Below are 115,343 nucleotides of genomic sequence, written 5' to 3' on the forward strand. Positions count from 1 at the left end.
GTCCCGGCGCCGCCCGGTCCGACGCGCCGCGCGCGGACTGGCCGCGGCCGGCGCCGCGCGGGCCACGCGCTTCCTCGTCCTTGCGCCGCTGATAGGCGGCGGGATCTTTCTGGCGTTCGATGCTTTCCTTGGTGCGCTCCTGTTGCGCGACCAGACGGGCGCGGGCGCCGCTGCGGGTGCGCTTGGGGGCGTCTTCGGCATAGGCGTCGCGCGCCGTTTTCTTGATCGTCAGCGTCTTGCGCGGGCGGTCCTGTTCATCAGAGGACATACGAATCCTGGCGAATGTGCAGAGGTAGGGGTATCAGAAGGGTTTGACGACGACCAGCGCCACCACCACCAAGAGCAGCAAGACGGGAACTTCGTTGAACCAGCGATAGAACTTGTGCGAACGGGTGTTTTTGCCCTGTTCGAATTTGCGCAGCATCAGGCCACAGGCGTGATGGTAGCCGATGACGAGCAGGACGAAAAAGAGCTTGGCGTGCATCCAGCCGTTGCCGGGGCCCACGCCGATGCGATAACCCAGATAGAGCCACATGCCGAATACCACCGCGACCACGGCCAGGATGGTGGTGAAACGGTACAGGCGGCGCGCCATGCCCAGCAGGGTGGTCTGGACCGCGGGGTCCGATTGCTGCGCCAGATTCACGAATATGCGCGGCAGGTAGAACAGGCCGGCGAACCAGGAAGCGATAAAGACAATATGAAAGGTCTTGACCCAAAGCATGGCCATGGCGCGATCCAGTCGAGGAAAGCCGCATTGTAAGCTGCGCCACTACGCGTTCAGGCCAAGAGGCAAAGCCCCGCGGACAGGGCTTTGCGAGGAGGCGGCTCAGATCACGTACAGGTCGACGTACTCGTGGACCGGCATGGCTTCCAGCCGCTTCTGGTCCAGCGAGGCCTGCAGGATGCGGTCTTGCTGGCGGGCTGGAAACATGCGCGCCAGATTGGTGCGGAACTTGGTTTCCAGCAGCGGTATGCCTTCGGGGCGGCGGCGCTTGTGGCCGATGGGGTACTCGCAGACGATCTCGTCCAGCCGCGTGCCGTCCTTGAATTCCACCGTCAGCGCATTGGCGATCGAACGCTTGTCGGGGTCGTGATAGTCGCGGGTGTAAGCCGGGTCTTCGACACACACAATCTTGTCGCGCAGCGCGTCGATGCGTGGATCCCGCGCCACCGCGTCCTCGTAGTCGGCCGCGGTCAGGCGGCCGAACAGCGTCGGTACCGCCACCATGTACTGGATGCAGTGGTCCCGGTCGGCCGGGTTGGCCAGCGGTCCCTTCTTGTCGATGATGCGGATGCAGGCTTCGTGCGTGCGGATTGTGATTTTCGCGATGTCGTCGGCGTTCTTGTCGGCGGCCTGCAGCCGGGCGTGGAGTTCCATTGCGCACTCGACGGCGGTCTGCGCATGGAATTCGGCTGGAAACGAAATCTTGAACAGCACGTTTTCCATCACGTAGCTGCCGTAGGGGCGCTGGAACCGGAACGGCTGGCCTTTGAACAGCACGTCGTAAAAGCCCCAGGTCTTGGCCGTCAGCACGGACGGATAGCCCATTTCGCCGGTCCGGGCGATCAGCGCCAGGCGCACGGCGCGGCTGGTGGCGTCGCCCGCGGCCCAGCTCTTGCGGCTGCCGGTATTGGGCGCGTGGCGATAGGTGCGCAGGCTCTGGCCATCGACCCAGGCCAGCGACACCGCATTGATCACTTCATCGCGGCTCAGGCCCAGCATCTGCGCCACCACGGCGGTGGAGGCAACTTTCACCAGCACGACGTGGTCCAGGCCGACCTTGTTGAAGGAGTTTTCCAGTGCGATGCAGCCCTGGATCTCGTGCGCCTTGATCATGCCGGTCAGCACGTCGCGCATCAGCAGGGGCGGTTTGCCGGCCGCGACCGCCGTGCGGGACAGCCAGTCGGCGGTGGCCAGGATGCCGCCCAGGTTGTCGGACGGGTGGCCCCATTCGGCGGCCAGCCAGGTGTCGTTGAAGTCCAGCCAGCGGATCATCGTGCCGATGTTGAAGGCGGCCTGCACGGGATCGAGCTGGAATTGCGTGCCCGGCACCTTGGCGCCGTGGGGCACGGTCGTGCCGGGGACGATGGGCCCCAGCAGTTTCCTGCACGCTGGATACTCCAGCGCTTCCAGGCCGCAGCCCAGCGTGTCGATCAGGCAGTTGCGCGCCGTTTCGTACGCCAGGCCGCTCTGGATTTCATACTTCAGGACGTAGTCGGCGATATCGACCAGAACCAGGTCGGGATCGGGACGGACGTTGGAGATCGGGGCAGACATAGCGGTACCTCTCCATGGAATGAATACAGGTGGCCATGCCGTGCCCTCGTCCGCGCCCTGGTGTCGTGGCTTACTTGCGCTTTTCCAGCGGCACGAACTTCTGGTCTTCCGGGCCCACGTAATTGGCGGTGGGGCGGATGATCTTGTTGTCGATGCGCTGCTCGATGATGTGGGCCGACCAGCCCGCCGTGCGCGCGATGACGAACAGCGGCGTGAACATGGCGGTGGGGACTCCCATCATGTGATAGCTGACGGCCGAGAACCAGTCCAGGTTGGGGAACATCTTCTTGATGTCCCACATGACCGTTTCCAAGCGTTCGGCGATGTCGAACATCTTGGTGCTGCCGGCCTTCTTGGACAGCTTCTTGGCCACTTCCTTGATGACCTTGTTGCGCGGGTCGGACACGGTATAGACGGGGTGGCCAAAGCCGATGATAACTTCCTTGGCTTCGACGCGGCGGCGGATGTCAGCCTCGGCCTCGTCCGGGGTTTCATAGCGCTTCTGCACGTCGAAGGCCACTTCGTTGGCGCCGCCGTGCTTGGGGCCGCGCAGCGCGCCGATGGCGCCCGAGATGGCGGAGAACATGTCCGAGCCGGTGCCGGCGATGACGCGGGCCGTGAACGTGGACGCGTTGAACTCGTGTTCGGCGTACAGGTTCAGCGAGATGTGCATGGCCTTGACCCACTCGTCACTGGGCTTTTCGCCATGCAGCAGGTGCAGGAAGTGGCCGCCGATGCTGTCGTCGTCCGTCTGCACGTCGATGATGCGGCCGTTGTGGCTGTAGTGGTACCAGTACAGCAGCGCCGAGCCCAGGTTGGCCATCAGGCGGTCGGCGATGTCGCGCGCGCCCGGGGTGTTGTGGTCGTCTTTTTCAGGCAGCACGCAGCCCAGCACGGACACGGCGGTGCGCATCACGTCCATCGGGTGGCTGGCGGCGGGCAAGGCTTCCAGCGCGGCTTGCAGCTGGGCGGGCAGGCCGCGCAGGCTGCGCAGCTTTTCCTTGTAGGCCTTCAGTTCGGCCTTGTTCGGCAGCTTGCCGTGGACGAGCAAGTGGGCGATTTCCTCGAACTCGCTGGCGTCGGCGATGTCCAGGATGTCGTAGCCGCGGTAGTGCAGGTCGTTGCCGCTGCGGCCGACCGTGCACAGTGCGGTGTTGCCGGCGACGACGCCGGACAGCGCAACCGACTTCTTGGGCTTGAAGCCGGCTTTTTCTTCCGGCTGGGCGTCCGTCTTGGCCACTTGCTTCTTGGGAGCCGTGCTCATGTCTCTACTCCTTCCTTTCGCGATGGTCGTTGCTATTGGGGGTGGGCATGCAAGGCGCCGGGCGGCTGCCGCGACGCCGGAAACCGTGGGCTGGCTTAGGCCTTGCCCTTCTGGAACAGCGCGTCCAGCTTCGATTCGAATTCGTGGTAACCGATGCGGTCGTACAGTTCCTCGCGCGTCTGCATCAGGTCCACCACGTTCTTCTGGTGGCCATCGCGGCGGATGGCGGTGTAGACCGCTTCGGCTGCCTTGTTCATGGCGCGGAAGGCCGACAGCGGGTAGAGCACCATGCCCACGCCCACGCTCTTCAGTTCTTCCACCGAGAACAGCGGCGTCTTGCCGAATTCGGTGATGTTGGCCAGCACCGGCACCTTGACCGCCTTGACGAAGCGGTCGTAGGTAGGCAGGTCGTAGGCGGCTTCGGCGAAGATCGCGTCGGCGCCCGCTTCCACGCAGGCCAGCGCGCGCTCGATGGCGGCGTCCACGCCATGGGAGGCAATCGCGTCGGTGCGGGCGATCAGGTAGAAGTCCGTATCGGTGCGGGCGTCGGCCGCGGCCTTGACGCGGTCGGCCATTTCTTCGGTCGAGACGATTTCCTTGCCGGGGCGATGGCCGCAGCGCTTGGCGCCGACCTGGTCTTCGATGTGGCAGGCGGCGGCGCCGAACTTGATCAGGCTCTTGACGCTGCGGGCGATGTTGAACGCCGACGGGCCGAAGCCGGTATCGATGTCGACCACCAGGGGCACGTCGCAGACGTCGGTGATGCGGCGCACGTCCGTCAGGACGTCGTCCATGGTGTTGATGCCCAGGTCGGGCAGGCCCAGCGAACCAGCCGCGACGCCGCCGCCGGACAGGTAGATGGCGCGGTAGCCGGCGCGCTTGGCCAACAGCGCGTGGTTGGCGTTGATGGCGCCGATGATCTGCAGGGGGCTTTCTTCGGCAAGCGCGCGGCGAAAGAGGGCGCCGGCGGATTCGGGTCTGGACATGGGTGGTCTCCGTAATTTGGACCGGGTGTTTTCGTGGGCCCCGGATGAAACGACTGGACTGCGGACTGGCGCGTTGCAGGCCAGGCCGGGATGCGTCCCGTCCTGGTTCCTGACCTTACCGCGGGCCCGGAAAATAAATCTGTCCCCTTCGCGACATTCCTTTGCGCAGGGGCAAAGGGACAGGTTTATGTTTCGGTCTTGCCTAGGAATTGGGCCCGCGCAAACGGGCCCAATTCTTTACTCATGCGCTGCTTACTTCAGCAGGTCCTTGACGCCGTCGCGCTCTTCGAGGAGCTCTTTCAGCGTGAAGTCCAGGCGCTCGCGCGAGAAGGCGTCGATTTCCAGGCCTTCGATGCGCTTGTATTCGCCGTTTTCGGTCGTGACCGGCACGCCGTAGATGATGCCTTCGGGGATGCCGTAGGAGCCGTCCGACGGGATGCCCATCGTGACCCACTTGCCGTTGCTGCCCAGGACCCAGTCACGGACGTGGTCGATGGCGGCGTTGGCAGCCGAAGCGGCCGAGGACAGGCCGCGGGCTTCGATGATGGCGGCGCCGCGCTTGCCCACGGTGGGGATGAACGTGTCGCGGTTCCAGGCGTCGTCGTTGATCAGCTTGGACAGCGATTCGCCGCCGACGGTGGCGAAGCGGTAGTCGGGGTACATCGTGGGCGAGTGGTTGCCCCACACGACCAGCTTTTCGATGTCGGCGACGGCCTTGCCGGACTTGGCAGCCAGTTGCGACAGGGCGCGGTTGTGGTCCAGGCGCAGCATGGCGGTGAAGTTCTTGGCGGGCAGGTCCGGCGCCGACTTCATGGCGATGTAGGCGTTGGTGTTGGCCGGGTTGCCGACGACCAGGACCTTGACGTTGCGGCTGGCGACGTCGTTCAGGGCCTTGCCCTGAGCCGTGAAGATCTGGGCATTGACCGACAGCAGGTCCTTGCGTTCCATGCCGGGGCCGCGCGGGCGGGCGCCAACCAGCAGGGCCACGTCGGCGTCCTTGAAGGCGGTGCGCGGGTCGCTGTGGGCGGTGACTTCTTGCAGCAGCGGGAAGGCGCAGTCATCCAGTTCCATGATGACGCCCTTCAGGGCCTTTTGCGCTTTCTCGTCGGGGATTTCCAGCAGTTGCAGGATGACGGGTTGATCTTTACCCAGCATTTCGCCGGAGGCGATGCGGAATAGCAGTGCGTAACCGATTTGGCCGGCGGCGCCGGTGACGGCGACACGCAAGGCAGGCTTGGACATGGACGTTCTCCGTAATGGTTTGGCGAGAAAAAATCTCACCAAGCAGTGTAATCGTTGGGCGTGAAAATCAACGCGTGTGCAACGGCGTGCGCAGTGGCAGGCGCGGGGCCCGGGCAGCGTTGAATCCTAGATCGAATTTACGTGTCCGTCAATTGCTCTTCTATCTTATATAAGACATAAGACGTTGGACAGCCGCCCGGCCAATATGCCACAATAGAGCGTTTATTCGAATGCGCCGCAACCCGGTTTCGGTTGCGCGCCTGTATCAAGCCAGAACACTGGCGGCGGCAGCGCATTGCGGATGGGTTCGCTGCCTTGCGCCGCCCTCCCATTTCCCCGGATAAACATGACCCAATCAAAAAGATCCATGGCAGAGCCCCGGCCCGAAACCTCCTTACGCATTCGCGCCGCCCGCACGGCGGGCGAGGGGGCCGCTTTCAGTCCGCTCTACCGGCAAATCAAGGATCTGCTTGTCCAGAGCCTGGAACGCGGCGAATGGAAGCCCGGCGAACTCATCCCCAGCGAAATCGATCTGGCTGCCCGTTTCCAGGTAAGCCAGGGCACGGTGCGCAAGGCGGTCGATGAGCTGGCTGCCGAGCACATGCTGCTGCGCCGCCAGGGCAAGGGCACTTTCGTCGCCACCCACCACGAAGCGCGCGTGCGCTACCGCTTCCTGCGCCTGGCCGCCGATGACGAAGGCGAGGCCGGCCGGGCCGAAAGCCGCATCCTGGAATGCCGGCGCCTGCGGGCGCCCGCCGAGATCGCGCGCGCCCTGGACCTGCGTGCCGGCGAAACCGTCGTCATGATCCGCCGCCTGCTGTCCATGGGGCAGACGCCCACCGTCGTGGACGACATCTGGCTGCCCGGTTCCATTTTCCGTGGACTGACCCTGGAGCTGTTGACCGCCAACAAGGCGCCGCTCTACGGTCTGTTCGAATCCGAATTCGGCGTGAGCATGGTGCGCGCGGACGAAAAGCTGCGCGCGGTGATCGCGCCGGCCGAGGTCTGTCCGCTGCTTAACGTTCCCGCCGGGACGCCGTTGTTGCAGGTTGATAGGGTGTCTTATACGTATGGTGACCGCCCCATGGAAATCCGCCGGGGGTTGTACTTGACCGATCGATACCACTACCGCAATAGTCTGAATTGATGAGTTTTTTACCTACGATTTGATACCGACCCTATCTCTGGGCGAAAATACCGTGTTTGCCCGCAAGGGCTACGGCATTTCCGCCGTAACGATTCCCTAGTTCCGAAACACCGAGGCCGTCATGTCCGACACCGCTGCCAAGCCACGTCCGCAGTTTCGCAATATTGGTATTGCGCAACTCGCCAGCTACCGCCTGCCCCTGGCCGGCAAGCTGTCCATCCTGCACCGCGTCAGCGGTGCGCTGCTGTTCCTCTGTCTTCCCTTGGTCATTCTGCCGCTGTTCGCGGCCAGCGTGGCCGCACCGCAGACGTTCGCAGCCGTGGCCGCGTACGCCGGCAACCCGATCGTCAAGCTTGTCTTCCTGGTCCTGATCTGGGGCTATCTGCACCACTTCTGTGCCGGCATCCGCTACCTGCTGCTGGACCTGCACATCGGTATCGACAAGCTGTCGGCCAAGAAGAGCGCCGGCGTGGTTTTCGGGGTGAGCCTGGCGCTGACCCTGGTGTTCGCTCTCAAACTGTTCGGAGTGCTGTAATGGCCGACGTCAAAAACTACGGACCCAAGCGTCTGGTCGTGGGCGCCCATTACGGCGTCATGGATTTCATCATCCAGCGCATCACCGCCGTCATCATGGCCGTGTATACGCTGGTGCTGCTCATCGGCATCCTGATGATGCCGGCCTTCACGTACGAGCACTGGACCGCGCTGTTCAACTTCTACGTGGGCGTTCTTCCGGTTGGCCAGATCCTGGCCACCCTTGCATTCATTGCGCTGGCCTGGCATGCCTGGATTGGTGTGCGCGACATCTGGATGGACTACGTCAAGTCGGTGGGCGTGCGCCTGCTGCTGCAAGTGCTGACGATCCTCTGGCTGGTCGGTTCGGTCGTTTACTTCGCGCAAATCCTCTGGAGCATTTAAGCCGTGGTCTCTGTCATGAAATCCCTGCCGCGCCGCCAGTTTGATGTGGTGGTCGTTGGCGCCGGTGGAGCCGGCATGCGTTGTTCGCTGCAACTGTCCCAAGCGGGCCTGTCCGTTGCAGTGCTGTCCAAGGTGTTCCCCACGCGTTCGCACACGGTTGCCGCACAGGGCGGCGTGAGCGCCTCGCTGGGCAACATGAGCGAAGACAACTGGTACTGGCACATGTACGACACCGTCAAGGGTTCGGACTGGCTGGGCGACCAGGACGCCATCGAATTCATGTGCCGTGAAGCGCCGAACGCCGTGTACGAGCTCGAGCACTTCGGCATGCCGTTCGACCGCAACCCCGACGGCACCATCTACCAGCGTCCGTTCGGCGGCCACACCGCCAACTTCGGTGAAAAGCCGGTCCAGCGCGCCTGTGCCGCTGCCGACCGCACCGGCCACGCGCTGCTGCACACCCTCTACCAGCGCAACGTCGCCGCGCGCACCCAGTTCTTCGTCGAATGGATGGCGCTGGACCTGCTGCGCAACGAAGCGGGCGACGTCGTGGGCGTGACCGCCCTGGAAATGGAAACGGGCGAAATCTACATCCTGGAAGCCAAGACCACGGTGCTGGCCACCGGCGGCGCCGGCCGCATCTGGGCCGCTTCCACCAACGCCTTCATCAACACCGGTGACGGCCTGGGCATGGCCGCCCGCGCGGGCATTCCGCTGCAGGACATGGAATTCTGGCAATTCCACCCGACCGGCGTGGCCGGCGCCGGCGTGCTGATCACCGAAGGCGTGCGCGGCGAAGGCGGCATCCTGCTGAACAAGGATGGCGAACGCTTCATGGAGCGCTATGCGCCCACGCTGAAGGATCTGGCCCCGCGCGACTTCGTGTCCCGCTCGATGGACCAGGAAATCAAGGAAGGCCGCGGCTGCGGTCCGGACGGCAGCTACGTGGTCCTCAAGCTGGATCACCTGGGCGCCGACGTGATCAACAAGCGTCTGCCCTCGATCCGCGAAATCGCGATCAAGTTCGGCAACGTGGACCCGATCAAGGAACCGATCCCCGTCGTTCCGACCATCCACTACCAGATGGGCGGCATTCCGGCCAACTACCACGGCCAGGTGCTGACGCGCGAAAACGGCGAGAACAAGATCGTCAACGGCCTGTACGCCATCGGCGAATGCGCCGCGGTGTCGGTGCACGGCGCCAACCGCCTGGGCACCAACTCGCTGCTGGACCTGATCGTGTTCGGTCGCGCCACCGGCAACCACATCGTCAATTCGCATCCGGAACGCCAGCACGCGCACCAGCCCGTGCCGCAGCAAGCCGTCGAATTCTCGCTGGACCGCATCAACAAGCTGGAATCGCGCACCTCGGGCGAGAAGACCCAGGACATCGGCAACGCCATCCGCTTCTCGATGCAGCGCCACTGCGGCGTGTTCCGCACGCTGGAACTGCTGAACGAAGGCGTGACGCAGATCGAAGATCTGGCCAAGCAAGCCGACAACATCTACTTCAAGGACAAGTCCAAGGTGTTCAACACCGCGCGCGTCGAGGCGCTGGAATTGGCGAACATGACCGAAGTGGCCCGCGCCACGATCAAGTCGGCCGCCAACCGCACCGAAAGCCGCGGCGCGCACGCGCTGGACGACCACCCGACGCGCGACGACGAGAACTGGCTGAAGCACACGCTGTGGTACTCCGAAGGCAGCCGCCTGGATTACAAGCCCGTGCAGATGAAGCCGCTGACGGTCGAGTCCTTCCCGCCCAAGGCGCGTACCTTCTAAGTCCGGATTGAGCCCACTATGAGCACCAAGAGAATCGTCAAGTTCGAAATCTACCGCTACGATCCGGACAAGGACGAGCGCCCGTACATGCAGAAGCTGGAAGTCGAACTCCAGCCGACCGACAAGATGCTGCTCGATGCGCTGGTGCGCATCAAGAACGACGTCGATGACAGCCTGGCCCTGCGCCGCTCGTGCCGTGAAGGCGTGTGCGGTTCGGACGCCATGAACATCAACGGCAAGAACGGTCTGGCGTGCACGACCAACCTGCGCGAACTGAAGGAACCCATCGTTCTGCGTCCGCTGCCGGGCCTGCCCGTCATCCGCGACCTGATCGTGGACATGACGCACTTCTTCAACCAGTACCACTCGATCCGCCCGTACCTCATCAACGACACGCCGCCGCCCGAAAAGGAACGTCTGCAGTCGCCCGAGGCCCGCGAAGAACTGGATGGCCTGTACGAGTGCATTCTGTGCGCGTGCTGTTCCACTTCCTGCCCGTCGTTCTGGTGGAACCCGGACAAGTTCGTCGGCCCGGCCGGCCTGCTGCAAGCCTACCGCTTCATCGCCGACAGCCGCGACGAAGCCACGGGCAGCCGCCTCGACAACCTGGACGATCCGTACCGCCTGTTCCGTTGCCACACCATCATGAATTGCGTCGACGTCTGTCCCAAGGGACTGAACCCGACCAAGGCGATCGGCAAGATCAAGGAACTGATGGTTCGCCGTACGGTCTAGTTTTTATTAAGCGCATTTTGCCTCCGGCGGCATTTTTTGCCGCCGGGCCGTCCCAAGGCAAAAACGCCCCCAAGGGGGGCAGCAAGCCCGCGTAGCGGGTGCGGCGTGGGGGCTTTTAAAGGTGTAAAGAAGGATGAGCAAGCTAACTGAATTGGAGCGGGCGCGCTTGCGTTGGCGGGCGCGCCGCGGCTTGCTCGAAAACGACTTGATCATCACCCGGTATCTGGATGCCCACGAGGCTGAGCTTACCGATGATGACGTAGCCGCATTGACGCAGCTTTTCGAGATGGGAGACAACGACCTTCTCGATTTGCTGCTGGCCCGCAAAGAGCTTGAGGGCGCGCTGGACACGCCCAGGCTTCGGAGCATCATTGGCCAGATGCGCGCGCTCTGATTAATTGAGAGGAATGAACATGAACCTGTCTGACAAAAAAGCCACTCTATCCTTCTCGGATGGCAGCGCCCCCATTGAGTTCCCTGTTTACAAGGGTACGGTTGGTCCGGATGTGATCGACATCCGCAAGCTGTACGGCCAGACGGGCATGTTCACGTTTGACCCCGGCTTCATGTCCACCGCTGCCTGCGAATCGGGCATCACGTACATCGACGGCGACAAGGGCGAACTGCTGTACCGCGGCTACCCCATCGAGCAATTGGCCGTCAATTGCGACTTCATGGACATCTGCTACCTGATCCTGAACGGCGAACTGCCCAACAAGGACCAGAAGGCCGATTTCGATTCGCAAGTGACCCATCACACGATGGTCAACGAGCAGCTGCACTTCTTCCTGCGCGGCTTCCGTCGCGACGCGCACCCGATGGCCGTGCTGACCGGCCTGGTCGGCGCGCTGTCCGCGTTCTACCACGACTCCACCGACATCACGAACCCGCAGCATCGTCACATCTCGGCCATCCGCCTGATCGCCAAGATGCCAACGCTGGTCGCGATGGCCTATAAGTATTCGCAAGGCCAGCCCTTCATCTACCCGCAGAACGACCTGTCCTACACGGGCAACTTCCTGCGCATGATGTTCGCCACGCCGTGCGAAGACTACAAGGTGAACGAAGTCGTCGAGCGCGCGCTGGACCGCATCTTCATCCTGCACGCCGACCACGAGCAGAACGCTTCGACCTCGACCGTCCGCCTGTGCGGTTCGTCGGGCACCAACCCGTTCGCCGCCATCTCGGCCGGCGTGGCTTGCCTGTGGGGCCCGGCTCACGGCGGCGCCAACGAAGCTTGCCTGCAGATGCTGGAAGAGCTGCAAGCCAACGGCGGCATCGCCAAGGTCGGCGAGTTCATGGAGAAGGTCAAGGACAAGAACTCGGGCGTGCGCCTGATGGGCTTTGGCCACCGCGTCTACAAGAACTACGACCCGCGCGCCAAGCTGATGCAGGAAACCTGCAAGGAAGTGCTCTCGGCCCTGGGCCTGGAAAACGACCCGCTGTTCAAGCTGGCCATGGAACTGGAACGCATCGCCCTGTCGGATCCGTACTTCGTCCAGCGCAAGCTGTACCCGAACGTGGACTTCTACTCGGGTATCGTCCAGCGCGCCATCGGCATCCCGACTTCGCTGTTCACGGCCATCTTCGCGCTGGCCCGCACGGTGGGCTGGATCGCCCAGTGGAACGAAATGCTGTCGGATCCCGATTACAAGATCGGCCGTCCGCGCCAGCTGTTCACCGGTTCGGTCACGCGCGACGTGCCCCCGATGGACAAGCGTTGATACGCAGTCTGGCTTGAACAAGAAACCGCCTTCGGGCGGTTTTTTGTTGCCTGTACGCCGTGTGGCCGCGGCGCGATGGTTTGGCGTGTACCATCCTTGCCATGATTCCGATAGCGCTGCCTTCTGCTGGCTTCTACATTTTTGTTTCCCTGGGTTTTCTTGCCGGTCTGGCGCTGCTGGCCTGGGCCGTGGTCCTGGTCGCCAGCGGCGGCGCACGCCGCACGGTGCGCAAGTACTGGAAGACTTCTTCCCTGGTGTTCGTCGTGCTGGCCGTGCCGTTCGCCTTCTATGCCTGGGTGCAGACGGTGATCTGGCAAATCGAGCGAGAGGGCGCCCGTGCCGAGGCAGCCCGCAATGTCACGCTGCAGGAAGTCACGACCGTCGGTGGCATCGCCATGCCCGCGGGCACTCGACTGAAGCTGCAGGACGAAGGGCAGCTGGAGACCTATCTCGAAGCGGAATTTCCGCAGCCCGTGGCCATGTATGGCGTGCAGGCGTCGAGCGCGCGGCGCTATCTCAATTCGGACTATGACGACGAAACCTACGCCTTGCGGGGCCGCTATCCGCGCAACGTCATCCTGCGTGGCGCGGGCAGCCAGACCGTGCTGGGCTGGCAGTGCGACGCCACGCAGGATATCGAATTCGAGGTGGCGCGCGATGGCGCGATGAGGGCGCTGGACAAGTGCGTGCTGGGGCCGGGCAACCGCGCCGAAACCCTGGACCTTGCGCCGGGTTCCATCGTCTACAACTCCAGCGGCACGGTCTACACCGATGGCTCGAGCGATCCGGACCGCTGGCGCATCGAGGTCAAGGATCCGATGGCGGTCCGGATATTCGGGCTGCCCTTGAGCGAGCCCCGGCTGTACCTGGACGAGGCGCGGCGCCTGCTGCGGGTCAGCGATGCGGAACTGGCCTGCCCGACGCGATTCGGCGGCGTGAGCTATGCCGCCGGCACCCAGGTCAAGTCGATGCGCCGCGGCCGCGGCGATGCGCGCGAGCCGTTCCCGGGCGTGCTGGTGCTGAGCCCCTGGAATGGCCAGGCCGCCACACGCGACGGCCAGGCGGACGTGCCGGAAGGCATGTCGGTGATGCAGACCTTGGCTGGCGAGGTTGTGGACGTGGTCCGGAACGACACGGTGGGCGTCTTCCACTTCGCCACCTTCGTGGTGGGCGACGAGGAACCCGAGGCCCCCCGTCGCGCATCCTGCCCTTGAGCGCACGGCCCTCGCGGGCGGGTGTTACGCGCCGATGCCGCGCGCCATCAGCACGGCGAACAGCGGCAGGAAGATGAACAGGTGCGATTCGATCATGACCCAGCGCCGCGCCCGCTTGATGTCGGCGGCCGCAGGCAAGAAGCCCGGCTGCTGCCGCGACTGCTTGGCCCAGCGCAGGAAGGTCATCGTCGGCGCGATCGAACAGAGCCCGATGATGACGAAGAGCGTGATCTTGGCATGGAACCAGGGATTGCTCATGTAGAACGCGGCGCCCTTGATGCCCAGCGTCAGGCGCAGCACACCAGTGATGAGCACCACCACGGCGCTCAGCGCATAGAGGCGGTCATAGATGACCAGGCGCTTGAGGCCGGCGGCAGTGAGATCGGGCCGCAGCAGCACGGCTTCGGCGGTCAGGACCACCACCAGCAGGAAGATGGCCAGGTAGTGAAACCAGGCATACAAGGCGTCGGCCAGCATGTTGACTCCAGAAAACAAGGTTGAACTTGGTTTTTACCATCAGCCCGCGCCGGCGGGCTATCGCGGCGGCAGGAGCCCGCGCAATGAAAATGGGCGCCCCGAGGGGCGCCCATTGCTCAGCGGCTGACTATCATCAACGGCGCTTCTTGGCGGCCTCGGCGGCTTCCTGCTGCGCGTCCACCACGGCCAGCGCCGTCATGTTGACGATGCGGCGCACGGTGGCGCTGGTGGTCAGGATGTGCACGGGGCGCGCCGCGCCCAGCAGGATCGGGCCCATCGCGACGCCATTGCTGCCAGTCATCTTCAGCATGTTGTACGTGATGTTGCCGGTGTCCAGCGTGGGCATGACGAGCAGGTTGGCGCGGCCCTTGAGCGTGCTGTCCGGGTAGGCCAGGACGCGGATCTTTTCCGACAGGGCGGCGTCGGCGTGCATTTCGCCGTCGACTTCCAGGTCGGGAGCGCGGTCCTGCACCATCTGGCGCGCGGCGGCCATCTTGCGCGAGGATTCCGTCACGCGGCTGCCGAAGTTGGAGTGCGACAGCAGGGCGATCTTCGGCACCACGCCAAAGCGCAGCATTTCGTCCGCGGCCTGGATGGTGATGCTGGCGACTTCCTCGGCCGTCGGGTTCTCATTGACGTGGGTGTCGGTGACGAACAGCGTCTGGTCGGGCAGCATCAGCACGTTCAGGGCGGCGTAGGTCTGGCCTTCCTTCTTGCCGATGATTTCGTCGATGTATTTGAGCTGGTTGTCGTACTTGCTGGCCACGCCGCACAGCAGGGCATCCGCGTCGCCGCGACGCAGCAGCATCGCGCCGATCAACGTGTTGTGCTTGCGGATCATCGCCTTGGCGATGGCCGGCGTCACGCCTTCGCGGCCCTTCAGCTGGTAGTACGCGTTCCAGGTTTCGTTGAAGCGGCTGTCGTCTTCCGGATCCACGATCTCGAAGTCCTGGCCGGCCGCCAGGCGCAGGCCGAACTTCTTGATGCGCATTTCGATGACGGCCGGGCGGCCGATCAGGATCGGGAACGCCAGCTTCTCATCGGCCACGGTCTGCACCGCGCGCAGCACGCGCTCGTCTTCGCCGTCGGCGTAGATGACGCGCTTGGGCGCCTTCTTGGCCTGGGCGAACAGCGGACGCATCAGCTGGCCCGAGTGGTACACGAAGCCCATCAGCTTCTGGCGGTAGGCTTCGATGTCCTCGATGGGGCGGGCGGCCACGCCGGAGTCGGCGGCGGCCTGGGCCACGGCGGGGGCGATCTGGACGATCAGGCGCGGGTCGAAGGGCTTGGGGATGATGTAGTCCGGGCCGAACGACAGTTCCTGGCCGGCGTAGGCGCGGGCCACTTCGTCGTTCTGCTCGGCTTGCGCCAGTTCGGCGATGGCCTTCACGCAAGCCAGCTTCATCTCTTCCGTGATGCGCGACGCGCCGGCGTCCATGGCGCCGCGGAAGATGAAGGGGAAGCACAGCACGTTGTTGACCTGGTTCGGGTAGTCCGAACGGCCGGTGGCGATGATGCAGTCCGGGCGGGCGGCCTTGGCCACTTCAGGACGGATTTCCGGTTCCGGATTGGCCAGCGCCAGGATCAGCGGGCTGGCGGCCATGGTCTTGACCATGTCGGCGGTCAGCACGCCGGCGGTCGAGCAGCCCAGGAACACGTCGGCGCCGTTGACCACGTCGGCCAGCGTGCGCGCGTCGGTCTTCTGCGCGTAGCGCTTCTTGTTGGCTTCCATGTTTTCATCGCGGCCGTCCCAGATCACGCCGCGCGAATCCACCACGTAGATGTTCTCGCGCTTGACGCCCAGGTGGACCAGCAGGTCCAGGCAGGCGATGGCGGCGGCGCCGGCGCCGGAGCAGGCCAGCTTGACCTTGCCGATGTCCTTGTTCACGACCTTCAGGCCGTTCAGGATGGCGGCCGACGAAATGATGGCGGTGCCGTGCTGGTCGTCGTGGAAGACGGGGATCTTCATGCGCTCGCGCAGCTTCTTCTCGATGTAGAAGCACTCGGGCGCCTTGATGTCCTCGAGGTTGACGCCGCCCAGCGTGGGTTCCAGCGCGGCGATGATGTCGACCAGCTTGTCGGGGTCGTTCTCGGCCAGTTCGATGTCGAACACGTCGATGCCGGCGAACTTCTTGAACAGGCAGCCCTTGCCTTCCATCACGGGCTTGGCGGCCAGCGGGCCGATGTTGCCCAGGCCCAGCACGGCGGTGCCGTTGGTGATCACGCCCACCAGGTTGCCGCGCGAGGTGTACTTCGAGGCGGCGTCATCGCCCTGGTCGAAGATGGCCATGCAGGCGGCTGCCACGCCGGGGGAGTAGGCCAGGGACAGGTCGTCCTGGTTGGCCAGCGTCTTGGTCGGAGTGACCGAGATTTTGCCGGGGGTGGGGTAGGCGTGGTAGTCCAACGCCATTTTGGTGAGGGTTTCGTCCATGGGATACAGGCCTTGCGGGCGCTAAATGGAAAGGAAATGGGATTGCAAAAAGCGGGCTCGCGGCCCGCCGTATTTTCTGGGAAATGCTTGGGAACACCCGTATTTCAACAGAAAGCGCGGGTGCTTGGTTGTTGCGCTGCAGCGAATGGACGATTTTGCGCAAAACCTCGCTGCATTGCGGATTGCAATCCTATCTATCCCAAGGCGGCGTTTGCCGCGCGCCGGCATTCAGGCGCGCGCGCAACGCCTGGGCATCTTCCTGGCGGTCCAGGCTGTCCAGCGCGTACAGCACGATCCAATCCGCGCTGACCTCGAAGAAGTCGCGCAGCTGGGCGCGGGTATCGCTGCGGCCGAAGCCGTCGGTGCCCAGCGTGCGGTAGGGCGCGGGCACCCAGGCGCGGATCTGTTCCGGCACGGCGCGCACGTAGTCGCTGGCGGCGACTACCGGGGCGTTGCTGGCGCCCAGGCAGCTGCGGACCCAGTCGGCGCCGGATGCAAGGCCGAGCACGCGGGCGCGTTCGGCTTCGCGGCCGTCGCGGGCCAGTTCGGAAAAGCTGGTGACGCTCCAGACTTCGGCGTCCACGCCGTAATCGGCCTGCAGGCGCTCCGCCGCGAGTTCGGCCTCGCGCAGCATCGGGCCCGCGCCCAGCAGGCGCACCTGGGCCTGCCCGCGCGCGGGCCGCAGGCGGTACATGCCGCGCAGGATGCCCTCGCGCACGTCTTCGCCTGCCGGCATGTCCGGCTGCGCCAGGTTCTCGTTGGTGACGGTCAGGTAGTAGAACTCGTCGCGCTGTTCGTCCAGCATGCGGCGCATGCCGTGCTCGACGATGATGGCGACCTCGTAGGCATAGGCCGGGTCATAGGCGCGGCAGTTCGGCACGGCGGCGGCCATGATGTGGCTGGAGCCGTCCTGGTGCTGCAGCCCCTCGCCGCCGAGTGTGGTGCGGCCGGAGGTGGCGCCGACAAGGAAGCCGCGCGTGCGCTGATCGGCGGCAGCCCAGATCAGGTCGCCGATGCGCTGGAAGCCGAACATCGAGTAATAGATATAGAAGGGCAGCATCGGCAGGCCGTTGACCGAATAGCTGGTGCCCGCGGCCGTCCACGAGGAAATCGCGCCGGCCTCGGTAATGCCTTCTTCCAGGATCTGGCCGTCGCGCGCCTCGCGGTAATACAGCACCGAGCCGATGTCCTCGGGTTCGTAGAGCTGGCCTTGCGCGGAATAGATGCCGATCTGTCGGAACAGGTTGGCCATGCCGAAGGTGCGCGCCTCGTCCGCCACGATGGGCACGATGCGCGGCCCCACGTTGGCGTCCTTGAGCAGGGCGGTGAGCATGCGCACGATGGCCATGGTGGACGACATTTCCTTGCCGTCGGCGGCCAGCGCGAAGCGCGCCCAGTGCTCCGCGTCCGGCGGCGCCAGGCGCGGCGCCTCGGTATTGCGGCGGGGAATGTGGCCGCCCAGCGCGGCGCGGCGCGCCTGCAGGTGGCGCAGTTCGGCGCTGTCCTCGGCCGGGCGGTAGAACTTCAGCGCCAGGCAATCGGCGTCCGAGATCGGCAGCGCGAAGCGGTCGCGGAAGGCCAGCAGCGCCTCGTCATCCAGCTTCTTCTGCTGGTGCGTGGTCATCTTGCCCTGGCCGGCCGAGCCCATGCCGAAACCCTTCTTGGTCTGCGCCAGGATCACCGTGGGCTGGCCGCGATGGCGCACGGCGCGGTGGTAGGCCGCGTGGATCTTCACCATGTCATGGCCGCCGCGGTGGAGGCGGTCGATGGCTTCGTCGCTCCAGTCGGCCACCAGGGCGGCCAGTTCGGGATTCTGGTTGAAGAAGTGGGCGCGGTTGAAGGCGCCGTCGTTGGCCGCGAAGGTCTGGAACTGTCCGTCCACGGTATTGGCGAAGGCGCGCGCCAGGGCGCCGTTGGTGTCGCGCCGCAGGAGCGCGTCCCAGTCGCTGCCCCAGACCAGCTTGATGACGTTCCAGCCGGCGCCCGCGTACAGCGTTTCCAGTTCGTCGATGATGCGGCCGTTGCCGCGCACCGGGCCGTCCAGGCGCTGCAGGTTGCAATTGACCACGAACACCAGGTTGTCGAGCTTTTCGCGCGCGGCCAGCGTCAGCGCGGCGATGGATTCAGGTTCGTCCATTTCGCCATCGCCGAAGATGCCCCAGACCTTGCGGTCGCCGCCGGGCATCAGCGAACGGTGCTCCAGGTAGCGCATGAAGCGCGCCTGGTAGATGGCGTTGATGGGGCCGATGCCCATCGAGCCCGTGGGGAATTGCCAGAAATCCGGCATCAGCCACGGGTGCGGATACGACGACAGCCCGCGCAGGCCGCGCGCGCCAGCCGTGATCTCCTGGCGGAAATGCGCCAGGTCCTCTTCGCCCAGAAAGCCTTCCAGATAGGCGCGGGCATACACGCCGGGCGCCGAGTGCGGCTGCATGTAGACCAGGTCGCCGGGGCCGTCCGGGCTCTGCGCGCGAAAGAAATGGTTGAAGCCGACCTCGAACAGGTCGGCGGCCGAGGCGTAGCTGGCGATGTGGCCGCCCAGCTCTCCATGCGCCTGGTTGGCGCGCACCACCATGGCCAGCGCATTCCAGCGGTTGATGCGGGCGATCCGTTCCTCCACGGCGAGGTTGCCGGGGAAGGGCGGCTCCTGATCGGCGGGGATGGTGTTGAGGTAGGCGGTGCGGGTCTGGCTGTTGGCGCGCAGGCCCAGCGAGGCCGCATGACCCAGCAGATTGTCCAGCACGTAGCCCGCGCGCTCAGAACCTTCCGCCTGTACCAGCGATTCCAGCGCCTCACGCCATTCGGCGGTTTCGGCAGGGTCGGCGTCGTGCTGGATGTCTTGCCCGGGGCGGGCGGAACTGGCGTCGCGCATGGTCTTGTCGTCTCCTGGTTTGACGTCCATGCTAGACCCTAGCCCCTGGCATGGGTGATCAAAATTCTGGGGAAACTTCGGAAAATTCAGCATAATCTTTTGCAAGTTTTACCGCTTGCGGCAGCTTCTGCCGAGGATATGCTTGGTGGTCGTATCAGAGGGGTGACCGCCAGGTGGACGCGAAGGCGCTAGAATTCGCGCCTGGCAAGATAGGAATAACTGCAATGACCCAACCCATCAGCGTCCCGGCAGAGGTCACGTTGCCCGAACTTACGTTCCGCGGCATCCTCCTGGGCGCAATCATCACCGTCATCTTCACGGCTTCCAACGTCTTTCTCGGACTGAAGGTGGGCCTGACGTTCTCATCCGCCATTCCGGCGGCGGTGATCTCGATGTCCGTCCTGCGCCTGTTCAAGGACGCGAACATCCTCGAAAACAACATGGTGCAGACCCAGGCCTCCGCGGCCGGGACGCTGTCGTCCATCATCTTCATCCTGCCGGCCCTGGTCATGATGGGGCACTGGCAGGGCTTCCCGTTCTGGCAGACGCTGGGCATCTGCGCCGCCGGCGGCATGCTGGGCGTGATGTTCACCATTCCGCTGCGCCACGTGATGGTGGTGCAGAGCGACCTGCCGTATCCGGAAGGCGTGGCTGCCGCTGAAATCCTGCGGGTGGGCAGCGCCGAGCGCGCCCAGGACGAGGCCGCGGACACCGGACGCGCGCCAGCCAAGGTCGAGACCGGCATGGGCGACATCGTGGCCGGCGGCGTGGTCGCCGCCGCGGTCAGCTTCGCGGCCAGCGGACTGCGCGTGCTGGGAGACAGCGTCAGCGGCTGGTTCGCGCTGGGCGGCGCGGTGTTCCGGCTGCCCATGGGCTTTTCGCTGGCGCTGCTGGGCGCGGGCTATCTGATCGGCATCGTCGCGGGCCTGGCCATGCTGACCGGGTTGATCATTTCCTGGGGCATCGCCGTGCCCATCCTCACCGCCATGGGCGACATCCCGGCGGGCACGTCGCTGGCGAAGTACGCCACCGGCCTGTGGGCTTCGCAGGTGCGCTTCATCGGCGCCGGCGTGATCGGCGTGGGCGCCATCTGGACGCTGGCCACGCTGTTCATGCCGATGGCGCGCGGCGTCAAGGCTTCGTTCGCGGCGCTGACCAAGGCGGGCGCGGCCCGCGCCGGACGCGCGCCGCGCACCGAGCGCGACCTGTCGGCCGGCTGGATCTCGGCCGTGACGCTGGTGCTGGTGGCGGTCCTGGTGGTGACCTTCCAGGTGTTCCTGTCCGGCGCGCCGCTGTCGCCTGCCGGCATCTGGAAGCTGGTGGCCTACGCCGTGCTGTTTGCCTTCGTCTTCGGCTTCCTGGTGGCCGCCGCCTGCGGCTACATGGCCGGCCTGGTGGGGTCGTCGACCAGCCCGATCTCGGGCGTGGGCATCGTGGCCATCGTGCTGGTGTCGCTGCTGATGCTGGCGCTGGGCGGCGAATTGCTGGGCGCGCAGAACGGCGTGCAGATGGCGATTGCGCTGTCGATCTTCAGCACCTCGGCGGTGGTGGCGGTGGCCTCCATTTCCAACGACAACCTGCAGGACCTGAAGACCGGCTGGCTGGTGGGCGCGACGCCCTGGCGTCAGCAGGTGGCCCTGCTGATCGGCTGCGTCGCCGGCGCGGCAGTGATTTCGCCGGTGCTGGAACTGCTCTACAACGCCTACGGTTTTGCCGACGCCATGCCGCGCGAGGGCATGGACCCGGCGCAGGCCCTGTCCGCGCCGCAGGCGACGCTGATGCTGGCGATCGCGCGCGGCATCTTCACGCACCAGCTCAACTGGACCATGATCCTGATCGGCATGGCGGTCGGCGTGGGCCTGATCGTGGTGGACGAGATCATGAAGCGCACCTGCCGCGTGGCCCGGATTCCGGTGCTGGCCGTGGGTATCGGCATCTATCTGCCGCCCACCGTCGCCGCGCCCATCGTGGTCGGCGCGGTCCTGGCATGGCTGCTGGAACGCGCCCTGCGCCGCCGCGCGGCCGCCGCCGGCAAGCCCTACGAGCAGTTCGCCGACGCAGCCAATCGCCGCGGCGTGCTGATCGCCTCGGGCCTGATCGTGGGCGAAAGCCTGGTCGGCGTGCTGATGGCCGGCATCATCGGCGCGGCCGGCACCGAAGCGCCGCTGGCGATCGCCGGCGCGGGCTTCGAGCACACGGCCTCGTTCCTGGGGTTGGCCGTCTTCGTGGCGGTGGCGATCCTGTTCTGGCGCCGGGTGATGAAACTGGCGTGAAGCGCCCGGCCGGTCCTGCCGGGCGGCCGCCTCAGGCGGCGTCCAGCAGGTCGGCCAGCGTGCGGGCGATGACCTTGGTGGCGCGCCGCAGGTCTTCCAGCACTACCCGCTCATCGTTGCGCTTGGCGTGCGATTCCAGCACGGTGCGCGGTCCGGCGCCGTAGATCACGCCCGGAATGCCCGCTTCGGCGTACAGGCGCACGTCGGTGTAGAGCGGCGTGCCCATGGCGGCGATGGGCTCGCCGAACAATTCCTCTCCATGCTTCTGAATGGCCTGCACCAGCGGCTGGCTGCCGGGCAGCGGGCGCATGGAATTGGCCAGCAACAGGCGCTTGATGTCCACGCTGATGCCGGGCACGGCAGCAGCGGTTTCCCGGATGATGCAGCGGATGTCGGCCTCGACCTCGGCCGCGCTTTCTTCGGGGATCATGCGCCGGTCCAGCTTGAACGCCACCTTGCCTGGCACCACATTGGTGTTGGTGCCGCCTTCGATGCGGCCCACGTTCAGGTAGGGGTGGCTGATGCCCGGCACCTTGGAGCGGATTTCCCGGTACCGTGCGTTCTGCGCGTACAGCGCGTTCAGGATGGCAACCGCGCCTTGCAGCGCGTCCACGCCGCTGCTGGGGATGGCGGCATGCGCCATCTTGCCGTGGACCGTCACTTCCATTTGCAGGCAGCCGTTGTGGGCGGTTACGACCTCGTAGCTGAAACCCGCGGCGATCAGCAGATCGGGCTTGGTCAGTCCTTGGGACAGCAGCCAGCCGGGGCCGAGCAGGCCGCCGAATTCCTCGTCGTAGGTGAAGTGCAGTTCGACGGCGCCGCGGCTGGGGCGGGCGACGGCTTCCAGCGCGCGCAGGGCGAACGTGTAGCTGGCGAAGTCGCTCTTGCTGACCGCGGCGGCGCGGCCGTACAGGCTGCCGTCGTCGATCTCGCCGCCGTAGGGGTCATGTTCCCAGCCTTCGCCCGGCGGCACCACGTCGCCGTGGGCATTGAGCGCCACGCGCGGGCCGCCCGCGCCGTATTCGCGGCGCACGATCAGGTTGGTGATCGATTGCAGGCCATAGTCCCGCACGGCCTCGGCGGGCACGGGATGGGCTTCCGCCTGCAGGCCGAAGCCTTGCAGCAGCTCGGCCGTGCGCTCGGCATGCGGTGCGTTGTTACCGGGCGGCGTGTCGGTCGGCACGCGCACCAGCTCCTGCAGGAAGCGGACTTCCTCGTCAAAGTGGGCGTCAATCCAGGCGTCGAGTCGGGCGTAGTCGGTCATGGTCGGCTATTGGGTGTCGTGGGCAAGGTCGTCGAGCAGGTTCAGGAACGCCAGCACGGCAAGCTGGATGTCGTCGCTGGAGGTGGATTCGCGCGGGTTGTGGCTGATGCCGGAATTCTGGCCGCGCACGAACAGCATGGCCTGGGGCATGACCTCGTGCAGCTTCATGGCGTCGTGGCCGGCGCCGCTGGGCATGCGGTGGACGGGCAGTCCCAGCGCGTCGACGGCGCGTTCCCAGCGCTGCTGCCAGGCGCGATCGCTGGGCGCGGCGGCGGCGCGCATGGTTTCTTCCAGCGTGTAGCGCAGGCCGCGGCGCTGGCAGATGGCTTCGAGTTCGGCCAGCACGTCATGCGCCAGCGCATCGCGCTGCGCGTCGCTGGGCGCGCGCAGGTCCAGGCTGAAGCGGCATTCTCCCGGCACCACGTTGATCGAGCCGCCCGGGACTTCCAGCATGCCCATGGTGCCGACCGAGTCGCCGTCGCGGGCGGCGCGCTGCTCCACGTACAAGGCCAGTTCGGCCGTGGCGGTGGCGGCGTCGCGGCGGCGGTTCATGGGCGTGGTGCCGGCGTGGCAGGCCAGGCCGTGGATCCGCACCTGGTAGCGCACGCAGCCGTTGATGGACGTGACCACGGCCAGCGGCAGCCCCATTTCGTAGAGCACCGGCCCTTGTTCGATGTGGACTTCGACGAAGCCCAGATAGCGGGCAGGGTCGCGCTTGAGCGTGGGAATGTCTTCACTGCGCAGGCCGGCTTGCGCCATGGCGTCGCGCATGCTGACGCCGTCGTCGTCCTGCTGGTCCAGCCATTGCGGCTTGAAGTCGCCGATCAGTGCGCCCGAGCCCAGGAAGGTGGCGCGGTAGCGCTGGCCTTCCTCTTCCGCGAAGCCGATGACTTCCAGGTGGTAGGGCAGGCGCTTGCCCTGGCGGCGCAGTTCGCGCACGCAGGCCATCGGCACGAAGATGCCCAGCCGGCCGTCGTATTTGCCGGCGTTGCGCACGGTGTCGTAATGGCTGCCCGTCATGAGCGTGGGGGCGTCGGGGCTGGCGGCCAGGTAGCGGCCAACCACGTTGCCGACCGCGTCGATGCCGACCTCGTCGAAGCCGCAGTCGCGCATCCATTGCGACAACAGTCCGGCGCAGGCGCGGTGGGCTTCGGTCAGGTAGGTGACGGTGAGCTGCCCTTTTTCGGCGTAGCCGGGATCGCTGTGGACGGCCAGTTGCTCGCCCCAGTCCCAGATGTCGTTGCCGATGGCGGGTTCGGCGCCGAAGCCATCGCGCAGGCGGATCTCGGCGATGCGGTGCAACTGCTGCTGGGCCTCATCGAACTCCAGGTCCGGCGGGTTGTCCAGGCGTCGGGTGAACTCGTCGATCACCTGCTGGCGCGTCATGCCGGCGCCGCGCGGGCCGCGCACGGCCAGCACGAAGGGAAAGCCGAACCTGGCGCGGTAGTCGGCGTTCAACGCTTGCAGGCGGGCAGATTCGGCGGGCGTACACGCGGCCAATCCGGCCAGGTCCTGTTCGCGCGCCGAATCCGCGTCCTGGGGCGTCCCTGCTGCCAGCTCGGGATGGGCGCGCAGTAGCGCCGTCCGGGCATCGGCATCCGCGTCGTTCACGGCGCGGCGCAGGCGCTGCGCCAGGTCGGCCAGCGAGCGGAACGGCCGGTGGCCAAGCGCGCGTTCGGCGATCCAGGGCGCGCGGCCGTACAGGCCGTCGAGCATGGCGGCGGCGTCCGCGGGCGCTGCCGCATTGAGTTGGGCTAGGGTGTGGGCCATGGCCGTCCTGTTCAGGCGTTGGGGGTGTAGGGATGCGCCGTCTTCCAGTGGCGCGCGATGTCCAGGCGCCGGCAGACCCAGACGCGGTCATGGCTGGCAATGTGGTCCAGGAAGCGCTGCAGCGCAGTGATGCGGCCGGGCCGGCCCAGCAGGCGGCAATGCATGCCGATGCTCATCATCTTGGGGGCCTCGTCGCCTTCGGCGTAGAGCGCGTCGAAGCTGTCCTTCAGGTACTGGAAGAAGGGATCTGCGTGCGAATAGCCCTGCGGCAGCGCGAAGCGCATGTCGTTGCAGTCCAGCGTGTAGGGCACGATCAGTTGCGGCACGACGCTGCCGTCCGTTTTCTGTACGCGCATCCAGAAGGGCAGGTCGTCGCCGTAGTAGTCGCTGTCGTACTCGAAGCCGCCGTAGTCGGCCACCAGACGCCGCGTGCGCGGGCTGTCGCGTCCGGTGTACCAGCCCAGCGGACGGCTGCCGGTCAATTGCGTGATCGCGTCCATGGCCAGGCGCATGTGTTCGCGCTCGGTGGCCTCGTCGATGTGCTGATAGTGGATCCAGCGCCAGCCGTGGCAGGCGATCTCGTGTCCCAGCTCGACGAAGGCGGCGGTCAGCTCGGGGTGGCGCTGCAAGGCCATGCCGACGCCGAACACCGTCAGCGGCAGGCCGCGCTTCTCGAATTCGCGCAGGATGCGCCAGACGCCGGCGCGCGAGCCGTACTCGTAGATGCCTTCCATGCTGAGGTGGCGCTCGGGATAGCTGGCGGGGTTGAACATTTCCGACAGGAACTGTTCGGACCCGGCGTCGCCATGCAGCACGCTGTTTTCGCCGCCTTCCTCGTAATTCAGCACGAACTGCACCGCGATGCGCGCCTGCCCCGGCCATCGGGCATGCGGCGGATTGCGGCCGTAGCCGGCCAGGTCGCGGGGGTAGGGGAGCGTGGAATCGTAGACGGTCATGGACAGGCGGGCGGAGTGCAACGGCGCGCGGCGGCCGGGCGTGGGTGGGCGGACGACTTCCTGATGATCAGCACCATAGCTGGAAATCCTGGCTTTGTATACAAACTATGTACATAATTTTGCGGAGGCGATGTGTCGGGAAGGTCCGGCCACGGAAAAAAGCCCAGCCGGCGGACACGCCGGCTGGGCTGCGCTTCCTGCGCTCATCATGGGCGCTGGCGGCCAGGGCTGGCAAGCCCTGGGGCAAGGCTGGACTTTCAGCGCAAGTCGCCGCAAGGCCAGCCGAAGGCGCCGTAGGCGCCCTTATCCGTTGCGGTAGAGAAAGCTGTAGGCGTTGATCGCCGGCACCCCTCCCAGGTGCGCATACAGAACCCGCGAACCGGCCGGAATCTCGCCGCGGCGGATGATGTCCATCATGCCCTGCATGGATTTTCCTTCGTAGACCGGGTCGGTCATCATGCCCTCGAGCCGGGCGCAGAGGCGGATGGCCTCGTTGGTCTCGGCCGAGGGCAGGCCGTAGGCCGGATAGGCATAGCGGGTGTCCAGCACCACGTCGCGCTCTTCGATGGCAGTCCTGAGTCCGACCATATCGGCCGTGCGCCGCGCGATGCGCAGGATCTGCGCGCGGGTTTGCTCGGGCGTGCCCGAAGCGTCGATACCGATGACGCGGTCCGCGCGGCCATCCGCCGCAAAGCCCACCACCATGCCGGCCTGCGTGCTGCCCGTGACGGCGCAGACGACGATGTAGTCGAACTTGAAGCCCAGCTCGGCTTCCTGGCGCCGCACTTCCTCGGCGAAGCCGACGTAGCCCAGGCCGCCGAGTTCATGGTCGGATGCGCCGGCCGGAATCGCGTAGGGCTTGCCGCCGCGCTTGCGGACGTCTTCCAGCGCCTCTTCCCAGCTGCGGCGAAAGCCGATGTCAAACCCCTGGTCCACCAGGCGCACGTCGGCGCCCATCAAGCGGCTCATCATGATGTTGCCGACCCGGTCGTAGACCGCGTCTGAATAGTCCACCCAGTTTTCCTGCACCAGCACGCAGGCCAGGCCCAGCTTGGCGGCCACCGCAGCCACCATGCGGGTGTGGTTGGACTGGATGCCGCCGATGGTGACCAGCGTGTCGCAGCCCTGTTCCAGCGCCTGCGGGATCAGGTACTCCAGCTTGCGCAGCTTGTTGCCGCCGAACGCGAGGCCGCTGTTGCAGTCTTCGCGCTTGGCATAGATCTCGACCTTGCCGCCCAGATGTGCGGACAGGCGCTCGAGCTTTTCGATGGGGGTGTCGCCGAAGGTCAGGCGATGGCGCGGAAATCGTTGCAGATCCATGGGACTCTCCTGGGCCGGGCCGGGTGGCGCGGATGGAAAAATCATAGGAATTTCAAGGATTTGCCGTCAATTGCGTATTTTTATTATTTAAAAGGAAAATAATTAAATAAACGTCCAGGTTTCTATTTAATATTTCCTGATTGGCTTTTTGATCGAAATTTAATTTTCAGGGACGTATCAAATGCCGGCAAATTCTGAGCTGGACCGCATTGATCGCCACATCCTGCGCGTGCTGCAGCAGGACGCGCAGATCACCAACCTGGAGCTGAGCGCGCGCGTCCACCTGAGCCCGGCCGCCTGCCTGCGCCGCGTGGAAAAGCTCAAGAACGAGGGCGTCATCCGCAAGACTGTCGCCCTGCTGGAGCCGGCGGAAGTGGACATGGCCACCCTGGTCATCGTGGGCGTGGTGCTGGACCGCTCCACGCCGGAATCCTTCACCGATTTCGAAGCCGCGGCGCGCGGCATCAGCGGCTGCCTGGAATGCCACCTGGTGGCCGGCGAGTTCGACTACTTCCTGATGCTGCGCATCCGTGATCTGGAACGCTTCAACAAGCTGCATGCGGGCGAGATCATCAAGCTGCCCGGCGTACGCCAGATCCGCACCTTTTTCGTCCTGAAAGAGATCCTGTCGACCACCGAATTGCCCGTATGAACGAGGCTAATGCGCAACACTGCAATTTCTGCCAGTGAAAATGATGCGGCGCGGCATTTTGGGTTGCCGGAAATTGAATGCGAGTAGACGGCGCAATGGAAGGGGTTGCCTGGACATTCCAATGCTGCATGACGGCATTCCGAATGCGCTTTTGCGTCACGCAAACGCAAGAAGACGTCCTTAAACTCAAAGGGCTATACTCTTATCCCATACGGCTTTTAAGGCTTGTACGCGCCTTCTGCCCCTGCTATCCGCCTAACGGGAAGCCCGTGTCGCGGAAGGTTTTCCTGCATCGTGTCGAGTGAAGCACTCGTAAAGGTGAAGCGATATGTCTTCGGAAATAGAATCTCTATCCACGTCTTATCTCTTTGGGGGTAACGCCCCTTATGTTGAGGAGCTTTACGAAGCCTACCTCGACAATCCCGGTTCGGTACCTGACAACTGGCGCGAATACTTCGACCAGCTGCAACACGCTCCCGCTACCGACGGCCAGGAATCCACCCGCGACCAGGCCCACGCTCCCATCGTCGAATCGTTCGCCCAGCGCGCCAAGGCCAATGCCTTCGTGCAACGCGCGGCCGAACCCGACCTGACCGTGGCCAGCAAGCAGGTTTCGGTGCAGTCGCTGATCGCGGCCTACCGCTCCCTGGGTTCGCGCTGGGCCGACCTGGATCCGCTCAAGCGCCAGGAACGTCCCCCGATCCCCGAACTCGATCCGGCCTTCTACGGCCTGACCGAAGCCGATCTGGACCAGACCTACTCGGCCACCAACACCTACTTCACGACCGCCAGCACGATGACGCTGCGCGACATCCTGAAGGCGCTGCGCGACACGTATTGCCGCAGCATCGGTGCCGAATTCACGCACATCTCCGACCCCGCCGCCAAGCGCTGGATCCAGGAACGCCTGGAAGCCACCCTGGGCGCGCCCGCCTACTCGGCCGAAGAAAAGCGCCACATCCTGCAGCAGCTGACCGAGTCCGAAGGCCTCGAGCGCTTCCTGCACACCAAGTACGTCGGCCAGAAGCGCTTCTCGCTGGAAGGCGGCGAAAGCTTCATCGCCTCGATGGACGAAGTGGTGAACCACGCCGGTGAAAATGGCGTCCAGGAAATCGTGGTCGGCATGGCCCACCGCGGCCGCCTGAACCTGCTCGTGAACATCATGGGCAAGATGCCCGGCGACCTGTTCGCCGAGTTCGAAGGCAAGCACGCCGAAGGCCTGACCGACGGCGACGTGAAGTACCACAACGGCTTCTCCAGCGACCTGTCCACCCGTGGCGGCCCGGTCCACCTGTCGCTCGCGTTCAACCCGTCCCACCTGGAAATCGTCAACCCCGTGGTCGAAGGCAGCGCGCGCGCCCGCCAGGAACGCCGCGGCGACGCCGAAGGCAAGCAAGTGCTGCCGGTGCTGGTGCACGGCGACGCGGCCTTCGCCGGCCAGGGCGTGGTCATGGAAACCCTGAACCTGGCCCAGACCCGCGGCTACGGCACGGGCGGCACGCTGCACATCGTCATCAACAACCAGATCGGCTTCACCACGTCCGACCCCCGCGACTCGCGCTCGACGCTGTATTGCACCGACGTGGTCAAGATGATCGAAGCGCCGGTGTTCCACGTCAACGGTGACGATCCCGAAGCCGTCGTGTTCGTGACCAAGCTGGCGCTGGACTACCGTCTGCAGTTCCGCCACGACGTGGTCGTGGACATCGTCTGCTTCCGCAAGCTGGGCCACAACGAGCAAGACACCCCGTCGCTGACGCAGCCCCTGATGTACAAGCGCATCGGCCATCACCCCGGCACGCGCAAGCTGTACGCCGACAAGCTGACCACGCAAGGCGTGCTGGCCGACGGCGAAGCCGATCAGCTCGTCAAGGATTACCGCCAGCTGATGGAAGACGGCCAGCGCACCATCGAACCGGTGCTGACCGACTACAAGAGCAAGTACGCCATCGACTGGTCGCCGTTCCTGGGCGCCAAGTGGACCGACCAGGCCGACACCGCCGTGCCGCTGGCCGAACTCAAGCGCATCGGCGAACGCATCACCAGCGTGCCGGAAGGCTTCACGGTGCACCCGCTGGTCGCCAAGCTGCTGAACGACCGCCGCACCATGGCCAAGGGCGAAATGAACCTGGACTGGGGCATGGGCGAACACCTCGCCTTCGCGACCCTGGTGTCCTCGGGCTACGCCATCCGCATCACCGGCCAGGACTCGGGCCGCGGCACGTTCACGCACCGCCATGCCGTGCTGCACGACCAGAACCGCGAACGCTGGAACGACGGCACCTACATTCCGCTGCAGAACGTCTCGGAAGGCCAGGCTCCGTTCACCGTCATCGACTCCGTGCTGTCCGAAGAGGCTGTGCTGGGCTTTGAATACGGTTACTCCAGCGCCGAACCCAACACGCTGACCATCTGGGAAGGCCAGTTCGGCGACTTCGTCAACGGCGCCCAGGTCGTGATCGACCAGTTCATCAGCTCCGGCGAAGCCAAGTGGGGCCGCCAGTCGGGCCTGACCCTGATGTTGCCGCACGGCTACGAAGGCCAGGGTCCCGAGCACTCGTCGGGCCGCATCGAGCGCTTCCTGCAGCTGTGCGCCGACAACAACATGCAAGTGGTCCAGCCGACCTCCGCGTCGCAGATCTTCCACGTGCTGCGCCGTCAGATGATCCGTCCGTTCCGCAAGCCGCTGGTGCTGTTCACGCCCAAGTCGCTGCTGCGCAACAAGGACGCCGGTTCGCCCCTGACCGACCTGGCCGGCGGCAGCTTCCGCCCGGTCATCGGCGAGGTCGACGAGGCCATCGACGCCAGCAAGGTCAAGCGCGTGCTGGCTTGCTCGGGCAAGGTCTACTACGATCTGGTCAATGCCCGCCGCGAGCGTGGCGCCGACAACGTTGCGATCGTCCGCGTCGAACAGCTGTATCCGTTCGCGCACAAGTCGTTCGAAACGGAACTGCGCAAGTACCCGAAGGCAACCGAAGTGATCTGGGTTCAGGACGAACCGCAGAACCAGGGCGCCTGGTTCTACGTTCAGCATCACGTGTACGAGAACATGGTCGAAGGCCAGAAGCTGGGTTACGCCGGCCGCGCCGCGTCGGCATCGCCGGCCGTGGGCTACCTGGCCAAGCACCAGGAGCAGCAGAAGGCCCTGATCGAAACGGCTTTCGCGCCCAAGTTCAAGGTCATGTTGACGAAGTAACACTCGCTTGATGCACGCGCCGCGCGCGCAGGTTTCTGGAATTCCGATTCGAAGCTTGCCGCGCAGCGCGACCAGAACACAAACTTTACGGAACAAACAAAATGGCTATTACCGACGTCGTCGTCCCCCAACTCTCCGAATCCGTCTCCGAAGCGACGCTGCTGACCTGGAAGAAGCAGCCGGGCGCTGCCGTTGAAGCGGACGAAATCCTGATCGAAGTCGAAACCGACAAGGTCGTGCTGGAAGTGCCGGCTCCCGCTTCGGGCGTGCTGGCTGAAATCGTCAAGGGCGACGGCAGCACCGTCACCTCCGGCGAAGTGCTGGCTCGCATCGACACCGCCGGCAAGGCCGCCGTTGCCGCCGCCGCGCCCGCCGCCGAAGCGCCCAAGGCCGCCGAGCAAGCCGCTGCCGCTCCGGCCGCCGCTCCCGCTTCGTCGGCTGCCGCCGGCGTGGCTTCGCCCGCCGCTGCCAAGATCCTGGCCGAGAAGGGCGTTGACGCCGCTTCCGTGGCTGGCTCCGGCCGCGACGGCCGCGTGACCAAGGGCGATGCCCTGGCCGCCAGCGCGCCCGCCAAGGCCGCTCCGGCCAAGGCCGCCGCTCCGGTCGCGCCCCCGACGCTGTCGCTGGACGGCCGTCCGGAACAGCGCGTGCCGATGAGCCGCCTGCGCGCCCGCATCGCCGAGCGCCTGCTGCAATCGCAACAGGAAAACGCGATCCTGACCACGTTCAACGAAGTGAACATGCAGGCCGTCATCGACCTGCGCAACAAGTACAAGGACAAGTTCGAGAAAGAGCACGGCATCAAGCTGGGCTTCATGTCGTTCTTCGTCAAGGCCGCCGTTGCCGCGCTGAAGAAGTTCCCGCTGATCAACGCCTCGATCGACGGCAAGGACATCATCTACCACGGCTACTTCGACATCGGTATTGCTGTCGGCAGCCCGCGCGGCCTGGTTGTGCCGATCCTGCGCAACGCCGACCAGCTGTCGATCGCCGACATCGAAAAGACCATCGCCGACTTCGGCCGCCGCGCCGCTGACGGCAAGCTGGGCATTGAAGAAATGACCGGCGGCACGTTCTCGATCTCCAACGGCGGCGTGTTCGGCTCGATGCTGTCGACCCCGATCATCAACCCGCCGCAATCGGCCATCCTGGGCGTGCACGCCACCAAGGATCGCGCCGTGGTTGAAAACGGCCAGATCGTCATCCGCCCGATGAACTACCTGGCGCTGTCCTACGACCACCGCATCATCGACGGCCGCGAAGCCGTGCTGGGCCTGGTCGCCATGAAGGACGCCCTGGAAGATCCGCAGCGCCTGTTGCTGGACCTGTAATCTCGACGCCCCGGCCCGGCGCCCACCCGACCCCTGGGTCTTGCGGCGCCCTGGCCGGCTTATTGCCGGCCCGCAGGGCGGGGCGTGCTCCACTCAATACCTCATCGCGAGAACACTATGTCCAAACAATTTGACGTCGTCGTCATCGGCGCGGGCCCCGGCGGCTACATCGCCGCCATCCGCGCCGCGCAGCTCGGCATGTCGGTGGCTTGCATCGACGCCTGGCAGAACGGCCAAGGCGGCCCGGCTCCCGGCGGCACCTGCACCAACGTCGGCTGCATCCCGTCCAAGGCGCTGCTGCAATCGTCCGAGCACTACGAACAAGCCAATCACCACTTCGCCGAGCACGGCATCGAAGTCAAGGGCGTCAGCCTGAAGCTCGACACGCTGATCGGCCGCAAGAACACGGTGGTCAAGCAGAACAACGATGGCATCCTGTACCTGTTCAAGAAGAACAAGGTCACGTTCTTCCATGGCAAGGGCGCGTTCGCCGGCCAGGTGGAAGGCGGCTGGGCCATCAAGGTCACCGGCACCGCCGAGGAAGACCTGGTTGCCAAGCACGTGGTGGTCGCCACCGGTTCGTCGGCGCGCGAGCTGCCCGGCCTGCCGTTCGACGAAAAGGTCGTGCTGTCCAACGACGGCGCGCTGAACATCGGCGCCGTGCCGAAGACGCTGGGCGTGATCGGCGCCGGCGTGATCGGCCTGGAAATGGGCAGCGTGTGGCGCCGCCTGGGTTCCGAAGTCACCATCCTGGAAGCCATGCCGGAATTCCTGGCAGCCGCTGACGGCCAGGTGGCCAAGGAAGCCCTGAAGGCCTTCACCAAGCAAGGCCTGAACATCCAGATGGGCGTCAAGATCGGCGAGATCAAGGCGACCGCCAAGTCCGTCACCGTGCCCTACGTCGACGCCAAGGGCGCCGAGCAGAAGCTGGTGGTCGACAAGCTGATCGTCTCGATCGGCCGCGTGCCTTACACCGGCGGCCTGAACGCCGACGCCGTGGGCCTGAAGCTGGACGAGCGCGGCTTCATCGCCGTGGACGGCGACTGCAAGACCAACCTGCCGAACGTCTGGGCAGTCGGCGACGTGGTGCGCGGCCCCATGCTGGCGCACAAGGCCGAGGAAGAAGGCGTGGCGGTTGCCGAGCGCATCGCCGGCCAGCACGGCCACGTCAACTTCGACACCGTGCCGTGGGTTATCTACACCTCGCCGGAAATCGCCTGGGTCGGCAAGACCGAGCAGCAGCTCAAGGCCGAGGGCCGCGAGTACAAGGCTGGCAGCTTCCCCTTCCTGGCCAACGGCCGCGCCCGCGCGCTGGGCGACACCACCGGCTTTGCCAAGGTGATCGCCGATGCCAAGACCGACGAGGTCCTGGGCGTGCACATCGTGGGCCCGATGGCCTCGGAACTGATCTCGGAAGCCGTGACCATCATGGAATTCCGTGGCGCAGCCGAAGACATCGCCCGCATCTGCCACGCGCACCCGACGCTGTCGGAAGCCGTGAAGGAAGCCGCATTGGCCGTGGACAAGCGCGCATTGAACTTCTGATACGCGCATAGCCGAGGCAAGACGGGGGCGGGTTCACGGATCCGCCCTTTTTTCATTCTGCTTTTCCTGCTCCCACATGAACGTCCGCGAATACTACGAACACGCCCTGGCCGAACGCGGCTACAAGCCCGACGAAGCCCAGAAAAAGGCGATCGACCGGCTGCAGCGCTATTTCGACGAATGGGTCAAGTTCAAGTCGATGCGCTCGAACGCGCTGAAGAAGCTGCTGAACCGCCCCGACGTGCCGCGCGGCGTGTACCTGTGGGGCGGAGTGGGGCGGGGCAAGAGCTTCCTGATGGACGCCTTCTACGCCACCGTGCCCGTGGTGCGCAAGACGCGCCTGCACTTCCACGAATTCATGCGCGGCGTGCACCGCGAACTCGAAGAAGTGAAGGGCATGCAGGATCCGCTGGACGAAGTGGCCAGGCGCGTGGCCAAACGCTACCGCCTGATCTGCTTCGACGAGTTCCACGTATCCGACGTGGCCGACGCGATGATCCTGCACCGGCTGCTATTCAAGCTCTTCGAGTACGGCACGTCCTTCGTGATGACGTCCAACTACGAGCCCTCGACCCTGTATCCGGACGGCCTGCACCGCGACCGCATCCTGCCCGCGATCCAGCTGATCCAGGCGCGCATGGACATCATGAACGTGGACGCCGGCGTGGACTACCGCCGCCGCTCGCTGGAACAGGTGCAGTGCTATCACACGCCGCTGGACGAGCGCGCCCAGAAAGCATTGCAGGAAGCATTCGACAGCCTGGCCGACACGCCGCCCCAGGATCCGGTGCTGCATATCGAGCACCGCGAGATCCGCGCGCTGGCGCTGGGCGGATCGGTGGTGTGGTTCGATTTCGCCACGCTTTGCGGCGGGCCGCGTTCGCAGAACGATTATCTGGAGTTGGCCAACCGCTTCCATGCGGTGATCCTGTCGGGCGTGCCGCGCATGGGACCGCGCCAGGCTTCGGAGGCGCGCCGCTTCACCTGGCTGATCGACGTGTTCTATGACCACCGCGTCAAGCTCATCATGTCCGCCGAGTGCGAACCCGAGGAGATTTACACGGAAGGTGCGCTTGCCAATGAATTCCACCGCACGGTCTCGCGCATCCTGGAAATGCAGTCGCGCGAGTACCTGGAATCGGAACGCCGCCACACCGTGTCGTTGTAGTCGCGCCGCATCTGTCCGAATTTTCCGGGCAGATCGCGGTTGAAATTGGTAATACAAGTCATTATCAATTAAGATTTGGAGACTTCTGGTCCAGCACCGCAGTTTCCAACGTGTCTTCCACCCTCTTGTCCGCATCGGCCGCGCGCACCGACCCTTCCGCCGCGCCCGTCGATGGCCTGTACCGCGATCACCGCCCCTGGCTGTTCGGCTGGCTGCGCCGCAGGCTTGGCTGCGAGCACCGGGCCGAAGACCTGGCGCAAGACGTGTTTCTGCGCGTGATCCAGGGCCGCAAGGCGGTGCGCGCCGGCGAAGCCCGCGGACTGCTGACCACCATTGCCAAGGGCCTGGTGGTGGACCACCAGCGGCATGCGGCATTGGAACGGGCCTATCTCGCCTACCTGGCCGCCATACCCGAGGCTTATGCGCCGTCCCCCGAAGAGCAGACCGAGCAACTGCAATCGCTGGCGCGGCTGGATCGCCTGCTGGACGGCTTGCCGCCCAAGGCGCGTTCCGCGTTCCTGCTGTCGCAGCTCGACGGGCTGACCTATCCCGAGATCGCCCAGCGGCTTGAAGTCTCCTTGAGTTCGGTGCAGCAATACATGGTGCGCGCCATGACCGCGTGCTACGCGGCCTTTGATGACTAGCGCCGCGGACCCCGTCGCCGACCAGGCGATCGCCTGGTGGGTGCGGCTGCAATCCGGCCTGGCCGGTGCGGCAGAGCGGCAGTCCTGCGAGGCATGGCTGGCGCAGGATCCCGCGCATCGCTGCGCGTGGGATCGCTTGCAGCGCATCAGTCAGGATGCGCGGCGCGTGCCGGCGGCGTTGGCGCATGACGCGCTGACGCGTTCTGCATCGTCCTCGCCCCGATCGGCCGGCCGTCGCACGGTATTGCGCGGATTGCTGGCTGTTGGCGGCACGGCTTTTACCGGTTGGGCGGGCTACCGGCATACGCCGTGGCAGCGACTGGCGGCGGACCTCAGCACCGGCACAGGCGAACGGCTGGCCGTTGCGGTGGCTGATGGATTGCACATCACCTTGAACAGCGACAGCGCGGTGCGCCTGCACTTGCAGGACGATGCCCGCGGCCTGGACCTGTTGCGCGGCGAAGTGCTGGTGCGGACCGAAATGCGGCCCGCTATAGCGGCTCTGCGCGTGGATACCGGGCATGGCGAACTGCGCGCCGAACGGGCGCGCTTTGACCTGCGGCGCACCGCCGCAGGCGCGCGCTTGGGCGTGTACGAAGGCAGCGTGACGCTACTGCGCGGCGGCGTGGCTACGCATGCGGAAGCCGGGGAGCGCCTGGAATTCTCCGAGCATGGCGAAGTCGGCCGTCTTGCCTCCGATCCCGACCGGCTGGCCTGGACCGACGGGCTGGTGGTGGCCAAGGACTGGCGCCTGGACTACTTCGCGCAATACCTGGCTCGCCAGCGCCTGGGCATGATCCGGGTGGATCCGGCGGTGGCCGGTCTGCGGCTGTCGGGCGTATTTCCGCTGGACGACGCCGAGCGTGCGCTCAAGGCACTGGAGCCCGCCTTGCCCATCCGCGTGACGCGGCATACGCAGTATTGGCTGCAGGTCGGTCCGCGCGAGGCCTGAGCGTTACAAATTTTTTTGCCTGCGGCTTGCAGGTTTTCCGATCCCGTACGGAAGGCAGGGATAGATACCACCGTACAGGGAGAGTTTTGTGTCCGCTTCATCTCACTCGCGCTTGCGCGCCCCCTTGTCTGCCGGCCGCATGGCCCTGCTGGCCGCCATGTGCGCGGGCGGGCTTGCCGCCGGCATGCCGCAGGCCTGGGCGCAGCCGGCGCCCGCTTCCGCGAACGCGCCGCGCAGCTACCAGATCGCTGCCGGCTCCTTGGCCGATGCCCTGACGCAGTTCGCGCGCAGCGCTGGCGTGGTCCTGTCGTTCGATCCGGCGCTGGTGCGGGGACGCCGCTCGGACGGGTTGGACGGCGCCTACTCGGTGGGCGCGGGATTCGCCCGCATCCTGTCGGGCAGCGGTTTGCAGGCGCGTGCGCAGTCGGGCAATACCTGGACGCTGCTGCAGGTTGCCGCGCCCGCGGGCGACACGCCCACGCTGGCGCCGGTGACCGTGTCGGGCATGTCCGACAGCGCAATCACGACGGTGGGCTACGTGGCCACGGTGAGCGCCAGCGCCACCAAGACCGACACGCCGCTGATCGAAACGCCGCAGTCGGTATCGGTCGTCACGCGCGAGCAGATCACGGAGCAGGGCGCGCAGACACTGAACCAGGTGCTGCGCTACACCGCGGGCGTGGCCACCGAATCGCGCGGCGCCACCGCCACGCGCCTGGACCAGTTCAGCGTGCGCGGCTTTCAGGCTTCGTCCTACCTGGACGGCTTGCGAGTATTCGGCGGGCGCGACGCCTTGCCGCAGGTGGACACCTATCGCCTGGAGCGCGTGGACGTGCTGAAGGGACCGGCCTCCGTCATGTACGGGCAGGGCGGCCCGGGCGGCGTGGTCAACCAGGTCAGCAAGCGCCCGCTGGAAGAGACGCTGCGCGAGGTCGAGGTGCAGGTCGGCAACTATGACTACCGTCGCGCCAACTTCGATTTCGGCGGTCCGGTCGATGAAGACGGCAAGTTCCTGTACCGCCTGGTCGGTTCGGGCTACATGTCCGACGGCCAGGTCAAGGACACCAAGGAACGCCGCTACTTCGTGTCGCCGGCCTTTACCTGGAAGCCCAGCAGCGACACGACGCTGACGGTGCTGACCAACTTCCAGCGCGATCCCGACATGGGTTCCTATGGCAGCGTGCCGGCCATGCGCACGCTGCTTTCCGCGCCCGACGGCATCCGCCTGCCGGCCGATTACTACGACGGCGACGCCAATTTCGAAAAGAGCGACCGTAAGAGCTATTCGCTGGGCTATGTGCTGGAGCACCGCTTCAACGACAACATCAAGGCATCGCAAAGCCTGCGCTGGACGCGCGCGGAAGCGCAGTACCGCAGCATCTACGGCGCGATGACCAATAACTACGGCTATACCGACAAGACCTACCGCTACCAGCAGCGCGCGTCGATCGCGACGGATGTGGACGTGGGCGCGCTGGTGCTGGACAACAATGTGCAGGCGCGCTTCAACACCGGCCCCTTCGCCCACACCACGCTGCTGGGCTTTGACTATCAGCACGTCAAGACCGACACGCTGTCCGGCTTTGGCACCGCGCCCGCGCTGGATGTGCTGAACCCGAACAATCATCAGAACATCCCGGCGCCGGCGTTCTCGACGGATGCGACCAACAAGCAGTACCAGACCGGCCTGTACTTCCAGGACCAGATCAAGATCGATCGCCTCTCGGTGTTGCTGGGTGGCCGCTACGACTGGTCGCGCACGGTGGGCGAGACCACCACGATCGCCACCGGACGGGTCGCGCCGTCCTCGCTGAATGCGGAGAAGTTCACGGGCCGCCTGGGTGCGATCTACAACTTCGACAACGGCGTAGCGCCGTACTTCAGCTATTCGGAATCGTTCGAGCCGCAGTCTGGCACGGGCTGGCAGAACAAGCCGTTCAAGCCGATCGAAGGCAACCAGTACGAGGTCGGCATCAAGTACCAGCCGCCGGGCAGCGCCACGCTGCTGTCGTTTGCGGCGTTCGACATCCGCCGCGAGAACATGACCACCACCGATCCGGATCCGACCCACATCTGCGGCACGGCGGGCGGACGCTGCTCGATCCAGGCGGGCGAGCTGCGCACGCAGGGCATCGAGCTCGAAGCCAAGACCGAGCCCCTGCGCGGCCTGACGCTGGTGGCTGCTTACTCCTTGATGGACAACGAGTACTCCAAGGGCTATCCCAACGCCGCGGGCATGAACCTGAAGGGCAAGACGCCGGTGGGCGTGCCTTCGCAACAGGCGTCCGCCTGGGCCCGCTACCAGTTGCAGGACGGTCCGCTGGCGGGCGTGGGAGTGGGTGGCGGCGTGCGCTACATCGGTTCCTCGTATGCCAACGAGACCAACACCCTGAAGGTGCCGTCGGTCACGCTGTTCGACCTGATGCTGGACTACGACCTGGGCCGCGCGTCGCCGTCGCTCAAGGGCATGCAGGTGGCGCTGAACGTGCAGAACCTGTTCGACAAGGAATACATCGCGTCGTGCTCGGGCGATTCCTGGTGCTGGTACGGCTACCAGCGCTCCATCAAGGCCAGCCTGCGCTATCGCTGGTAAGTCTTGCTGCTAGTTCGAAGTGAGAATGGTTATAATTTAAAACCCTCCGAATCGGGCTTGGGCCGCGGGGCTGGTCCGATCCGGTCCTCTAAAGGAAATCAATAATGACATTCGCAAGAACCTTGGCCGCCATTGCCCTGTTGGGCACGGCGGGCGCCGCGCAGGCGCATTTCGTTTGGTTGGAACGCAGCGCCGAGGGACCGGCCAAGGCGTATTTCGGGGAATGGGCGGATGACGTGCGCGAAAAGCGTGACGGCCTGCTCGGCAAGATCATGGTCGCGCCCGTCGTTACGGGCGCCGATGGCAAGCCGCTGAAGGCCTCGGGCGAAGGCGCCGACTTCCTCGAATTCGCGGCGGCGGGCAAGGGCGACGTGCGCTTGCGCCAGGCCTACCAGTTCAAGGACACCCTGGTGCAGTACGGCGCCAAGGCCGGCCGCGCGGACACCGAGGGCAAGCTGGACCTGGAACTCGTGCCGGTCGCGGCCGGGACCAACGCTTTCGTGCTGCAGTTCAAGGGCAAGCCGCTGGCGAAGACGGAAGTCACCGTATTCGGCCCGCCCAAGTGGGAGAAGCGCTTCCACAGCGATGAGAACGGCCGCATCGAAATCACCACCCCGTGGCCCGGCCAGTACGTGCTCGAAGCCGCCCACGTCGAAGACAAGGCGGGCGAGGCCGACGGCAAGGCATACGCCAAGATCCGCTACGTTTCCACTACTACCTTCAACGTGTCCCAGTGAAAGCTCCCGCTGCCGGCGCAGGCATGATGCGCTACCGTCTGGCCGTCTTTTCCAGGGCGGCGGCCGCCATCCTGGGCGGCTATGTTCTGGCGTCGGCGGCAGCCGCCTGCCTGGCGATCTGGCTGCCCATGCGGCGGCCGGACGCCGTGGTCACGGCGCAGATGCTGTCCTTTGTGTTCTACGCCTGCGGCGTGATCTGGGTTTTTGCCACGCGCAATGCCTGGCGCGCCTGGGCTGGCGTGCTGGCGCCCGCCGCGCTCCTGGGCGGGCTGTTCGCGATCGGCCGCGCGATGGGGGCGGCATGAAGGCGAAAGTGGAAAAGGCGCCGGGCGAGGAAGGCCTGCGCCAATCCATGTCCTGGCTGCACACCTGGTCGGGACTGATCTTCGGCTGGGTGCTGTTCGCGATGTTCCTGACCGGCACGCTGGCGTTCTTCCGCCCCGAGATCACGGCCTGGATGCAGCCCGAGATCCAGACGCGGCCCGCGCCTGCGGCGCAGTCCGTGACTGCTGCACAGAACTACCTGGCGGAACATGCGCCCGACGCCACGCGCTGGTTCATCACGCCGCCGTCCGACCGCGAACCGCTCATCCAACTGCTCTACCAAGTGCCCAAGCCCAAGCCGGGCGAACGCGGTTTCGTGCGCGTGAAGCTGGACCCCGCCACCGGCCAGGCCCTGGCCGCGCGCGAGACGCGTGGCGGCGACTTCTTCTACCGCTTCCATTTCGAACTGGAAACCGCGTTTCCCTGGGGGCGTTGGCTGGCCAGCATCGCCGGCATGTTCATGCTGGTGGCCATCATCAGCGGCATCATCACCCACAAGAAGATATTCACCGACTTCTTCACGTTCCGGCCCGGGAAAGGCGGGCAGCGCGCCTGGATGGACGGCCATAACGCCTTGTCCGTGCTGGGGCTGCCGTTCCACCTGATGATCACGTTCAGCGGGCTGGTGCTGTTCATGGCCATGCTGATGCCGGCCGGCATACTGGCCGTCTACGAGAGCCCCAGGCAGTATTCCGACGAGGTCTTCAAGTCCTTCAGGATCACTCCCGCGCGCAACGAGCCCGCGCCGCTGATCGCGCTTGCGCCGTTGGTGGAGCAGGCGCAGCAACACTGGCAAGGCGGCCGGGTGGGGCGCATTACCGTCAACCACCCCGGTGATGCTGGCGCGACCGTGACCCTGGTGCGCGACGCTGCCGACGGCGTGTCGTTCGGCAAGCTGGCGCCCTACATGCGTTTTGACGGCGTCACGGGCGCATTCCAGGAAGGCGAGGACGAGCTCGGCGCCACGGCGCGTACGGCGGGCGTCATCGTCGGCCTGCACCTGGGATTGTTTGCCGAACCGTTTTTGCGCTGGCTCTATTTCCTGGTCAGCATGGCGGGCACGGCGATGGTGGGCACGGGCCTGGTCCTGTGGATCGCCAAGCGGCGGCAGAAGGCGCGTCCGGGGGCGCGCGAAGCGTTTTCGTTGCGCCTGGTCGATGCGCTCAACGCCGGCACGGTCGCTGGCCTGTTCATCTCGATCGCCGCCTTTTTTTGGGCCAACCGCCTCCTGCCGATCGACCTGGCGGGTAGGCAGTTCTGGGAATCGCGCGCCTTCTTCGCAGTCTGGGGCTTGTCGCTGGTCTACGCCTTCCTGTTCCAGCGCAGCAAGTGGCGCGACCTGTTGGCCGCGGCCGCGGCCTCCCTGGCGCTGGTGCCGGTGGTCAACGCCCTGACGACCTCGCGCCATCTCGGGGTGTCGCTGCCTGCGGGCGATTGGGTCATGGCTGGTTTTGACCTGACCTGCCTGGCCGGGGCGCTGCTGCTGGCCTGGATGGCGCGCAAGGCGGCCCGCGCCAGCAAAGCGGGCGCCAAAGCGCCCGCCAAGGGCCGCGCCGCATCCAAGCCGTCCCAGCCCGCCTACGAACCTAGAGGTGATACGCCATGACGCTAGCTGCCTTCTGCCTGGCCTACGCGGGCTTTTCCGCCCTGTGCCTGGGCATGGACCGCCACTACGAAGACCTGTTCGACCGCGCGCTGCCGCGGCGTCACAGGTTGCCTTTGCGCCTGTTCGGCTGGGGGGCGCTGGCTTTGTCCTTGTGCGCCTCGGCGGCGGTCTGGGGCTGGAGCTACGGCACGGTGGAATGGATCGGCATTCTGAGCATCGCCGGGCTGCTGCTGATCTGGTTCCTGACGTTCCGGCCGCGCGCCGCGCTGACCGCGGGCGGGCTGTGCGCGCTGGCGGCGCCAGTGTTGGCCGTCCTGTAGCCGCGCGCCCGGCAAGTTACACTGGGCGTTTCCCCCAGCAAACGCCTCTTCGCCTCATGAATACCCGCGTCCTCACCGGCATCACCACCTCTGGAACTCCCCACCTCGGCAACTACGCGGGCGCGATCCGTCCCGCCGTTCAGGCCAGCGCGCAGCCCGGCGTGGACGCATTCTTCTTCATGGCGGATTACCACGCCCTCATCAAGTGCGACGACCCTGCCCGCGTGGCGCGCTCGCGCCTTGAAATCGCCGCGACCTGGCTGGCGGTGGGCCTGGACCACGAGCGCGTGACCTTCTACCGCCAGTCGGACATCCCCGAGATCCCCGAGCTGACCTGGCTGTTGAACTGCGTCACGGCCAAGGGCCTGATGAACCGGGCGCACGCCTATAAGGCGTCGGTGGACCAGAACACGGAAAAGGGTCTGGAACCGGACGATGGCGTGACCATGGGCCTGTTCTCGTACCCGGTGCTGATGGCCGCTGACATCGTCATGTTCAACGCCAACAAGGTGCCGGTGGGCCGTGACCAGATCCAGCATCTGGAAATGGCGCGCGACATCGCCCAGCGCTTCAACCACCTGTACGGCCGCGACTATTTCACGCTGCCGGAAGTGGTGATCGAAGAAGACGTGGCGACCTTGCCGGGCCTGGACGGCCGCAAGATGTCCAAGAGCTACAACAACACCATTCCGCTGTTCGAGGGCGGCGCCAGCGCGCTGCGCGCGGCGGTGATGCGCATCGTGACCGATTCGCGCGCGCCGGGCGAACCCAAGGACGCCGAGAACTCGCACCTGTACACCATCTACCGCGCCTTCGCCACGCACGAACAGGCTGCCGCGCTGCGCAAGCAGCTCGAAGAAGGCATGGGCTGGGGCGAAGCCAAGCAGGCGCTGTACGACCACCTGGAAAACCTGCTGGCGCCCATGCGCGAGAAGTATTTCGACCTGATGGCCAACCCTGGCCGCATCGAAGACATCCTGCAGGCCGGCGCCGCCAAGGCGCGCAAGCTGGCCACGCCTTTCATGCAGGAACTGCGCCAGGCCGTGGGCCTGCGCAACCTGGAAGCCGGCTCGGGCGCCAAGGCCGCGCAGCCCAAGAAGGAAAAGGGCAAGGGCGCGCGCTTCGTCAGCTTCCGCGACGAGGACGGCAGCTTCCGTTTCCGCCTGCTGGCAGCGGATGGCGAGGAACTGCTGTTGTCGCAGCGTTTCGCCGATCCGAAGGAAGCCGGCGCGTTGATGCGCCGTCTGCAAGCGGAACCGGCCGATGCGGTGCTGAAGGCCGATGGGCAAGGCTATGCCGCGATGATCGACGGCGTGGCCGTGGCCACCGCGCCGGCTGGCGCGCAAGACGAATCCGGCGCCTTGCTGGAACGCGCGCGCGCCGCGCTGTCGTCTTTGTCGCAGGAATAAACCCAAGGGGCCGGCGCGCAGCCGGCCCGGCGGTTCAGGCCGCGCGGGCGCTGGCTACGATGCGCCCGTCGCGCACCTGGAAGCGCTGGGCGCTGCCCTGTCCGGCGATTTCCAGCATGTCGCCTTCCGTGTAGCCCGTGACATTCGGGCAGTCCAGCCATTCGGGGTTGATGAACGGGAAGTACTTGAGCGTGCCGCTGCCCTGGCTGGCAAAATCGAAGGTGGTGTTGGCGACCACTTCCGGATCCCATTGGCTGGCATCGAAAGTCAGCGCGCAACCCGCGCCGATACGGTAGGTGATGCTGGCGCCCATGCTGGCGAATCCCAGTGCGCCGACGTGCAACTGCGCCCCATTGCTCAATTCGATGATGCGGCTGCCCAGCCGCTCCAGCGTGATGTGCTTGAAACTGACTTCGGCGCCATCGACAAGCAGGTGCGAATACTGGCCCAGGGTGATTTCGCTGTAGACGCCGCTGGCGTTGGCTTCCTTGGCGGTGAGGGTTGCCGTTTCATTGGCGGCAAGCGTGATGGTATGGGACATGGCTGGGCGGATCTCCGGTCGTTCGGGGCAGGGCGCTGTTGTTCTTGTGCTGCTCCCCGGCAGGCGCTACGCGCCTTGGCTCGCCTGCTCGCGGGGGGCTTGTGCCGCCTTGCGGCCTGGCGCCGCCGGGTTTTATTATTTGGACACAATTAGATATTTTCTATCATTTTTGATAGGTTTGGCTTGAGAGAAGACAAGTAACCCGCCTCTTTACGGGTAAGCCCTAGGCAAAAAAAACCGGCGCATCAGGCGCCGGTTTTCCGTGGGGCGGGTCTCGCTCAACGCTTGAGCTTGGCGAACGCGTCCGCCATGGCGCTGTTCATGCCGGCGCCGGCCCCGGCGCCGCCGCGGCTGCCGTCGCCCTGCGGACGGCGGTTGCGGTCGCCGCCCTTGGGGGCGTCGCCGCTGCGGCGGGCGGGAGCTGCGGTGTCGTTCAGGCGCATGGTCAACGCGACGCGCTTGCGCGCCACGTCCACTTCCAGCACCTTCACGCTGACCGTCTGGCCCACCCGCACGACGTCGCGCGGATCCTTCACGAACTTTTCGGCAAGGGCCGAGATGTGGACCAGGCCGTCCTGGTGCACGCCGATGTCCACGAACGCGCCGAAGTTCGCCACGTTGGTCACAACGCCTTCCAGCACCATGCCCGGGTACAGGTCGTTCAGGGTTTCGACGCCTTCCTTGAACTGCGCCGTCTTGAACTCCGGACGCGGATCGCGGCCGGGCTTTTCCAGTTCGGCGAAGATGTCGCGCACCGTCGGCAGGCCGAAGCGCTCGTCGGTGAAGTCGGACGGCGACACGCCCTTGAGCGCTTCGCGCTGGCCGATGATCTGCTTCACCTCGGCCTTGATCTTGGCGACGATGCGTTCGACCACCGGATAGGCTTCGGGGTGGACCGACGAGGCGTCCAGCGGGTTGTCGCCGTTGGGAATGCGCAGGAAGCCCGCGGCTTGTTCGAATGCCTTGTCGCCAAAGCGCGGCACCTTGCGCAGGATCTCGCGGGTCGGGAAGGCGCCGTTCTCGTCGCGCCAGGCGACGATGTTCTTGGCCAGCAGCGAATTCAGGCCGGACACGCGGGCCAGCAGGGCGGCCGACGCGGTGTTCACGTCCACGCCCACGGCGTTCACGCAATCCTCGACCACGGCGTCCAGCGAACGCGCCAGCTCGCGCTGGTTGACGTCGTGCTGGTACTGGCCCACGCCGATGGCCTTGGGATCGATCTTGACCAGTTCGGCCAGCGGATCCTGCAGGCGGCGGGCGATGGACACCGCGCCGCGCAGCGTCACGTCCAGGTCGGGGAATTCCTGGGCCGCGGTTTCAGACGCCGAATAGACGGAAGCGCCGGCCTCGGAGACCACCACGCGGGTGACCTTCAGGTCCGGGAAGCGTTCCATCATGTCGCCCACCAGCTTCTCGCTTTCGCGCGAGGCGGTGCCGTTGCCGATGGCGATCAGGTCGACCTTGTGGCGCGCCACCAGGGCGGCCAGCGTGTTGATGGTGCCGTCGCGGTCGCGGCGCGGTTCGAACGGGTAGACGGTGGTGGTGTCCACGACCTTGCCGGTCTGGTCGATCACGGCGACCTTGCAACCGGTGCGGATGCCGGGGTCCAGGCCCAGCACGGCCTTGGGGCCGGCGGGCGCGGCCAGCAGCAGGTCCTTCAGGTTGGCGGCGAACACCCGGATGGCTTCGGCTTCGCCGCTTTCGCGCAGGCGGCCGATCAGCTCGCTTTCGAACGCCGTCAGCAGCTTCACGCGCCAGGTCCAGCGGCAGACTTCGCCCAGCCAGCGCGCGCGCGGCGTGGCGTCCAGCGCGAACAGGCCGTTGCCCAGCTTGAGGAAGCCGGCGATGCGGGCCACGCAGGGATGCGGCGTCTGCGCTTCCAGTTCGGCTTCCAGGCCCAGGCGCAGTTCCAGCACGCCTTGCTGGCGGCCGCGCAGCAGCGCCAGGATACGGTGCGAGGGCAGGGTGCGCAGCGGTTCGTTGAAGTCGAACCAGTCGCGGAAATTGGCGCCCTCGGTTTCCTTGCCGTCGACCACCTTGGAATGGATCAGGCCGGTGGACCACAGGTGCTCGCGCATGTCGGCCAGCAGATCCGCGTTTTCCGCGTAGCGCTCGGCCAGGATGTCGCGCGCGCCGTCGAGCGCGGCCTTGGCGTCGTTGATGGACGCTTCGGGATTCAGGTATTGCGCGGCGAGCGCGGCGGGGTCGCAGGCGGGATCGGCGAGGATGCCGTCGGCCAGCGGCTCCAGGCCCGCTTCGCGGGCGATCTGGGCGCGGGTGCGGCGCTTGGGCTTGTACGGCGCGTACAAGTCTTCCAGGCGCTGCTTGGTGTCGGCCGTGGCGATTTCCTGCTGCAGCGCTTGCGTGAGCTTGCCCTGTTGCGAGATGGATTCAAGAATGGAGCCGCGGCGCTCTTCGAGTTCGCGCAGATAGCCCAGGCGCACTTCGAGATTGCGCAGCACGGTATCGTCCAGGCCGCCCGTGGCTTCCTTGCGATAGCGGGCGATGAAGGGCACGGTGGCGCCATCGTCCAGGAGTTCCACCGCCGAAGCGATCTGGGAGGCGCGCGTGCCCAGCTCGGTGGCGAGCTGCGCGACGATGCGGGCGTTGTCGACGCCGGCGGCGACGTACGTGATAGCGGAAGTTTCAGACATCTCGATACGACGACAAAAAGGAAAAACAAGGGGCGGATTGTGCCATAAGCCGCTGTTACAAAACGTGCCAGGGTGGACGGATATGTCCCCCTCGCGACGGCCTGGCGGCCAATCCGCGGCCCGGCAGCGGGTATCATTTGGTCCTTTCCCACCCAAGTGTCTGGCGCCCGAACCGCAACCGGCACCGGTTCACCGTTGACTCGCTATGCTGGACCTGGATATCTCCGAATTCTTCGACGCCGACGGGCCTTTGGCCACGGCTTTGCCCGGCTACAAGCCCCGGCCTTCACAGGTCGAACTCTCGCAGGCCATAGGGCAGGCCATCCAGGACCGCGCCACCTTGGTGGCGGAGGCAGGCACCGGCATCGGCAAAACCTGGGCCTATCTTGTACCCGCCTTCATCCAGGGCGGCAAGGTGCTGATTTCCACGGGTACGCGCACCCTGCAGGACCAGCTTTTCGCCCGTGACCTGCCGCGCGTGCGCGCGGCGTTGGCCGCGCCGGTGACGGCCGCGCTGCTCAAGGGCCGCGGCAACTACGTCTGTCATTACCACCTGGATCGCCTGCAGGGCGACGAGCGCGCGCTGAAGTCGCGCACCGAAATCCAGCAGTTGCGCCAGATCCAGGTGTTCGCGGGCATTTCCAAGACGGGCGACCGCGGCGACCTGGCGCAGGTACCGGAAGACGCCGACATCTGGCAGCGCGTGACCTCCACGCGCGAGAACTGCCTGGGCCAGGAATGCCCGCGCATCCGCGACTGCTTCGTGGTGAAGGCGCGCCGCCAGGCGCAGGAAGCCGACGTGGTGGTCGTGAACCATGCCCTGTTCATGGCCGACCTGGTGCTGCGCGAAGAGGGCGTGACCGACCTGCTGCCCGAAGCGGACACCGTGATCTTCGACGAAGCGCACCAGTTGCCGGACACGGCCACCCGCTTTCTGGGCAGCAGCGTGTCCACGCACCAGTTGCTGGATTTCGGCCGCGCGCTGGAAGCGGCCGGCCTGGCCTACGCGCGCGAAGCCGCCAAATGGAGCGACGTCAGCCGCCATGTGGAAACGGCGGCGCGCGAGCTGCGCCTGGTCTGTGCGCCGCTGGACCGTATGCCCGGCCGCAAGGCGACTTTCGAGGCCATCCCCAATCCCGAGGAATTCGACGAAGCGCTGTTGGCGCTGCGCGAGGCCGTGGACGGCGCGGCCAAGGCGCTGGGCGCGGTGGCCGAAAAGCACCCGGACCTGATGGCGGCCGCGCGCAGCGGCGCCGAGATTTCGGTGCGGCTGAAGCGCTGGGCCACGCCGGGCCGGGCGGGCGCAGACCATTCCGACGAAGGCTGGGGCCGCGACGACCAGGCGTCCGAACCCGTCGTGCAATCGGCGCTGGGCGACGGACTGCCCACGCCTGCCGCCATCCTGGAGGGCGCGGCCGCGGCGGAACAATGGACCGGCCCGGCGGTGCGCTGGGTCGAACACGGGCAGCACCACGTGCGCCTGCATTCGGCGCCGCTGTCGGTGGCCCAGGCTTTTTCCAAGTACCGCAAGCCGGGCCAGGCCTGGATCATGACCTCGGCCACGCTGTCCGTGAACGGCGAGTTCACGCACTTCACCAGCCAGCTGGGGCTGGAGAAGGCGCGCACGGGCAAATGGGAATCGCCCTTCGACTATCCCGAACAGGCCTTGCTGTTCGTGCCGCGCGGCATGCCCGAACCGCAATCGCCGCAGTTCCTCGACCGCTTCGTGCAGACCCTGCTGCCGCTGCTGGAGGCCAGCCCCGGCGGCACGCTGGTGCTGTGCACGACGCTGCGCGCGGTGGACAAGGTCGCCAACCTGCTGGCCGACGCCTTCGACGATGCCGGCCATGAATGGCCATTGCTCAAGCAGGGCGAGGGCACGCGCCGCGATCTGCTGGACCGCTTCTGCAAACTGGAGCATCCGGTGCTGGTGGGCAGCGCCAGTTTCTGGGAAGGCATAGACCTGCCCGGCGACGTGCTGACCCTGGTGGCGATCGACAAGCTGCCGTTCGCGCCGCCCGACGATCCGGTCATCGAGGCGCGCCTGCGCGCCTGCCGTGCGCATGGCGGCAATCCCTTTGCGGAATACCAACTGCCCGAAGCCGCGATCTCGCTCAAGCAGGGCGCGGGCCGTCTGATCCGTACGGAATCGGACTGGGGCGTGCTCATGGTGGGCGACGCGCGCCTGGTCGAAAAGCCTTATGGCAAGCGCCTGTGGCGCGGTCTGCCGCCGTTCGCGCGGACGCGCGAACTGGAAGAAGTACTGGCGTTCTACCGGCGCAAGCAGGAACCGCAGGACTAGCGGCCGTTCACGCCACAATCAGCCAGCCCTGGGGGCTGCCCGCGCCAGCGGGCGCCCCTGCCAGCCGCCTCAGGCCGCGACCCGTTCCGTCCGCCGCGACATCGCCCACCACCCGGTCATGACCGCGGCCAGGCCCACGATGGGCAGCATGGCGGCGTTCAACGTTTCCCAGCCCATGCGCGCGAGCGCCGGACCCGCGGCCAGCGTGGCCAGGGCGGTGGTGGCGTAGCGCAGCATTTCGGCGGCTCCTTGTACGCGCGCCCGTTCGGCGGGACGGTAGGACTGCGCCAGCAGCGTGGTGCCGCCGACGAACATGAAGTTCCAGCCCACGCCCAGGCAGAACAATGCCGCGTGGAAGGCCGTGAGCGAAGTCGATTGCATCGCGATCAGCGAGCAGGCCGCGTTCAACGCCATGCCCATGCCAAGCACGCGGGGCAGCCCCAGCCGGTTGATCAGCGCGCCGGCGAAGAAGGCCGGGGCGTACATGCCGATCAGGTGCCACTGCATGATGCTGGCGCCATCGGCGATGCTGTGCTGGCAGGCGACCGCGGCCAGCGGCGCGGCCGTCATGACAAACATCATCGACACCGAACCCACGACATTGTTGGCCAGGGCCGCCACGAAAATCGGCTGCCGCATGACCTCGCCCAAAGGACGGGCCGGCAGGCCTGCGGCCTGCGTGTCGGCGGGCTGGCCGCCTTCGCCTTCCTGATCGCGGTAGGCGATGAGCAGCAGCGCGCTGGCGGCTCCCAGCAGCGCCACCATCAGATAGGCGCCGGAAAAGATCGCGGCGGGGAAGATGTCCTTGGCCCAGGCCGCCAGCGCCGGCCCCGCGATGGCGGCGATGACGCCGCCCGTCAGGACCACGGATATGGCGCGGCTCTTGGCCTCGGCGGGTACCGCGTCGGCGGCGGCCAGGCGGTAGTACTGCGCAAACGCCTGGAACACGCCGACCAGCGCCGTGCCCAGGCAGAAGAGCCAGAAGTCGCTGGCGAACACCGCGGCCACGGAAATCAGCCCGCCGGCCGCGCCCGCCAGCGATCCCAGCATGAAGCCCGCACGGCGGCCGATGCGCTGCATGAGCAGCGATGCATACCAGGTGACCGCGGCGCCCGCCACGGTGATCAGCGCGAACGGCAGCGTGGCCAGGGCCGGATGCGGCGCCAGCATCTGGCCGGTCAGCGCCGTCAGGGTCAGGTCGATGGAGATCGCCGCGATGTACAGGCCCTGGCAGACGGCGAGGATGCGGGCATTGCGCAGGCCGCGCGTGGAGGAGGTCATGGCTGTGGGAGTCCGGAGGATTGACAGGCCCCACTCTAGCGCCGGAAACTATGGCAAGAATGACTATTTTCCCTCATTTCATGCCATGACCCATCGCGTCTGCATCCTGCCCGTACCCAACTTCCAGCTGCTCGACATGGCAGGCCCGCTGTCGGTCTTCCAGATCGCTGCCGAACTGGTGCCGGGCGCCTACGAAGTGGCCGTGGCGTCGGCCGAAGGCGGCCTGGTCCGCTGTTCGGCCGGCGTGCCCGTGCTGACGCGGCCCTGGCGCGGTCTGCGCGCCGACACCGTGCTGGTGCCGGGCGGCCAGGGCGCGCGCGAACCCCAGGCGGCCCCGGCCATGCTGGCCTATCTGCGCGCCGCGCATGCGCGCGGCCGGCGCGTGGCCAGCGTCTGCACCGGCGCGTTCGTGCTGGCGCAGGCCGGCATCCTGCAAGGGCGCCGCGTGACCACCCACTGGCGTCATGCCGCCGAACTGCAGCAGCGCCATCCCGCGCTTGCGGTGGAAGCGGACCGCATCTACGTCGAGGACCGCGCGGTCTGGACCTCGGCGGGCATCACGGCCGGCATCGACCTGGCGCTGGCCATGGTGCAGGCGGACCACGGCGAGGCGGTCGCCCGCGCCACCGCCCGCGAGATGGTGGTCTATCACCGGCGCACGGGAGGGCAGTCGCAGTTCTCTGCATTGCAGGACCTGGCGCCAGCCAGCGGACGCATGCGCGAGGTGCTGGCCCATGTGGGCCAGCACCTGGACGAAGTCCTGGACATCGAGCGCCTGGCCGGCGTGGCCTGCCTGAGTCCGCGCCAGTTCTGCCGCCAGTTCAAGCTGGAAACCGGGCAGACCCCGGCCAAGGCCGTGGAGCGCGTGCGCGCCGAGGCTGCGCGTGAACTGGTCGAGGAAGGCGAGGCCGGCATGGATGCCATCGCGCGCCGGGTGGGCTTCGGCGATACGGAGCGCATGCGCCGCGCCTTCATCCGCATCTACGGGCAGCCGCCGCAAGCGCTGCGGCGCGGCGCGCCGGCATGAAAAAGCCCCTACGTGGCAGGGGCTTTGCTTGGTGCGGCGGGCGTTACGTCAGTTGAACGGGTTCCACCAGCTCTTGTCGGCCTTCAGGCCCTTGGTCTTGAATTCGCTGTTGGGGAAGTTCTTGTCGTATACGCGCTGCGAGTCGTTCTTCAGTTCGGTCAGGCCGAGCTTGTCGTAGGACTCGACCATCAGATAGAGCGCTTCCTCGGTGGCGGGGGCGCCTTCGAAGTCGGTGATGACGGTCTGCGCACGGTTGGCCGCGGCCACGTAGGCGCCGCGCTCGTAGTAGTAGCGGGCGACGTGCACTTCGTTCATGGCGATGGTGTTGACCAGCCAGGCGACGCGCTTCTCGGCATCCACCGTGTACTTGCTGTCCGGGTAGCGCTTGATCAGCTCGTTGAACGCGTCGTAGGACGCGCGCAGGCCCTTGGGATCGCGCTCGGCGGGATCCTGGCCGGTGATGCTGCTCATGAAGGCGCTGGCCGGGGTGAAGTTGATCAGGCCCTTCAGGTAAAGGGCGTAGTCGGTGCCGGGGTGATTGGGGTAGAGCTGCTGGAAGCGGTCGATGGCGGCCAGGGCCTGCTCGTTTTCGCCGTCCTTCCAGTTGACGTAGGCAAGCTCAAGCAGGGCTTGCTGGGCGTAGACGCCGAAGGGGTAGCGGCTTTCGATCGCGGTCAGGCGTTCGCGCGCTTCTTTCCAGCCGCCCGAGGCCATTTCCGCCTTGGCGTCTGCGTAGAGCTGTTCGGCGCTCCAGTTGGTGGTCTTGTCGTACTTGCTGTTGCTCGAGCCGCAACCGGCGATGACCATCACGGCGAGCAGCGCGATAACCACGCGCAAGACCGGCCCGCTTCGGGAGGCGGGATTCGAGGGAGCTGCGGAGTGGTGAATCACGAGAATCGTATCCTTGGTGTTAGCATGCAAGGCTGATTATATGATTTGTCTCCATGTCTGATACAGCCTCCGGCGCGGATCTCGTTTCCGACGACGAACTCCTGGGTATTTCCGAAGAAAACCCGCAGGGGGAACCGCAATTTGTAACAGTGCCTTCCGGCACGCGCGCCGACCGGTTGGACAAGGTGCTCGCGGGGCTGATGCCCGAGCATTCCCGCAGCCGGCTGCAGGGCTGGATCGAGGCCGGCAACGTCCACGTGAACGGCAAGCCCGGCAAGATCCGCCAGACGGTCGGACCCGACGACGAACTCACCGTCTGGCCCCAGCCCGCGCCCGAAACCCTGGCCTTCGCGCCCGAACCCGTGGAGTTCGCGGTCGTGGCCGAAAGCCCCGACTGGATCGTGGTGAACAAGCCCGCCGGCCTGGTGACGCATCCTGGCGCCGGCAACTGGAGCGGCACGCTGCTCAATGGCCTGCTGTACCGCTATCCCGAACTGGCGCAGGTGGCGCGCGCCGGCATCGTGCACCGCCTGGACAAGGACACCTCCGGCCTGATGGTCGTGGCGCGCAACGAAACCGCCCAGACCCACCTGGTGCGCCAATTGCAGGCGCGCAGCATGGGCCGCGAGTACGTGGCGCTGGTCCACGGCTGGCTGGCCGCGGCCGGCAAGGTCGATCGTCCCATCGGCCGCGATGCGCGCGTGCCGGTCCGCATGAGCGTGGAGCGCCCGGTGGCGCCCAAGCCCGCCATCACCCATTACATGCCCGCCCGCCGCGGCGAGGCGGATCCCGGCGGCCGCGTCACCGAAGTGGTGTGCCGCCTGGAAACCGGCCGCACCCATCAGATCCGCGTGCACATGGCCAGCCTGGGGCATCCGCTGCTGGCCGATACCATCTACGGCGGCAAGAACATTGCGGGCGCGCAGCGGCAGATGCTGCATGCGCGCGCGCTGCATTTCGAAGATCCGGGCGGTCGCGGCGAAGTCGACTTCACCGCGGCCGTGCCTCCCGACATGAGCTTGGTCCAGGAAGAGATTGCATGGAACGCGTAGTGGCAGGCTTGCCGGTGGTGACGGGCCCGCAATGGCCGGGCGTGAACTACTTCTGCACGACCCGGGCAGGGGGCGTGGGCGTCGCGCCGCACGACACCTTGAATCTGGGCCGCCGCGCCGGGGACGATCCGGACACGGTGACTGAGAACCGGCGCCGCGTGCGCGCTGCGCTGCCGGCCGAACCCCTGTGGCTGCGTCAGGTCCATGGCAGCGTAGTGGTGGATGCCGATCAGGCCGACCTGCCGGACGAGCCGGCGGTCGACGCCAGCGTCACGGCGCAGCCCGGCCGCGTGCTGGCCGTGATGGTTGCCGATTGCCTGCCCGTGGTCATCGCCGATGCGCAAGGCACGGTGCTGGGCGCGGCGCATGCCGGCTGGCGCGGCCTGTCGGGCGGCGTGCTGGAGAACACGCTCGCGGCCATGCGCGCCAAGGCGCCGCAGGCCTCGGGCTGGCGCGCCTGGGTCGGCCCCGGCATCGGCCCGCAGGCGTTCGAGGTCGGGCAGGACGTACTGGACGCGTTCACCAAGGACGATCCGGCAACCCTGCGCTACTTCACGCCGCGGCCGGGCATTTCCGGAAAATGGCTGGCCGACCTCGCCGGATTGGCTGATTTCCGCCTGCGCCGCGCCGGAGTACAAGAAGTGTCCTTGAGCGGGATGTGCACGGTGGCCGGGGCGGACCGGTTCTTTTCGTACCGCCGCGACGGCGAAACCGGACGCATGGCTTTGCTGGCCTGGCTAGGCCCGGTTTGATCTGGCGCAAGGCCCGCAGCCGGCCTTGCGTCATACCCTGTCAGGCCTCCTTGTATACCCGCATTGACAGTCCCGGACCCGGAATGCAACATCAATCGCGTAGTTTCGATAACAAGGTGTCGAAGTGAATGCCAATCTCTCCGCAGGGCCCATTCCGGTGAGCGTGGCACCGGAAGTCCTGGCCGACATTCAGGCCGAATTCTCCCGCGAGTGGCAGCGCCTTTGCGATGACGCCCGCCGTGGCGCGCTTGCGCCGCCGCCAGACCGCCGTTTTTCGGGTGATGCCTGGGCCTCCAATCATTCGCACCTGCTGCTGGCGCATACCTATCTGCTGTCGGCCCGCGCCATGTCGCGCATGGTCGACGCGGCCCAGGTCAGCGAGCCCATGCGCGATCGCCTGCGCTTTTCCATCATGCAATGGGTCGACGCGCTGTCGCCGTCGAACTTCCTGGCGTTGAACCCGGATGCCCAGCAATCCATCGTCGAAAGCGCCGGACGCGCGCTCAACGAAGGGCTGGCCAATCTGCTGGGGGACGTCAAGAAAGGCCGCATCACGCAGACCGACGAATCGCAGTTCGAGATCGGCCGCAACGTCGCCGTGACGCCGGGCGAAGTGGTGTTTGAAAACCGGTTGTTCCAGCTCATCCAGTACGCGCCGTCGACCGCCACCGTGCACGAACGGCCGCTGGTCATCGTTCCGCCGAACATCAACAAGTTCTACATCCTGGACCTGCAGCCCGAAAATTCCTTCGTGCGGCACGCGGTGGACCAGGGCTATACGGTATTCCTGATTTCCTGGCGCAATCCGGTGTCCAGCGACACCGATGGCGTGGACCGCGCGACTTGGTCCGATTATCTGGACGACGCGGTGCTGCAGGCGCTGCGCGTGGCCAGCGACATCACCAAACAGCCGCAGGTCAATGCGCTGGGCTTCTGCGTGGGCGGCACGATGCTGGCTTCCGCGCTGGCCCTGGCCGAGGCGCGCGGCGAGCATCCGGTCGCGTCGCTGACCCTGTTGACCTCGCTGCTGGATTTCCACGATACCGGCATCCTCAACGTCTTCGTCGACGAAGCGCACGCGCTGCTGCGCGACCACCAGTTGGGGCAGGGCGGACTGATGCCCGGGCGCGATCTCGCCACCACGTTCTCGTTCCTGCGGCCCAACGAGCTGGTCTGGAACTATGTGGTCGGCAACTACCTGAAAGGCCAGAAGCCGCCCGCGTTCGACCTGCTGTTCTGGAATGGCGACAGCACCAATCTGCCCGGCCCGTTCTTCTCCTGGTATTTCCGCAATACCTATCTGGAGAACAACCTCAAGGTGCCGGGCCGCGCGCAGGCCGCGGGCCTGCCGCTGGACCTGACGCGCCTGGAAATGCCTGCGTACATCTTCGGGTCACGCGAGGACCATATCGTGCCCTGGGTTTCGGCGTATGCGTCGACCCAGGTGCTGCGCGGACCGCAGCGCTTCGTGCTGGGGGCGTCCGGCCACATCGCCGGCGTGGTGAACCCTCCGGCGAAGAAGCGCCGCAGCTACTGGGCGGCTGACAAGCTTGAACAGTCAGGCCATCATCTGCCTGGCGACCCGAACACCTGGTTCGCGCAAGCGGTCGAGACGCCGGGCAGCTGGTGGCCCGATTGGGCCGGCTGGCTGTCGGGCCATTCCGGCAAGCAGGTCAAGGCGCGTGAAAAATTGGGCAATGCCAAGTACCGGCCGATAGAGCCGGCGCCTGGCAGATATGTGAAAGTCCGGGCAGCCTGAAGCCGCGACCAGCGGTTAGGCCCAGACGAGAAGAAGGTTAATCAACGAGGCGTCCGTCGCACACAGGAGGAAGTCCAATGAGCGGAAAACTGGCTTACGTTACAGGCGGGATGGGCGGTATCGGCACCTCTATTTGCCAGCGCTTGGCCAAGGATGGCTTTCGCGTGGTGGCAGGTTGCGGCCCTAGCCGCAACTACCAGCAGTGGCTGGATGAGCAGGCAGCGCAGGGCTACACGTTCTACGCGTCCGTGGGCAACGTGTCCGATTGGGACTCCACGGTAGAAGCCTTCGAACGGGTCACGAAGGAGCTGGGCCCGGTCGACGTGCTGGTCAACAACGCGGGCATCACCCGCGATGGCCTGTTCCGCAAGATGAGCGCGGACGATTGGCGCGCGGTCATCGACACCAACCTGAACAGCTTGTTCAATGTGACCAAACAGGTGATCGACGGCATGGTCGAACGCCAGTGGGGGCGCATCATCAACATCAGCTCGGTGAACGGGCAGAAAGGCCAGTTCGGCCAGACGAACTATTCGACCGCCAAGGCCGGCATCCATGGCTTCACCATGGCGTTGGCCCAGGAAGTCGCCAGCAAGGGCGTCACCGTCAACACGATTTCGCCCGGCTACATCGGCACCGACATGGTCCGCGCCATCCGTCCCGACGTGCTGGAAAAGATCGTCGCCACCATCCCGGTGCGCCGCCTTGGCACGCCGGAAGAAATCGCGTCCATGACGTCGTGGTTGGCCTCGGACGAGTCCGGCTTTTCGACGGGCGCGGACTTCTCGCTCAATGGCGGCCTGCACATGGGCTGACCCATCGCGGGCCGCCAGCGGGCGGCCCGTCGGCGCCGGAGGGCCTCGGGGAGAGGGCCCTCCGGATTACACTAACCCTATCCGAAGCCTTAGAGATCGCCCGATCCGGGGACAACCATGACGCAAGCACAAACCGGCGCCAGCCTGCGCCTGATTAAAAAGTACCCCAACCGTCGCCTGTACGACACCCGGACCAGCACCTACATCACCCTGGCAGATGTCAAGCAACTGGTCCTGGCAAACGAAGAATTCCAGGTCGTCGATGCCAAGAGCAGCGAAGACCTGACGCGCAGCATCCTGCTGCAGATCATCCTTGAAGAGGAAAGCGGCGGCATGCCCATGTTCTCCTCGAACATGCTGTCGCAGATCATCCGTTTCTATGGCCATGCCATGCAGGGCATCATGGGTTCCTACCTGGAAAAGAACATCCAGGCCTTCATGGAAATCCAGCAGCGCATGGCGGAGCAATCCAAGGGCCTGTACGGCAGCCAGTTCGGCCCCGAGGCCTGGGCCCAGTTCATGAACGTGCAGACGCCCATGCTGCAGAACATGATGAACAACTACATCGACCAGAGCAAGAATCTGTTCGTGCAGATGCAGGACCAGATGCAGGATCAGACCCGCGCCATGTTCTCGACCTTCCCGTTCACGCCTGGCGGCACGCAAGGTCCCGGCCGCAAGTAATGGCGGGGCCGTGCCTGGCGCGGCCTCATCGATCAGCACCCCAAAAGCCGGACAGAGATCTGGTTCTTGGGGTGTTTTTTCATCACCGCGTGCAGGTTCTGCTCGCGCGGCAAGCAAGCACAGATACCTCGGAGAGCAAGCATGAGACTGAACAAGGCGTTTTCCCGCCTGGCCTGCGCGGCACTGGCAGGCTTGACGGCCATGTCCGCGTCGCCCGCCGCTTGGGCTTGCACACGCGTGGTCTTCCATGGCGCCAACCAGCAGGTGGTTACCGCACGCTCCATGGACTGGAAGAACGACATCACCAGCAACCTGTGGGTATTGCCGCGCGGCATGGCGCGCAGCGGCGAGGCCGGCCCGAACTCCCTGCGCTGGACTTCGCGCTACGGCAGCGTGGTCACGTCCGGCTATGACGTCTCCACCACCGATGGCGTGAACGAGGCGGGCCTGAGCGCCAATCTGCTGTGGCTGGCCGAATCGCAGTACCCGCAATTCGATGCGAAGAGCAAGCCCGGCCTGACCATCGCGGCGTGGGCGCAATACGTGCTGGACAACTACGCCACCGTCAAGGAGGCCGTGGCGGCGCTGGAGCAGGAACCCTACACCATCGTCTCGGACAACGTGCCGGGCGAGGACCGCCTGACGACGCTGCACCTGTCGATCTCGGACGCCAGCGGCGACAGCGCCATCATCGAATACATCGGCGGACGCCAGGTGATCCACCATAGCCGCGACTACCAGGTGATGACCAACTCGCCTCAGTTCGAGCAGCAGCTTGCGCTCGATGCCTACTGGCAGCAGATCGGCGGCACCACCATGCTGCCGGGCACCAACCGCGCAGCCGACCGTTTCGTGCGCGCATCGTTCTACATCAACGCCATCCCCAAGGATCCCGATCCCAACAAGGCGCTGGCCAGCGTCTTCAGCGTGATACGCAACGTCTCCGTACCCTATGGCATCAGCACGCCCGGACAACCCAATCTCTCGTCCACCCGCTGGCGCACAGTCTTCGACCACCAGCGCAAGCTGTACTTCTTCGAATCGGCCCTGACGCCCAACACGTTCTGGGTGGACCTGAAGGCCCTGGACTTCAGTCCGGAAACCGGCAAGGTGCTGAAGCTGGACCTGGGGCCGGATCAGCGCCACACGTTTGCGGGCGACGCCACGCGCGACTTCCAGCCCGCGGCGCCGTTCAAGTTTCTCGGGCTCTGAAAAAAGGTCAGGGCCTTTTTCGCCGCTTGATCAAACGCAATGATCCGCAGATTTTCCTGATCCGAGGTTCAGGGTTCTGTCAGTTGATTTGGTTACATTAATGAAAACGGTTCTTGTTTGTATTTTAGGAGCCGTCGTCTCATTTGTGTCTCAAGGATTATGCACATGATCAAGAAAGCCTTGGCCCTGGCCATTGTCGCCCTGAGCGTTTCCGCCGCGAACGCGGCCGAATACCCCATCGGCAAACCGGTGGAAAAGGGCGGCATGGAAATCGGCGCGGTGTATCTGCAGCCGATCGAAATGGACCCCCCGGGCATGATGCGCCCGGCCAAGGATTCGGATGTGCACCTTGAGGCCGACATTCACGCCACCGCCGGCAACAAGACGGGCTTCCCCGAAGGCGAGTGGGTGCCTTACCTGGTCGTGAAGTACGAAATCCAGAAGGTCGGCAGCCAGAACGTGCAGAAGGGCACCTTCATGCCGATGGTCGCCAACGACGGTCCGCACTACGGCGAGAACGTCAAGCTGGAAGGTCCGGGCAAGTACAAGCTGAAGTACTCCATCCTGCCGCCGACCGCGGACAAGATGAGTCACTTCGGCCGTCACGTCGACAAGGAAACCGGCGTGGGGCCGTGGTTCGAGCCCTTCGACCTCGAATATGAATTCGTCTACGCCGGCACCGGCAAGAAGGGCGGTTACTGATCGTGCGCAGCCTGCTTCGCGTTGCCGCCGCATTGCTGATCGGCCTGGCCGGCCTGGCCGGCGGGGCGCCCGCGCAGGCTGACGAACTACCCACGTTCACGCTGACCTTCAAGCCGAACGGTACGTTCGAGCCCGCCACGCTGGAAGTGCCGGCGGGCCGCTTCAAGATCGAGCTCATCAACGAGAGCAACGAGCCGGTGGAATTCGAAAGCATTCCGCTGCGCAAGGAAAAAGTCCTGGGGCCGGGTGTGAAGTCTTTCGTGGTGATCACCATTTCCCGCCCCGGCGAGTATCCATTTTTTGATGACTTTCACCAGAGCGTGAAAGGCACCTTGGTCGTCAAACCCAAGGAATAAGCGGTAGCAATATATGGAACAGGTCCTCTTTATCGTCTGGCGTGAAAGCGTCGAAGCCATGCTGGTGGTGGGCATACTCTACACCTGGCTGCGCTCCACGCCGGAGGGCAAACGCGGCCTGAACTACCTGTGGGGTGGCGTAGCGGCAGGCCTGGCGCTGGCCGTGGCACTGGCGCTGGTGCTGCTGGGCGTCTCCTCCTGGCTCAGCGACGAAGGCCAGGAATGGTTCCAGGCCATCATGTCGCTGGCCGCGTGCGCGCTGGTGGTGCAGATGGTCGTGTGGATGAAGAAGCACGGCCGCACGCTCAAGGGCGAACTCGAAGGCGGAGCCCGCGCTTCCGTCGCCAGCGACAACTGGTGGGGCCTGTTCGTGCTGGTGGCCATTGCCGTGGCGCGCGAAGGCAGCGAAACCGTGGTGTTCCTGTACGGCACCGTGTCGGCGGGCGAGGGCGGCAGCGACATGCTGATGCTGGCGCTGGCTGGCGTGGCCGGTTTTGTGGTGGCGTTGCTGACGTTCTGGCTGTTGCAATTGGGCGGCAAGCTCATCACCTGGCGCCGCTTCTTCCGCGTGACCGAAATCCTGTTGCTGCTGTTGGCCGGCTCGCTGCTGGTGGGCGGCCTGGATCACCTGATTTCGCTGGACGTGCTGCCGACCATCGTGGATCCGGTCTGGGACAGCTCGTGGCTCTTGAGCGACAGCACCGGCGTGGGCAAGGTCCTGGCCGACTTCGCCGGCTACCGCGCGCTGCCTGCGTTGATCTCGGTGCTGTTGTGGGTGGCTTACTGGATCATTGTGTGGGCGCTGCTGCGCTGGGTGGGGAGCAAGCCGGCAGGCGCTGCCACCGCCGCCCGCAGCGCCACCTGAACCGACTGTTGCCGGACTGAATATTTGAAGGTTTGACCATGGCAGCTGCACTCGGGAGGGCGACCTCCCGTATCGCCGACTTTCTCCGTGACCATGCCCCGCTGTTGCGCAAGCTGCAGTGGGGCATTGTTGCGATATACGCGTTCCTTTTGATCGTGCCCGCGATCCTGCCCTTGCCGGACAACGCGGCCTCGGTCTTCAACAATCTGACCATCGTCGCTCAGTTCGCGTTCTGGGGCGTGTGGTGGCCGTTCGTGCTGATTTCCATGCCCATCCTGGGCCGGGCCTGGTGCGGCTGGCTCTGTCCCGAGGGCATGCTGACCGAATGGGCCAGCGAGCGCGGCCAGGGCCATGCGATTCCGAAATGGATGCGTTGGGGCGGCTGGCCTTTCGTCGCGTTCGCGTTGACGACCGTCTACGGTCAACTGGTCAGCGTCTACCAATATCCGCTGGCGGTGCTGGCGGTGTTGGGCGGGTCCACGGTGGCGGCCATGATCGTCGGCTGGCGCTACGGCCGCAGTAAGCGCGTGTGGTGCAAGTACCTGTGCCCGGTCAACGGCGTCTTCAACCTGTTGGCCAAGCTGGCTCCCTGGCACTTCAAGGTCGACGAAGAGAAGTGGCGTCATCCTGTCATCCGCATCGAGCCCATCAACTGTGCGCCGCTGGTACCGCTGCGCCACATGAAGGGCGCGGGCGACTGCCATGTCTGCGGACGCTGCAGCGGCTATCGCGGTGCGATCGAGCTGACGCCGCGTTCGCCCGAAGAAGAAATCGTGCATGTCACCCATGGCGATCCATGGCAGACGGCGCTGCTGTGCTTCGGCCTGATGGGCATCGCGATCGGCGCCTTCCTCTGGAGCGCCAGCCCCTGGTACGTGACCGCCAAGCAATGGGCCGCGACCTGGCTGGTCGAACACGACATCATGTGGCCGCTGCTGGACAACGCGCCCTGGTTCATCCTGACGCATTACCCGGAAGTGAACGACAGCTTCTCGTGGCTGGACGGCGCCGGCATCCTGATGTTCGTCGTCGGCGCCACGATCTGTGTCGGCGGCGCTTCCTTCCTGTCGTTGTGGATCGCCGACCGCCTGGCGCCCGCCGCGCCGGTGGAAGGCGAACCCGCGACGCGCTGGGGCCGTCCTGGCCTGCACAAACTGGCGCAGGCCCTGATTCCTTCCGCCGGCATCGGCGTGTTCCTGGGCCTGTCGGCCACCACCGTAAATCTGCTCAAGCACGAAGGGATGCAGGCCGCCTGGGCCGCGCCGGTGCGGTTCACGCTGCTAAGCCTGGCGGTGCTGTGGACGCTGCGCCTGTATGCGCGCCTGCTCAAGCCGCGCGCGGCAAGCGGTTGGCGCAAGGGGCTGGCCTGGCTGGTGCTGGCAGCCGGCCTGGCGCCGTTCTGCCTGGCATGGGTGTTGTTCTTCGCGGTCTGGTAGTCCGGGCCCGAGGCTTGCGATAAAGTAGGGAACGCGCCGGCTCAAGCCGGCGCAATGTTTTCAACTATCGCTACCGCCATGGCCACCTACGCTTTCCGCCTGCTCAACGTTTTCGCTTCCTCCACCTTCAGCGGCAACCAGCTCTGCGTGTTCGAAGACGCGCGCGGCATGGACGACGTCACCATGCTGAATCTGGCGGCGCAATTCAATCTGTCCGAAACGACCTTCATCCTGCCCTCCGACAAGGCGGCAGCGCGCGTGCGCATCTTCACGCCGGGCTTCGAGATGAAGTTCGCGGGCCATCCCACCATAGGCACCTCGCAGGTCGTGCGTGACTTGCGGCAGACGGGCGATGCATTGACCCTGGAGTTCGCTGCCGGCGTGGTGCCGGTGACGGCGCGCGGCGATGCCTGGACCTTTACCGCGCCGTGCCCGGATGGCGTGCGCACCGCCGCGCCCGAGCTGGAGCGAGGCGAAATCGCCAGCCTGCTGGGTCTGGATGCGAGCGATCTGCTGGACGATCCGATCTGGCTGGACACCGGCGCCGATCAACTGCTGGTGCCGCTGGCCAGCGTGGACGCGGTACGCCGCGTTGCGCCCGATGCCTCGCGGCTGGACCGTTGGCAGGCCAACAGCCTGGGCCGCAAGGTCATGTATGCCTACGCTTTCGACGACAGCCGCCAGCAGGATGGGCGCCAGGTGGTGGTCGCGCGCTATTTCTACGCCAAGGCGGGCGGCGGCGTGAACGAAGACGCCGGCACGGGTTCGGCCTGCGCCAATCTGGGCGGCTGGCTTTTGCATCAAAAGCGACCCTTGCCCGCCAGCATCCTGGTGGAGCAGGGCGACCAGATGGGCAGGCCCTGCCGGTTGTTGCTGGACGTCCAGGCCGATGGCCGGATCCAGGTGGGCGGACGCGCCCTGGAGATAGGCCGGGGCGTAGTGGACGTCTGATCAGGACCGCCGCGCGGGACGCGGCGCAAAAGCAAGGCGGCGCCTGTGTCGGACACAGGCGCCGCCTTGTTTTCAAGACCGGGCCGAAGCGGCCCGGTCGGGCTTACTTCTTGTTCTTGGCCGGGTCGACCTTGATGTTGTTCATCACCTGCTTGACGCCTTCGACGCCGCGCGCCACGGTGGCGGCATGATCGGCTTCGGCTGCGGTGCCGACGGTACCCGTCAGCTTGGTGACGCCCGCATTGGTCTCCACGGCGATGTCCAGCGCGCTCAGCTGCTTGTCGGCCACGATGGCAGCCTTGACCTTGGTGGTCACGGTGGCGTCGGACGCGTACTCACCCACGGACTGTTTCGGCTTGCCGTCATCGGCGGCAAAAGCCATGGAAGTGAAGACGGCGCCCGTGCCCAGTGCAGCGGCGGCGATCAGCTTGCGGAATTCCATAGTCATGCTCCTTGTTAGTGGTTCAGCGCGTCGGGACGCGAGGATTGTGTGGTGTCTTGGGTCCGAGTTCTATTTTTTGCGGAAAGCGCCGCCGAGGATGGACAGCAGCGCCAGTACCAGGAAGACGAAGAACAGGATCTTGGCGATGCCGGCAGCGCCGGCGGCGATGCCGCCGAAGCCCAGGACAGCCGCGATGATGGCGATGACGAAGAAAACTACGGCGTAGTGCAACATGTCAGCTTCTCCTGGTGGTTTATCGGATCAAGGATTGCGGTCGAAGAAGTCGCGGACTTCTTTTTCAGCTTGTTCCTTGGTCTTGCCATAACGCTCCTGGATCAGGCCCGCCAGACGTTCGGCGTTGCCTTCGGTGCGGGTCAGCTCGTCGTCGGTGAGCTCACCCCAGGCGGCCTTGGCCTTGCCCGTCAGTTGCTTCCATTTGCCAGCGATGATGTCGTTGTTCATGGTGACCTCTCCTGTTGCTAGCGGCATCCGGTTTGCGGCCTGTAAACCGGGTTGTCGCGGTTGAGTGGGACACTGATCAGCTAGGGCCTGCCGGTTCAAGAAGTTGCCGTGCAGGCCATGTACTTACCGTACGAGCCTGCGGCATGGCCGTCAAACCTGGCTGTGGGCAAATGTAACGGCCTGGCGGCGGCAAAATGGCCTGGTTTCCGGCGGGAGGAGATTGCAGGCGCACTAGGTGCCGCAGTTACATTCCGGCAATGTCTTGTCCCCTTTTGAGGGAGGCTGGTAACTGGATCTGCAAGTCTGGATGCGGGCATGCGCGCTTGGCTTGCCGACGCGCGCGCCGGTATAGTGTCCGCGGAACCCGCAAGCAGGTTCGGCCACAGAATATGGAAAGAGGAACTCGCATGACGCAACGACTTTGCCGCGCTATCTTGCTGACGCTGACCGCGATGGCCGCGCTCGGATGCACGCACGTGACGGACCGTTATCAGGCCGCTGCGCCTGTGGTGTCGTCCAGCAGCTGATCGGCGCGCGCCGAAGCAAACGGGGCGCCCTTGGGCGCCCCGTTTGCACTTCAGGAACCGCGTACGGCTCAGGCTTGCGCGATGCGGCGCGCGATGTGATCCAGCGCCTCTTCGACCTGGTCGACCAGGATCAGGCACAGGTCGCCTGCGCCCAGGCGCGCTAGCGCAGTGTCGATGGCGAGAAACTCGCCGTGGATCTCTTCGACGTGCTTGCTGCGCGTGGCGTTGGCCAGGCCTTGTTGCAGCAGGGCCAACACTTCGCCGTCGGCGCGGCCGCGCTGGCATTGGTCCTGGTAAAGCAGCACGTCGTCGAAGGCTTCGCCGAGGATCTCGGTCTGCATCCGGATGTCTTCGTCGCGCCGGTCGCCCGCGCCGCTGATGACCACGGAACGGCGCTTGGCCGGCATGGCGTCCACCGCGCGCACCAGGGCCAGGATGGCATCGGGATTGTGGCCGTAGTCGGCGATCACCGTGGCGCCGCGGTAGTCAAACACGTTGAAGCGTCCGGGCGCTGTCTGGGCGTCGTTGACGAAGCTGGCCAGGCCGCGGCGGATGATGTCCGTGTCCAGACCCAGCGCCCAGGCCGCGGCGATTGACGCCATGGCGTTTTCCACCTGGAAGGTGATCGTGCCGTTGCGCGTGAGCGGAATGGCGGCCAGCGGGTAGCGGGTTTCTTCGCCGCCCTGCGCGGTGACGATGGAGTCGCCGTCGCGGTACACGCAGCGCAGGCCTTGCGCGCGATGCGTGGCCAGCACGGGATGATTGCGGTCTTCGGCGAAGTAGGTGATGGAACCCGGGCAGCTCGCCGCCATTTCAGCCACGATGGGATCGGCCGCGTTCAGCACCGCGGTGCCGCTGGGGTGCACGTGCTGCACGATCACGCGCTTGACCACGGCCAGGTCCTCGACCGTGCTGATGTAGCCCAGGCCCAGGTGGTCGCCCATGCCGATGTTGGTGACGATGGCCACGTTGCAGCGGTCGAAGGCCAGGCCTTCGCGCAGGATGCCGCCGCGCGCGGTTTCGAACACGGCCGCGTCGACGTCCGGGTGCATGAGCACGCTGCGGGCGCTGCGCGGGCCGCTGCAATCGCCGGTGTCGATGCGCAGGTTGTCGACGTAGACGCCGTCGGAATTCGTCATGCCGACGCGGTTGCCGGCGACGCCCAGGATGTGGGCGGTCAGGCGCACGGTGGTGGTCTTGCCGTTGGTGCCGGCCACGGCCACGACCGGGATGCGGCCGTCGTCGCCGTCCGCGTACATGTTGGCGATGATGGCCTCGCCCACGGCGCGGCCCTTGCCGAAGGACGGATTCAAGTGCATGCGCAGGCCGGGGGCGGCGTTCACTTCCACCACGCCGCCGTTCTGGTCTTCAAGCGGGTAGAGCACGCTTTCGGCGACCACGTCCACACCGCAGATGTCCAGCCCGATCATGCGGGCCGCCGACACCGCGCGCGCGGCCATTTCCGGATGCACTTCGTCGGTCACGTCGGTGGCCGAGCCGCCGGTGCTCAGGTTGGCGTTGTTGCGCAGGAAGATCAGGGTGCCGGACGGCGGCACGGAGTCGGCCTCGAAACCCTGCTTCTTGAGAGTCGCCAGGGCAATGTCGTCGAAGCGGATCTTGGTCAGCGAGGTCGCGTGGCCGTCGCCGCGCAGCGGGTCGGCGTTGACCTGGTCCACCAGTTGGCGGATGGTCTGCACCCCGTCGCCCGTGACCTGCGGCGGGTCGCGGCGCGAGGCCGCGACCAGTGCGCCGCCGACCACCAGCAGGCGGAAGTCGTGGCCGGGGATGTAGCGCTCGACGATGACCTCGGAGCTGATTTCCTCGGCCACTTCAAAGGCCTGGATCACGCGCTCGCGGGATTCGATGTTGACGGCGACGCCGCGGCCCTGGCTGCCGTCGCGCGGCTTGACCACGACCGGGCCGCCCAGTTCCTCGGCGGCGGCCCAGGCTTCCTCGGCGGTGGTCACTGAACGGCCCATGGGCACCGGCACGCCGGCGGCGTCCAGCAGCATCTTGGTCAGGTCCTTGTCCTGCGCGATTGACTCGGAGATGGCGCTGGTCAGGTCGGTTTCGGCGGCCTGGATGCGGCGCTGCTTGCTGCCCCAGCCGAACTGCACCATGCTGCCCTGGGTCAGGCGGCGGTAGGGGATGTTGCGGGCGGTGGCGGCATTGACGATGGAGCCGGTGCTGGGCCCCAGGCGCACGTCTTCGTCCAGTTCGCGCAGGCGCTTCAAGGCGTCGGCGAGATCGAAGGGGGTGTCGTCCAGCGCGGCGCGCACCAGCACTTGCGCCAGTTCCATCGCCAGCTTGCCGACTTCTTCTTCGCTGTACTCGACCACCACCTGGAACACGCCAGGCTCGATGGTGGAGGCGGTGCGGCCGAACGTGACGGGGCAGCCGGCATGCGCCTGCATCGTCAGGGCCACGATCTGCAGCACGTGCGCGATGGAGACCGCGCCCTGATGGCCTTCCGGACGCAGCAGCCCGGTCTGCGGCAGGCGCGCGCGCAGGCGCGCTTCGAAATCAGGCAGGTTGTCGATGGAGCATTCGGCGTCGGCGCAGGAAACGATGGCCTCGATCGCGGTGTTCTTGCTCCACAGATTGGGGCCGCGCAGTGCTCGGATACGGGAAACTTCCATGGCAGGTATTCCTGTCTAGCTCACGCGCGCCCCGCTAGTGCGAGGGCGCGCGCAGATATTGTCAGTATTGCTGAATCCAGCGGCGGACCAGGTCGATGGTGGGGCCGGAGAAGGCTTCGTCGGACTGCAGCAGGACGAAGTCGCCTGCGGCGATGGCGTCGAGCTGGCTCTGGATGGCCTTGCCGTGGTCGGGTTCGTCCTGGATGTCCTTGACGCGGGAGCCTTGCGCCAGGCCCTGGCGCAACAGCGCGCGCGCCTCGCCTTCGGGACGCTTGCTGCGCACGGTCAGGTCGTCGTAGAGCACCACGCGGTCGAAGGCGTCGCCCAGCAGCTTGCCCTGTTCGATCAGGTCCGCGTCGCGGCGGTCGGCGCCGGCCGAGTAGACGGCGGCGCGCGTGGTCGACGGGAACTGGTCGATGGCGGCGATCAGGGGGCGCAACGCCGAGGCGTTGTGCACGTCGTCGACCACCACGGTGCTGCCGTTGCGTTCGAACAGCGTGAACTGCCAGGGAGCGTCGGCCTGGTCGATGTCGAAGGTCTCGATGCCGGCGCGGATCAGCTCCACGGGTATGTCCAGCGCCCAGGCCGCGCCCACCGCGGCCAGCACGTTCTCGACCTGGAAGGCCACGCGGCCGCCATGGGTCAGCGGGATCGAGGCCACCGTGGCCAGGCGCTCCTCGCGGGTGCCATGCGCCAGCACGATGCCGCCGTCGCGCACGAACACGGCGCGGCCGTCTTGTTGCAGGTGAGCGACGATGGCGGGCAGGGCGGGATCGATGCCGAAGAAGATCACGGCGCCGTCGGAGAGCTCGGCCATTTCCACCACGCGCGGATCGCGCGCGTTCAGCACGGTGGAGCCGCCGGGCAGCACCACGTCCACCTGCGTGCGGAACACGTTGAACATGCGCTCCGTTTCATTGATGTCGAAGTCGCCCAGGTGGTCGGCGTCGTCGATGTTGGTGACCACGCCAACCTGGCAGCGGTCGTAGGCCAGGCCTTGGCCCAGGATCACGCCGCTGTCGTTCTCGATGACGGCAGCATCCACGTTTCGGTTCATCAGCAGGCGCGTACCGGAAGCGAAATCGGCGCGGTCGCCCTTTTGCACCAGGCGGCGGTCCAGGTACAGGCCTTCACTGCAGGCCAGGCCGGTGCGCTTGCCGGACAGGCTCAGCAGGCGGGCCACCAGGCGCGCCACCACGGTTTTGCCGTTGGTGCCGGTAACGCCGACGATGGGGATGCGGCCCGCATCGCCTTCAGGGAACAGGTGGTCGACGATGGCGCGGCCGACCGGACGCGGCGTGCCGTCGGCAGGCTTCAGGTGCATCAGCAGGCCGGGGCCGGCGTTGACTTCGACGATGGCGCCGCGCTGTTCTTCCAGCGGGCGCGAGATGTCCTCGGCCACCAGGTCCACACCGGCGATGTCCAGGCCGACGATGCGCGCGGCCAGGGTCACGGTGGCGGCGATGCTGGGATGCACACGGTCGGTGACGTCGAAGGCGACGTTGCCGCTGCGTTGCACCAGCACGCGCTGGCCTTCGGGCGGAACGCTGTCTTCCGACAGGCCCTGGCGGGCGATTTCCAGCCGCGCGGCGGAATCGAGGCGCACCGGGTTCAGCGGGTGGTTCTCGGTGCGGCCGCGGCGCGGGTCGGTATTGATCTGGCTGTCGATGAGTTCGGTGATGGTGGACTTGCCGTCGCCCGTCACCCAGGCCGGTTCGCCGGCGGCGGCGGCCACCATGCGGTCCCCCACGACCAGCAGGCGGTGTTCGTTGCCCAGCACGAAGCGTTCGACGATGACGCCGCTGCCTTCGTCCACGGCCACGCGGTAGGCCGACACCACTTCCTCGCGCGTCGTCAGATTGGTGAACACGCCGCGGCCGTGGTTGCCGTCATAGGGCTTCACGACCACCGGCAGGCCGATGTCCTCGGCAGCTTCCCAGGCGTCGTCCTCGCTGCGTACGAGGCGGCCTTCGGGCACGGGCACGCCGCAGGTCGACAGCAGTTCCTTGGTCAGGTCCTTGTCGCGCGAAATGCCTTCGGCGATGGCGCTGGTGCGGTCGGTCTCGGCAGTCCAGATGCGGCGCTGGGCCGAGCCGTAGCCGAACTGCACGAGGTTGCCCTCGAACAGGCGGATGTAGGGAATGTCGCGGTCGTCGGCGGCATCCACGATGCAGGCGGTGCTGGGGCCGAGACAGTGCTTGTCGATCAGGCTGCGCAGCTTGGCGATGGCGGCGGGCACGTCGAAGGGGCGGTCTTCGATGCCGGCCATGACCAGGTCGCGGGCTTCGTTCAGGGCGGTGCGGGTGACCTGTTCCTGCCAGGCGCGCACGACGACCTTGTAGACGCCGCGGGTGGAGGTTTCCCGGGCCTTGCCGAAACCGCCGCGCAAGCCGGCCAGGTTCTGCAGTTCCAGGGTGACATGTTCAAGTATGTGGCCGGGCCAGGTGCCTTCTTTCAGGCGCGACAGGAAACCGCCCCGGACTCCCGGACTGCAGCGGTGCTCGATCAGCGTCGGCAGCCATTCGGTCAGGCGTTCGTAAAAGCCGGGAATGGTGTTGGAGGGATAATCCTCCAGTTCACCGATATCCACCCACGCTTCGAGTACCGGACGGTACGTCCAAATGTTCGGGCCGCGCAAAGCCACGACATCGAGAAATTCAATGTCTTTCTTTTTCATGTTTTAATTTACGAGAGAAGCAGGTTGGCACGCGCGGACGCCCCTATGCAAGACCGCGAATTTATTGGGGTTGCGCCTTTAGAATAATGCCAACGAGTGGGGGATCCCAGATATTCCTAATTAGAAAAATCGGCTGCTACTATACGACGCCTTCAAGGCGTGAAATCGTTATGTTGTAAGGAAGGGACACGTTTGCCGCCAGTCCTGGTTGCGAACCGGTTGCCGCCTAGTAGGGCAGAGTCCTGGCCCGGCATGCGTACCAATGAAAAAACCAAACCTGCTTTCCGGCCTTGCCGAAGCCTTTCCTGCCCGCTGGCGCGATGAAATCAGCGCCGAACTGGCGGACGGCGAAACCTTGTTGGCCTGGGTTGAAATAGACCTGGATCAGCGCCTGAAGTTCCGTCCGGGGCTTATCGCCGCCACCGACCGCCGGCTGTTGGCGCGCCATCCCGACGAACCGCGCTGGGAATCCTGGGCATATGGCCCCCAATTAAAGCTAAGCCTCACCGACCACGCTGGCGCCGCGCTGCTGGAATTGCACGACGACGGCTCCCGCCTGGGCGCGTGGCGTTTCACGCTGGCGCGCAATCCGGCCGCGTTGCGGCTGCTGGCGCAGTTCGAAACGCAGCAGGCCATCCGTTTGTCCGGCCATCAGGACGAGGATCTGGCGGAGCGCACCTGCACCGTCTGTAATAACGTCATCCCGGCGGGCGAGGAAGAATGCCCGACCTGCAACCAGGAACAGGCAGCGCCATCCACCACTTGGGCGCTGCTGCGCCTGTGGCGTTTCGCCCGCCCTTACCGCGGGCCGCTGCTGGCGGGTTTCGTGCTGACCCTGCTGGGCACCGCCGCCACCCTGGTGCCGCCGTACCTGACCATGCCGCTGATGGACGACGTGCTGATTCCGTTCCAGAACGGCGCGCCCATCGATTACGACAAGGTCCGCCTCTATCTGGGCGGGCTGCTGGCCTCGGCTTTCCTGGCCTGGGGGCTGGGCTGGGCCCGGACCTATATCCTGGCCTGGGTCAGCGAGCGCATCGGCGCGGACCTGCGCACCACCACCTATGAGCACCTGCAGCAGCTGTCGCTGGAGTATTTCGGCGGCAAGCGCACCGGGGATCTGATTTCCCGCATCGGCAGCGAAACCGACCGCATCTGCGTGTTCCTGTCGCTGCACTTGCTGGACTTCGCCAACGACATCCTGATGATCTGCATGACCGCGGTCATCCTGGTGTCCATCAACCCGTGGCTGGCGCTGGTCACGCTGGTGCCGCTGCCGTTCATCATCTGGATGATCCACGCGGTGCGCGACCGCCTGCGCCATGGCTTCGAAAAGGTCGATCGCATCTGGTCGGAGATCACGAACGTCCTGGCCGACACCATTCCGGGCATCCGCGTGGTCAAGGCTTTCGCGCAGGAAAAGCGTGAAGTCGCGCGCTTTCGCGAAGCCAACAACCGCAACCTGGAAGTCAACGACCGCGTGAACACCACCTGGTCGCTGTTCTCGCCCACCGTCACGCTGCTGACCGAAGTGGGCCTGCTGGTGGTGTGGATCTTCGGCATCTGGCAGGTGTCGCAGAAGCAGATCACCGTTGGCGTGCTGGCCGCCTTCCTGGCCTATATCGGGCGCTTCTACATGCGTCTGGATTCGATGAGCCGCATCGTCTCGGTCACGCAGAAAGCGGCGGCTGGCGCCAAGCGCATCTTCGACATCCTGGACCATGTCTCCAGCGTGCCGGAACCGCAGAATCCCGCCAAGCTGCCGCACATCAACGGCCGCATCGAGTTGCGCGACGTGGGCTTCCGCTACGGCAACCGCCAGGTCATCCGCGGCTTGAACCTGAACATCGCGCCGGGCGAGATGATCGGCCTGGTGGGCCACAGCGGCTCGGGCAAGAGCACGCTGATCAACCTGATCTGCCGCTTCTACGACGTATCCGAAGGGGCGGTGCTGGTGGACGGCGCCGATATCCGTTCGGTGCGCGTGGCGGACTACCGCCGCAACATCGGGTTGGTGCTGCAGGAGCCGTTCCTGTTCTTCGGCACCATCGCCGAGAACATTGCCTACGGCAAGCCGGACGCCACCCGTGACGAAATCGTGGCTGCGGCGCGCGCCGCGCATGCGCATGAATTCATCCTGCGGCTGCCGCACGGCTACGACTCGCTGGTCGGCGAACGTGGCCAGGCCTTGTCCGGCGGCGAACGCCAGCGCATCTCGATCGCGCGCGCGCTGCTGATCGATCCGCGCATCCTGATTCTGGACGAAGCCACCTCGTCGGTGGACACCACCACCGAAAAGGAAATCCAGAAGGCGCTGGACAACCTGGTGCGTGGCCGCACCACAATCGCCATCGCCCACCGTCTGAGCACGCTGCGCAAGGCGGACCGCCTGGTGGTGCTGGACCGCGGCCAGATCGTGGAGCAGGGCCCGCACGAAGAACTGATGGCCCGCGAGGGCGCCTACTACCGCCTGTACCAGGCGCAGGCGCGCCAGGCCGAGGCCGACGCGCAGGCGTCGGGCAGCGAAGACATGGCCGCCGTGGCCTGACGCGGAACCGGAATTATCGTCATGACCTTGCCGTCTTTTCAGCTGCGCCGCAATGCCTTCGGGCGCCTGGAGTTCCAGTCCGCCGATGGCCAGAACCACGAGGGCGTGCTGCCCGTGCGCGCCTTTCCCATCAGCGAACCGGGCCGCGGCCTGTCGCTCGTGACAGTGGACGGGCGCGAACTGCTCTGGATCGAGCACCTGTCCGATGTGCCGGCTCCGCAGCGCGAGTTGATCGAGGAAGAACTGGCAAGCCGGGAATTCATGCCCGAGATCCGCAAGCTGGCCAGCGTCTCCACTTTCGCCACCCCCAGCACCTGGCAGGTCGATACCGACCGCGGCCCCACCTCGTTCACGCTGCGCGGCGAAGAAGACATCCGCCGCCTGAGTCCGCAGACCCTGTTGATCGCCGACAGCCACGGCATCTTCTATCTGGTGCGCGACATCCAGTTGCTGGACAAGCACAGCCGCAAGCTGCTGGACCGCTTCCTCTAGCCCTCAGCCTTCCCGCGGCCGCTTGAACGGGGAGTGCGTTTCCAGTTCTCCCAGATAGTCCGTCACCGCCGCGGTTTCCTCGTCCAGGAAGTTTTGGATCGCGTCCGCGAAGCCGGGGTGCGCGACCCAGTGCGCCGACCAGGTGGGCGTGGGCAGCAGCCCGCGCGCCATCTTGTGTTCGCCTTGCGCGCCGCCCTCGAAGCGCGCGATGCCGTGGGCAATGCAATAGGCGATGGACTGCATGTAGCAGGTCTCGAAGTGCAGCCCCGGCACGTATTCGGTCGCGCCCCAGTAGCGCCCATACAGCGCGTCGCCGCCCGCCAGGTTGAGCGCGGCCGCCACCGGCCGGCCGTCGCGCTCTGCCAGGATCAGCACGAAGGCACCGGCCTGTTCGCGATACGCGCGGCGGAAGAATTCGTGGCTCAGGTAGGGTGGATTGCCATGGCTGAAGTAGGTGCGGCAATAGCATTCGTAGAAGAAGTCCAGCTCGACCGCGCCGATCTCGGCCCCGCGCAGCCAGCGGTACGACAGCCCGGCGGCCGCGACCTTCTTGCGGTCCTGGCGGATCTTCTTGCGCTTGTCGTGGCTCATCGTGGCCAGAAAGGCGTCGAAGTCCGCGTAGCCCGGATTGGTCCAGTGGAACTGCACGCTTTCGCGGATCATGAAGCCGGCCTCGCGCAGCGCGCGCATGTCGGCCTCGGCGGGGAACAGCAGGTGCAGCGAAGACACCTTGATCTCTTCGGCGAAGGCGACCAGCCCGCGCACCAGCGTGGCGCGATCCTCATCGTTGCCGGCCAGCAACCTGGGGCCGGTGACCGGCGTGAAGGGAATGGCCGACAGCAGCTTGGGGTAGTAGCGCAGCCCGTGGCGCTGGAAGGCGTCGGCCCAGGCGTAGTCGAATACATATTCGCCGCGCGAATGGGATTTCAGGTAGAGCGGCGCAGCAGCCGCCAGCGCATCGTCGCGCCACAGCGCCAGGTAATGCGGCGCCCATCCGGTCTGGGGCGCGGCGCAGCCGGTCTCGTGCAGCGCGCGCAGGAATGCATGGCGCAGAAAGGGCTGGTCGCCCGCCAGCGCGTCCCATTGCTGGGCGTCGATGCGGGACAGGTCGGTCTCTATGGTCAGGCGCAGGGAATCCATGGGTGAATGATAAAGTCTCCGTGTATGCGCGAGGCCTGCGGCCACGGCGCTTTCAAGGGATTTCGGGCGGGCGCGAGGCCGCCCGGCACAGAGAAGCATATGGATAGCAACACGACGCCCGACGCGGCCGGGCATCGCCAGGATTGCCTGCGTGGGCAGGCGCTGGCGGCCCTGGCCGCCACGGCCTGGCAGGACAAGCTGGCGGCAGTGCGCGCCATGTCGGATGAGACGGTGCTGGACTGCGAGCAGGCCTACACGCCCACGGCGGAACTGCCGGGCCGCCCGGCGCGGCCTGAGCTGGTGGTCCCCGCCCAGGTCAAGCAGCGTTCCATGGCCACCGAGGAAGGGCGCGCGGCGCTGCTGCACGCGCTGGCGCACATCGAATTCAATGCCATCAACCTGGCTCTGGATATCATGTGGCGCTTTGCCGGCATGCCGGCAGCCTTCTACCGCGACTGGCTGCGCGTGGCGCGCGAAGAGGCCTATCACTTCGATCTGCTCAGGCAGCGTCTGGCCGCCATGGGCTACGCCTATGGCGACTTCCCCGCCCACAACGGGCTGTGGGACATGGCGCAGCGCACGCAAGACGATCTGCTGGCCCGCCTGGCGCTGGTGCCGCGCACGCTGGAGGCGCGCGGCCTGGATGCTTCCCCCGCGATCCGTGCCAAGCTGGCGGGAGCGGGCGATGCGGAAAGCGCTGCCATCGTCGACATCATCCTGGCCGACGAGATCGGCCACGTGGCCATCGGTAATCATTGGTACAAGCAGCTGTGCGCGCAGGCGGGCAAGGATCCCGTGTCCTGTTATGCCGAACTGGCGCAACGCTATGACGCGCCCCGGCTGCGCGGTCCCTTCAACCTGGAGGCGCGCCGCGCCGCCGGCTTCGACGACGCCGAGCTTGCCGCGCTGCAGGCCGGCTGACTGGACGACATGAACAACCATAACTTCTTCAAGACGCTGCGGGCCCGCCCGCTGCGCGCGCTGGCCTGCGCCCTGGCCGGCGGCGCCCTCATTTCGCTGGTGCCCGCGGCGTCGGCCGCCGACGCGTTCGCGGCCTGCCTCGCGCAATTGCGCGGCGCGGCGCTCAAGGCCGGCGTGTCCGGCGCCACGTTCGACACCCAGACCGCCGGGCTTGCACCGGACATGACAGTGCTGGATCTGCTGGACGCCCAGCCGGAATTCAAGACGCCTATCTGGGACTACATGGCGGCCCTGGTCGACGACGAGCGCGTGGCCGACGGCCGGGCCGGCATGGCGCGCTGGCAGTCTGACCTGGACCGCGCCGCGTCGCGCTACGGTGTGGACGCAGCCACCATCGCCGCGGTGTGGGGCGTGGAAAGCAACTACGGCCGCACACTGGGCGGCCGGCCCCTGCTGACGTCGCTGTCCACGCTGTCCTGCTTCGGCCGGCGTCAGGCATATTTCCGCGGCGAATTCTTTGCCACGCTGAAGATCATCCAGGACGAGCACATCGCGCCCGAACGCCTGACGGGCTCCTGGGCGGGCGCTTTCGGCCAGACCCAGTTCATGCCCTCGACGTACTTGCGGCTGGCGGTGGACTTCGACGGCGACGGCCGCCGCGACCTGGTCGACAGCGTGCCGGACGCGCTGGCATCGACAGCCAATTTCCTCAAGCGCGCGGGCTGGAACAGCGCGCTGCAATGGGGCTATGAAGTCCGCCTGCCGGCGGGTCTGGACACTTCAGGCGCGGGCCGCAAGAACAAGCGCGCGATGTCGTACTGGGCGGGGCGCGGCGTGACGCGCGCCGACGGCCAGCCGCTGCCCGCGGGCGACACGCCGGCGGGGCTGCTGCTGCCGGCGGGCAGCAAAGGTCCTGCCTTCCTGGTCACGCGCAATTTCGACGCCCTGTATTCCTACAACGCAGCCGAAAGCTACGCGCTGGCCATCGCCCACCTGTCCGACAGGCTGCGCGGCGGCGGCCCGCTGGTGCAAGCCTGGCCAACCGACGATCCAGGCCTGTCGCGGGCGCAGCGGCGGGAATTGCAACGGCTGTTGATTGCCCGCGGCTATGAGATCGGCGAACCCGATGGCATGATCGGCGCCCGCACCCGGCAGGCCTTGCAGACGGTGCAGCGCGAACTGGGCCTGCGGCCGGACGGCCGCGCCGGCCTGAAGTCGCTGCAGGCCTTGCAGGCGGGAAAGGCCGTCGACTGACGGGATGCAATCGACAAGCTTTGTAAAGATGCCGGGTGTCATCCATCGGATGACAGGCGGGGCGGCAGGCATGGGCCTATACTGGATCTCCGTTTTTTCAGGAGCACGATGATGAGCCTATTGGATACCTTGGCCTCGATGGCCGGCGGCGGTCAGCAAGGGGGCTCGGCTTCGCTGCTGCCCGCGTTGATCGAGCAACTGAACAAGTACCCGGGCGGCCTGACCGGCCTGATCGCCAGCTTCCAGAAGGGCGGCTTGAGCGAGATCGTGGCGTCATGGGTGGGCACCGGCCAGAACATGCCGGTCAGCGCCGATCAGCTCGGTTCCGTGCTGGATCCCGGCGTCGTCAACGAACTGGCCGCCAAGACCGGTCAGGACACGGACTCCGTGCTGGGTTCGCTGTCCTCGCTGCTGCCGCAACTGGTGGACAAGGCCACGCCCAACGGCGAGGTCCAGGGCGAACAGCAATTCAACCCTGCCGACCTGCTGGCGTCCCTGTCGGGCATCTTCGGCAACCGCGCCGGGTAAATCCTATCGCCAGGCAGCCCATGCAGGCGTCTGCGCCTCCTTCCACCGGCCGGCGACGCCTGTTGCAGGGCTTGGGCGTGGCGGCGCTGGCCGCCAGCCTGCCCGCCTGCGCGCCGGCCTGGTCGGTGCAAAGCACCTTCTGGCAGCTTTGGCCCAGCCACCTGGAATTGAGCCCGCAGGCGTGGCGCGAACGCATCGCCGCCATGCACGCGTTGGGATTCCGCGAGATCATCATTCAGTGGGTGGGCGCCAGCGGCGGGGCGCAGCCCTGGCAACTGCCCGCGTCCACGCTGGCGCTGATCTTCGACGAGGCCGAGCGCCTGGGCATGGGGCTGCAGTTGGGCCTGCCCTACGACGAGCGCTGGTGGCGACAGTTGGGCAATCCGGATGACGCCGCGCTGGCCGCATTCCTGCAGGCCACGCAGGCGCAGGCGCTGGCTTATGCGCAAGCGTCGAACGCAACCCGGCTTGCCGCTTTCCGCGGCTGGTACATCCCTTACGAGATCGAGCAGCACAGCTGGGCCGCGCCCGGCCGCCAGGCGCTGCTGGCGCAATGGCTGCGCGAGCTGTCCGATCCGCTCGTGCAACAGACGGGACGCGTGCCCGCCATCTCCACGTATCACAGCAAATTGCCGGGAGCGCTGAGCCTGGCCGACCTGTGGAACGGATTGTTGGATGTGGTCAGGCTGAGGCCCATGCTCCAGGACGGAGTGGGCGTGTCCGGCATGGCGGCGTATGAGGCGTTGGAGCCCTTGCATCGCATGCTGCTGGCGCGTCGTGCGCCGTTCGACCTGATCGTCGAACTATTCGAGGAACTGCCGTCCGAACGCCAGGACGGCACCACCTTCAATGCCCGCTCCGCCGACGCGGCGCGCGTGCGCCGGCAGTTGCGCATCGCGCGGCGCTACCGCGCGCAACGCGTGGTCGCCTTTGCGGCTGATCCCTGGCTGATCGGGCCTACGCCCGAGGCCGAGCGCCTGAAGCGGGAATGGCCGCTCTAGGCGGCCGATCAGCGGTCTGACGCGGAATGGTTAGCGCGGTTGCGCCGCGGCCATGGCCTTGAGCTGCGCGCAGGTCTTTTCCTTGTCGGCCGCGCTCAACGTGCCCAGTTGCACCTTGGCTTGGCTGTAGGACTTCGAAAAAGCGGCGTCGAAGTCCGCCGCCGACATGCCCTGGGCGCTGGTCGCAGTCTTCTGTTGTTGCTTCATCTGCTCGAGCTGCGCTGCCGTGTAGGCGCCGCAGTACTCGGCGGCGGCATGCATCTGGCCACTCACGGCCGCCAGGTTGGGCATCTGGCCCTGCATGGTCTGCTGGGCAAGGGCGGCGCCGCTGGCCAGGGTCAGGGCGGCGGCGGCCAGGGCGATACGGGCTTGTTTGAACATCGGCAATTCAATCTCCAACGCGGTGAGGGATGAGGTTTGCACGCCTGGCGATCGCGCAGCCTGCGTGGCGCGGAGCACTATGCCCGATTCATTGTTATAGGCTTATGAACCGATGTAATCGTGTGTATCAGCGGCTCAGTACGACAGCGTCATGTTCATGAACCAACCCTTGGCGCGGTCGCTCTCGCCCCCGCCCAGGCTGGTACGGTACTGGACGCCGAAGTCCAGGTAAGAGCGCGGCGCGTTGTAGTGGTCTTCGCGGAACCAGTAGCGCACGTTGAAGCCCGGCCCCACGCCCAGCGACCAAGAAGTGCCGTGGTCGGACAGGACCACCGACTGGCTGCCGTAGCCGGGCAGGTCGTCCAGCTTGGCCACGCTCTTCTGCCACAGCCAGTCCGCGCCGACCACCGCGTACGGAAACAGCACCAGCTTGTCGCTGATGCTGGTGGCGCGGAAGCTGCGGCCCACGCGCAGTTCGCCGGACAGGAAGGCCTGGTCGCGCTTGAGGCGGCCCGAGGAACTGCCCAGATCCTGCTGACGCTGGCCCTTGGAATCCACCGAATAGGCGGTATAGCGGGCGCTGTTGTCGTCCCAGGCGTAGCCGGCCTGCGCATAGCCTTCGATCGTGAGCCAGCTGGGTACGTCCACGCGCAATTCGCGGCCTTGGTAATAGCCGTAGGTGACGTAGGACATCCAGCCCCCGGCATTGCCGTTGAGTTTGTAGCGCGCCACGGCGCTCTGGTCCTGCAGATTGGGATAGGCGTTGTGGAAGGCCTGCTGCGCCGCGCACTGCACCGCGCTGGATTCGGGGTAGGCATAGCCCTGGCGGGTGGCGGATCCCAGAAAGAAGCGGCGTTCGATGCCGAAAGTTATGCCGGTATCGGCCAGCAGATAACGCAGGCCCAGCGCGCCGATGGTGCTGGGGATGCCGGATGAGGTGCTGTTGTTGCGAAAGCGTTCTTCGTTAGAGCGTTCGTCCGGGGTGCTTTCCCCGGTGCAAGGGTCGACATTCCTGCGCGACTCGTAGGTGCTGCCGCTGTCGTACAGCGTGTTGGAGCTGCGCGCGTACGCCTCGAGCATGCCCCAGCGGTTGTTCAGTTGCGGCGGACGCCAGAAGATTTCCGCGGTGCTGAAGATCACGTCGCCAGGGGTGTTGATGGCGGCCCCGCCCAGGCTGGAGCTGGCCGGCCGTGCGCCGCGATAGGATGCGGAGAACGAGCCGCCCCATTCGCGCGACAGGGCGGCGACGCCGCTGCGCGTGTTGTAGCGCTCCAGCGGCGTGAGGCCCAACTGGCCGGCATCGTCCATGTCGATGGCTTGCTTGAGCGAGTCGGTGGCGGCGCGGTTGTCGCCCATTGCCGACTGCGCATAGGCCTGGTCCAGGATCAGGCGCGGCGGCGCCTGGCCGGTGGCGCGCGCGGCCGCGAAGTCGGACGCCGCGCCCGCGGGCTGGCCCAGGCGCTGGCGCGCATAGCCGCGCTGCGCAAGCAGCTGGGCCGAGTCCGGCTGGCGGGCGATGGCGTCGCTCAGCCGGGCTTCCGCCTCGGCGGCTTGCGCCTTGTTGCCCGCGGCCAGCGCGGTCGTCAGCAGCTGGGCATAGCTCTCATTGTCCGGCGCTTGCGCCACGGCCTGGCGGGCCAGCGTGATGGCTTCCTGGTAGGCGCCCTTGTCGTAGGCGGCATAGGCGCCCGTGGCGGCCTCGCTACCCGGAGCCGGCGCCGCGGGCGCCTGGCTTGCGGCGATCTGCTTCTGATAGGCCTGCTGCCTCGCCTGCAGCGCCGCCTTGTTGGGCGCGCCCAGCGCCAGCGCCGTGTCGACGGCCTGGCTGGCGGCTTCGTAGCGCTGTTGCGCGCCCAGCGATTCCACCCACAGCAAGGCCCATTCGCCTTGCCTGGGCACGGCGCGGAAGGCGCGTTCGGCGCCTGCGGCGGACGCGGCGTAATCCTGGCGTCCATAGTCCGCATAGGCGCGCGCCGCCACGGGATAGGCGCGCTGGTACGGGGTTTGCGGCGCGGGCTTGCGGACAGGGGCGGGCGTCTGCACGGGCGTCTGCCCGGAAGCTTGCGCAGGCGTTTGCGCCGCGGGCTGTGTGGGCGTGGCGGCCACGGCAGGCGGGCGCTGCAGGTTGGCCTTGGCCTGCCGCAGTTCCGGGGTGCCCAGGCCGTCGGCGATCGCCGCGTCGGCCGCACGGGCGGCCTCCTGCCGTTTACCTTGCTTTTCCAAGGCATAGACCAGCAACAGGCGCAGGCGAGCCACGTCGGGCCGCAGGCGGATGGCGTTCTCCGCCATGATCTGGGCGGTTTCGTAATGGCCGGCGTCGTACTGCTTGTAGGCCTGGTCGGCCAGTTGGTAGGCGTCGCCTTCCAGCGGACGTTCGGCTGCGGCGGCAGGTTGCGCGGCCGCTACAGGGACTGCGGCCACGCACAGCAGGGCGCTGAAAGCCAGCGTACGGGAAAGGACGGTCATGGAGGAGTGGGCCTGTGCGATAGCGGGTCCGCGGGGTGTTCGGTTTGCGTCGGGGCGCCTTGCTGGAATGACAGCGCTTCGTGCAGCGTCTTTTCGTCGAGCCAGCCCCGCTCCATCAGGATTTCGCCCAGCGGCCGCTTCTCGCGCGCCTGGATCTCCAGCGCCTGCTCCAGCATCTGATGATCGATGGCCTGCCAGGACAGCAGCAGGTCGCCCAGGCGCTGGCGCTGCTGCGCCAACTGGTCGGTGGAGGGGAAGTCATGCATGGTCTTGTCCCAGGCCAGCCGCTTGCCCGTGATCAGGTGGCCGATGAACAGGCGCCAGGCCCGCGCCGCCGCCATGGCGTTGATGAAGTTGCCGACGATCATGCGCGGCATGGACAGCAGGGCGTGCTCCCAGCCGTACATGCGGCCGACGAAGTACGCGCGCTGCACCACGCGCAGCAGCAGGGCCCCCGCGTTCAGCCACATCAGCGTCACCAGCCAGCCGCCGGGGCGGAAGTAGGAAGGGTAATAAACCTTCCACCAGCCAAAGCGGTCGGCCAGATAGAAGAGAAAGAAGTTGGCCAGCAGCAGATAGGCCAGTATTGCGATGAACGACGTGAACAGTCCCTTGCGGTCGCGGAACAGCAGATACTTGGTGGCCAGCGAGCCGGTCCATCCCACCTGCTGCCAGCCTTGCAGGCCGATGCCCAGCGTCCAGCGCGCCTTTTGCCGGTAGGCGGTGCGGAAGGTGTTGGGGAAGTATTCGCGCACGCCCAGCGGCATCCTGATGGCGGAGATCTTCTCCCGCCCCAGGCCGAACCATGAGCGGCGGCGCGTCACGTACTCGACCTCGAATTTGCCGAAGATCTGGCGCATGCCGCGCTGGGCCAGGCGCGCGCCGATGTCGTAGTCCTCGGTCAGCGTGTCGGTATTGAAGGGCTGGTTGTTGGTCTCTGCCGCCAGCACCTCCAGCGCGTGGCGCGAGAAGCAGGTGCCGACGCCGGCGGACGGCACCATCTTGGACAGGCTTTCCCGCACCACCAGGTCCTTGGTGTGCCATTCGGCAAACTCGTCCATGTAGGTGCCGGCGACCAGCTCGTGCCACTCCCGTTCCAGCGACGTGACTGGCAACTGGATGAAATCGATGCGCGGCAGCAGATAGTTGTAGTACTTGAGTTCCAGCGGGTGCAGCACGTCTTCGCTGTCGTGCAGGATCACGCCGGCGAAGGGCTCGGGCTGCATGGCATTCTGGGCGAAGATGGCCTGCACGATCCAGTTCAGGCAGTCGGCCTTGCAGGTCGGCCCGTCGTGCGGCACTTCCACCCGTATCAGTTGGCGGTAGCGCCGCCGCATGCGTTCCACTTCCTTGATGGTGCGCTCGTCGTTCTGGTACGTGCCCGCGAAGATCATGTAGTTCTTGTATTCCAGCGTCGACACCATGTTCTCCAGCATGGGCGCGATCACGTCGTACTCCAGCCAGGCCGGCACCATGATCGCCAGCGGCTGTTCCCGCTTGGCGCGCAACTGCTCGGCGGTCAGCGGCGCATACTGGCGCTTGACCGTCAGCCCGCGGCGCAGTTCGCGCAGCCAGAACCAGCCGTCGATGAACAGGTCGTCCAGGCTGGACAGCAGGATGATGACGCCGACTACAGCCGTCACGATCTCCAGGCCGCGGTAGTAGTCGGCGATGAGGTAGGGCCAGTAAAGCGAGGACATGGCGCCTCCGGGTTACTTGCTGTCCTTGTTCTTCCTGCGGGTGACGCGCAATGCGGCGATCAGGATCAGGAGCAGGACCAGCAGGCCCACGCTCAGCGCCGGGACGCTCCACGACAGGTAGTTGCGCCATTCGAAGAAGGCGCTTGCGCCCGCCCCAGGCGGCTGGCCCGCCGCGGGATTGGCGCTGTCGATCCAGGCCAGCGGCCCTGCCGCGCCGATGATGGCGATGTTGCCGCGGTTCAGCACGAAGGGCGCCTGCGGCATGACCGGGCGCTGGCCCAGCGTGTGCCACAGCAGGCCGTCCTGGCCGCCGGCGCGCACCACTTCGGCCGTGCTCAGGTTGTCCAGGCCGGAAACGTCGAGCCAGGGCGCGCTCTTGCCGTCCACCGTCAGCTGCTTGCGGTCCGTGACCTTGACCATGGGCTTGGCGCCGTCCACCGCGACCTCCATCGCCACGAAGGGGCCGCCGGGCTTGGCCGCCTGGCCCGCCGGCGTGAGCGACAGCGCCGCGCGCGTGGCGGACAGGCCGCTGGCCGTGGCGATGCCGATGACGCGTTGCAGGCTGGCCGGCGCGTCGGCCAGATAGCCGTCGGGGATCAGCAACTGGGGGCTGCCGGCCAACAGCGGCAGCAGCCCCACGAAGGTGCCGTCCGGCTGCGCGCGGCCCGGCTTCACATAGCTGGTGGGCAGCACGTTGACGGGGTAGCCTTGCGGGATTTCATTGCAATCCACCGATACCGGCTGGCGCTGGAACGTGACGCGCACCGCGTTGGTAAGGCCCAGGGCGTAGCCGGGCACGCGCGCCGTCAGGCGTTCGGGATGGCCGTCGGCGTCCATCTGCTTGGCGGCCAGCAGGATGCCATTCCAGAATACCGAGGCGACCGGCCGGGTGGCGGACGCGCCCGGCGCGGCGGCCAGGTCCATGACCAGTTCGTCCGGCATGCTGCCGTCCGCCGACACCGCGGCCAGCGCGAACGTGGCGTTCCAGTCGCCGCGCGCGACCACGTCGAAGCTGGCGGACGATCCGCCCAACGCGGTCAGGCGCATGCCATCTTCGCCCGAAGCCTGCGGCGGCTCCGCCGTCTTGACCTGCGCCTGGCGCGTGACCAGGATGCGGCGCCAAGCCGTGTCGAAGGCGCCCGCGCCTTGCGCGCCGGCGTCGGCGGCCACGGCGATGACCGCCTGCCGGCCCAGCGGCGCCAGGCGGATCTCCTTGGAGGGCAGGTCCTGGCCGGCCAGGGGCATGCGCCGCTGGCGCCAGGCCTGGAAGGCCTCGGCGGCGTCGCCGTCCTGCGCCAATTGCGCCTGCAAGGCGTCCAGCGCCTCGTTGTAGCGGGCGCGCAGCGCGGCGTCGGCGATCACCACGTCGCCGCTGACGGCGGGGGCGCCCATGACCAGCAGCGCGCCGATCTCCGCGGCGTTGGCCAGCTTGTGCTTGTCCTTGCCCGCCAGGGCTGCGAACGCCTGCACTTGCCCCAGTCCGTTCGGGGCCTGCAGGCCGCGGGTGTCGATCTCGTCGCCCACCGCCGGGAAGGCGCGGACTGCGACCCGCTTGCCGCTGCGCTCCATCGCCACGCCCATGCGCCAGGCGCTGTCGAAAGCTTGCTGGTCGAGCTTGGCGCCCGCCACCATCAGCACGGGCTTGCCGGGCAGGGTGCTCCAGGCTTCGTCCAGGCTGCCGATGGCCGAGGCGTCGTAGCGGTAGCTCAGGCGCGTGCGCGGCGACACCATCAAGGCGTTGGCGGTGGCGCGGTTGCTTTCGCACTGGCGCTGCGCGATGTCCGATTGCCAGTCCACCGCCAGGCGCACGAAGCCGGTGTCGCGCACGCGTTGCTCCACGTTCAGCTTGCGCGTGGCCGACCCCTCGCCGTCGGCGATGCGCTGCGCCGTCTGCGGCACGCCGTCCACCCATAACACCATGCTGGCGCGGCCCGGTTCGCCCTTGATGTAGCGCGCGTCGAAATCGAGCGTGGCGTCGGCTATCGGCACGCCGCGGGGTACCGGCAGGTAGAACTCCTGGCGCGCATCGCTGTTGCTCAGCACCACCGGTTCGCGGATGCCCAGGTCTTCCAGGCTGGTGTCGCGCGTGACCCAGTCGTCGCCCAGCAAGCGCCGCAAGGCGTCGCCCGCGGGACTGGCCATCGCTCCCAAGGGGAGCAGCAACCCGGCGGCGATCAGCGCGCGGCAGAGGGTGCGGGCGGCGGGGGAATGCGGGGCATGGGGCATGAGGGCTCCGGTGGTGAGGGGCATGGGGCGGCTAACGGGCCGCGGCCGGTGCTTGAGGCGCAAACTCGGATACGGCGCGGCCGCAAAGCGCATCGACGATGCGCTGGCTGGCGAGGCCGTCGCCATAGGGATTGATGCGGCGCGAGAACGAAGCGTGCAGTTCCGGGTTGTCGAGCAAGCGGTTCACTTCGGCCAGGATGCGCTGCGTATCGGTGCCGACCAGCGTCACGGTGCCGGCCTGCACGGCTTCCGGGCGTTCGGTGACGTCGCGCATCACCAATACCGGCTTGCCGAGGTAGGGCGCTTCTTCCTGCACCCCGCCCGAGTCGGTCAGGATCAGGTAGGCGCGCTGCATGAACCAGACGAAGTCCAGGTAATCCAGCGGGGCGATCAGATGCACGCGCGACAGGCCGTCCAGTTGAGCCATCACCACGTTGCGCACCTGCGGATTCAGGTGCACGGGGTAGACGATCTGCAGGTCTTCGCGCCGCGCCAGTTCGGCCAGGGCGGCGCAGATGTTCCGGAAGCCCTCGCCGAAGCTCTCGCGCCGGTGTCCGGTCACCAGCAGCAGGCGGCGCTGCGGATCCAGCCAGCCGTAGCGTGCCGCCAATTGCTGCGCCAGCGCACCTTCGGGCGCGAGCTTGGCGCAGGTCATGGCCAGCGCGTCGATCACGGTATTGCCTGTGACCGTGATGCGGCCCGAGAGGTTTTCGCGCAACAGGTTGGCGCGCGATTGCGCAGTCGGCGCGAACAGCCAGTCGCCCACCGCGTCGACCACGCGGCGGTTCATTTCCTCGGGGAAGGGCTTGGCCAGATCGCCGGTGCGCAGGCCGGCTTCGACGTGGCCGATGCGCGCGCGGCGGTGGAAAGACGCCAGCGCGCAGGCCGATGCGGTGCTGGTGTCGCCGTGGACCAGCACGCAATCGGGCTGCTCCGCCTCCAGCACGCTGTCCACCCGGCTGATCAGCCGCGCGTACAGGCCGTTGAGCGTCTGGTTGGGCACCATGATGTCCAGGTCGTGCTGCGCCCGCAGGTCGAACAGGGCCATCACCTGATCCAGCATCTCGCGATGCTGGCCCGTCACGCAGACGACGCTCTGGATCCGGGGTTCGCCTTGCAGCGCGGACACCAGGGGCGCCATCTTGATCGCTTCGGGACGGGTCCCGAATATGGAAAGGACTTTCATCGCAAGAGCGGGCCCCCTACGCCGGTGGCATTTTCTTGCGTAGATTATGGATTGAAAGTAATCGTAATATGTGACGGTTTATTTCAATAAAAGGGGATTGCCGGAAAATTTGGGGACAAACTGTTGCTTTCGCGCGATACCCCGAACTATTTACCCAGCGTCATGCCGCCGTCGATGGTGACGACCGAACCCGTCATGAACAGGAACGGCGGCCTGGTCAACGCGATGATCGACGCCGCGATTTCCTGGGTAGTCGCCAGGCGGTTCATCGGATGCATGGCCGCAAGCCGCGCTTCGTCCAGTTCGCCCGCGTCGATGGAATGCTGGATCAAGGGCGTCTTGACGTAGCCCGGCGCCACCGCGATGACCCGGATGCCGTCCTCGGCCCATTCATTGGCCAGCGACCGCGTCAGCGTCGCCACGCCGGCCTTCGATACGGCGTAGTGGGCGCGGCCCTTCATCATGACCATGCCGGCCACCGACGCGATGTTGACGATGACGCCGCCGCGGGCGCGCAGCGCCGGATACAGGGCATGCGCGCAATGGAAGGTGCCGTTGAGGTTCACGGCCAGGACCTGGGCCCATTCCGCGGGGTCCTTTTCCGCGACCGGGGCACGGCTGCCGGCGATGCCGGCGGCGTTGATCAGCAGGTCTACGCCGTCCAGCTGTGCCGCCGCGCGGGCTACGCTGGCGTAGTCCGAAACGTCGACGGCCACGGCGTCATCCGCGGCGCTCCGGTCCCATACCACGACCTGCCAGCCTTCGGCGCGCAGCTGCCGCGCGCATTCCTGGCCGATCCCGCTTGCGCCGCCGGTGACGACGGCGGTCCTTGCTTGAGTGTTCGTGCTCATGTCTGACTCGCTATGTAGGTTGTGTCGATTTCAGGTGCCGGAGGCCGCTGCTTGCGCGGCCGGCGCCGCGCGCCGGTTGCGCAAGCACAGGATCGCCAGGCCCGCGCTCGCCAGCGTCGCCAGGGCGAACACCTGGGCCGCGAGTTCCCATTCGCCGCCGCTGGCCTGCATGACCGCGCCGGTCAGGGTCGGGCCGAAGAAGCCACCCAGCGAGCCGATGGTCGTAACCAGCGCCAGGGGGCCGGCGCTCGCGCCGATGTAGTTCTGCACCGCGGCATTGAGCGGACCGTAGTACGCGATGGTGTAGCCGGTGATGATGGACACCACGGCCAGGAATGCCGCCAGGGACACCGTCGCCGCGCCGTGCAGCATCAGGAAGCCGCCCGCGCCCGCCAGGCAGACGACCGCCAGGTGCCAGCGGATGTCGCCGGTGCGTTCGCTGCTGCGTCCGACCACGTAGCTGAACACCAGCGCCACGACGTTGGGAATCATCAGCAGCGCGCCGATTTCCAGCGGCGTGATGCCGTACAGCTGCTTGAGTATGGTCGGAAGAAAGTACGCCAGGGCAAAGGTCGCGGCATACGCGGCCAGCAAGATCAACAGCAGGCCCCACAGCATGGGCTGGCGGAAGACGGCGAATCCGTGCGTCCAGGAAGCGGAGGGGAAGGCCGTGCGGGCCGGAGCCTCGTGTTCCATGACGGCGCGCAAGCCCTGGCGCTGGCCGTCGCTGAGCCAGCGGGCCTCCTGCGGCGTGCCGGGCAGGTAGCGCAGGATCAGCAAGCCCAGCAGCATGGTGGGCAGGCCTTCGATGAGGAACAGCCAGCGCCAGCCCGGCATGCCGGCGTCGATCTTCAGCAGCGCGCCCGCCAGTGGCCCGCCGAAGATCATGGCCAGCGGCAGCGCCATGATGAAGATCGAATTGATGCGGCTGCGGTAGCGCGGCGGAATCCAGGATGCGATGTAGAAGTTGACGGCGGGAATGAAACCGCCTTCCGTCACGCCCAGCAGGAAGCGCAGCGCGTAGAACGATTTTTCACCGTGCAGCGCGGCCATCAGGCAGGAGACCAGGCCCCAGGCCAGGAACATGCAGGCCAGCCAGCGCCTGACGCCGAAGCGTTGCAGCGCCAGGTTGGCGGGCACGCATACGCTGGCATAGCCGATGAAGAAGAGGCCCGCGCCGAACCCGTAGGCCGCCAGGGAGATGCCCAGGTCCGCGCCCATCTGCAGCTGCGCATAGCTGATGTTGGTGCGGTCCAGGAAGTTGAGCAGATATCCTGCGAACAGCAAGGGCAGGACGCGGTTGCGAAAGCCGGCGACAGCCTGTTCGGCATGCGCCAGATCTTCATTGCGGATCATGGTAGGTCTCCTGTCGTCCGCCTTGGTGGCGGATCTCTCTAGGCTGGGATGGCGGCGGCGCGGGGCAGCGCAGCGCCGGCTGTGGTTTCAGTTGCGCCCTGTCACCCGGGCGTACAGGTCGGTATCCGGCCACGCGGCGCCGCGCCAGGCGACGTGCTGGTCGGGCCGGATCAGGGTGAGCGGGGCGGGGTAGAGGTTGGCCACGCCGCCTTCGTCCGGACGGATCAGCGTCAAGGGCACGCCCGCAGCCTGCGCTGCGGATACGGCGGCATCGACGTCGCGGGCGGCTGCCGTGGGCAAGGCCAGCAGGGTAAAACCCGGGCCGAAATGGTCGTACAGTGAGCTGCCGTCATGCAGCCAGGCATGCGGCGCCAGGGCGCCGGGACGGGACGAGGGCGTGTAGTTGATGAAGTCCCGGGCCGGCTCGGGGCTGCCGTCGGGCACGATGACGGGAGAGTCCGCGTACTGGTAGCCCAGCACCACGCCCAGGGTGGAGAACTCGCGCATCTTCGCCGCGCGGATGCGCGCGCCGGCTGCCTGGCGCGCCTGCTCGCCTGCGGCGCCAGCGTCTTCAAGATGGTCCGCCAGCAAATGATTGCCGAGGATCGAATGGTTGTGTTCGGCTTCGTCGAGCACCCATTGGTGCACGGGCCGGCGTTCCCGTTCATAGCTGTCGATGAGGGCGGGGCCGCCCCAGCCTTGCAGCGCCGCGGCCAGCTTCCAGCCCAGGTCCACGCTGTCGGCCACCCCCATGTTCATGCCATAGCCGCCGAAGGGCGGATGCAGATGGCAGGCATCGCCCACCAGGAAGACGCGCCCTTGGCGGTAGCGGTCGCCCAGCAGCTTGCTGGCGGTCCACTCGTCGCTGCTGAGCACCTCGTATGGCAGGTCGATGCCGGTGGCGCGGGCGATCATGGCGCGCGCGTCGATGTCGCTGGCGCGTTGCTGCGGGTCCACGTGAGTGGGCATGAAGAACCAGGTGTCGCCGCTGTCCATCGGACCGATCAGGCTGGGCGCGTCGCCGTTGATCTGCCAGTACATGATGGCGGGGCCGTGCCGATGGGCCTGGGCCAGTCCGGGGGCGCGGAACACGATGTTGTAGTTGCGGGACAGCCCGTAGCTGCCTTCCATGCGCGTGCCGATCAGGTCCCGCACCAGGCTGCGGGCGCCGTCGGCGCCCACCAGGTAATCCACTTCCAGTTCGATGTCCCGGCCTTGCGCCAGATCGCGCAAGCGCGCGTGCACTCCGCCGGCATCCTGCGTCAGGTCCAGCAGCTCGGAGCGGAACCGTATCTCCACGTCGGGTAGCGAGGAGGCATGCGAACGCAAGACCTCTTCCACGGTGTACTGGGGTATCCACTGCGCGTGTTCCGAGTACAGCGGATTGCGGCCGGGGGCGCAGTACATGGCGTTCTCGTGCCGCCCGAGTTCGACGCCGGCCAGGCGGGTGCAGAACACGACGTTGGAGGGGTAGTACGCGCCCAGCGGCGACGCCGCGCGCAATCGGTCGGCGATGCCCCAGCGGCGCAGGTGTTCGCGCGTGCGCACATTGGTCGTCTTGGCGCGCGGTGCGTATCCCACGCGGTCGTTGCGCTCGATGAGCAGGCACGGAATCCTTCTGTGCCCCAGTTCGATCGCCAGACTCAGTCCGGCCGGTCCGGCGCCCACGATCAGCACGCGGGGCGAGGCTCGCTTCTCCACCTTCGGTCTCCTCGGTTGCCTGCTCATCTGCAGGCTTTGGAAGCATCCTAGGCCTATGTCCATGATGCCGAAAGATGGCAGAATTGGCTTGCCGATATCAAATTTGATTCACTTCCATGAAGCTCAACACCCTGCGGGATTTCCTGGCCGTGGCCGAACGCGGCGGCGTCAGGGCCGCGGCCCGCCATCTGGACGCGCCTCAGCCGGCCATCTCGCGCAGCATCCGCGAACTCGAGAAAGAGCTGGGGTGCGTGCTGTTCGAACGGCATGCCAAGGGCGTGCGCCTGACCCCCATGGGCGCCGTGTTCCTCAGGCGGGCCAACGCCATCCGCCATGAGCTGCAGCGTGCGCGCGACGAGATCGGCCAGTTGAACGGCGCGTCCCGCGGACGCGTCACGCTGTGCATGTCGACCGCGCCGCATCTGGGACTGTTCGCCGAAGTGTTGCGCGAGTTCCGGGCGCGCTACCCGGATACTCATCTGGAGATCATCGACGGGGTCTACCCGCTGGTGGAGGCGTCCCTGCTGGATGGCACCGTGGACTTCTACATCGGGCCGGTGCCCGCGCGCACGCCTGGCGAGCTACAGGTGGAAAAGCTCTTCGACAACACGCGCGTGATCATCGGCCGCAAGGGCCATCCGCTGGCGCGCGCCCGTTCCCTGCGCGACCTGGCCGGGGCGCAATGGATCACCACCTCCATCACGCACAAGGCCGAAGAAGAGCTGGGTCCGCTGTTCGAGAAGCATGGCCTGCCGCCGCCGCACCTGGCCTTGAAGGCCCAGTCCGCGCTGACCTTCATCACGGCCCTGACCAATTCCGACCTGCTGATGATGCTGCCGGTGCAATGGCTGCAGTATCCGCTGCTGCAAGGCGTGTTCCAGGAAATCCGCGTCAAGGAACCGCTGCCCGCGCCGCCGGTATGCATCGTGCAGCGCGCCGGCCTGCCGCTGACGCCGGCTGCCGAGTACTACTGCACGCTGGCGCGGCGGGCAAGCGCGCGGACCTCGGGCTAGAGGCCGGCCGCCGGCCACTGGAAGCGTTGCGCCACCTTGTCGAGAAAGCGGCCGGCCGCCTCGCGGTGGTAGTCGGTGGAGCGGGCCACGCCCTGGCCCGCGGCTTCCAGGTCCAGCATCGCGTTCAGGTCGCTGTTGAGCGAAGCGTTGAAGCCGCGCTTGGTGATCGCCAGCGCCGCCATGGGCAGTTCTGCCATGGACAGCGCGATCTGCCGCGCGCGTTCGTGGATCGCCTCCTGCGGCTGGATCTCGAACACGATGCCCATGTCGCGGGCTTCCTGCGCCTCGAATTCGCGGGTGGAGAAGGCCAGTTCCTTGGCGCGTTGCAGGCCCACCATGCGCGGCAGCGTGTACATGGTGGCGCAATCGGGGATGGCCCCCAGCCGCAGGAAGGACAGGCAGAAGCGCGCCCGCGGCGAGGCCAGGATCAGGTCGGCGGTCAGGGCCAGGCCCAGCCCGGCGCCATAGGCCGGGCCGTCGACCGCTGCGATCACCGGCCGGTCCAGCGTGATCAGGCCTTCTATCGTCAGGAGCAGGCTGGCCATGCGTTCGCGCGCCTCTTCGGCGGAGCCGCCGGAGCCCATGGTGGAGATGTCGCCGCCCGAGCAGAAGGCGCCGCCCGCGCCGGCCAGGATCACGACGCGCACGCCGCGGTCGCGCCGGATCTCGCCCACCAGATGGGCCAGCTCTTCGCGCATGACCATGTCCAGCGCGTTGCGCTGGGCGGGGCGGTTCAGCGTGATGGTGGCGACGCCGCCTTCCACGGCATAGAGCAGGGTCTTGAACTCGCTAGAGATGACTTGCATCGGATCGGTCTCCATGTCTGCCTTCCATGATGGCCGGGCCGCGCCATGCGGATCCGGCCGCAAGCTGCCGCGGGCGCTCAGGCGATGGCGCCGCGTTCGCGCAGGGCCTGGATCTCGGCTGGCGCCAGGCCCAGTTCCGCCAGCAATTCTTCCGTGTGCGCGCCGGCCGCGGGCACTGCGCGAGCCTGCCCGGGCGTGCGCGAAAGCCGCGGCGCGGGGGCGGGGTGCACGATGCCGCCGGTTTCGATGAAACTGTTGCGCGCCACATGGTGGGGGTGCCGCGGCGCTTCCTCGAAGTCCAGCACCGGCGCGAAGCAGGCATCCGTGCCTTCGAGCAGCGCGCACCATTGCTCGCGGGTGCGGCCGGCGATGATGCCGGCCAGCTTGGCGCGCAGCTGCGGCCATTGCGCACGTTCCCATTGCTGCTGGAAGTCCGGGTCGTCGATGCCGCAACGCTCCAGCAGCAGGCGGTAGAACTGCGGTTCGATCGCGCCGATGGAAACGTACTTGCCGTCCGCGCAGGCATAGCAGCCGTAGAAATGGGCGCCGCCGTCCAGCATGTTGGACTGGCGCTGGTTGATCCAGCCTCCGTCTTGCAGTTTGCCGTGGTAGGCGCTCGCCAGCAGGGACGCGCCGTCGCAGATGGCTGCGTCCACCACCTGGCCCCGGCCCGTGCGGCCGGCCTCGAGCAGGCCGCAAAGCACGCCGAAGGCAAGCATCATGGCGCCGCCGCCCATGTCGCCGACCAGATGCAGCGGCGGCGTCGGCGGCCGGTCGGCATGTCCCATGGCGTGCAGCGCGCCGGTGATGGCGATGTAGTTCAGGTCATGGCCGGCCGCCTGCGCCAGCGGTCCGTCCTGGCCCCAGCCCGTCATGCGTCCGTACACCAGCCGCGGATTGCGCGCCAGGCATTCGTCCGGCCCCAGGCCCAGCCTTTCCATCACGCCCGGCCGGAAGCCTTCCAGCAAGGCGTCCGCCCGGTCCAGCAGCCGCAGCACGATGTCGGTCGCGCCGGGCTTCTTGAGATCCAGCGCGATCGTGCGCCGGCCCCGGTCGATGATGGTGCCGCCGCCGCCCAGGAAGCCGGGCGCAAGCCGGTCGATGCGGATCACGTCCGCGCCCATGTCCGCCAACATCATGGCGCAGAACGGGCCGGGCCCGATGCCGGCCATTTCCACCACCGTCAATCCGTTCAGGGGACCAGCCATGTCTATCGTCACTCCATGATGTGTCGGGTTCTCAGGATTCGAAGAATTCGGCGCGCGCGTCCAGGATGACCTGGGTGTACTTCTCCATGTTGGCGTCCATGCGATGGGTCGGGCCGACGATGGACAGGGCAGTCAACTGTCCGCCGACACGCCCGGCGATGCCGATGGCCGAGACGCCTTCATTGCCTTCGTCGCGGGTGTGGAAGTACTTCTTTTCCAGCTGGGATTCGATCTGCGTGCGCAAGGTGCCGGGGTCGGTGATGCTGCTGGCCGTGACGTGTTCGAACGGCAGCGCATCGATCACGGCGTTGCGTTCTGCGGCGTCCATTTCACCCAGCAGCGCCTTGCCCAGCGCCGCGACCTGCAGGTCGAAGGTGGTGCCGGGCTGCACCACGTAGCGCAAGGCGCGCGGGCTTTCCTGGCTGGCGTAGATCTTCACCTTGTTGCCGTCGAGCAGGCCGCACATCGAGGATTCGCCGGACTGGCGCGTCAGGATCTCCAGCGCTTCGGACGCGAAGGCTTGCAGCGGGTCGGCCGCCGAAATGCCCTGGGCCACGTCGAGCAGCCTGCCCGTCGGGTGGAAGTAGCGCGACTTGGGCGTGCGCAACAGGTAGCCTGCCTGGCGCAGCGTGTAGAGCAGGTCCGAGCAACTGCTGTCGGCCAGGTCGAGAAAGCGCGCCATTTCCGAATTCGTCAGGGGACGGCGCTCCCGCGCATAGACTTCGAAGACTTGCAGCACGCGCTGTGCGGTAGGGAGGATTTGCGGCATAGGATGTCGGAGTGGATAGTGGAACCGGCCCGGGCGTTTGCGTAGCCGGTCATTTCAACGCGGAAATGCCTAATACGCTTTGCGCCATGAGCAGGGCCTGGATCTGGTTGGTGCCTTCGGCAATGCTCAGGTGGCGGGCGTCGCGGTAATGACGCTCGACGGGGAACAGCGTGGTGTAGCCTGCGCCGCCATGCACCTGCATGGACAGTTCCGCCACGCGCAGCACGGTGTCGGTGGCATGGCGCTTGGCCATCGAACATAGCATCTGGCTGTCGGCGGCGTTGCGGTCCAGCGCGTCGGCGGCGCGCCAGCACAGCAGGCGCGAGGTTTCGACCAGCGTCATCATGTCGGCGATCATATGCTGCACCAGCTGGAAGCCGCCTATGGGCCGGCCGAACTGGACCCGGTCGCCGGCGTATTTTACCGCCGCCTCATAGGCGGCCTCGGCGATGCCCAACGCGGAAAACGCCACCACGCAGCGGCCGATGTTGAGGTACTTCTTGGCCAGCGCGAAGCCCTTGCCCTCGGCGCCGATCAGGTTGGCCGCGGGGATCTCCACGTCTTCGAACAGCAGCTCGCCCAACGGGCAGCTCAGCATGCCCATCTTGTCGATGGGGCTGGACGAGAAGCCTTGCATGGCGCGCTCGAACAGCAGGCAGGACACGCCGCGTTCGCCGCCATCCCGCTGGGTCTGCACGAACACCACGCCCAGCTCGCAGACCGTGCCCAGGCTGATGTAGAGCTTGCGGCCGTTGACCCGCCAGCCGGTTTCGGTCTGCACCGCGCGCGTTTCGACATGGGCCGCGTCCGAACCAATGTTGGGTTCGCTCAGCGCGAAGCTGGCGATCGCGTCGCCCGACAGGACGCGCGGCAGGTACTTTTCCTTGAGGTAGGGCGAGCCGCCGTCGCTCAGCACCGAGGCGGCGAGATTGCTGGTGCTGACGATGCTGCGCAGCGACGGCCAGACGCGCGCGAGTTCGGCTATCAGCATGCCGTAGGTCGTCATCGGCAGGCCGTAGCCGCCGTCCTTTTCCTGCAGCATGCCGCCCAACAGGCCGAAGTCGCGCATGGCGCGGACCATGTCCTGCGGCACCACGCGGGCTTCGGCCTCGTAGCGGTTGACGATGGGCGCGACTTCGGCCGTCAGGTAGCGGCGCAGCGAGTCGCGCAATTCGATCTGGGTGGAGTCCAGTGAGAAGTCCATGCGAGTCCTAGGCGGAGATGGTCGAGGAGGGCGTTGCGGCGGCGGTCATGAGGGGCGTTGCTCCAGGCTGGCATCCGCGCCGGGGCGCAGGCCGATCAGCGCGTCCAGCGGCATCGCGCCCTGTCCTTCGGCGCCGACCCAGACCGGGTTGAGCTCCAGTTCCTGCAAGGTGTCGCGGCGGCTCCAGGCAAAGTCCGAGACCCGCAGGATCAGGTCCTCCAGCGCGGCAAGGTCGGCGGGCGCCTGGCCGCGCACGCCGTCCAGCACGTCGGCGTAACGGATCTCGCGCAGCAGGGCGCGCGCATCGTCGCGCGACAACGGCACCATGCGGTGGGCCACGTCGCGGATGGTTTCGACGAAGATGCCGCCCAGGCCGAAGGTCAGCACCAGGCCGAAGGCCGCATCGCTATGCACGCCGACCAGCACCTCGCGGCCGCCCGGCGGCAGCATGCGCTCCACCAGGATGCCGTCGATGATGGCGTCCGCCTGGTGGCGTGCGACCGATTCATGAATGGTGGCATAGGCTTCGCGCGCCGCGCCGGCGCTGGCGATGCCCAGCTTGACGCCGCCCGCTTCGGTCTTGTGCGCGATCTGGGCGCTGACCACCTTCATCACCACGGGAAAGCCCAGGCGCTCGGCCTCGCGGGCTGCCTGCTCGGCGCTGGCGGCAACCACTCCTTCGGGTATTGGCAGGCCGGCCGCGCGCAGCATGGCCTTGGCCGCGGCTTCGCTAAGCATGCGGGCCTGGTCGGATGCGGCATCGGCGTGCGCGGGCGCTGCCGCCGTCGCGCGTTCGGGCCGCTTCCACGGTATGGCCTTGGACAGGGCCGCGATCGCGTCCGACAGCGACAGGAACGGCAGCAGGCCGGCGGTTTCCAGCAGTTGGAAACCGCCGCCCAACCGCCGGCTCATCCAGACCGGCACGATCAGAGTTTCGGTTTCGGCCGCCACCGTGGCGATGGCCTGCGCCATGCCGTCGGTGATGGAACCGTAATCCATGGGGATGGGGAACAGCACCGTGCCCACCGCCGGGTCGGCGCATATCGCGCGCAGGCAGGCCGCCGAGGCTTCGGGGTTGCGCAGGATGTCGGCAGTGGTGTCTACCGGGTTGTCGATACTGGCGAAATCCGGCAGCAGCTTGCGCAAGGCGGCCTTGGTCTCGGGCGCGAACACCGCCATCGGCAGGCCGGCTGCGCCGGCGATGTCGGCGGCCAGCGCGGCGGTGCCGCCCGAGAAGGTATGGATGCACAGGCCGTTGCCGCTCTTGGGCGTGATGCGCGTCAGCAGGCGCGAGACCGCCAGCAGCTGGTCCAGGTCGTCCACTTCGATTGCGCCGAACTGCCGGAACACAGCGCTGTTGACCGCAGCCGTGCCGGCCACCGACGCCGTGTGCGACTGCGCGGCGCGTACGCCGGCTTCCGACCGGCCCACCTTCAGCACCACCACCGGCTTGTTGCGGGCGCGCGCCAGTTCCAGCGCCGCCGTCAGCCGCCTGCCGTGCTTCACGCCTTCCATCAGCAAGGCGATCACGCTGGTTTTCGGATCGTTCGCCATGTGGGCGATGAAGTCAGGAATCTCCAGGTCGACCTCGTTGCCGGCGGAGAACCACAGGCCCACTCCCTGGCCGTAGGACAGGCCCTGCAGCAGGTTGCGGCCGAGTCCGCCGCCCTGGGTCGCCAAGCCGATGGAGCCGGTGTTCAGATCGTCCTTGAAGGCGGGCGAGAAGGTCATGCCCAGGCGGTCACGCACGTTCACGAAGCCCGGACAGTTCGGCCCGTAGACGTGCAGGCCGGTAGCCTCGCACAGCTCGGCGATCTCGCGTTCCAGGCGCCGGCCTTCCTCGCCTGCCTCGGAAAAGCCGGAGGTCATGACCACCGCGAAAGGGATCCCGCGCGCCGCGCATTGCCGCAAGGCATCCAGCACCAGCGAGGCGTTGATCATGATCAGGGCCACGTCGATCTCGGCTGGCGGCAGGGCGCTGATGGATGGCCAGCAGGGCCGGCCGCCGATTTCCTGGTAGGCCGGGTTGACCGCGTACACCTCGCCCGGCACCGACGAATGCAGCACCAGGTTGTCGTACAGGCGGCGCCCCTGGCTGGATTCGCGGGCAGAAGCGCCGACCACGGCCACATTGCGCGGATTGACGAAGCGCGTCAGGTCTGCGAACGGTTTCATGCCGCGCCCTCCATGGACCGCAGCACCATCGCGAAGTCGGCCTGGACCACCACCTCGCCGCGCTGGTTGACGGCTTCGCGCCGGAACACCACCTTGTCCTTGCCCGGCCGGTACTGCCCGGTTTTTTCGGTCACCGTCACTCGCACGACGATGGTGTCGCCGATGAAGGTGGGTTTGGGAAAGCGGCAGTTGATGTCGATCAGCGCCAGCACGTAGGGTTCCAGCTGGCGGTAGCCGCTGGACTGGGTGGTCAGCCCGGACAGCACGGACAGCACCAGCAGGCCGTGGGCGATGCGCTGGCCGAAGGGCGTGGCGCTGGCGTACTCGTGGTCGACGTGCAGGCGGTTGAAGTCGCCGGACAGGCAGGCGAAGTTGACGATGTCGCTTTCGGTAATGGTGCGGCCGGCGGATTCGAAGCAATGGCCGACCTCCAGCGGCTGCTGGACGGGAAGCGGGGATGGGCTGGCAGGGCTTGCGCTTTGCATGGCTGATCGGATTCCGGAAGGGAGGAGCGTTTTACGAAGCGTAGCGGCCGCCGGTCACATGCAGCAGTTCGCCCGTGATGAAGGAGGACCGTTCAGAAGCCAGGAAGGCCACCGCGTTGGCGATGTCCTCGACCGCGCCCAGGCGTGGCACCGGCTGGCGCGCCAGCGCATTGGCGCGCAGGGTTTCGTAGGTGGACAGGCCGCGCACCAGCGGCGTTTCGATCAGTCCCGGGGCGATGGCGTTGGCGGTGATGTTGAACTTGCCCTGTTCCAGCGCCAGCGCGCGGGTGAAGCCGATCAGGCCCGCCTTCGCAGCCGAGTAGTTGGTCTGGCCGGGATTGCCCCAGTGCGCGCGCGAGGCGATGTTGATGACGCGGCCCCACTTCCTTTCCATCATCGAGGGCAGGGCGGCCTTGGTGCAGTAGTAGGCGCCTTTCAGGATGGTGTCGACCACCGAATCCCAGTCCTCCACCGGCATCTTGAGCAGGTACTTGTCGCGCGTGAAGCCGGCGTTGTTGACCAGGATGTCGATGCCGCCGAACTTGTGCGCGGCCAGCTCGGCCATGGTCTGCACCTGTTCCGCGTCGCAGACGTCGAGCACGGCGCCGATGGCCTCGTGGCCGGCCTGCTTCAGGTTGGCTACCGCCTGTTCCACCGATTCGGGATTGATGTCGGTAATGACGATGCGGGCGCCTTCCTGCGCCAGGGCCAGTGCCGACGCGTAGCCAATGCCGCGGCCGGAACCCGTGATGACGGCGACTTTACCGGTGAGTTGCAGGTCCATCTCCATTCCCCTTCTGTAGCTGATGGCGCCCGGCACGCTGGGCCCGAAATCCGATATCCCGGGATAGGCGCCAGGCAAGTTTGAATTTATTCCGAGGTTCCGAACAAATATACACACCACCGGAATTATTGACAATTAATATCGGCACGTCGTTATACTGTTCGGCATGTCGGAATAAGTTGGCCCGACATTCCCATATCTCTAAAAAAACGGAAGGAGATCGACTCATGGCAATGTTGAAGGGATTGTTGGCCGCGGTACTGAGCCTGGCTGCCGCAGGCGCAGCCAGCGGGGCCGACGCTTATCCGGACAAGCCGGTGCGGGTGTACGTGGGCTTCGCGCCCGGCGGCGCCACGGACTTGCTTGCCCGCCTGTACGCCAAAAAGCTCGGCGAACGTTTCAACCAGACATTCATCGTGGAAAACCGCCCCGGCGCGGGCGGCAACATCGCGATCCAGGCGCTGACGCAGGCCCCGGCCGACGGCTACACCATCGCGATGGCGGCCAACTATGTGGCGGCCAACGCCGCCATGAAGCGCAACCCCTACGACTGGGAGCGCGACCTGATGCCCATAGGCATGGTGGCCTCCACGCCCAACATCCTGGTGGTGCCGCCCGGCTCCAGCATCCAGGGTGTCGACGACCTGATCAGCAAGGCCAAGGCCGGCGGCAACAAGCTGACTTTCGCCTCGGCCGGCATGGGCTCGTCCATTCACCTGGCGGGCGAGTTGTTCAAGGTCATGGCCGGCGTCGACATGACCCACGTGCCCTACAAGGGCGTGTCGCCGGCCGAGGTGGACCTGATGTCGGGCACCGTGGACATGATGTTCGGCAGCGTTTCCACGGCCATTCCGCTGGTGCAGTCCAAGAAGCTGAAGGCGCTGGCTGTCACCGGGCGCGAGCGCATGAAGGCGATGCCCGACCTGCCCACCATCGAGGAAGCCGGCCTCAAGGGCTACGACGTGGAAGCGGTGTACTTCATGGCGGCCCCCGCCAAGGTGCCGGCGCCGGTCCTGAAGACGCTGGCCGATGCCGTGGCCGACATCAACAAGCAGCCGGATGTCCAGGAATTCATGGACCGGATCTACGCCCGGCCCCTGACCGGCGGCCCCGAAGAGGCGCGGGCCTTCCTGAAGAGCGAAGTGAAGAAGTGGCAGGGCGTGGTCGATGCCACCGGCATGAAGGTGGACTGACGCGCGGCAACGGGTCCGTTTGCCGGATTCGAGACAGCGGGCGCCACAAGCCCGCGGACACAAGACCAATCAGGAGACATACATGAACACACGCAGGCGATACACGCTGGCAGTGCTGGCCGGCCTGATGACCGCAATGACCTTGCCGCAGATGTCGCACGCGGCCGATGACTATCCGAACAAGCCCCTGCGCCTGATCGCGCCCAGTTCGCCCGGCGGGATCCTGGACATCACCAGTCGGGTGATAGGCAAGAAGCTGTCGGAGCGGCTCGGCCAGCCGGTGGTGGTGGAAAACATGGCAGGCGCGGCCGGCATCCTGGGCATGCAAGGCCTGCTGCGCGCCGAGCCCGACGGCTACACGATGGTCATGGGCAGCAGCGGCCCGAACGCGGTCAATTACACGCTGTACAGCAAACTGCCGTATGCCATGTCCGACTTCGCCCCGGTGATCCGCATCATCACCATGCCGAACGCGCTGGTGGTCAACGCCAACGCGCCGGTCAAGACGCTGGCCGAGTTCCGCGACTATGCCCGCAAGAAGCAGGGCAATCTGTCCATGGCGGTTTCCATGATCGGCACGTCCGGACACCTGGGCGGCGAGCTGCTGAAGAACCGCCTGGACTTCACCGCTGTCACCGTGCCCTACAAGGGCGCCGCGCCCGCGACCAACGACCTGGTCGCAGGCCAGGTCGACTTCACGGTCGAGAACGTGATCACCGTGGCGCCGCTGGTCAAGGCGGGCAGGCTGCGGGCGCTGGCGGTCACCACCCGCGAACGCAGCCAGATCCTGCCCGACGTGCCGACGCTGGCCGAGCAAGGCTATCCCGATGTCGACGTCGGCGCCTGGCTGGGCGTGCTGGTCGCGGCGCGCACGCCGCCAGCGGTGGTCGCGCGGTTGAACAAGGAGCTCAACGCGGTCCTGGCCGATGAAGAGGTGAAAAAGCAGCTGGCGCAGCAGGGCGGCATTCCGCTGGGCGGCACGCCGGCCGAGTTCGACAGCTTCATCCGGTCGGAAAAAGACCGCTGGGAAAAAATCATCAAGGCCGCCGGCATCAAGGCGGAATGACCAGCATGCCGGCGGCCTGGCGCCGCCGGCATGCGTAGGGAGGCATGATCCATGGCAATCGATTATCAAAACCTGCGCAACTGGAAGTTCGAGGACCGCGTCGACCGCTACAGCGCGCGCGACTGCATGATCTACGCGCTGGGCCTGGGCTACGGCAGCGATCCGGCCGATGAAGCCGAGCTGCGCTACGTGCACGAGGACGGGACGGCCGTGGTGCCGACTTTCCTGGCCACCATCGGCGCGCCCAATGGCTGGGCCGCCGATCCGGCCACCGGCATAGACTGGGTCAAGATCCTGCACGGCGAGCACCGCATGACCTTCCATGCGCCGCTGGCCGCGGCCGGCGCGGTGCGCAGCCAGACCCGCGTCACGCGCGTCGTGGACAAAGGCGCCAGCAAGGGTGCGCTGGTAGTCACCGTGCGCGACATTTCGGATGCTGAGAGCGGCGCGCCGTTGGCCACGGTGGAGCATGTGTCGTTCTGCCGCGCCGATGGCGGCTTCGGCCAGGGCGACGAGCCGCCCGAGGCCCTGCCGGCCACGCCGCAACGCGAACCCGATCAGGTCGTGCTGCTGTCCACGCTGCCGCAGCAGGCGTTGCTCTATCGCCTGAACGGCGATCTCAATCCGGTGCACGCGCTGCCGCACATGGCGCGCACCGCCGGTTTCGACCGGCCCATCCTGCATGGCCTGTGCACCTACGGCATGGCGGCGCGAGCCTTGCTGCAGGCTTGCGCGCCGGCGGCGCCGCAACGGCTGGGCGCCATTGCCGCGCGCTTTTCCGCGCCGTTCTTCCCGGGCGAGACTCTGCGCGTGGAGATCTGGCGCGACGGCGACCGCCTGCAATTCCGCGCGCTGGCCCACGAGCGCGGCACGGTGGTGCTGAGCCACGGCGCCGCCAGCCTGGCGCATTGAGAAAACCAGAGGTGAACCATGTCAGTACTTGAAGCCCATGCCCGGGAGATGCCCGATGGCATCGCCTACCGCATGATTCCGTCCGGCACCACGGTGACCTGGCGCGAGTTGGAACTGCGCAGCCGCAAATGCGCGGCGGCCATGCTGGACGCCGGCCTGCAATCCGGCGATGTGATCGCGGTATTCCTGGAAAACCATCCGCGCTTCTTCGAACTGTTGTGGGCCGCGCACCGCGTCGGCCTGTACTACACCACCATCAGCCGCCACCTCAAGCGCGAGGAAGCGCGCTACATCATCGAAAACTGCGACGCGCGGGTGCTGTTCTATTCCGGTCACACGCAGGCCGAAACGGATGCGGACGAGCTGGATGCGCGCGGCGTGCTGCGCGTCAGCATGGACGGCGCGGACGCCAGCGCAATCCCGTACGAAGACTGGATCGGCCGCTACGCCGATGACGTGGCCCTGCCTGAAACCCCGGAAGGCACGGACTTCCTGTATTCGTCGGGCACCACCGGGCTGCCCAAGGGCATCAAGCGCCCGCTGTCGGTGGCCAACCGCTATTTCCGCGTTGGCGATGCGCCCAGCAGCGCCTGGAAAGCTTTCGACCGCGACACCGTCTATCTGTCCACCGCGCCGTTCTATCACGCGGCCCCGGTGCGCTGGAACATGGCGGCGCTGCGGGCGGGCGGCAGCTGCGTGATGATGGAAAAATTCGACGCGGCCGCTGCGCTGGAGGCCATCGCCACCCATGGCGTCACGCATTCGCAATGGGTGCCGACCATGTTCATCCGCTTGCTGCGCCTGCCGCAGGAGGAGCGCACGCGCCACGACCTGTCGACGTTGCGCTACGCCGTGCATGCGGCTGCGCCGTGTCCCGCCGACGTCAAGGAAGCCATGATCGCGTGGTGGGGGCCGATCCTGTACGAGTACTACAGCGGCACCGAACTGGTGGGACGCACCTCGCTGGGCTCCGATGAGTGGCTGGCGCACCGCGGCTCGGTCGGCCGGCCGGAGTTCGGCCAGGCCCACATCATGAGCGAGGACGGGCTGAACGAACTGCCCCCGGGCCAGCCTGGCGTCATCTATTTTTCCGGCGGCGGCTCCTTCGAATACCACAAGGACCCGGCCAAGACGCGCGGCGCCTACAACACGCGCGGCTGGGCCACCTACGGCGATATCGGCTACCTGGACCAGGACGGCTATCTGTACCTGACCGATCGCCTGTCCAACATGATCGTGTCGGGCGGCGTCAACATCTATCCCCAGGAAGCCGAGAACCTGCTGAGCACGCATCCCGCGGTGGCGGACGTAGCGGTGGTCGGCGTGCCGAACCCGGAGTTCGGCGAGGAGGTCAAGGCCGTCGTGCAATTGCGCGATCCGGCCGCGGCCAGCCCCGACCTGGCGCGGCAGTTGATCGACTATTGCCGCGACCGGATCTCGCCCATCAAGTGCCCGAAGAGCGTGGACTTTTCCAGCGACATGCCGCGCACCGAGACCGGCAAGCTGCTCAAGCGCCTGGTCAAGCAACGTTACTGGCCGCAAGCCTAGGCGGCCCGCCATGAAAGATCAGGAGGCAGCATGAATCGGCAGCGCAAGCTTTTCTCGGCGGAGCATGACCTGTTCCGCGACACCGTGGCGCGCTTCATCGCGCAAGAGATCACGCCGCATCACTACCAATGGGAACAGGAAGGCCTGGTGCCGCGCGAACTGTGGCGCAAGGCCGGCGCGGCCGGCATCCTGCTGCCCAGCACGCCCGAGGAATACGGCGGGGGCGGCGGCGACTTCCTGCACACGATCATCGTGGTGGAAGAGATCGCCCGTGCGCTGGCCACCGGCGTCACCGGCTTCACCACCCATTCCGATATCGTCGCGCCGTATCTGCTGAACTTCGGCACCGAGCGCCAGAAGCAGCGCGACCTGCCCGGCATGGCCCAGGGCGATATCGTGGCGTCCATCGCCATGACCGAGCCGGGCGCGGGCAGCGACGTCAAGGCGATACGCACCGCGGCGGTCCGCGCGCAGGGCGGCTACGTCATCAACGGCCAGAAGACCTTTATCACCAACGGCTTCCATGCCGACCGCGTGCTGGTGGTGGCCAAGACCGATCCGGCAGCCGGCGCGCGCGGCATCAGCCTGTTCTGGGTCGATACCGCGACGCCCGGATTCACGCGCGGACGCCTGCTGGACAAGGTCGGGCAGAAGGCGCAGGACACGGCCGAACTCTTCTTCCAGGACATGTTCGTGCCGGACGAGGACATGCTGGGCGAGCCAGGTCAGGGCTTCGGCTATCTGATGAAGGAACTGGTGCGCGAGCGCCTGATGATCGCGGTGCGCTGCGCCATGGCGCTGGAAAGCGCGCTGCAATGGACCGTCGACTACACCAAGGACAGGCGCGCCTTTGACAAGGCGTTGATCGACAACCAGCACATCCGCTTCAAGCTGGCAGACATCAAGACCCTGGCCGCCGCCACTCGCGCCTTCGTCGACGGTTGCGTGCAGCAATACCTGGATGGCGAGCTCGATGCCGGCGGCGCGGCCATGGCCAAGCTGTGGGCATCTGAAGCCACCAGCGCCATCGACGACCTGCTGCAGTTCCACGGCGGCTACGGCTACATGCGTGAATACCCCATCGCCCGCGCCTACACCGACGTGCGGCCCAACCGGATCTACGGCGGTGCCTCGGAAGTGATGCGAGAGCTGATCGCACGGACGCTTTGAACTTTCTTCTTCTTCGACTTCGACAGGAACAGATCCCTACATGAGCAAGCATCTCTCGAAATCGGTTGCCATCGTCGGCGCCGCCGAATCCGACCTGGGGAAAGTGCCCGGGATGACCTCGCTGGACCTGCAGGCGCAGGCAGCGGCCCGCGCGCTGCGCGATGCCGGCCTGACGCTCAAGGACGTCGACGGCGTGTTCGCGCACGTGGACGACAAGTTCGCCGGCCTGCACCTGGCGGAATACCTGGGCATACGGCCGCGCTATGTGGATTCGACCAGCGTGGGCGGCATGTCCAGCGTCATGCACATCCGCCACGCCATGGCCGCCATCGAGGCCGGCATGTGCGAGGTGGCGCTGGTGGCCTACGGCAGCACCCAGCTGTCGGACGGCACACGCAAGGTGGGCGGCACGCCCGAAGACATGCGCATGCCGCGCGGACAGTTCATTACGCCGTATGGGCAGCTGAGCCCCATCGGCTACTACGCGATGGTGGCGCAGCTGCACATGCAGCGCTACGGCACCACCCACAAGGACCTGGCCGAAGTGGCGGTGGCGGCGCGCAAATGGGCGCAGCTCAACCCCAAGGCCTACCGCCGCGAGGACACCTCGATCGAGGAAGTCATGGCGTCCAAGTTGATTGCCGACCCCTTGCGCCAGCGCGACTGCTGCCTGGTGACCGACGCCGGCGGCGCGGTCATCATCACGTCCGCGGCGCGAGCGCGAGAGCTCAAGCGGCCGCCGGTCTACGTGATGGGCATCGCCGAATCCTTCTCGCACCACTACACGCCCTTCAACACGGCGGACTGGCTGGACACCAATGTGGCGCAGACGGCCGACGCCGCGCTCGCCATGGCCGGCGTCACGCGCGCCGACATCGACGTGGTGCAGATCTACGACCATTTCACCATCGGCGTGATCCAGTCGCTGGAAGAACTGGGCTTCTGCAAGCGCGGGGAGGGTGGGGCCTTCGTGGCGGACGGACGCCTGGCTCCGGGGGGCGACTTCCCCATCAATACCTCGGGCGGCGGCCTGTCCTACAACCATCCCGGCCAGTTCGGCATGCTGCTGTTGCTCGAGGCCGTGCACCAATTGCGCAAGGAATGCGGCGAGCGCCAGCTGCCCCGCGCCGAACTGGCCCTGGTGCACGCGCCAGGCCTGGTTTTTTCCTGCAACACCACCCTGATACTCGGAGTCTGACCATGGAACTCGCCCAACGCCCGCTGCCGCAACCGACCCGGATCACCCAGCCTTACTGGGACGCGGCGAAGGAAAGCCGCCTGGTCATCCAGCAATGCGCCTGCTGCAAGACGCGCCAGTTCTATCCGCGCGAATTCTGCACCACCTGCCTGTCCGACAGCATCGAGTGGATCGACTCCGCAGGACTGGGCACCGTCTACACCTACACCGTCAACCGGCGTCCGAGCAATGCCGCCCTGAGCGGAAAAGTGCCATATGTGGTCGCCATGATCGACCTGGACGAAGGCGTGCGCATGATGGCCAACATCATCGACACCCCGCCCGAGGCGGTCCGGATAGGAAGCCGGGTGCGGGTGTGTTTCGAGCAGGTGTCGGACGAGATCACCTTGCCGCAGTTCAGGCTGGAGGTGTGAGCACAGCGCCGGCCGGTGGCCGGCGCAGGCAAATAAAAAAGGCCGGTCTGACTTTGAATCAGACCGGCCTTCTGCGGTATTTGGTGGAGCCGGGGGGAATTGAACCCCCGTCCGCAAGCCCTCCGCAACCAGTTCTACATGCGTAGTCGATTTATTTGGTTTTAACCCTGGACTTAGCCAACCGACAGGCCGGACCAGAGCGATTCACGTAATTTAAATTTGAACCGTGTGACCCCAGTTCAAACCGATTCCTTGTGAATGTCGCTGCTGCGGTTCGAGGGTTGCCCCCCTAGGAAGTTGCCTTCCCCCGCCTGACCCAAGGACAGATCAGTGCAGCGGCTCACCGCTTAAGCGGCGAGAGCGAAACGCTCGTCGTTGGCGTTTGTAGTGTTCCAGTGGTTTAACGAGCGTACTGGTGCTCGGCATGCCCTGAGTTGTTTCGCGACCCACGTCGAATCCGGATCGGCCCCAAGAAGATCTATTGTACTGGGAAACGCCATAGCCTGCTGCATCGTCTGCGCCGCCATGCCCGGGCGTGGCGCAGACGATACAGGCGGGCCGTCACACGGCGTTGGCGCAGGCCGCCTTGGGCTCCCGGCGCGGGCGCGAAGCCGCCATCAGCGCGAAGGCCAGGACCACGGAGATGCCGACGATGACGGCCGCGGCCCAGCCCAGCGAGGCCAGTCCGTAGTTGTCGATGACGTACCCGCCGACCACGGCGCCCAGGCCGATGCCGGTGTTGGCGCCCGAGATATTCAGGGACGCGGCAAAGGCCGGCGCTTCCGGCGCGGACTTCATCAGCCGCACGTGGCAGACGATGAAGAGCGCGGCTTGCGCAATGCCCCAGACGCCCAGCGCCACGGCCAGCAGTCCGTGCGACTGCATCACGGGGGCGATCACGGCCAATCCTGCCGCCATCAGCGCCGAGAACAAGGCGGTCGCGCCCAGGGGGCTGCGGTCCACCATGCGGCCGCCCAGGGTGTTGCCGATCAAACCGACGGCGCCGAACGCCATCATCGTCCAACCGACGATCTGGCCGTTGAAACCGGCCAGCCGCTCCAGCATGTCCGCCAGGTAGGTGTAGGCCGTGAACATGCCGGTGAAGACCAGCAGCGACAGCAGCACATGGCCGACCACGATCGGGTTGCGCAGGATGCGCAGCTGCGTGATGAGCTTGACGCTGTCGGCGCGGATGCGGGTGCTGGGGAAGGCGAACAGCAAGAGCAGGGCCTTGGCGAACGCCACCGCCGACAGCACGCCAAAGGCGGCGCGCCAGCCGAAGGCGTCGGAAATCAGCACGCCGATGGGGATGCCGAATACCGTGGCCGCGACGATGCCGAAGGCAACCATGGAGATGGCGCGGCCGGCGCGCGCCGGGCCGACCAGTTCCACGGCCGTGGCGCTGGCCAGCGACCAGAACACCGGCAGAGCCAGGGCAGGGACGAGGCGCGCCACGGCCATGACCCAGATGTTCGGCGCGACGGCCGCCAGGGCGTTGGACAGGCCGAACAGCACCAGCACGCCAATGAACAGGCGCTTGCGCTCTATGTTGGCCATGAGCGCCGTGAGCAGCGGACCGGTCGCCGCCACCGTGAAGGCGAACAGCGATACCAGCAGGCCGGCCTGGGACACGGTGACGTTCAGGTCGCGGGCCAGGCCGGGCAGCAGCCCGATGATCAGGAACTCTGTCGTCAGGATGGTGAAGCCGGCGGCGGAAAGTAACAGGATGGGCAATAGCATAGGCATTCCTCTGGCGCGACGCGGCAAGGCGGCGCGCGGGGGGCGTTGTGGGCGGTCTAAAAAAGGTCAGGTGTGCGCCGGCCTGAATGCCGGGCAGAGCAACGGGGCCGAAGGGCGCCGTGGCAGGGATCAGTGGCGGACGGCGGTGTCCGCAACCTCCGGCATCAGCCGGAAAAGGCAATCGGGAAGCACCCGCATGCCTTGCATAAGCCACACTTTAAGTGACTTTGGTTTCAGGATAAAGGCCCTGGTTTCGGAAATATTGTTCGGGAAACTCAACTAATTTTCACGAACAACAGCAAGACAGGAGCCGGGCCGCGTGGCGGCCCGGTCAGGCAGGCTTACCGCAGGTCGCTGGGCAGCAGCGGCTGGATGGCGGACCAGAGTTCCGCGGGGGAATTGGCGCAGGTTTCCGCTTCCCAGGCCGTGATGTTGTCGTCTTCGCCGACGTAGCCGTAAGCGGCCGCGACCGCCGGCATGCCCGCCGCGTGCGCGGCCTGGATGTCGCGCAGATCGTCGCCGACATAGACGCAACGGTCTACGGCGAAGCCGGCTTCGCGCGCGGCGTGCTGCAACGGCAGCGGGTGCGGCTTGGCGTGAGCCGTGGTGTCGCCGCAGACCAGGACGGCACTGTCGCGCGTCAGGTCCAGGTATTCGACGATGGGCAGGGTCAGATAGGTGACCTTGTTGGTCACGATGCCCCAGGACAGTCCGCGGTTGCGGATGTCCGCCAGCAGCGCTTCGATGCCGGGAAACAGCTTGCTGTGGACGGTGGAGCCGGCGGCGTAGTCTTCCAGGAACTGCAGCCGGGTGGGCTCGTAGTCGGCGTCGCCCGGCTTCAGGTCCAGCGCCACGCGCAGCAGGCCGCGGGCGCCCTGGGATGCGACCGGGCGCAGGGCCTCGTACGGCATAGGTTCCAGTCCCTTGCGGGTGCGCTGGCGGTTGGCTGCGGCGGCCAGGTCGGGGGCGGTGTCGGCCAGCGTGCCGTCGAAGTCAAACAGGATCAGGGCGCTCATTTGCGGGTAGCCATCAGGTAATTGACCGAGGTGTCGGACGACAGGGTGTAGATCTGGGTGATCGGGTTGTATTCCATGCCGCGCATGCTGACCGGTTCCAGGTTGGCGCCGCGCGCGGCTGCCGACAGCTCGCTGGGCTTGATGAACTGGTCATAGCTGTGCGTGCCGCGCGGCAGCAGGCGCAGGACATATTCCGCGCCCACGATGGCGAACAGGAAGGACTTGGGATTGCGGTTCAGCGTCGAGAAGAACACCCAGCCGCCCGGTTTCACCAGGGTCGAGCAGGCGCGCACGATGGACGCCGGATCCGGCACGTGTTCCAGCATTTCCATGCAGGTCACCACGTCGTACTGGCCGGGTTGTTCCGCTGCGAGTTCCTCCACCGGAACCTTGCGGTACTCCACCTTCACGCCCGATTCCAGGCCATGCAGGCGAGCCACCTTCAGGGACTTGTCGGCCAGGTCGATGCCGGTCACCTCGGCGCCGCTGCGCGCCATGGCTTCGGACAGGATGCCGCCGCCGCAGCCCACGTCCAGCACCTTCTTGCCCGCCAGGCTGCCTGCGCATTCCTGGATCCATTCCAGCCGCAGCGGGTTGATGGCGTGCAGGGGCTTGAACTCGCTTTCGGGATCCCACCAGCGGCTGGCCAGGGCGCCGAACTTGTCGATTTCGGCCTGGTCGGCGTTGATGGGGCGGGCGGTATCGTGGGTTTGCGTAGTCATGGGCAGGTTCAGCGTAAGGCGACTCTATGACTCTATATATAGAGGGGTCCATCGCGCCGGGCGAGGGAGGGGCGGCGCAGCCCTGCACCGCTTTGGTGCGTGGCTGGCGAAAAAAAGGGCCTCGCTATGCGAGGCCCCCTTATTGTAGCTAGTCCAGCAATTACTTGCGGCTACCCACGATTTCGATCTCAACGCGACGGTTTTGGGCGCGGCCTTCCTTCGTCTTGTTGGAAGCGATCGGGTTCAGCTCACCCTTGCCTTCCGTGTAGATACGGTTCGGGTCGATACCCTTGCTGACCAGGTAGGTCTTGACCGAAGCGGCGCGGCGCTCGGACAGCTTCTGGTTGTAGGCTTCGGTACCGATCGAGTCGGTGTGGCCCACAGCAATGATGGTTTCGAGGTCGATACCGCGAGCTTGCTGGGCGACTTGGTCCAGCAGCTGACGGCCTTCGGGCTTCAGCGTCGACTTGTCGAAGTCGAAGAACGTGTCAGCATTGAACACGACCTTGGCCGCCATCGGGGCCGGCTTCGCCTTCTGTTGTGCAACCGGCACGCCGTCGCAACCGGGGATACCGGTGGCCGGGGTCCAGAATGCATCGCGCCAGCACAGTTCGTTCGTGCCGTTCTTCCAAACGTCACCGAACGGGTTGCGCCAGTTGTCCACGGTTTGCGCGGAAGCTACACCAGAGGCCGTGACGGCGGCGAAGGCGAGCGCCAGAGCGAATTTGGAGGGTTTGTTCATGTTTCTCCTCGTTGAGCTTGAAGCTGGATAAGTGACTCGCAGCGAACCCCCGCCGCATATCAGGAAAACGGGGCCAGTATAGCAACGCCAAGAGCTGGTTCAAAGGAATAGCTACTGGGTTTCCTGCGTGCTGGAAACAATCTTAAGGCATTTGGGGGGCTTTGGCTTCCCTGGAGAGGCGCATTGGCGCTGGATATGACGTTTTCGGCGCTCCTTCGGTTTTCCATGTTGGTTTTTGACAACAGGGCCGCGGGACGCGGGCGGACGCGCGGTTGGTCGCCGCCCCATATCTTCCCGTCCGGCCGGTCGAGGCGCCGCTTGGGGAGCGCCTTCTGACCGTCGCGGGAATCGGATGATAGAATTTCCTGTTTACCCGGCCCGGGTTCCTCCTTACACGATTCTGTCGTTATATATATGGATTCCTTTGCCAAGGAGACGCTTCCGGTATCGCTGGAAGAAGAGATGCGCCGCAGTTACCTCGATTACGCGATGAGCGTGATCGTCGGGCGGGCGCTACCGGATGTGCGGGACGGCCTCAAGCCTGTCCACCGGCGCGTGCTCTACGCGATGCACGAACTGAACAACGATTGGAACCGCGCCTATAAGAAGTCGGCGCGTATCGTCGGGGACGTCATCGGTAAATACCACCCCCACGGCGACCAGTCCGTCTACGACACCATCGTCCGCATGGCGCAGGATTTCTCCATGCGCTACATGCTGGTCGACGGCCAGGGCAACTTCGGCTCGATCGACGGCGACAACGCCGCGGCGATGCGTTACACCGAAATTCGCCTGGCCAAGATCGCCCACGAATTGCTGGCCGACATCGACCAGGAAACGGTGGACTTCGGCCCCAATTACGACGGCAGCGAACAAGAACCGCTGCTGTTGCCGTCGCGCCTGCCCAACCTGCTGGTCAACGGCAGCTCGGGCATCGCGGTGGGCATGGCCACCAATATTCCGCCCCACAACCTCCAGGAAGTGGTCGACGGCTGCCTGTACTGCCTGCGCAATCCGGGCTGCTCGGTCGATGAGCTCATGGAGCTCATCCCGGCCCCCGATTTCCCCACTGGCGGCATCATCTACGGCATGTCCGGCGTGCGCGAAGGCTATCGCACCGGTCGCGGCCGCGTCATCATGCGCGCCAAGACCCACTTCGAGGACATGGAGAAGGGCAACCGCCAGGCCATCGTGGTCGACGCGATCCCCTACCAGGTCAACAAGAAGACGCTGCAGGAACGCATCGCCGAGCTCGTCAACGACAAGAAGATCGAAGGCATCTCGGACATCCGCGACGAGTCCGACAAGGACGGGATGCGCCTGGTCATCGAGCTCAAGCGCGGCGAGGTTCCCGAGGTTGTCCTGAACAACCTCTACAAGAACACGCAGCTGCAAGATACCTTCGGGATGAACCTGGTGGCGCTGGTCGACGGCCAGCCCCGCCTGCTCAACCTGAAGCAGATGATCGACTACTTCCTGCAGCATCGCCGCGAAGTGGTCACGCGCCGCACGGTGTTCCAGCTGCGCAAGGCCCGCGAACGCGGCCACGTGCTGGAAGGCCTGGCCGTCGCGCTTGCCAACATCGACGATTTCATCGCCATCATCAAGGCGGCGCCGACTCCCCCGGTCGCGCGCCAGGAACTGATGGCGAAGTCGTGGGATTCGTCGCTGGTGCGCGAAATGCTGTCGCGCGCCGACGGCGACACGCCGGGAGGCCGTGCGGCCTTCCGCCCGGACGACCTGGGCGCCGAGTTCGGCCTCCAGGGCGACGGCCTGTACCGCCTGAGCGACACGCAGGCCCAGGAAATCCTGAACATGCGCCTGCAACGCCTGACCGGGCTGGAGCAGGACAAGATCGTCGGCGAATACAAGGACATCATGTCCACCATCGCCGACCTGCTGGATATCCTGGCGCGTCCTGAGCGCATCACCACGATCATCTGCGAAGAGCTGCAGGCCATCAAGGCGGAGTTCTCGACCGGCGCGAAGGATACGCGCCGCTCGGAAATCGAACTCAACGCCACCGAGCTCGACACCGAAGACCTGATCACGCCGACCGACATGGTCGTGACCCTGTCGCACGGCGGCTACATCAAGAGCCAGCCGCTGTCCGAGTACCGCTCGCAAAAGCGCGGCGGACGCGGCAAGCAGGCCACGGCCATGAAGGAAAACGACTGGATCGACCAGTTGTTCATCGCCAACACGCACGACTTCCTGCTGTGCTTCTCCAACCGCGGCCGCGTGTACTGGCTGAAGGTCTGGGAAGTGCCGCAAGGCACGCGCAACTCGCGCGGCAAGCCCATCGTCAACATGTTCCCGTTGGCCGAAGGCGAGAAGATCACCGTGGTGCTGCCGGTCAAGGAATTCAGCGAAGACCACTACGTCTTCATGGCGACCTCGCGCGGCACGGTCAAGAAGACCCCGCTGTCTGACTTCTCCAACCCGCGCAAGGCCGGCATCATCGCCGTGGACCTGGACGACGGCGACTACCTGATCGGCGCCGACCTGACCGACGGCCAGCATGACGTCATGCTGTTCTCGGACGCCGGCAAGGCCGTGCGCTTCGACGAGAACGACGTGCGTCCGATGGGCCGCAACGCCCGCGGCGTGCGCGGCATGATGCTGGAAGACACCCAGACCGTCATCGCGCTGCTGGTGGCTGGCGACGAAACGCAAAGCGTGCTGACCGCCACCGAAAACGGCTACGGCAAGCGCACCCCGATCACCGAGTACACGCGTCACGGCCGCGGCACCAAGGGCATGATCGCCATCCAGACCAGCTCGCGCAACGGCAAGGTCGTGGGCGCGGTGCTGGTCATGCCTTCGGACGAGATCATGCTGATCACGACCGGCGGCGTGCTGGTGCGCACCCGCGTCTCTGAAATCCGCGAAATGGGCCGCGCCACGCAAGGCGTCACGCTCATCAACGTCGACGACGGCAGCTCTCTGTCCGGCGTGCGCCGCGTCGTGGAAAGCGATGCGGACGATGACGGCGACCTGGGCGAAGACGGCCAGGACGCGGACGGCGGCGACGACAACGGCGCTGCGGACTCGACGGATTCGACGGAACCTACGGAGCAATAATGGCCCGCCCCTGGAACTTCTCGGCAGGCCCCTCGGCCTTGCCCGAGGTGGTGCTGCAGCAAGCCGCTGCGGAAATGCTGGACTGGCACGGCAGCGGCATGTCCGTGATGGAAATGAGCCATCGCGGCAAGCATTTCGTGCAGATCTGCGATGAAGCAGAGTCCGATCTGCGCGACCTGCTCGGACTCCCGGCGGACTACGCCGTCATGTTCATGCAGGGCGGCGGTTCCGGGGAAAACGCCATCGTTCCCATGAATCTCATGGGACGCCGCGGTACGCCGGCGGCCGACTTCGTCGTGACGGGCCATTGGTCCAAGCGTTCGTACAAGGAAGCCGGCCGCTACGGCAGCACCCATGTGGCGGCAAGCAGCGAGCAGGCCATCCAGCTGGATGGCCGCGAGCAGGCGCCGCTGACCTGGGTGCCGCCGGTCGATACCTGGCAAGTGCGCCAGGATTCGGCCTATCTGCACCTGTGCAGCAATGAAACCATCGGCGGCGTCGAGTTCATGGACTGGCCCGACACCGCCGCGCTGGGCGCGCCCGACGTGCCGCTGGTCGTCGACGCGTCCTCGCATTTCCTGTCGCGTCCGATGGACGTGACGCGCTGCGGCATGATGTACGCCGGCGCGCAAAAGAATGCCGGCCCGGCGGGCGTGACCATGGTCATCGCACGCCGCGACCTGATCGGCCACGCCTTGCCGATCTGCCCGTCCGCGTTCGATTACGCCAACGTGGCCGCGGAGCATTCGCGCTACAACACGCCGCCCACCTTCGCCATCTACGTCGCCGGCCTGGTCTTCAAGTGGGTCAAGGCCAATGGCGGCGTGGCCGGCATGGAAGCCGCGAACAAGGCCAAGGCCGATTTGCTGTACGGCTATCTGGACAGCACCAGCTTCTACCGCAATCCCATCCACGCACCGGTGCGCTCGCGCATGAACGTGCCGTTCGTGCTGCGCGACGAATCGCTCAACGACGCCTTCCTGCAAGGCGCGGACGCGGCCGGCCTGACGCAGCTCAAGGGCCACAAGAGCGTGGGCGGCATGCGCGCCTCGATCTACAACGCGGTGCCGCTGGCTGGGGTCACGGCGCTGGTCGAGTACCTCAAGGAATTCGAGCGTCGCTATGGATGACGATCTGCAGCGCAAGCTGCTCCCCTTGCGTCAGCGCATCGACGCGTTGGACGCCCAGATCCTCGACCTCCTGACGCAGCGCGCAAGCGCCGCCCTGGAAGTGGGCGAGGCCAAGCACGCCGCGAATGCCGATGGCCCCGTGCTGCGCCCCGAGCGCGAAGCCGAGGTCATCCGCCGCCTGCAGCAGACCAATCCCGGCCCGTTCCCGAACGCTGGCGTGGCCGCGGTCTGGACCGAAATCATCTCGGCCTGCCGCGGCTTGGAGCGCGGCATGACCGTCGCCTTCCTGGGGCCGCAGGGCTCGTTCTCGGAACAGGCGGCGCAGGAGCATTTCGGCCACGCCGTGCAGAAGCTGCCTTGCGCTTCGTTTGACGAAGTCTTCCGCGCCGTCGAGGCGGGGCAGGCCGACGTCGGCATGGTTCCGGTCGAAAACTCCACCGAAGGCGCGGTCAACCGCAGCCTGGACCTGCTGCTGAACACGCCGCTGAAGATCCTGGGCGAGCGTTCGCTGGTCATTCGCCATTGCCTGATGTCGCAGTCCGGCAGCATGGACGGCATCAAGACGATTTCCGCGCATCCGCAGGCGCTGGCCCAGTGCCAGGGCTGGCTCACGCGCAACCATCCCGATGTGGCCCGCGTGGCCGCGTCCAGCAATTCCGAAGCCGCGCGCGCTGCCGCGGGCGACCCGAGCATCGCGGCGATCGCCGGTGAAGTGGCGGCGCCCGCCTGGAACCTGCAGATTGTGGCCGCGGGCATTCAGGACGACCCGCATAACCGCACGCGCTTCCTGGCGATCGGCAACATCGAGCCGCTGGTCAGCGGCAAGGACAAGACCAGCCTGATCCTGGCCGTGCCGAACCGCGCTGGCGCCGTCTACGAAATGCTGGCGCCGCTGGCGGCCAATGGCGTGTCCATGACGCGCTTCGAGTCGCGGCCGGCCCGCACCGGCCAGTGGGAATACTATTTCTATGTGGACGTCCTGGGTCACCGCAATGACCCGAACGTCGAACGCGCCCTGGCCGCCTTGCAGGCGCAGGTTGCCTACCTGAAAGTGCTGGGTTCCTACCCGGCGCCGTGAGCCCTTCCGACATGACCACCGCATCCAAGCCTCTCGTTGCTCCGGCGCACGTCAGCGCCATCGCGCCTTACCAGGCCGGCAAGCCCATCGAAGAACTGGCCCGCGAATTCGGGCTGGACCCGGCCGGGATCGTCAAACTGGCGTCCAATGAAAACCCGCTGGGCATGCCCAAGTCGGCGCGCGAGGCGATGCTGGCCGCGGCCGAGTCGCTGGCGCGCTATCCCGATCCCAACGGCTTCGACCTGAAGTCGGCGCTGGCTGAACGCTACGGCGTGCCGATGAGCTGGGTCACGCTGGGCAACGGCTCCAACGACATCCTGGAAATCGCGGCGCTGGCGCTGCTGGAGCCGGGCGTGTCGGCGGTCTATGCGCAGCACTCGTTCGCGGTCTACCGCCTGGCCACCCAGGCGCGCGGCGCCCGCCACATCGTGGTGCCGGCCAAGGACTACGGGCATGACCTGGATGCGATGTTCGATGCCATCGCCGACGATACGCGGCTGCTGTTCATCGCCAACCCGAACAACCCCACCGGCACCTTCGTGCCGGGCGACCAGGTCGCGGCCTTCCTGGAGCGCGTCCACACCGCCCACGGCGATCGCGTGACGGTGGTCCTGGACGAGGCCTACAACGAGTACCTCGATCCCGAGTTCCGCTTCGACAGCACCGCGCTGGTGCGCCGCTATCCCAACCTGATCGTGTCGCGCACCTTCTCCAAGGCCTACGGCCTGGCGGGGCTGCGCGTGGGCTTCGCGGTGGCGCAACCGGCCCTGACGGATCTGCTGAATCGCGTGCGCCAGCCGTTCAACGTCAATACGCTGGCGCAGGCCGCGGCCATCGCCGCGTTGCGCGACGCGGCCTACCTGGAAGAGGCCTATGCCTCCAACAAGGCGGGCAAGGCGCAGTTGTGCGCCGCGTTCGAGCGCCTGAAGCTGCGCTACGTGCCCAGCTACGGCAACTTCGTGCTGGTGCATGTGGG

94 protein-coding genes, 1 other RNA gene and 1 pseudogene (1 of these 96 running past the window's edge) are annotated in these 115,343 nt (G+C 66.3%); 53 read left to right on the top strand and 43 right to left on the bottom strand.

Going from position 1 to position 115,343, the window contains the following annotated elements; genetic code table 11:
- From HV766_RS23465 to HV766_RS23490, 6 genes and pseudogenes are all read right to left on the bottom strand, one after another.
- Window positions 1-268, bottom strand: a pseudogene (locus tag HV766_RS23465) (DNA methyltransferase); the annotation flags it as partial.
- A 33-nt stretch (window positions 269-301) separates the two neighbouring features.
- On the bottom strand, window positions 302-730 hold the full coding sequence (locus HV766_RS23470; RefSeq protein WP_175163653.1) for a CopD family protein: 429 nt from the start codon (window positions 728-730) through the stop codon (window positions 302-304).
- A gap of 99 nt (window positions 731-829) precedes the next feature.
- Window positions 830-2,281: a bifunctional 2-methylcitrate dehydratase/aconitate hydratase gene (locus HV766_RS23475; protein ID WP_175181941.1), complete on the bottom strand. Its 1,452-nt coding sequence runs from the start codon at window positions 2,279-2,281 to the stop codon at window positions 830-832.
- Window positions 2,282-2,351: 70 nt separating this feature from the next.
- The gene (gene prpC, locus HV766_RS23480; protein WP_042792448.1) at window positions 2,352-3,545 is read right to left on the bottom strand and encodes a bifunctional 2-methylcitrate synthase/citrate synthase; all 1,194 of its coding nucleotides are present in this window, start codon (window positions 3,543-3,545) and stop codon (window positions 2,352-2,354) included.
- A gap of 95 nt (window positions 3,546-3,640) precedes the next feature.
- Entirely contained in the window at window positions 3,641-4,531 is an 891-nt protein-coding gene (gene prpB / locus HV766_RS23485) for a methylisocitrate lyase (RefSeq protein WP_054450739.1), read from the bottom strand.
- A gap of 252 nt (window positions 4,532-4,783) precedes the next feature.
- On the bottom strand, window positions 4,784-5,773 hold the full coding sequence (locus HV766_RS23490) for a malate dehydrogenase (protein WP_013392305.1): 990 nt from the start codon (window positions 5,771-5,773) through the stop codon (window positions 4,784-4,786).
- Between the two features lie 367 nt (window positions 5,774-6,140).
- Between HV766_RS23490 and HV766_RS23495 the strand changes: the two genes are divergently transcribed.
- From HV766_RS23495 to HV766_RS23530, 8 genes are all read left to right on the top strand, one after another.
- On the top strand, window positions 6,141-6,920 hold the full coding sequence (locus HV766_RS23495) for a GntR family transcriptional regulator (RefSeq protein WP_042792450.1): 780 nt from the start codon (window positions 6,141-6,143) through the stop codon (window positions 6,918-6,920).
- 121 nt (window positions 6,921-7,041) lie between these two features.
- The gene (gene sdhC / locus HV766_RS23500) at window positions 7,042-7,455 is read left to right on the top strand and encodes a succinate dehydrogenase, cytochrome b556 subunit (RefSeq protein ID WP_013392307.1); all 414 of its coding nucleotides are present in this window, start codon (window positions 7,042-7,044) and stop codon (window positions 7,453-7,455) included.
- Entirely contained in the window at window positions 7,455-7,838 is a 384-nt protein-coding gene (gene sdhD / locus HV766_RS23505) for a succinate dehydrogenase, hydrophobic membrane anchor protein (RefSeq protein ID WP_013392308.1), read from the top strand. The genes sdhC and sdhD overlap by 1 nt, the downstream gene beginning before the upstream one ends.
- A gap of 15 nt (window positions 7,839-7,853) precedes the next feature.
- A complete protein-coding gene (sdhA, locus tag HV766_RS23510) occupies window positions 7,854-9,620 on the top strand; it encodes a succinate dehydrogenase flavoprotein subunit (protein ID WP_225589297.1) in 1,767 nt (588 codons plus the stop codon).
- An 18-nt stretch (window positions 9,621-9,638) separates the two neighbouring features.
- On the top strand, window positions 9,639-10,355 hold the full coding sequence (locus HV766_RS23515; protein ID WP_054450743.1) for a succinate dehydrogenase iron-sulfur subunit: 717 nt from the start codon (window positions 9,639-9,641) through the stop codon (window positions 10,353-10,355).
- A gap of 133 nt (window positions 10,356-10,488) precedes the next feature.
- The gene (locus tag HV766_RS23520) at window positions 10,489-10,749 is read left to right on the top strand and encodes a succinate dehydrogenase assembly factor 2 (protein ID WP_013392311.1); all 261 of its coding nucleotides are present in this window, start codon (window positions 10,489-10,491) and stop codon (window positions 10,747-10,749) included.
- A 19-nt stretch (window positions 10,750-10,768) separates the two neighbouring features.
- Window positions 10,769-12,079: a citrate synthase gene (locus HV766_RS23525; RefSeq protein WP_013392312.1), complete on the top strand. Its 1,311-nt coding sequence runs from the start codon at window positions 10,769-10,771 to the stop codon at window positions 12,077-12,079.
- Between the two features lie 101 nt (window positions 12,080-12,180).
- On the top strand, window positions 12,181-13,293 hold the full coding sequence (locus HV766_RS23530; protein WP_175181942.1) for a hypothetical protein: 1,113 nt from the start codon (window positions 12,181-12,183) through the stop codon (window positions 13,291-13,293).
- A gap of 24 nt (window positions 13,294-13,317) precedes the next feature.
- Here the strand turns inward: HV766_RS23530 and HV766_RS23535 are convergent, their stop codons facing one another.
- The 3 genes from HV766_RS23535 to mdeB all read right to left on the bottom strand — a co-directional run bounded on the left by HV766_RS23535 (window position 13,318) and on the right by mdeB (window position 19,073).
- Entirely contained in the window at window positions 13,318-13,770 is a 453-nt protein-coding gene (locus tag HV766_RS23535) for a DUF2214 family protein (RefSeq protein ID WP_054450746.1), read from the bottom strand.
- Between the two features lie 133 nt (window positions 13,771-13,903).
- Window positions 13,904-16,201, bottom strand: coding sequence for an NADP-dependent malic enzyme (locus HV766_RS23540; protein WP_054450748.1), 2,298 nt, complete (start codon window positions 16,199-16,201; stop codon window positions 13,904-13,906).
- 190 nt (window positions 16,202-16,391) lie between these two features.
- On the bottom strand, window positions 16,392-19,073 hold the full coding sequence (gene mdeB, locus HV766_RS23545; protein WP_175181971.1) for an alpha-ketoglutarate dehydrogenase: 2,682 nt from the start codon (window positions 19,071-19,073) through the stop codon (window positions 16,392-16,394).
- 224 nt (window positions 19,074-19,297) lie between these two features.
- Between mdeB and HV766_RS23550 the strand changes: the two genes are divergently transcribed.
- Window positions 19,298-21,346 (top strand): OPT family oligopeptide transporter, encoded by a 2,049-nt coding sequence (locus HV766_RS23550; protein WP_175181943.1) that lies wholly within the window; start codon window positions 19,298-19,300, stop codon window positions 21,344-21,346.
- Between the two features lie 31 nt (window positions 21,347-21,377).
- Here HV766_RS23550 and HV766_RS23555 read toward each other — a convergent pair whose 3' ends face one another.
- The 4 genes from HV766_RS23555 to HV766_RS23570 all read right to left on the bottom strand — a co-directional run bounded on the left by HV766_RS23555 (window position 21,378) and on the right by HV766_RS23570 (window position 26,656).
- The gene (locus HV766_RS23555; protein ID WP_175181944.1) at window positions 21,378-22,610 is read right to left on the bottom strand and encodes a M20 family metallopeptidase; all 1,233 of its coding nucleotides are present in this window, start codon (window positions 22,608-22,610) and stop codon (window positions 21,378-21,380) included.
- 6 nt (window positions 22,611-22,616) lie between these two features.
- Window positions 22,617-24,380 (bottom strand): 2-oxo-4-hydroxy-4-carboxy-5-ureidoimidazoline decarboxylase, encoded by a 1,764-nt coding sequence (uraD, locus tag HV766_RS23560; protein ID WP_175181945.1) that lies wholly within the window; start codon window positions 24,378-24,380, stop codon window positions 22,617-22,619.
- An 11-nt stretch (window positions 24,381-24,391) separates the two neighbouring features.
- Window positions 24,392-25,336: an allantoinase PuuE gene (gene puuE, locus HV766_RS23565; RefSeq protein ID WP_175163661.1), complete on the bottom strand. Its 945-nt coding sequence runs from the start codon at window positions 25,334-25,336 to the stop codon at window positions 24,392-24,394.
- A 303-nt stretch (window positions 25,337-25,639) separates the two neighbouring features.
- Window positions 25,640-26,656 carry a 1-aminocyclopropane-1-carboxylate deaminase gene (locus HV766_RS23570; protein WP_125472526.1) on the bottom strand — a complete coding sequence of 339 codons (1,017 nt, stop codon included), beginning with the start codon at window positions 26,654-26,656 and terminating at the stop codon, window positions 25,640-25,642.
- A 181-nt stretch (window positions 26,657-26,837) separates the two neighbouring features.
- Between HV766_RS23570 and HV766_RS23575 the strand changes: the two genes are divergently transcribed.
- The 13 genes from HV766_RS23575 (at window position 26,838) to HV766_RS23635 (ending at window position 43,133) form a co-directional block, all read left to right on the top strand.
- Complete coding sequence (locus tag HV766_RS23575; protein ID WP_054450761.1) at window positions 26,838-27,308, top strand: Lrp/AsnC family transcriptional regulator; 471 nt, start codon at window positions 26,838-26,840, stop codon at window positions 27,306-27,308.
- Between the two features lie 328 nt (window positions 27,309-27,636).
- Window positions 27,637-30,504, top strand: a complete 2,868-nt coding sequence (locus HV766_RS23580) for a 2-oxoglutarate dehydrogenase E1 component (protein WP_054450764.1) — start codon at window positions 27,637-27,639, stop codon at window positions 30,502-30,504.
- 101 nt (window positions 30,505-30,605) lie between these two features.
- Window positions 30,606-31,835: a 2-oxoglutarate dehydrogenase complex dihydrolipoyllysine-residue succinyltransferase gene (odhB, locus tag HV766_RS23585; RefSeq protein ID WP_054450766.1), complete on the top strand. Its 1,230-nt coding sequence runs from the start codon at window positions 30,606-30,608 to the stop codon at window positions 31,833-31,835.
- A 117-nt stretch (window positions 31,836-31,952) separates the two neighbouring features.
- Window positions 31,953-33,380, top strand: a complete 1,428-nt coding sequence (gene lpdA, locus HV766_RS23590; protein ID WP_119450936.1) for a dihydrolipoyl dehydrogenase — start codon at window positions 31,953-31,955, stop codon at window positions 33,378-33,380.
- A gap of 76 nt (window positions 33,381-33,456) precedes the next feature.
- The gene (gene zapE / locus HV766_RS23595; protein WP_054450771.1) at window positions 33,457-34,548 is read left to right on the top strand and encodes a cell division protein ZapE; all 1,092 of its coding nucleotides are present in this window, start codon (window positions 33,457-33,459) and stop codon (window positions 34,546-34,548) included.
- Between the two features lie 110 nt (window positions 34,549-34,658).
- The gene (locus tag HV766_RS23600; protein WP_082400675.1) at window positions 34,659-35,192 is read left to right on the top strand and encodes a sigma-70 family RNA polymerase sigma factor; all 534 of its coding nucleotides are present in this window, start codon (window positions 34,659-34,661) and stop codon (window positions 35,190-35,192) included.
- Window positions 35,185-36,144, top strand: coding sequence for a FecR domain-containing protein (locus HV766_RS23605; RefSeq protein ID WP_175181946.1), 960 nt, complete (start codon window positions 35,185-35,187; stop codon window positions 36,142-36,144). The genes HV766_RS23600 and HV766_RS23605 overlap by 8 nt, the downstream gene beginning before the upstream one ends.
- Window positions 36,145-36,283: 139 nt before the next feature.
- On the top strand, window positions 36,284-38,737 hold the full coding sequence (locus HV766_RS23610) for a TonB-dependent siderophore receptor (protein ID WP_370528710.1): 2,454 nt from the start codon (window positions 36,284-36,286) through the stop codon (window positions 38,735-38,737).
- A 104-nt stretch (window positions 38,738-38,841) separates the two neighbouring features.
- Window positions 38,842-39,474: a DUF4198 domain-containing protein gene (locus tag HV766_RS23615; RefSeq protein ID WP_119450933.1), complete on the top strand. Its 633-nt coding sequence runs from the start codon at window positions 38,842-38,844 to the stop codon at window positions 39,472-39,474.
- Window positions 39,475-39,497: 23 nt separating this feature from the next.
- Window positions 39,498-39,779 carry a DUF3649 domain-containing protein gene (locus HV766_RS23620; protein ID WP_054450781.1) on the top strand — a complete coding sequence of 94 codons (282 nt, stop codon included), beginning with the start codon at window positions 39,498-39,500 and terminating at the stop codon, window positions 39,777-39,779.
- Window positions 39,776-41,404 carry a PepSY-associated TM helix domain-containing protein gene (locus HV766_RS23625; protein WP_175181948.1) on the top strand — a complete coding sequence of 543 codons (1,629 nt, stop codon included), beginning with the start codon at window positions 39,776-39,778 and terminating at the stop codon, window positions 41,402-41,404. Before HV766_RS23620 ends, HV766_RS23625 begins: the two co-directional genes overlap by 4 nt.
- Window positions 41,401-41,724, top strand: a complete 324-nt coding sequence (locus HV766_RS23630) for a DUF3325 domain-containing protein (protein ID WP_054450784.1) — start codon at window positions 41,401-41,403, stop codon at window positions 41,722-41,724. Before HV766_RS23625 ends, HV766_RS23630 begins: the two co-directional genes overlap by 4 nt.
- Window positions 41,725-41,780: 56 nt before the next feature.
- Window positions 41,781-43,133, top strand: a complete 1,353-nt coding sequence (locus HV766_RS23635) for a tryptophan--tRNA ligase (RefSeq protein WP_054450785.1) — start codon at window positions 41,781-41,783, stop codon at window positions 43,131-43,133.
- Window positions 43,134-43,167: 34 nt separating this feature from the next.
- Here HV766_RS23635 and HV766_RS23640 read toward each other — a convergent pair whose 3' ends face one another.
- Both HV766_RS23640 and tex read right to left on the bottom strand, forming a co-directional pair.
- On the bottom strand, window positions 43,168-43,674 hold the full coding sequence (locus HV766_RS23640) for a hypothetical protein (RefSeq protein ID WP_125472535.1): 507 nt from the start codon (window positions 43,672-43,674) through the stop codon (window positions 43,168-43,170).
- A 278-nt stretch (window positions 43,675-43,952) separates the two neighbouring features.
- The gene (gene tex / locus HV766_RS23645) at window positions 43,953-46,328 is read right to left on the bottom strand and encodes an RNA-binding transcriptional accessory protein Tex (RefSeq protein ID WP_054450789.1); all 2,376 of its coding nucleotides are present in this window, start codon (window positions 46,326-46,328) and stop codon (window positions 43,953-43,955) included.
- A 205-nt stretch (window positions 46,329-46,533) separates the two neighbouring features.
- Here tex and yoaA point away from each other — a divergent pair, with 205 nt between their 5' ends.
- Window positions 46,534-48,630, top strand: coding sequence for a DNA repair helicase YoaA (gene yoaA / locus HV766_RS23650; protein WP_054450791.1), 2,097 nt, complete (start codon window positions 46,534-46,536; stop codon window positions 48,628-48,630).
- A 69-nt stretch (window positions 48,631-48,699) separates the two neighbouring features.
- Here yoaA and HV766_RS23655 read toward each other — a convergent pair whose 3' ends face one another.
- Window positions 48,700-49,911: an MFS transporter gene (locus tag HV766_RS23655; RefSeq protein WP_054450793.1), complete on the bottom strand. Its 1,212-nt coding sequence runs from the start codon at window positions 49,909-49,911 to the stop codon at window positions 48,700-48,702.
- 85 nt (window positions 49,912-49,996) lie between these two features.
- Here HV766_RS23655 and HV766_RS23660 point away from each other — a divergent pair, with 85 nt between their 5' ends.
- Window positions 49,997-50,938, top strand: coding sequence for a GlxA family transcriptional regulator (locus HV766_RS23660; protein ID WP_054450795.1), 942 nt, complete (start codon window positions 49,997-49,999; stop codon window positions 50,936-50,938).
- Window positions 50,939-50,986: 48 nt separating this feature from the next.
- Here the strand turns inward: HV766_RS23660 and HV766_RS23665 are convergent, their stop codons facing one another.
- Window positions 50,987-51,745 carry an outer membrane protein assembly factor BamD gene (locus HV766_RS23665; protein ID WP_233564578.1) on the bottom strand — a complete coding sequence of 253 codons (759 nt, stop codon included), beginning with the start codon at window positions 51,743-51,745 and terminating at the stop codon, window positions 50,987-50,989.
- A 137-nt stretch (window positions 51,746-51,882) separates the two neighbouring features.
- Between HV766_RS23665 and HV766_RS23670 the strand changes: the two genes are divergently transcribed.
- The 11 genes from HV766_RS23670 (at window position 51,883) to HV766_RS23720 (ending at window position 62,413) form a co-directional block, all read left to right on the top strand.
- Window positions 51,883-52,881 (top strand): RluA family pseudouridine synthase, encoded by a 999-nt coding sequence (locus HV766_RS23670; protein ID WP_054450799.1) that lies wholly within the window; start codon window positions 51,883-51,885, stop codon window positions 52,879-52,881.
- Window positions 52,869-53,633, top strand: coding sequence for a peptidoglycan editing factor PgeF (pgeF, locus tag HV766_RS23675; protein ID WP_054450801.1), 765 nt, complete (start codon window positions 52,869-52,871; stop codon window positions 53,631-53,633). The genes HV766_RS23670 and pgeF overlap by 13 nt, the downstream gene beginning before the upstream one ends.
- Window positions 53,634-53,757: 124 nt before the next feature.
- Window positions 53,758-55,392 carry a class I poly(R)-hydroxyalkanoic acid synthase gene (gene phaC / locus HV766_RS23680; RefSeq protein ID WP_054450803.1) on the top strand — a complete coding sequence of 545 codons (1,635 nt, stop codon included), beginning with the start codon at window positions 53,758-53,760 and terminating at the stop codon, window positions 55,390-55,392.
- Window positions 55,393-55,469: 77 nt separating this feature from the next.
- Window positions 55,470-56,207 carry an acetoacetyl-CoA reductase gene (gene phbB, locus HV766_RS23685; protein WP_054450805.1) on the top strand — a complete coding sequence of 246 codons (738 nt, stop codon included), beginning with the start codon at window positions 55,470-55,472 and terminating at the stop codon, window positions 56,205-56,207.
- Between the two features lie 117 nt (window positions 56,208-56,324).
- Window positions 56,325-56,891, top strand: coding sequence for a polyhydroxyalkanoate synthesis repressor PhaR (gene phaR, locus HV766_RS23690; protein WP_042792481.1), 567 nt, complete (start codon window positions 56,325-56,327; stop codon window positions 56,889-56,891).
- Window positions 56,892-57,092: 201 nt separating this feature from the next.
- Entirely contained in the window at window positions 57,093-58,103 is a 1,011-nt protein-coding gene (locus HV766_RS23695; RefSeq protein WP_415823444.1) for a linear amide C-N hydrolase, read from the top strand.
- A 165-nt stretch (window positions 58,104-58,268) separates the two neighbouring features.
- Window positions 58,269-58,805 carry an iron transporter gene (locus HV766_RS23700; protein WP_013392347.1) on the top strand — a complete coding sequence of 179 codons (537 nt, stop codon included), beginning with the start codon at window positions 58,269-58,271 and terminating at the stop codon, window positions 58,803-58,805.
- 2 nt (window positions 58,806-58,807) lie between these two features.
- A complete protein-coding gene (locus HV766_RS23705; RefSeq protein WP_054450809.1) occupies window positions 58,808-59,161 on the top strand; it encodes a cupredoxin domain-containing protein in 354 nt (117 codons plus the stop codon).
- Window positions 59,162-59,174: 13 nt separating this feature from the next.
- Window positions 59,175-60,026, top strand: a complete 852-nt coding sequence (locus HV766_RS23710) for an FTR1 family iron permease (RefSeq protein ID WP_054450811.1) — start codon at window positions 59,175-59,177, stop codon at window positions 60,024-60,026.
- Window positions 60,027-60,064: 38 nt separating this feature from the next.
- Window positions 60,065-61,462 carry a 4Fe-4S binding protein gene (locus HV766_RS23715; RefSeq protein ID WP_175164111.1) on the top strand — a complete coding sequence of 466 codons (1,398 nt, stop codon included), beginning with the start codon at window positions 60,065-60,067 and terminating at the stop codon, window positions 61,460-61,462.
- Between the two features lie 78 nt (window positions 61,463-61,540).
- Entirely contained in the window at window positions 61,541-62,413 is an 873-nt protein-coding gene (locus HV766_RS23720; protein ID WP_175181950.1) for a PhzF family phenazine biosynthesis protein, read from the top strand.
- Window positions 62,414-62,516: 103 nt separating this feature from the next.
- On the opposite strand, the gene HV766_RS23725 is transcribed toward HV766_RS23720, so the two are convergent.
- The 5 genes from HV766_RS23725 to cphA (HV766_RS23745) all read right to left on the bottom strand — a co-directional run bounded on the left by HV766_RS23725 (window position 62,517) and on the right by cphA (HV766_RS23745) (window position 69,160).
- Window positions 62,517-62,855 carry a BON domain-containing protein gene (locus HV766_RS23725; RefSeq protein ID WP_013392352.1) on the bottom strand — a complete coding sequence of 113 codons (339 nt, stop codon included), beginning with the start codon at window positions 62,853-62,855 and terminating at the stop codon, window positions 62,517-62,519.
- Window positions 62,856-62,924: 69 nt separating this feature from the next.
- Entirely contained in the window at window positions 62,925-63,089 is a 165-nt protein-coding gene (locus HV766_RS23730) for a DUF1328 domain-containing protein (protein WP_006389411.1), read from the bottom strand.
- 27 nt (window positions 63,090-63,116) lie between these two features.
- Window positions 63,117-63,317, bottom strand: coding sequence for a CsbD family protein (locus HV766_RS23735; protein ID WP_006389412.1), 201 nt, complete (start codon window positions 63,315-63,317; stop codon window positions 63,117-63,119).
- A gap of 595 nt (window positions 63,318-63,912) precedes the next feature.
- Window positions 63,913-66,483, bottom strand: coding sequence for a cyanophycin synthetase (gene cphA, locus HV766_RS23740; protein ID WP_175164107.1), 2,571 nt, complete (start codon window positions 66,481-66,483; stop codon window positions 63,913-63,915).
- Between the two features lie 61 nt (window positions 66,484-66,544).
- Complete coding sequence (cphA, locus tag HV766_RS23745) at window positions 66,545-69,160, bottom strand: cyanophycin synthetase (protein WP_054450818.1); 2,616 nt, start codon at window positions 69,158-69,160, stop codon at window positions 66,545-66,547.
- 262 nt (window positions 69,161-69,422) lie between these two features.
- On the opposite strand from cphA (HV766_RS23745), the gene HV766_RS23750 reads away from it, so the two are divergent.
- Together HV766_RS23750 and HV766_RS23755 are read left to right on the top strand one after the other, a co-directional pair.
- Entirely contained in the window at window positions 69,423-71,708 is a 2,286-nt protein-coding gene (locus tag HV766_RS23750) for a cyanophycin metabolism-associated ABC transporter (protein ID WP_054450820.1), read from the top strand.
- Between the two features lie 21 nt (window positions 71,709-71,729).
- The gene (locus HV766_RS23755; protein ID WP_175181951.1) at window positions 71,730-72,200 is read left to right on the top strand and encodes a cyanophycin metabolism-associated DUF1854 family protein; all 471 of its coding nucleotides are present in this window, start codon (window positions 71,730-71,732) and stop codon (window positions 72,198-72,200) included.
- Window positions 72,201-72,203: 3 nt separating this feature from the next.
- Here HV766_RS23755 and HV766_RS23760 read toward each other — a convergent pair whose 3' ends face one another.
- Complete coding sequence (locus HV766_RS23760) at window positions 72,204-73,340, bottom strand: GNAT family N-acetyltransferase (protein WP_175181952.1); 1,137 nt, start codon at window positions 73,338-73,340, stop codon at window positions 72,204-72,206.
- A gap of 99 nt (window positions 73,341-73,439) precedes the next feature.
- Between HV766_RS23760 and HV766_RS23765 the strand changes: the two genes are divergently transcribed.
- From HV766_RS23765 to HV766_RS23780, 4 genes are all read left to right on the top strand, one after another.
- Window positions 73,440-74,261: a ferritin-like domain-containing protein gene (locus tag HV766_RS23765; protein ID WP_054450827.1), complete on the top strand. Its 822-nt coding sequence runs from the start codon at window positions 73,440-73,442 to the stop codon at window positions 74,259-74,261.
- A gap of 9 nt (window positions 74,262-74,270) precedes the next feature.
- Window positions 74,271-75,515, top strand: coding sequence for a lytic murein transglycosylase (locus HV766_RS23770; protein ID WP_175181953.1), 1,245 nt, complete (start codon window positions 74,271-74,273; stop codon window positions 75,513-75,515).
- Between the two features lie 111 nt (window positions 75,516-75,626).
- A complete protein-coding gene (locus HV766_RS23775) occupies window positions 75,627-76,043 on the top strand; it encodes a YidB family protein (protein ID WP_054450829.1) in 417 nt (138 codons plus the stop codon).
- A 20-nt stretch (window positions 76,044-76,063) separates the two neighbouring features.
- Window positions 76,064-77,044 (top strand): DUF4434 domain-containing protein, encoded by a 981-nt coding sequence (locus tag HV766_RS23780; protein WP_175181954.1) that lies wholly within the window; start codon window positions 76,064-76,066, stop codon window positions 77,042-77,044.
- A 30-nt stretch (window positions 77,045-77,074) separates the two neighbouring features.
- On the opposite strand, the gene HV766_RS23785 is transcribed toward HV766_RS23780, so the two are convergent.
- The 8 genes from HV766_RS23785 to HV766_RS23820 all read right to left on the bottom strand — a co-directional run bounded on the left by HV766_RS23785 (window position 77,075) and on the right by HV766_RS23820 (window position 88,911).
- On the bottom strand, window positions 77,075-77,425 hold the full coding sequence (locus tag HV766_RS23785; protein ID WP_054450831.1) for a hypothetical protein: 351 nt from the start codon (window positions 77,423-77,425) through the stop codon (window positions 77,075-77,077).
- A gap of 135 nt (window positions 77,426-77,560) precedes the next feature.
- A complete protein-coding gene (locus HV766_RS23790; protein ID WP_175181955.1) occupies window positions 77,561-79,891 on the bottom strand; it encodes an NfrA family protein in 2,331 nt (776 codons plus the stop codon).
- Window positions 79,888-81,591 carry a glycosyl transferase family protein gene (locus tag HV766_RS23795; RefSeq protein ID WP_054450835.1) on the bottom strand — a complete coding sequence of 568 codons (1,704 nt, stop codon included), beginning with the start codon at window positions 81,589-81,591 and terminating at the stop codon, window positions 79,888-79,890. The genes HV766_RS23790 and HV766_RS23795 overlap by 4 nt, the downstream gene beginning before the upstream one ends.
- A 12-nt stretch (window positions 81,592-81,603) precedes the next feature.
- Window positions 81,604-83,817, bottom strand: a complete 2,214-nt coding sequence (locus HV766_RS23800) for a cellulose biosynthesis cyclic di-GMP-binding regulatory protein BcsB (protein ID WP_175181956.1) — start codon at window positions 83,815-83,817, stop codon at window positions 81,604-81,606.
- A gap of 31 nt (window positions 83,818-83,848) precedes the next feature.
- Window positions 83,849-85,003 carry a non-hydrolyzing UDP-N-acetylglucosamine 2-epimerase gene (gene wecB / locus HV766_RS23805; protein WP_119450919.1) on the bottom strand — a complete coding sequence of 385 codons (1,155 nt, stop codon included), beginning with the start codon at window positions 85,001-85,003 and terminating at the stop codon, window positions 83,849-83,851.
- A 146-nt stretch (window positions 85,004-85,149) separates the two neighbouring features.
- Window positions 85,150-85,854: an SDR family NAD(P)-dependent oxidoreductase gene (locus tag HV766_RS23810; protein ID WP_119450918.1), complete on the bottom strand. Its 705-nt coding sequence runs from the start codon at window positions 85,852-85,854 to the stop codon at window positions 85,150-85,152.
- Between the two features lie 30 nt (window positions 85,855-85,884).
- Window positions 85,885-87,210 (bottom strand): MFS transporter, encoded by a 1,326-nt coding sequence (locus tag HV766_RS23815; protein ID WP_175181957.1) that lies wholly within the window; start codon window positions 87,208-87,210, stop codon window positions 85,885-85,887.
- An 87-nt stretch (window positions 87,211-87,297) separates the two neighbouring features.
- A complete protein-coding gene (locus tag HV766_RS23820) occupies window positions 87,298-88,911 on the bottom strand; it encodes an FAD-dependent monooxygenase (RefSeq protein WP_254593353.1) in 1,614 nt (537 codons plus the stop codon).
- A gap of 116 nt (window positions 88,912-89,027) precedes the next feature.
- Between HV766_RS23820 and HV766_RS23825 the strand changes: the two genes are divergently transcribed.
- Window positions 89,028-89,924, top strand: a complete 897-nt coding sequence (locus HV766_RS23825; RefSeq protein ID WP_054450843.1) for a LysR family transcriptional regulator — start codon at window positions 89,028-89,030, stop codon at window positions 89,922-89,924.
- On the opposite strand, the gene HV766_RS23830 is transcribed toward HV766_RS23825, so the two are convergent.
- The 7 genes from HV766_RS23830 to fabG form a co-directional block, all read right to left on the bottom strand.
- Window positions 89,921-90,745: an enoyl-CoA hydratase/isomerase family protein gene (locus HV766_RS23830; protein WP_054450846.1), complete on the bottom strand. Its 825-nt coding sequence runs from the start codon at window positions 90,743-90,745 to the stop codon at window positions 89,921-89,923. The two genes, HV766_RS23825 and HV766_RS23830, sit on opposite strands and share 4 nt — an antisense overlap.
- A 62-nt stretch (window positions 90,746-90,807) precedes the next feature.
- Entirely contained in the window at window positions 90,808-91,938 is a 1,131-nt protein-coding gene (locus HV766_RS23835) for a CaiB/BaiF CoA transferase family protein (RefSeq protein WP_175181959.1), read from the bottom strand.
- Window positions 91,939-91,969: 31 nt separating this feature from the next.
- Window positions 91,970-92,707, bottom strand: a complete 738-nt coding sequence (locus tag HV766_RS23840) for an IclR family transcriptional regulator (RefSeq protein WP_125472800.1) — start codon at window positions 92,705-92,707, stop codon at window positions 91,970-91,972.
- 49 nt (window positions 92,708-92,756) lie between these two features.
- Window positions 92,757-93,911 (bottom strand): acyl-CoA dehydrogenase family protein, encoded by a 1,155-nt coding sequence (locus HV766_RS23845; protein ID WP_175181960.1) that lies wholly within the window; start codon window positions 93,909-93,911, stop codon window positions 92,757-92,759.
- Window positions 93,912-93,956: 45 nt separating this feature from the next.
- A complete protein-coding gene (locus tag HV766_RS23850) occupies window positions 93,957-96,086 on the bottom strand; it encodes an acetate--CoA ligase family protein (RefSeq protein WP_119450913.1) in 2,130 nt (709 codons plus the stop codon).
- Window positions 96,083-96,571, bottom strand: a complete 489-nt coding sequence (locus HV766_RS23855; RefSeq protein ID WP_054450854.1) for a MaoC/PaaZ C-terminal domain-containing protein — start codon at window positions 96,569-96,571, stop codon at window positions 96,083-96,085. The genes HV766_RS23850 and HV766_RS23855 overlap by 4 nt, the downstream gene beginning before the upstream one ends.
- Window positions 96,572-96,602: 31 nt before the next feature.
- Window positions 96,603-97,355 (bottom strand): 3-oxoacyl-ACP reductase FabG, encoded by a 753-nt coding sequence (gene fabG, locus HV766_RS23860; protein WP_119450912.1) that lies wholly within the window; start codon window positions 97,353-97,355, stop codon window positions 96,603-96,605.
- Between the two features lie 227 nt (window positions 97,356-97,582).
- On the opposite strand from fabG, the gene HV766_RS23865 reads away from it, so the two are divergent.
- From HV766_RS23865 to HV766_RS23895, 7 genes are all read left to right on the top strand, one after another.
- Window positions 97,583-98,548, top strand: coding sequence for a tripartite tricarboxylate transporter substrate binding protein (locus tag HV766_RS23865; RefSeq protein ID WP_054450858.1), 966 nt, complete (start codon window positions 97,583-97,585; stop codon window positions 98,546-98,548).
- 82 nt (window positions 98,549-98,630) lie between these two features.
- Window positions 98,631-99,614, top strand: a complete 984-nt coding sequence (locus HV766_RS23870) for a Bug family tripartite tricarboxylate transporter substrate binding protein (RefSeq protein WP_054450860.1) — start codon at window positions 98,631-98,633, stop codon at window positions 99,612-99,614.
- Between the two features lie 51 nt (window positions 99,615-99,665).
- Window positions 99,666-100,526 (top strand): MaoC/PaaZ C-terminal domain-containing protein, encoded by an 861-nt coding sequence (locus HV766_RS23875; protein WP_054450862.1) that lies wholly within the window; start codon window positions 99,666-99,668, stop codon window positions 100,524-100,526.
- A gap of 18 nt (window positions 100,527-100,544) precedes the next feature.
- Window positions 100,545-102,074: an AMP-binding protein gene (locus tag HV766_RS23880; RefSeq protein WP_175181961.1), complete on the top strand. Its 1,530-nt coding sequence runs from the start codon at window positions 100,545-100,547 to the stop codon at window positions 102,072-102,074.
- Window positions 102,075-102,104: 30 nt separating this feature from the next.
- Window positions 102,105-103,244 (top strand): acyl-CoA dehydrogenase family protein, encoded by a 1,140-nt coding sequence (locus HV766_RS23885; RefSeq protein WP_054450868.1) that lies wholly within the window; start codon window positions 102,105-102,107, stop codon window positions 103,242-103,244.
- Between the two features lie 40 nt (window positions 103,245-103,284).
- Window positions 103,285-104,442: an acetyl-CoA acetyltransferase gene (locus tag HV766_RS23890; protein ID WP_119450909.1), complete on the top strand. Its 1,158-nt coding sequence runs from the start codon at window positions 103,285-103,287 to the stop codon at window positions 104,440-104,442.
- Window positions 104,443-104,444: 2 nt separating this feature from the next.
- Window positions 104,445-104,855 carry a Zn-ribbon domain-containing OB-fold protein gene (locus HV766_RS23895; protein WP_175181962.1) on the top strand — a complete coding sequence of 137 codons (411 nt, stop codon included), beginning with the start codon at window positions 104,445-104,447 and terminating at the stop codon, window positions 104,853-104,855.
- Between the two features lie 81 nt (window positions 104,856-104,936).
- Here the strand turns inward: HV766_RS23895 and ssrA are convergent.
- The 5 genes from ssrA to ompA all read right to left on the bottom strand — a co-directional run bounded on the left by ssrA (window position 104,937) and on the right by ompA (window position 109,075).
- Window positions 104,937-105,325, bottom strand: a transfer-messenger RNA (tmRNA) gene (gene ssrA, locus HV766_RS23900).
- Window positions 105,326-105,416: 91 nt separating this feature from the next.
- The gene (locus tag HV766_RS23905; RefSeq protein ID WP_119450907.1) at window positions 105,417-106,595 is read right to left on the bottom strand and encodes an MFS transporter; all 1,179 of its coding nucleotides are present in this window, start codon (window positions 106,593-106,595) and stop codon (window positions 105,417-105,419) included.
- A gap of 341 nt (window positions 106,596-106,936) precedes the next feature.
- Window positions 106,937-107,611, bottom strand: a complete 675-nt coding sequence (locus HV766_RS23910) for an HAD-IA family hydrolase (protein WP_054450877.1) — start codon at window positions 107,609-107,611, stop codon at window positions 106,937-106,939.
- Entirely contained in the window at window positions 107,608-108,333 is a 726-nt protein-coding gene (gene ubiG / locus HV766_RS23915) for a bifunctional 2-polyprenyl-6-hydroxyphenol methylase/3-demethylubiquinol 3-O-methyltransferase UbiG (RefSeq protein ID WP_054450880.1), read from the bottom strand. Before ubiG ends, HV766_RS23910 begins: the two co-directional genes overlap by 4 nt.
- 160 nt (window positions 108,334-108,493) lie before the next feature.
- Window positions 108,494-109,075 (bottom strand): outer membrane protein OmpA, encoded by a 582-nt coding sequence (ompA, locus tag HV766_RS23920; RefSeq protein ID WP_013392385.1) that lies wholly within the window; start codon window positions 109,073-109,075, stop codon window positions 108,494-108,496.
- A 414-nt stretch (window positions 109,076-109,489) separates the two neighbouring features.
- On the opposite strand from ompA, the gene gyrA reads away from it, so the two are divergent.
- The 4 genes in view from gyrA to hisC are tightly spaced (at most 11 nt apart) and all read left to right on the top strand, a layout consistent with a single transcriptional unit that may run on beyond the window.
- Window positions 109,490-112,159, top strand: a complete 2,670-nt coding sequence (gene gyrA, locus HV766_RS23925; RefSeq protein WP_175181963.1) for a DNA gyrase subunit A — start codon at window positions 109,490-109,492, stop codon at window positions 112,157-112,159.
- On the top strand, window positions 112,159-113,289 hold the full coding sequence (serC, locus tag HV766_RS23930) for a 3-phosphoserine/phosphohydroxythreonine transaminase (protein WP_054450883.1): 1,131 nt from the start codon (window positions 112,159-112,161) through the stop codon (window positions 113,287-113,289). The genes gyrA and serC overlap by 1 nt, the downstream gene beginning before the upstream one ends.
- On the top strand, window positions 113,282-114,367 hold the full coding sequence (gene pheA / locus HV766_RS23935; RefSeq protein WP_119450904.1) for a prephenate dehydratase: 1,086 nt from the start codon (window positions 113,282-113,284) through the stop codon (window positions 114,365-114,367). The genes serC and pheA overlap by 8 nt, the downstream gene beginning before the upstream one ends.
- 11 nt (window positions 114,368-114,378) lie before the next feature.
- Window positions 114,379-115,343: the 5' portion of a histidinol-phosphate transaminase gene (hisC, locus tag HV766_RS23940; RefSeq protein WP_175181964.1), read on the top strand. Its footprint extends 157 nt past the window's final position; the window shows 965 of its 1,122 coding nt (coding positions 1-965); the start codon lies at window positions 114,379-114,381; its stop codon lies off the right edge, out of view.

It is taken from the genome of Achromobacter aegrifaciens, assembly GCF_902859735.1.
Classification (GTDB): Bacteria; Pseudomonadota; Gammaproteobacteria; order Burkholderiales; family Burkholderiaceae_B; genus Achromobacter; species Achromobacter aegrifaciens.

Bases quoted from the DNA above. Each gene is read 5' to 3' on its own strand.
- HV766_RS23555 (WP_175181944.1), bottom strand. From the start codon at position 22,610: ATGACCGACTACGCCCGACTCGACGCCTGGATTGACGCCCACTTTGAC.
- HV766_RS23475 (WP_175181941.1), bottom strand. From the start codon at position 2,281: ATGTCTGCCCCGATCTCCAACGTCCGTCCCGATCCCGACCTGGTTCTG.
- HV766_RS23735 (WP_006389412.1), bottom strand. From the start codon at position 63,317: ATGAACAACGACATCATCGCTGGCAAATGGAAGCAACTGACGGGCAAG.
- phaR (WP_042792481.1), top strand. From the start codon at position 56,325: ATGACGCAAGCACAAACCGGCGCCAGCCTGCGCCTGATTAAAAAGTAC.
- gyrA (WP_175181963.1), top strand. From the start codon at position 109,490: ATGGATTCCTTTGCCAAGGAGACGCTTCCGGTATCGCTGGAAGAAGAG.
- HV766_RS23760 (WP_175181952.1), bottom strand. From the start codon at position 73,340: ATGGATTCCCTGCGCCTGACCATAGAGACCGACCTGTCCCGCATCGAC.
- HV766_RS23490 (WP_013392305.1), bottom strand. From the start codon at position 5,773: ATGTCCAAGCCTGCCTTGCGTGTCGCCGTCACCGGCGCCGCCGGCCAA.
- HV766_RS23605 (WP_175181946.1), top strand. From the start codon at position 35,185: ATGACTAGCGCCGCGGACCCCGTCGCCGACCAGGCGATCGCCTGGTGG.
- HV766_RS23580 (WP_054450764.1), top strand. From the start codon at position 27,637: ATGTCTTCGGAAATAGAATCTCTATCCACGTCTTATCTCTTTGGGGGT.
- prpC (WP_042792448.1), bottom strand. From the start codon at position 3,545: ATGAGCACGGCTCCCAAGAAGCAAGTGGCCAAGACGGACGCCCAGCCG.
- HV766_RS23730 (WP_006389411.1), bottom strand. From the start codon at position 63,089: ATGTTGCACTACGCCGTAGTTTTCTTCGTCATCGCCATCATCGCGGCT.
- HV766_RS23825 (WP_054450843.1), top strand. From the start codon at position 89,028: ATGAAGCTCAACACCCTGCGGGATTTCCTGGCCGTGGCCGAACGCGGC.
- mdeB (WP_175181971.1), bottom strand. From the start codon at position 19,073: ATGCGCGACGCCAGTTCCGCCCGCCCCGGGCAAGACATCCAGCACGAC.
- HV766_RS23770 (WP_175181953.1), top strand. From the start codon at position 74,271: ATGAACAACCATAACTTCTTCAAGACGCTGCGGGCCCGCCCGCTGCGC.
- HV766_RS23660 (WP_054450795.1), top strand. From the start codon at position 49,997: ATGACCCATCGCGTCTGCATCCTGCCCGTACCCAACTTCCAGCTGCTC.
- HV766_RS23885 (WP_054450868.1), top strand. From the start codon at position 102,105: ATGAATCGGCAGCGCAAGCTTTTCTCGGCGGAGCATGACCTGTTCCGC.
- HV766_RS23570 (WP_125472526.1), bottom strand. From the start codon at position 26,656: ATGGATCTGCAACGATTTCCGCGCCATCGCCTGACCTTCGGCGACACC.
- HV766_RS23495 (WP_042792450.1), top strand. From the start codon at position 6,141: ATGGCAGAGCCCCGGCCCGAAACCTCCTTACGCATTCGCGCCGCCCGC.
- sdhD (WP_013392308.1), top strand. From the start codon at position 7,455: ATGGCCGACGTCAAAAACTACGGACCCAAGCGTCTGGTCGTGGGCGCC.
- HV766_RS23800 (WP_175181956.1), bottom strand. From the start codon at position 83,817: ATGCCCCATGCCCCGCATTCCCCCGCCGCCCGCACCCTCTGCCGCGCG.
- tex (WP_054450789.1), bottom strand. From the start codon at position 46,328: ATGTCTGAAACTTCCGCTATCACGTACGTCGCCGCCGGCGTCGACAAC.
- puuE (WP_175163661.1), bottom strand. From the start codon at position 25,336: ATGACCGTCTACGATTCCACGCTCCCCTACCCCCGCGACCTGGCCGGC.
- HV766_RS23790 (WP_175181955.1), bottom strand. From the start codon at position 79,891: ATGACCGTCCTTTCCCGTACGCTGGCTTTCAGCGCCCTGCTGTGCGTG.
- HV766_RS23880 (WP_175181961.1), top strand. From the start codon at position 100,545: ATGTCAGTACTTGAAGCCCATGCCCGGGAGATGCCCGATGGCATCGCC.
- HV766_RS23665 (WP_233564578.1), bottom strand. From the start codon at position 51,745: ATGGTCATCGCCGGTTGCGGCTCGAGCAACAGCAAGTACGACAAGACC.
- HV766_RS23670 (WP_054450799.1), top strand. From the start codon at position 51,883: ATGTCTGATACAGCCTCCGGCGCGGATCTCGTTTCCGACGACGAACTC.
- HV766_RS23550 (WP_175181943.1), top strand. From the start codon at position 19,298: ATGACCCAACCCATCAGCGTCCCGGCAGAGGTCACGTTGCCCGAACTT.
- HV766_RS23830 (WP_054450846.1), bottom strand. From the start codon at position 90,745: ATGGAGACCGATCCGATGCAAGTCATCTCTAGCGAGTTCAAGACCCTG.
- HV766_RS23810 (WP_119450918.1), bottom strand. From the start codon at position 85,854: ATGAGCACGAACACTCAAGCAAGGACCGCCGTCGTCACCGGCGGCGCA.
- HV766_RS23845 (WP_175181960.1), bottom strand. From the start codon at position 93,911: ATGGACTTCTCACTGGACTCCACCCAGATCGAATTGCGCGACTCGCTG.
- phbB (WP_054450805.1), top strand. From the start codon at position 55,470: ATGAGCGGAAAACTGGCTTACGTTACAGGCGGGATGGGCGGTATCGGC.
- HV766_RS23515 (WP_054450743.1), top strand. From the start codon at position 9,639: ATGAGCACCAAGAGAATCGTCAAGTTCGAAATCTACCGCTACGATCCG.
- HV766_RS23655 (WP_054450793.1), bottom strand. From the start codon at position 49,911: ATGACCTCCTCCACGCGCGGCCTGCGCAATGCCCGCATCCTCGCCGTC.
- HV766_RS23870 (WP_054450860.1), top strand. From the start codon at position 98,631: ATGAACACACGCAGGCGATACACGCTGGCAGTGCTGGCCGGCCTGATG.
- yoaA (WP_054450791.1), top strand. From the start codon at position 46,534: ATGCTGGACCTGGATATCTCCGAATTCTTCGACGCCGACGGGCCTTTG.
- HV766_RS23755 (WP_175181951.1), top strand. From the start codon at position 71,730: ATGACCTTGCCGTCTTTTCAGCTGCGCCGCAATGCCTTCGGGCGCCTG.
- HV766_RS23910 (WP_054450877.1), bottom strand. From the start codon at position 107,611: ATGAGCGCCCTGATCCTGTTTGACTTCGACGGCACGCTGGCCGACACC.
- HV766_RS23720 (WP_175181950.1), top strand. From the start codon at position 61,541: ATGGCCACCTACGCTTTCCGCCTGCTCAACGTTTTCGCTTCCTCCACC.
- ompA (WP_013392385.1), bottom strand. From the start codon at position 109,075: ATGAACAAACCCTCCAAATTCGCTCTGGCGCTCGCCTTCGCCGCCGTC.
- HV766_RS23715 (WP_175164111.1), top strand. From the start codon at position 60,065: ATGGCAGCTGCACTCGGGAGGGCGACCTCCCGTATCGCCGACTTTCTC.
- HV766_RS23470 (WP_175163653.1), bottom strand. From the start codon at position 730: ATGGCCATGCTTTGGGTCAAGACCTTTCATATTGTCTTTATCGCTTCC.
- HV766_RS23710 (WP_054450811.1), top strand. From the start codon at position 59,175: ATGGAACAGGTCCTCTTTATCGTCTGGCGTGAAAGCGTCGAAGCCATG.
- HV766_RS23530 (WP_175181942.1), top strand. From the start codon at position 12,181: ATGATTCCGATAGCGCTGCCTTCTGCTGGCTTCTACATTTTTGTTTCC.
- HV766_RS23575 (WP_054450761.1), top strand. From the start codon at position 26,838: ATGCCGGCAAATTCTGAGCTGGACCGCATTGATCGCCACATCCTGCGC.
- HV766_RS23780 (WP_175181954.1), top strand. From the start codon at position 76,064: ATGCAGGCGTCTGCGCCTCCTTCCACCGGCCGGCGACGCCTGTTGCAG.
- HV766_RS23695 (WP_415823444.1), top strand. From the start codon at position 57,093: ATGTCCGCGTCGCCCGCCGCTTGGGCTTGCACACGCGTGGTCTTCCAT.
- HV766_RS23785 (WP_054450831.1), bottom strand. From the start codon at position 77,425: ATGTTCAAACAAGCCCGTATCGCCCTGGCCGCCGCCGCCCTGACCCTG.
- wecB (WP_119450919.1), bottom strand. From the start codon at position 85,003: ATGAAAGTCCTTTCCATATTCGGGACCCGTCCCGAAGCGATCAAGATG.
- ubiG (WP_054450880.1), bottom strand. From the start codon at position 108,333: ATGACTACGCAAACCCACGATACCGCCCGCCCCATCAACGCCGACCAG.
- sdhC (WP_013392307.1), top strand. From the start codon at position 7,042: ATGTCCGACACCGCTGCCAAGCCACGTCCGCAGTTTCGCAATATTGGT.
- HV766_RS23700 (WP_013392347.1), top strand. From the start codon at position 58,269: ATGATCAAGAAAGCCTTGGCCCTGGCCATTGTCGCCCTGAGCGTTTCC.
- HV766_RS23610 (WP_370528710.1), top strand. From the start codon at position 36,284: ATGGCCCTGCTGGCCGCCATGTGCGCGGGCGGGCTTGCCGCCGGCATG.
- HV766_RS23905 (WP_119450907.1), bottom strand. From the start codon at position 106,595: ATGCTATTGCCCATCCTGTTACTTTCCGCCGCCGGCTTCACCATCCTG.
- HV766_RS23895 (WP_175181962.1), top strand. From the start codon at position 104,445: ATGGAACTCGCCCAACGCCCGCTGCCGCAACCGACCCGGATCACCCAG.
- HV766_RS23795 (WP_054450835.1), bottom strand. From the start codon at position 81,591: ATGTCCTCGCTTTACTGGCCCTACCTCATCGCCGACTACTACCGCGGC.
- prpB (WP_054450739.1), bottom strand. From the start codon at position 4,531: ATGTCCAGACCCGAATCCGCCGGCGCCCTCTTTCGCCGCGCGCTTGCC.
- cphA (WP_054450818.1), bottom strand. From the start codon at position 69,160: ATGAAAAAGAAAGACATTGAATTTCTCGATGTCGTGGCTTTGCGCGGC.
- HV766_RS23630 (WP_054450784.1), top strand. From the start codon at position 41,401: ATGACGCTAGCTGCCTTCTGCCTGGCCTACGCGGGCTTTTCCGCCCTG.
- HV766_RS23815 (WP_175181957.1), bottom strand. From the start codon at position 87,210: ATGATCCGCAATGAAGATCTGGCGCATGCCGAACAGGCTGTCGCCGGC.
- HV766_RS23620 (WP_054450781.1), top strand. From the start codon at position 39,498: ATGATGCGCTACCGTCTGGCCGTCTTTTCCAGGGCGGCGGCCGCCATC.
- HV766_RS23540 (WP_054450748.1), bottom strand. From the start codon at position 16,201: ATGGACGAAACCCTCACCAAAATGGCGTTGGACTACCACGCCTACCCC.
- HV766_RS23850 (WP_119450913.1), bottom strand. From the start codon at position 96,086: ATGAAACCGTTCGCAGACCTGACGCGCTTCGTCAATCCGCGCAATGTG.
- HV766_RS23615 (WP_119450933.1), top strand. From the start codon at position 38,842: ATGACATTCGCAAGAACCTTGGCCGCCATTGCCCTGTTGGGCACGGCG.
- cphA (WP_175164107.1), bottom strand. From the start codon at position 66,483: ATGGAAGTTTCCCGTATCCGAGCACTGCGCGGCCCCAATCTGTGGAGC.
- HV766_RS23750 (WP_054450820.1), top strand. From the start codon at position 69,423: ATGAAAAAACCAAACCTGCTTTCCGGCCTTGCCGAAGCCTTTCCTGCC.
- zapE (WP_054450771.1), top strand. From the start codon at position 33,457: ATGAACGTCCGCGAATACTACGAACACGCCCTGGCCGAACGCGGCTAC.
- HV766_RS23525 (WP_013392312.1), top strand. From the start codon at position 10,769: ATGAACCTGTCTGACAAAAAAGCCACTCTATCCTTCTCGGATGGCAGC.
- lpdA (WP_119450936.1), top strand. From the start codon at position 31,953: ATGTCCAAACAATTTGACGTCGTCGTCATCGGCGCGGGCCCCGGCGGC.
- uraD (WP_175181945.1), bottom strand. From the start codon at position 24,380: ATGGCCCACACCCTAGCCCAACTCAATGCGGCAGCGCCCGCGGACGCC.
- serC (WP_054450883.1), top strand. From the start codon at position 112,159: ATGGCCCGCCCCTGGAACTTCTCGGCAGGCCCCTCGGCCTTGCCCGAG.
- HV766_RS23520 (WP_013392311.1), top strand. From the start codon at position 10,489: ATGAGCAAGCTAACTGAATTGGAGCGGGCGCGCTTGCGTTGGCGGGCG.
- pgeF (WP_054450801.1), top strand. From the start codon at position 52,869: ATGGAACGCGTAGTGGCAGGCTTGCCGGTGGTGACGGGCCCGCAATGG.
- HV766_RS23625 (WP_175181948.1), top strand. From the start codon at position 39,776: ATGAAGGCGAAAGTGGAAAAGGCGCCGGGCGAGGAAGGCCTGCGCCAA.
- HV766_RS23725 (WP_013392352.1), bottom strand. From the start codon at position 62,855: ATGGAATTCCGCAAGCTGATCGCCGCCGCTGCACTGGGCACGGGCGCC.
- HV766_RS23855 (WP_054450854.1), bottom strand. From the start codon at position 96,571: ATGCAAAGCGCAAGCCCTGCCAGCCCATCCCCGCTTCCCGTCCAGCAG.
- HV766_RS23535 (WP_054450746.1), bottom strand. From the start codon at position 13,770: ATGCTGGCCGACGCCTTGTATGCCTGGTTTCACTACCTGGCCATCTTC.
- HV766_RS23765 (WP_054450827.1), top strand. From the start codon at position 73,440: ATGGATAGCAACACGACGCCCGACGCGGCCGGGCATCGCCAGGATTGC.
- HV766_RS23865 (WP_054450858.1), top strand. From the start codon at position 97,583: ATGGCAATGTTGAAGGGATTGTTGGCCGCGGTACTGAGCCTGGCTGCC.
- HV766_RS23775 (WP_054450829.1), top strand. From the start codon at position 75,627: ATGAGCCTATTGGATACCTTGGCCTCGATGGCCGGCGGCGGTCAGCAA.
- HV766_RS23875 (WP_054450862.1), top strand. From the start codon at position 99,666: ATGGCAATCGATTATCAAAACCTGCGCAACTGGAAGTTCGAGGACCGC.
- HV766_RS23635 (WP_054450785.1), top strand. From the start codon at position 41,781: ATGAATACCCGCGTCCTCACCGGCATCACCACCTCTGGAACTCCCCAC.
- HV766_RS23835 (WP_175181959.1), bottom strand. From the start codon at position 91,938: ATGGCTGGTCCCCTGAACGGATTGACGGTGGTGGAAATGGCCGGCATC.
- pheA (WP_119450904.1), top strand. From the start codon at position 113,282: ATGGATGACGATCTGCAGCGCAAGCTGCTCCCCTTGCGTCAGCGCATC.
- fabG (WP_119450912.1), bottom strand. From the start codon at position 97,355: ATGGACCTGCAACTCACCGGTAAAGTCGCCGTCATCACGGGTTCCGGC.
- HV766_RS23640 (WP_125472535.1), bottom strand. From the start codon at position 43,674: ATGTCCCATACCATCACGCTTGCCGCCAATGAAACGGCAACCCTCACC.
- HV766_RS23890 (WP_119450909.1), top strand. From the start codon at position 103,285: ATGAGCAAGCATCTCTCGAAATCGGTTGCCATCGTCGGCGCCGCCGAA.
- sdhA (WP_225589297.1), top strand. From the start codon at position 7,854: ATGAAATCCCTGCCGCGCCGCCAGTTTGATGTGGTGGTCGTTGGCGCC.
- odhB (WP_054450766.1), top strand. From the start codon at position 30,606: ATGGCTATTACCGACGTCGTCGTCCCCCAACTCTCCGAATCCGTCTCC.
- HV766_RS23840 (WP_125472800.1), bottom strand. From the start codon at position 92,707: ATGCCGCAAATCCTCCCTACCGCACAGCGCGTGCTGCAAGTCTTCGAA.